Annotated in this window: 87 protein-coding genes and 1 pseudogene (1 of these 88 running past the window's edge); 51 read left to right on the plus strand and 37 right to left on the minus strand. The window is 72.8% G+C overall.

The features are described from left to right. Window positions 1-354, plus strand: the 3' portion of a protein-coding gene (locus BJP25_RS06300; protein WP_075973805.1) for an NADP-dependent oxidoreductase. The gene continues 534 nt to the left of window position 1, outside the view; the window shows 354 of its 888 coding nt (coding positions 535-888); its start codon lies off the left edge, out of view; the stop codon is at window positions 352-354. Between the two features lie 41 nt (window positions 355-395). Here the strand turns inward: BJP25_RS06300 and BJP25_RS06305 are convergent, their stop codons facing one another. The 7 genes from BJP25_RS06305 to BJP25_RS06335 all read right to left on the minus strand — a co-directional run bounded on the left by BJP25_RS06305 (window position 396) and on the right by BJP25_RS06335 (window position 7,837). Then, the gene (locus BJP25_RS06305; RefSeq protein ID WP_075974123.1) at window positions 396-1,373 is read right to left on the minus strand and encodes an SDR family oxidoreductase; all 978 of its coding nucleotides are present in this window, start codon (window positions 1,371-1,373) and stop codon (window positions 396-398) included. Window positions 1,374-1,440: 67 nt separating this feature from the next. Then, window positions 1,441-2,226: an SDR family NAD(P)-dependent oxidoreductase gene (locus tag BJP25_RS06310; protein WP_075973806.1), complete on the minus strand. Its 786-nt coding sequence runs from the start codon at window positions 2,224-2,226 to the stop codon at window positions 1,441-1,443. Between the two features lie 22 nt (window positions 2,227-2,248). Continuing rightward, a complete protein-coding gene (locus BJP25_RS06315; RefSeq protein ID WP_075973807.1) occupies window positions 2,249-4,081 on the minus strand; it encodes an FAD-dependent monooxygenase in 1,833 nt (610 codons plus the stop codon). 3 nt (window positions 4,082-4,084) lie between these two features. Further along, window positions 4,085-4,726: a VOC family protein gene (locus tag BJP25_RS06320; protein ID WP_075973808.1), complete on the minus strand. Its 642-nt coding sequence runs from the start codon at window positions 4,724-4,726 to the stop codon at window positions 4,085-4,087. A gap of 25 nt (window positions 4,727-4,751) precedes the next feature. Next, complete coding sequence (locus tag BJP25_RS06325) at window positions 4,752-5,705, minus strand: fumarylacetoacetate hydrolase family protein (protein ID WP_075973809.1); 954 nt, start codon at window positions 5,703-5,705, stop codon at window positions 4,752-4,754. Between the two features lie 170 nt (window positions 5,706-5,875). After that, window positions 5,876-7,180, minus strand: coding sequence for a PucR family transcriptional regulator (locus tag BJP25_RS06330; protein WP_075973810.1), 1,305 nt, complete (start codon window positions 7,178-7,180; stop codon window positions 5,876-5,878). 102 nt (window positions 7,181-7,282) lie between these two features. Next, window positions 7,283-7,837, minus strand: a complete 555-nt coding sequence (locus tag BJP25_RS06335; RefSeq protein WP_233157928.1) for a polysaccharide deacetylase family protein — start codon at window positions 7,835-7,837, stop codon at window positions 7,283-7,285. Between the two features lie 526 nt (window positions 7,838-8,363). Here BJP25_RS06335 and BJP25_RS06340 point away from each other — a divergent pair. The 5 genes from BJP25_RS06340 to BJP25_RS06360 all read left to right on the plus strand — a co-directional run bounded on the left by BJP25_RS06340 (window position 8,364) and on the right by BJP25_RS06360 (window position 14,033). Next, entirely contained in the window at window positions 8,364-9,464 is a 1,101-nt protein-coding gene (locus BJP25_RS06340) for a serine hydrolase domain-containing protein (RefSeq protein WP_233157929.1), read from the plus strand. A gap of 167 nt (window positions 9,465-9,631) precedes the next feature. After that, window positions 9,632-11,821 (plus strand): helix-turn-helix domain-containing protein, encoded by a 2,190-nt coding sequence (locus BJP25_RS06345; RefSeq protein WP_075973812.1) that lies wholly within the window; start codon window positions 9,632-9,634, stop codon window positions 11,819-11,821. 111 nt (window positions 11,822-11,932) lie between these two features. Then, complete coding sequence (locus BJP25_RS06350; RefSeq protein ID WP_075973813.1) at window positions 11,933-13,021, plus strand: hypothetical protein; 1,089 nt, start codon at window positions 11,933-11,935, stop codon at window positions 13,019-13,021. Beyond that, the gene (locus BJP25_RS06355) at window positions 13,018-13,326 is read left to right on the plus strand and encodes a hypothetical protein (RefSeq protein WP_075973814.1); all 309 of its coding nucleotides are present in this window, start codon (window positions 13,018-13,020) and stop codon (window positions 13,324-13,326) included. The genes BJP25_RS06350 and BJP25_RS06355 overlap by 4 nt, the downstream gene beginning before the upstream one ends. After that, complete coding sequence (locus BJP25_RS06360; protein ID WP_075973815.1) at window positions 13,323-14,033, plus strand: ESX secretion-associated protein EspG; 711 nt, start codon at window positions 13,323-13,325, stop codon at window positions 14,031-14,033. The genes BJP25_RS06355 and BJP25_RS06360 overlap by 4 nt, the downstream gene beginning before the upstream one ends. Before the next feature lie 85 nt (window positions 14,034-14,118). Here BJP25_RS06360 and BJP25_RS06365 read toward each other — a convergent pair whose 3' ends face one another. After that, window positions 14,119-14,463 carry a hypothetical protein gene (locus BJP25_RS06365; protein ID WP_075973816.1) on the minus strand — a complete coding sequence of 115 codons (345 nt, stop codon included), beginning with the start codon at window positions 14,461-14,463 and terminating at the stop codon, window positions 14,119-14,121. Between the two features lie 320 nt (window positions 14,464-14,783). Here BJP25_RS06365 and BJP25_RS06370 point away from each other — a divergent pair, with 320 nt between their 5' ends. Together BJP25_RS06370 and BJP25_RS06375 are read left to right on the plus strand one after the other, a co-directional pair. Further along, the gene (locus tag BJP25_RS06370) at window positions 14,784-15,431 is read left to right on the plus strand and encodes a cupin domain-containing protein (protein WP_075973817.1); all 648 of its coding nucleotides are present in this window, start codon (window positions 14,784-14,786) and stop codon (window positions 15,429-15,431) included. A gap of 161 nt (window positions 15,432-15,592) precedes the next feature. Continuing rightward, complete coding sequence (locus tag BJP25_RS06375; protein ID WP_075973818.1) at window positions 15,593-16,453, plus strand: LysR family transcriptional regulator; 861 nt, start codon at window positions 15,593-15,595, stop codon at window positions 16,451-16,453. A 152-nt stretch (window positions 16,454-16,605) separates the two neighbouring features. On the opposite strand, the gene BJP25_RS36515 is transcribed toward BJP25_RS06375, so the two are convergent. After that, on the minus strand, window positions 16,606-16,935 hold the full coding sequence (locus BJP25_RS36515; protein ID WP_408607111.1) for an ArsR/SmtB family transcription factor: 330 nt from the start codon (window positions 16,933-16,935) through the stop codon (window positions 16,606-16,608). Between the two features lie 673 nt (window positions 16,936-17,608). On the opposite strand from BJP25_RS36515, the gene BJP25_RS06385 reads away from it, so the two are divergent. Beyond that, window positions 17,609-18,904 carry an MFS transporter gene (locus BJP25_RS06385; RefSeq protein WP_143218896.1) on the plus strand — a complete coding sequence of 432 codons (1,296 nt, stop codon included), beginning with the start codon at window positions 17,609-17,611 and terminating at the stop codon, window positions 18,902-18,904. Between the two features lie 253 nt (window positions 18,905-19,157). Here BJP25_RS06385 and BJP25_RS06390 read toward each other — a convergent pair whose 3' ends face one another. Next, a complete protein-coding gene (locus BJP25_RS06390) occupies window positions 19,158-19,892 on the minus strand; it encodes a phosphoribosyltransferase (protein ID WP_075973820.1) in 735 nt (244 codons plus the stop codon). A gap of 223 nt (window positions 19,893-20,115) precedes the next feature. Between BJP25_RS06390 and BJP25_RS06395 the strand changes: the two genes are divergently transcribed. Together BJP25_RS06395 and BJP25_RS33095 are read left to right on the plus strand one after the other, a co-directional pair. After that, window positions 20,116-20,985 (plus strand): DNA-processing protein DprA, encoded by an 870-nt coding sequence (locus tag BJP25_RS06395; RefSeq protein ID WP_143218897.1) that lies wholly within the window; start codon window positions 20,116-20,118, stop codon window positions 20,983-20,985. A gap of 220 nt (window positions 20,986-21,205) precedes the next feature. Next, window positions 21,206-21,394, plus strand: a complete 189-nt coding sequence (locus BJP25_RS33095; protein ID WP_143218898.1) for a site-specific integrase — start codon at window positions 21,206-21,208, stop codon at window positions 21,392-21,394. A gap of 642 nt (window positions 21,395-22,036) precedes the next feature. On the opposite strand, the gene BJP25_RS36520 is transcribed toward BJP25_RS33095, so the two are convergent. Continuing rightward, window positions 22,037-22,198: a hypothetical protein gene (locus tag BJP25_RS36520; protein WP_408607103.1), complete on the minus strand. Its 162-nt coding sequence runs from the start codon at window positions 22,196-22,198 to the stop codon at window positions 22,037-22,039. A 332-nt stretch (window positions 22,199-22,530) separates the two neighbouring features. Between BJP25_RS36520 and BJP25_RS33100 the strand changes: the two genes are divergently transcribed. After that, window positions 22,531-22,713: a hypothetical protein gene (locus BJP25_RS33100; RefSeq protein WP_143218899.1), complete on the plus strand. Its 183-nt coding sequence runs from the start codon at window positions 22,531-22,533 to the stop codon at window positions 22,711-22,713. Continuing rightward, window positions 22,710-22,964, plus strand: a complete 255-nt coding sequence (gene cas2e / locus BJP25_RS35255) for a type I-E CRISPR-associated endoribonuclease Cas2e (protein ID WP_075973822.1) — start codon at window positions 22,710-22,712, stop codon at window positions 22,962-22,964. The genes BJP25_RS33100 and cas2e overlap by 4 nt, the downstream gene beginning before the upstream one ends. Before the next feature lie 1,121 nt (window positions 22,965-24,085). Here the strand turns inward: cas2e and BJP25_RS06405 are convergent. Further along, complete coding sequence (locus BJP25_RS06405) at window positions 24,086-24,631, minus strand: NYN domain-containing protein (RefSeq protein WP_075973823.1); 546 nt, start codon at window positions 24,629-24,631, stop codon at window positions 24,086-24,088. Window positions 24,632-26,489: 1,858 nt separating this feature from the next. Between BJP25_RS06405 and BJP25_RS06410 the strand changes: the two genes are divergently transcribed. Then, entirely contained in the window at window positions 26,490-27,389 is a 900-nt protein-coding gene (locus BJP25_RS06410; RefSeq protein ID WP_408607112.1) for an Acg family FMN-binding oxidoreductase, read from the plus strand. Here the strand turns inward: BJP25_RS06410 and BJP25_RS06415 are convergent. Then, window positions 27,287-30,106, minus strand: coding sequence for a cation-translocating P-type ATPase (locus tag BJP25_RS06415; protein WP_084793716.1), 2,820 nt, complete (start codon window positions 30,104-30,106; stop codon window positions 27,287-27,289). The genes BJP25_RS06410 and BJP25_RS06415 overlap by 103 nt on opposite strands. A gap of 214 nt (window positions 30,107-30,320) precedes the next feature. Here BJP25_RS06415 and BJP25_RS06420 point away from each other — a divergent pair, with 214 nt between their 5' ends. The 3 genes from BJP25_RS06420 (at window position 30,321) to BJP25_RS06430 (ending at window position 31,953) form a co-directional block, all read left to right on the plus strand. After that, complete coding sequence (locus BJP25_RS06420) at window positions 30,321-30,971, plus strand: CBS domain-containing protein (RefSeq protein ID WP_075973824.1); 651 nt, start codon at window positions 30,321-30,323, stop codon at window positions 30,969-30,971. A gap of 233 nt (window positions 30,972-31,204) precedes the next feature. Then, window positions 31,205-31,546 carry a BON domain-containing protein gene (locus BJP25_RS06425; RefSeq protein WP_143218900.1) on the plus strand — a complete coding sequence of 114 codons (342 nt, stop codon included), beginning with the start codon at window positions 31,205-31,207 and terminating at the stop codon, window positions 31,544-31,546. Next, the gene (locus BJP25_RS06430) at window positions 31,543-31,953 is read left to right on the plus strand and encodes a hypothetical protein (protein WP_075973826.1); all 411 of its coding nucleotides are present in this window, start codon (window positions 31,543-31,545) and stop codon (window positions 31,951-31,953) included. The genes BJP25_RS06425 and BJP25_RS06430 overlap by 4 nt, the downstream gene beginning before the upstream one ends. A gap of 64 nt (window positions 31,954-32,017) precedes the next feature. Here BJP25_RS06430 and BJP25_RS06435 read toward each other — a convergent pair whose 3' ends face one another. The 4 genes from BJP25_RS06435 to BJP25_RS06450 form a co-directional block, all read right to left on the minus strand. Then, window positions 32,018-32,650 carry a sigma-70 family RNA polymerase sigma factor gene (locus tag BJP25_RS06435; RefSeq protein WP_084793717.1) on the minus strand — a complete coding sequence of 211 codons (633 nt, stop codon included), beginning with the start codon at window positions 32,648-32,650 and terminating at the stop codon, window positions 32,018-32,020. Window positions 32,651-32,727: 77 nt separating this feature from the next. After that, entirely contained in the window at window positions 32,728-33,243 is a 516-nt protein-coding gene (locus tag BJP25_RS06440; RefSeq protein WP_075973827.1) for a flavodoxin domain-containing protein, read from the minus strand. Between the two features lie 61 nt (window positions 33,244-33,304). Further along, on the minus strand, window positions 33,305-34,549 hold the full coding sequence (locus BJP25_RS06445) for a sensor histidine kinase (protein ID WP_084793718.1): 1,245 nt from the start codon (window positions 34,547-34,549) through the stop codon (window positions 33,305-33,307). Next, window positions 34,546-35,211: a response regulator transcription factor gene (locus BJP25_RS06450; RefSeq protein WP_075973828.1), complete on the minus strand. Its 666-nt coding sequence runs from the start codon at window positions 35,209-35,211 to the stop codon at window positions 34,546-34,548. Before BJP25_RS06450 ends, BJP25_RS06445 begins: the two co-directional genes overlap by 4 nt. Before the next feature lie 97 nt (window positions 35,212-35,308). Between BJP25_RS06450 and BJP25_RS06455 the strand changes: the two genes are divergently transcribed. Beyond that, on the plus strand, window positions 35,309-35,800 hold the full coding sequence (locus BJP25_RS06455) for a DUF2231 domain-containing protein (RefSeq protein WP_075973829.1): 492 nt from the start codon (window positions 35,309-35,311) through the stop codon (window positions 35,798-35,800). Window positions 35,801-35,879: 79 nt separating this feature from the next. Here the strand turns inward: BJP25_RS06455 and BJP25_RS06460 are convergent, their stop codons facing one another. Together BJP25_RS06460 and BJP25_RS06465 are read right to left on the minus strand one after the other, a co-directional pair. Further along, window positions 35,880-36,695 carry an ABC transporter permease subunit gene (locus tag BJP25_RS06460; RefSeq protein ID WP_158075605.1) on the minus strand — a complete coding sequence of 272 codons (816 nt, stop codon included), beginning with the start codon at window positions 36,693-36,695 and terminating at the stop codon, window positions 35,880-35,882. Then, window positions 36,685-37,593, minus strand: a complete 909-nt coding sequence (locus BJP25_RS06465) for an ABC transporter ATP-binding protein (protein ID WP_075973831.1) — start codon at window positions 37,591-37,593, stop codon at window positions 36,685-36,687. The genes BJP25_RS06460 and BJP25_RS06465 overlap by 11 nt, the downstream gene beginning before the upstream one ends. Before the next feature lie 161 nt (window positions 37,594-37,754). Here BJP25_RS06465 and BJP25_RS06470 point away from each other — a divergent pair, with 161 nt between their 5' ends. From BJP25_RS06470 to BJP25_RS06485, 4 genes are all read left to right on the plus strand, one after another. Then, entirely contained in the window at window positions 37,755-38,654 is a 900-nt protein-coding gene (locus BJP25_RS06470) for a universal stress protein (protein WP_075973832.1), read from the plus strand. Next, complete coding sequence (locus BJP25_RS06475; protein ID WP_158075606.1) at window positions 38,651-41,293, plus strand: bifunctional acetate--CoA ligase family protein/GNAT family N-acetyltransferase; 2,643 nt, start codon at window positions 38,651-38,653, stop codon at window positions 41,291-41,293. Before BJP25_RS06470 ends, BJP25_RS06475 begins: the two co-directional genes overlap by 4 nt. A 120-nt stretch (window positions 41,294-41,413) precedes the next feature. Next, complete coding sequence (locus BJP25_RS06480) at window positions 41,414-41,911, plus strand: DUF6292 family protein (protein ID WP_075973833.1); 498 nt, start codon at window positions 41,414-41,416, stop codon at window positions 41,909-41,911. Then, window positions 41,890-42,594 (plus strand): CBS domain-containing protein, encoded by a 705-nt coding sequence (locus BJP25_RS06485; protein ID WP_075973834.1) that lies wholly within the window; start codon window positions 41,890-41,892, stop codon window positions 42,592-42,594. Before BJP25_RS06480 ends, BJP25_RS06485 begins: the two co-directional genes overlap by 22 nt. 16 nt (window positions 42,595-42,610) lie before the next feature. Here BJP25_RS06485 and BJP25_RS06490 read toward each other — a convergent pair whose 3' ends face one another. Beyond that, on the minus strand, window positions 42,611-43,585 hold the full coding sequence (locus tag BJP25_RS06490; RefSeq protein ID WP_075973835.1) for an Acg family FMN-binding oxidoreductase: 975 nt from the start codon (window positions 43,583-43,585) through the stop codon (window positions 42,611-42,613). Window positions 43,586-43,773: 188 nt separating this feature from the next. Here BJP25_RS06490 and BJP25_RS06495 point away from each other — a divergent pair, with 188 nt between their 5' ends. From BJP25_RS06495 to BJP25_RS06575, 15 genes are all read left to right on the plus strand, one after another. After that, entirely contained in the window at window positions 43,774-44,376 is a 603-nt protein-coding gene (locus tag BJP25_RS06495; RefSeq protein WP_075973836.1) for an Rv1733c family protein, read from the plus strand. A 59-nt stretch (window positions 44,377-44,435) separates the two neighbouring features. Then, window positions 44,436-45,893, plus strand: coding sequence for a bifunctional aminoglycoside phosphotransferase/ATP-binding protein (locus BJP25_RS06500; RefSeq protein WP_075973837.1), 1,458 nt, complete (start codon window positions 44,436-44,438; stop codon window positions 45,891-45,893). Window positions 45,894-46,023: 130 nt separating this feature from the next. After that, window positions 46,024-48,384, plus strand: coding sequence for a phosphoketolase family protein (locus tag BJP25_RS06505; protein WP_075973838.1), 2,361 nt, complete (start codon window positions 46,024-46,026; stop codon window positions 48,382-48,384). Beyond that, window positions 48,381-49,454 carry an acetate kinase gene (locus BJP25_RS06510; protein ID WP_233157931.1) on the plus strand — a complete coding sequence of 358 codons (1,074 nt, stop codon included), beginning with the start codon at window positions 48,381-48,383 and terminating at the stop codon, window positions 49,452-49,454. Before BJP25_RS06505 ends, BJP25_RS06510 begins: the two co-directional genes overlap by 4 nt. After that, window positions 49,451-49,900: a CBS domain-containing protein gene (locus BJP25_RS06515; protein WP_075973840.1), complete on the plus strand. Its 450-nt coding sequence runs from the start codon at window positions 49,451-49,453 to the stop codon at window positions 49,898-49,900. The genes BJP25_RS06510 and BJP25_RS06515 overlap by 4 nt, the downstream gene beginning before the upstream one ends. Further along, window positions 49,876-50,322, plus strand: a complete 447-nt coding sequence (locus tag BJP25_RS06520; RefSeq protein ID WP_075973841.1) for a universal stress protein — start codon at window positions 49,876-49,878, stop codon at window positions 50,320-50,322. The genes BJP25_RS06515 and BJP25_RS06520 overlap by 25 nt, the downstream gene beginning before the upstream one ends. Then, window positions 50,319-50,612, plus strand: a complete 294-nt coding sequence (locus BJP25_RS06525; protein ID WP_075973842.1) for a hypothetical protein — start codon at window positions 50,319-50,321, stop codon at window positions 50,610-50,612. The genes BJP25_RS06520 and BJP25_RS06525 overlap by 4 nt, the downstream gene beginning before the upstream one ends. 47 nt (window positions 50,613-50,659) lie before the next feature. Next, window positions 50,660-51,541: a universal stress protein gene (locus BJP25_RS32035; protein WP_233157932.1), complete on the plus strand. Its 882-nt coding sequence runs from the start codon at window positions 50,660-50,662 to the stop codon at window positions 51,539-51,541. Continuing rightward, entirely contained in the window at window positions 51,538-53,022 is a 1,485-nt protein-coding gene (locus BJP25_RS06545) for a cytochrome ubiquinol oxidase subunit I (protein ID WP_075973843.1), read from the plus strand. Before BJP25_RS32035 ends, BJP25_RS06545 begins: the two co-directional genes overlap by 4 nt. A 13-nt stretch (window positions 53,023-53,035) precedes the next feature. Next, complete coding sequence (gene cydB, locus BJP25_RS06550) at window positions 53,036-54,043, plus strand: cytochrome d ubiquinol oxidase subunit II (protein ID WP_075973844.1); 1,008 nt, start codon at window positions 53,036-53,038, stop codon at window positions 54,041-54,043. Window positions 54,044-54,053: 10 nt separating this feature from the next. Then, window positions 54,054-54,461, plus strand: coding sequence for a universal stress protein (locus BJP25_RS06555; RefSeq protein WP_075973845.1), 408 nt, complete (start codon window positions 54,054-54,056; stop codon window positions 54,459-54,461). Beyond that, window positions 54,458-55,378, plus strand: a complete 921-nt coding sequence (locus tag BJP25_RS06560; protein WP_084793722.1) for a universal stress protein — start codon at window positions 54,458-54,460, stop codon at window positions 55,376-55,378. The genes BJP25_RS06555 and BJP25_RS06560 overlap by 4 nt, the downstream gene beginning before the upstream one ends. Next, window positions 55,375-56,373: an Acg family FMN-binding oxidoreductase gene (locus tag BJP25_RS06565; RefSeq protein WP_084793723.1), complete on the plus strand. Its 999-nt coding sequence runs from the start codon at window positions 55,375-55,377 to the stop codon at window positions 56,371-56,373. Before BJP25_RS06560 ends, BJP25_RS06565 begins: the two co-directional genes overlap by 4 nt. After that, window positions 56,363-57,034 carry a CBS domain-containing protein gene (locus tag BJP25_RS06570; protein ID WP_075973846.1) on the plus strand — a complete coding sequence of 224 codons (672 nt, stop codon included), beginning with the start codon at window positions 56,363-56,365 and terminating at the stop codon, window positions 57,032-57,034. Before BJP25_RS06565 ends, BJP25_RS06570 begins: the two co-directional genes overlap by 11 nt. A 71-nt stretch (window positions 57,035-57,105) precedes the next feature. Then, the gene (locus BJP25_RS06575) at window positions 57,106-58,761 is read left to right on the plus strand and encodes a GAF domain-containing sensor histidine kinase (protein ID WP_075973847.1); all 1,656 of its coding nucleotides are present in this window, start codon (window positions 57,106-57,108) and stop codon (window positions 58,759-58,761) included. 16 nt (window positions 58,762-58,777) lie between these two features. Here the strand turns inward: BJP25_RS06575 and BJP25_RS06580 are convergent, their stop codons facing one another. Continuing rightward, on the minus strand, window positions 58,778-59,419 hold the full coding sequence (locus BJP25_RS06580) for a response regulator (protein WP_075973848.1): 642 nt from the start codon (window positions 59,417-59,419) through the stop codon (window positions 58,778-58,780). Window positions 59,420-59,917: 498 nt separating this feature from the next. Between BJP25_RS06580 and BJP25_RS06585 the strand changes: the two genes are divergently transcribed. The 4 genes from BJP25_RS06585 (at window position 59,918) to BJP25_RS06600 (ending at window position 64,206) form a co-directional block, all read left to right on the plus strand. Beyond that, window positions 59,918-60,364, plus strand: coding sequence for a universal stress protein (locus BJP25_RS06585; RefSeq protein ID WP_075973849.1), 447 nt, complete (start codon window positions 59,918-59,920; stop codon window positions 60,362-60,364). Window positions 60,365-60,408: 44 nt separating this feature from the next. Continuing rightward, window positions 60,409-60,633 carry a three-helix bundle dimerization domain-containing protein gene (locus BJP25_RS06590; RefSeq protein WP_075973850.1) on the plus strand — a complete coding sequence of 75 codons (225 nt, stop codon included), beginning with the start codon at window positions 60,409-60,411 and terminating at the stop codon, window positions 60,631-60,633. Between the two features lie 410 nt (window positions 60,634-61,043). Next, window positions 61,044-63,347: a LuxR C-terminal-related transcriptional regulator gene (locus tag BJP25_RS06595; RefSeq protein ID WP_158075607.1), complete on the plus strand. Its 2,304-nt coding sequence runs from the start codon at window positions 61,044-61,046 to the stop codon at window positions 63,345-63,347. A gap of 406 nt (window positions 63,348-63,753) precedes the next feature. Next, window positions 63,754-64,206 carry a hypothetical protein gene (locus BJP25_RS06600; RefSeq protein ID WP_143218903.1) on the plus strand — a complete coding sequence of 151 codons (453 nt, stop codon included), beginning with the start codon at window positions 63,754-63,756 and terminating at the stop codon, window positions 64,204-64,206. Window positions 64,207-64,516: 310 nt separating this feature from the next. Here the strand turns inward: BJP25_RS06600 and BJP25_RS33105 are convergent, their stop codons facing one another. The 8 genes and pseudogenes from BJP25_RS33105 to BJP25_RS06635 all read right to left on the minus strand — a co-directional run bounded on the left by BJP25_RS33105 (window position 64,517) and on the right by BJP25_RS06635 (window position 73,035). Then, a complete protein-coding gene (locus BJP25_RS33105; RefSeq protein ID WP_075973853.1) occupies window positions 64,517-65,518 on the minus strand; it encodes an Acg family FMN-binding oxidoreductase in 1,002 nt (333 codons plus the stop codon). A gap of 144 nt (window positions 65,519-65,662) precedes the next feature. Beyond that, the gene (locus tag BJP25_RS35260; protein WP_233157961.1) at window positions 65,663-66,451 is read right to left on the minus strand and encodes a hypothetical protein; all 789 of its coding nucleotides are present in this window, start codon (window positions 66,449-66,451) and stop codon (window positions 65,663-65,665) included. Window positions 66,452-66,827: 376 nt separating this feature from the next. Continuing rightward, a pseudogene (locus BJP25_RS35265) lies at window positions 66,828-67,073 on the minus strand (DUF4389 domain-containing protein); the annotation flags it as partial. A 13-nt stretch (window positions 67,074-67,086) separates the two neighbouring features. Then, window positions 67,087-68,022, minus strand: coding sequence for a hypothetical protein (locus tag BJP25_RS34530; protein ID WP_198943363.1), 936 nt, complete (start codon window positions 68,020-68,022; stop codon window positions 67,087-67,089). 35 nt (window positions 68,023-68,057) lie between these two features. Beyond that, window positions 68,058-69,053, minus strand: a complete 996-nt coding sequence (locus BJP25_RS06620) for an Acg family FMN-binding oxidoreductase (RefSeq protein WP_075973854.1) — start codon at window positions 69,051-69,053, stop codon at window positions 68,058-68,060. Further along, window positions 69,053-69,547: a universal stress protein gene (locus BJP25_RS06625; RefSeq protein ID WP_084793726.1), complete on the minus strand. Its 495-nt coding sequence runs from the start codon at window positions 69,545-69,547 to the stop codon at window positions 69,053-69,055. The genes BJP25_RS06620 and BJP25_RS06625 overlap by 1 nt, the downstream gene beginning before the upstream one ends. A gap of 181 nt (window positions 69,548-69,728) precedes the next feature. Continuing rightward, window positions 69,729-71,978 (minus strand): phosphoenolpyruvate synthase, encoded by a 2,250-nt coding sequence (ppsA, locus tag BJP25_RS06630; protein WP_075973855.1) that lies wholly within the window; start codon window positions 71,976-71,978, stop codon window positions 69,729-69,731. Between the two features lie 10 nt (window positions 71,979-71,988). Further along, window positions 71,989-73,035 carry an alcohol dehydrogenase catalytic domain-containing protein gene (locus BJP25_RS06635; RefSeq protein WP_075973856.1) on the minus strand — a complete coding sequence of 349 codons (1,047 nt, stop codon included), beginning with the start codon at window positions 73,033-73,035 and terminating at the stop codon, window positions 71,989-71,991. A 258-nt stretch (window positions 73,036-73,293) separates the two neighbouring features. Between BJP25_RS06635 and BJP25_RS06640 the strand changes: the two genes are divergently transcribed. Both BJP25_RS06640 and BJP25_RS33110 read left to right on the plus strand, forming a co-directional pair. Beyond that, window positions 73,294-73,704 carry an Hsp20/alpha crystallin family protein gene (locus tag BJP25_RS06640; protein ID WP_075973857.1) on the plus strand — a complete coding sequence of 137 codons (411 nt, stop codon included), beginning with the start codon at window positions 73,294-73,296 and terminating at the stop codon, window positions 73,702-73,704. A gap of 81 nt (window positions 73,705-73,785) precedes the next feature. Then, on the plus strand, window positions 73,786-74,148 hold the full coding sequence (locus tag BJP25_RS33110) for an SHOCT domain-containing protein (RefSeq protein ID WP_143218904.1): 363 nt from the start codon (window positions 73,786-73,788) through the stop codon (window positions 74,146-74,148). Between the two features lie 311 nt (window positions 74,149-74,459). Here BJP25_RS33110 and BJP25_RS06650 read toward each other — a convergent pair whose 3' ends face one another. After that, complete coding sequence (locus BJP25_RS06650) at window positions 74,460-75,437, minus strand: hypothetical protein (RefSeq protein ID WP_075973859.1); 978 nt, start codon at window positions 75,435-75,437, stop codon at window positions 74,460-74,462. Window positions 75,438-75,730: 293 nt separating this feature from the next. Here BJP25_RS06650 and BJP25_RS06655 point away from each other — a divergent pair, with 293 nt between their 5' ends. From BJP25_RS06655 to BJP25_RS06695, 8 genes are all read left to right on the plus strand, one after another. Continuing rightward, window positions 75,731-76,630: a universal stress protein gene (locus BJP25_RS06655; protein ID WP_075973860.1), complete on the plus strand. Its 900-nt coding sequence runs from the start codon at window positions 75,731-75,733 to the stop codon at window positions 76,628-76,630. Window positions 76,631-76,674: 44 nt separating this feature from the next. Further along, window positions 76,675-77,547: a universal stress protein gene (locus tag BJP25_RS06660; protein WP_084793727.1), complete on the plus strand. Its 873-nt coding sequence runs from the start codon at window positions 76,675-76,677 to the stop codon at window positions 77,545-77,547. 63 nt (window positions 77,548-77,610) lie between these two features. Beyond that, window positions 77,611-78,393 carry a hypothetical protein gene (locus BJP25_RS33115; RefSeq protein ID WP_143218905.1) on the plus strand — a complete coding sequence of 261 codons (783 nt, stop codon included), beginning with the start codon at window positions 77,611-77,613 and terminating at the stop codon, window positions 78,391-78,393. 56 nt (window positions 78,394-78,449) lie between these two features. Then, the gene (locus BJP25_RS06670; protein WP_075973862.1) at window positions 78,450-78,890 is read left to right on the plus strand and encodes a DUF2267 domain-containing protein; all 441 of its coding nucleotides are present in this window, start codon (window positions 78,450-78,452) and stop codon (window positions 78,888-78,890) included. A gap of 214 nt (window positions 78,891-79,104) precedes the next feature. Then, on the plus strand, window positions 79,105-80,130 hold the full coding sequence (locus BJP25_RS06675; RefSeq protein ID WP_075973863.1) for a zinc-binding alcohol dehydrogenase family protein: 1,026 nt from the start codon (window positions 79,105-79,107) through the stop codon (window positions 80,128-80,130). 50 nt (window positions 80,131-80,180) lie between these two features. Beyond that, window positions 80,181-81,060, plus strand: a protein-coding gene (locus tag BJP25_RS32050; protein ID WP_143218829.1) for an IS5 family transposase whose coding sequence is annotated in 2 segments (ribosomal slippage) — window positions 80,181-80,548 and window positions 80,547-81,060 — 882 coding nt in all. Because the reading frame shifts where the segments join, the coding sequence is not laid out codon by codon here. Between the two features lie 39 nt (window positions 81,061-81,099). Then, window positions 81,100-83,655 carry a cation-translocating P-type ATPase gene (locus tag BJP25_RS06690; protein WP_075973864.1) on the plus strand — a complete coding sequence of 852 codons (2,556 nt, stop codon included), beginning with the start codon at window positions 81,100-81,102 and terminating at the stop codon, window positions 83,653-83,655. A 418-nt stretch (window positions 83,656-84,073) separates the two neighbouring features. Continuing rightward, a complete protein-coding gene (locus BJP25_RS06695) occupies window positions 84,074-84,298 on the plus strand; it encodes a hypothetical protein (RefSeq protein ID WP_075973865.1) in 225 nt (74 codons plus the stop codon). 698 nt (window positions 84,299-84,996) lie between these two features. Here BJP25_RS06695 and BJP25_RS36090 read toward each other — a convergent pair. From BJP25_RS36090 to BJP25_RS33120, 7 genes are all read right to left on the minus strand, one after another. After that, window positions 84,997-85,125, minus strand: coding sequence for a hypothetical protein (locus tag BJP25_RS36090; protein ID WP_269844525.1), 129 nt, complete (start codon window positions 85,123-85,125; stop codon window positions 84,997-84,999). 94 nt (window positions 85,126-85,219) lie between these two features. Then, a complete protein-coding gene (locus tag BJP25_RS06700; protein WP_075973866.1) occupies window positions 85,220-86,077 on the minus strand; it encodes a Scr1 family TA system antitoxin-like transcriptional regulator in 858 nt (285 codons plus the stop codon). 91 nt (window positions 86,078-86,168) lie between these two features. Then, window positions 86,169-86,531 carry a hypothetical protein gene (locus BJP25_RS06705; RefSeq protein WP_075973867.1) on the minus strand — a complete coding sequence of 121 codons (363 nt, stop codon included), beginning with the start codon at window positions 86,529-86,531 and terminating at the stop codon, window positions 86,169-86,171. Then, entirely contained in the window at window positions 86,528-86,821 is a 294-nt protein-coding gene (locus tag BJP25_RS06710; protein ID WP_143218907.1) for a hypothetical protein, read from the minus strand. The genes BJP25_RS06705 and BJP25_RS06710 overlap by 4 nt, the downstream gene beginning before the upstream one ends. Before the next feature lies 1 nt (window position 86,822). After that, a complete protein-coding gene (locus tag BJP25_RS06715) occupies window positions 86,823-87,599 on the minus strand; it encodes a helix-turn-helix domain-containing protein (protein ID WP_075973869.1) in 777 nt (258 codons plus the stop codon). Between the two features lie 72 nt (window positions 87,600-87,671). Further along, window positions 87,672-88,610, minus strand: a complete 939-nt coding sequence (locus BJP25_RS06720; RefSeq protein ID WP_143218908.1) for a helix-turn-helix domain-containing protein — start codon at window positions 88,608-88,610, stop codon at window positions 87,672-87,674. Window positions 88,611-88,964: 354 nt separating this feature from the next. Further along, window positions 88,965-89,288, minus strand: a complete 324-nt coding sequence (locus BJP25_RS33120; RefSeq protein WP_143218909.1) for a hypothetical protein — start codon at window positions 89,286-89,288, stop codon at window positions 88,965-88,967. Between the last annotated feature and the right edge of the window lie 185 nt (window positions 89,289-89,473).

An 89,473-nucleotide genomic window follows, 5' to 3' on the forward strand; every position in this document is an offset into this window, starting at 1 on the left:
GCCGCCCGCCGCCTCGGTGCCGATACCGCCACCGACCAGACGGGCGAGCTGGGGTGCTACGACGCCGTCTTCGACACAGCCGGGGTCCACGTCCCGCAGGCGGTGAAGGACGGCGGCAAGTACCTCACCGTCGGCGCCGACACCGTGCCCGACGGACTCGCCAGCCGCACGCTCGACGCTGGCCCCAACTACGTCGAGCAGGACGGCGCGGGCCTGTCCCGACTCGCCGCACTGGTCGACGCCGGGGCGCTACGCCTGCGAATCGGCGCTCAGTTCCCGATCCACCAGTCGCACCAGGCCCACCGACGGGCCGAGCAGGGCGGCCTGCTCGGCAAAGTCGTGCTGACCTTCTGACAGCGAATGCCCCTGGGGGATGACCATTCGGAACGATCGCCTCAGCGGCTGCCCTTCCTTGTCGCTGCCACGCGCTTCGCGAAGTCCTCGTAGCTCGTGGGTGTGCGGCCGAGGAGTTGCGGAAGGTCGTCCATGTTGCCGACCGGCAGGCCGTTGGAGTCGTAGTACGTCATCATCCCGACGTACGCGCTGCGCGCCTCGGGCGGCCAGCTCCGAATGCCGCGGGCATTTGACGAGTCCCGGATCCCGCGGACGAGGTGGGGCAGCGCGTTGAGCTTGGTGTTGAGCAGCGACCGGACAACGGCGGGACCCAGCGCCGGTGCGGCGGCAAGGGGGTTGTCGACGGTGTTGGGCGGCAGGCGGATAGCGGCCACCGGGTGCCCCAGCACGCGGCTCCAGACCTGTGCCATTTCGTTGCGGTCGAGTGCCTGCGCCGAGAGGTCGTAGGTCTTGCCCACGTGCTCGTCCGGGGCGCTCAGCACGGTGGCGGCCGCTTCGGCGACGTCCTCGACGTCGACCATGCCCATCACGCTGGTGGGGGACACCGGGTAGGGCATGAGACCCGCCAGGATGAACTCCCAGAACTCCAGGTAGTTCTGCATGTAGTGGGACGGGCGCAGGATGGTCACCGGCAGACCCGAATCGCGCAGCACCCGCTCGACCAGGAGCTTCTGGTGGTGGTGGACCAGCGCGTCGATGTCGGGGTGGATCACCGAGTGGAAACCGAGGTGCTGCACGTCGCGGGCCGTGCAGAGCTCGACGAGGGTGTGGGCGATCGGCACCTCGTCGATGAGCTGCGTCGGAGCGGCGTGGTACACCTGCTTCGCGCCGGTCACGGCCCTGTCGAGGTCCGCGCGGCTGCGCAGGTCGCCCACCACGACCTCGGTCGCCCCATCGTCGCGGGACAACTGGGCCTGGGCGTCGTCCTTGACGAACGCGCGCACGTCCAACCCGCGGGCGCGGAGGCTGCGGACCAGCGGGCGCCCGACACCGCCCGCGGCACTGGTGACCAAGATCATGACGACCATCCTGACGACGATTCCGGACGTGGTGGGGTGTGGTGCGACGGCGTTGTTCCGGCGATCCTCACTGCGGCGGCAGCGGATGCAGGATGCGGGCCACGATCGGGATCAGCAGCCTGCGGGGGACCAGTCCCGCGAGCCGCGCCGTCCACGAGTTCGCGACGCCGGAGACGACGTAGGGCGGGGTCGACCGGCGGTCGAGGGCTCGCATCCCCGTGGCCGCCACCTGCTCCGCGGTCTGCATCCGCCCGGCCACCGCCGCGCCTTCGCCGATGACCTCGAAGAACTCGGTCCGCGTGGGTCCCGGGGCCAGGGCGAACACCGTCACGCCATTCTCCTTCGCCTCGTACCACAACGACTGGGAGAAGCTCTGCACGAAGGCCTTGGCCGCCGAGTAGACGGCGAGCGAGGGGACCGGCTGGAACGCGGTGGTGCTGGAGACGTTGACGATGGCGCCGCGTCCCCGCTTGACCATCGCGGGCAAGAACTCGCGGCACACGTCCACCACGGCCCGGACGTCCACGGCGATCACCCGGGCGAACTCCTCGCCGCTGCCAGTCAGGAACGGGCCTTGCGCGGCGAAGCCCGCGTTGTTGACCACCAGGTCGAAATCGCCGCTGACCTGCGCGCGCAGGGCTGCCCCCGCCCGGTCGACCGACAGGTCGAACGCAACTGTCTCGCAGGTGATCCCGTGTGCCGTCCTCAACTCGCTCGCGAGGCGTTCCAGCCTCTCCTCCCGCCGCGCGACGAGGACGAGGTCTGAGCCGCGCGCGGCCAACTCCCGCGCGAACGCCACCCCGATGCCCGAACTGGCGCCGGTGACCAGGGACCGTGACGGTCGGAAAGCCATCGAACTCCCATTCCTGTGGTGCTCAGCCTTGCTCAACGCTCGGGCGGCTCACGGCCGGTAGGGCGCCAGCGGCCCGGGCCGCCTTCCAGTAGGGCTGCCAGCGTTCGCGCAGGAACCGGTCCAGCTCGGACGTCGCCTGCTCAGCCGTGCCGGTGGTGCGCCAGGCGACGTGGCCGTCCGGCCGCACCAGGACGGCGCCGTGCGAGCCGACCTCGAACAGCTCGACCAGCCTGCTGTCCTCCGCCGGGGACGCGGAGACGAGACCGACGACGCGCACCGGCAGGGGGCTCCCGACAGGCCGCTCCCGCAGCGCGCGCTCCCACGCCCCCGGGTCTGGCGTGACGAGGGCGAGCCCGTCGTGCCGGAGCAGGTCGTGGACCGGGCGCGGGGTACCGTCGTGCAGGACGACGGCGTGGGGGAGGCGGGCGCCTGGACGGGTGGTGGGGCGGTAGATGACCACGTCGTCCTCGACCGGCGGAGAGGTTCCGGCGTCGATGAGCGGACCGTCGTAGGTGTAGCCGAACTCCAGCCCGGTGGAGACGAAGTGCTCCAGCTGGCCAGGGATCTCGGCGGCCACCCGCGCCCGGACCCGCCTACCGCGCGCGGAATCCGCGAGCAGCACCGCGGTGCGCTTGAGCTGGAGCGGGGTGAGGCGGTCGCAGGCCCAGGCCAGGGCGCGAGCAGGCACCAGGGACAGCGGCGGCCGGGTGAGTGCCTCGGTCGCCTGCCGCACCACGCGGTTGGTGATCCCCACGGGCGCGGTCACCTTGTCCAGGTGGAAGTGGTTGGCGACGCTCTGCTCCGCGAAGCGTTCGACGACGGGCCTGCGCTCGGGCTCGTAGGTGTCGAGCAAGGCGTCGTCGGCGCCCCCATCGAGCACAGCGGCGAGCTTCCAGGCGAGGTTGTGGGCGTCCTGCACGCCGCTGTTGAGGCCGAAGCCGCCGGTGTGCGGGAAGCGGTGCGCCGCGTCGCCCGCCAAGAGCAGGCGACCCTGGCGGAAGGCACTGGCCGTCTGGGAGGTCATCGTCCACGTGCCGGTGGACCGGATGGTGAACTCGGTGCTGCCCAGCGCCTCCGGGAGGACCCGGTCCCAGTAGCGCAGGCCGTCCCTGGCGATCTCCTGCCCCGGGTGGAGGTAGGCGGTCATCAGGATGTAGTCGCCGTCCGCGTGGGCGATCATGACGCCGCAGAAGGAGGGCTGGTAGATCCAGCTGAGCAGCGGGCGGACCGTGCCGGGCGGGTGCAGCCCGGGGGCGTGGAAGAAGACACTGCCCATGTTCGCCAGGACCGGGCCCCGCAGCGGGATGCCCGCGCTGTCGCGGACCGCGCTGTTGGCGCCGTCAGCGGCGACCAGGTAAGCGGCGTCCAGCGCGTGCGCGGAGCCCTCGGTGCGCACGACGACCCGGTCGGCGCCCGGCTCGACCGCGGTGATCGCGGCACCGCGGCGGAAGTCGACCAGCGGCTCCCGCTCCAGCGCCGCCCACAGCACGGGCATGAGCTGGTGCTGGCCGATGTGGGTGACCAGGAACGGGCTGTGCCCCTGGACCTCGGCGAGGCGCTCGGGCTCGGACAGCAGGTCGATCTCGCCGAGCGGCTCGGTGAGCCGGGAGCACCAGCGGATGACGCTGACCGTGTCGTTGGGCGGCGCCAGCGCGGTGACCTCTGCGGCCAGCCGGGGCGAGGCGTGCTGCCAGATCTCGCGCGAGCGGGCGTTGACGACGTGGGCCGCCGGGTGCACCAGGGGCCGCTCGCGGCGTTCGAGCACCGTGCTGGCGACGCCGTGGCGGGCCAGCAGCAGTGCGAGGGTGCTCCCCGTCGGGCCCGCGCCCGCGATCACGACCGGTGCGGTGCGCATGGCCTACAGGGTCCTCCAGGTGATGGCCCGCCTGCCCGACCGCGGCGTGGTGCCGGGCCGGGTGCCCGCGCCGGGCCGCAGCAGCTCGGTGGGGTCGTCGCCGCGGCGCAGCCGGTCGAGCAGGTAGGCGGGGTCGAACTCGACGCCGATCGGGTTGGCGGCGAACTGCTCGCCGGCGAAGTGGGCGGCGGTGGCCTCGACGGTGGGGAAGTTGTCCACCTGGAACTCCAGGCGGATGCCGTCGGGGTCCTCGTAGTACAGCGAGGTGGTCGGCCCGTGGTTGATGGCCCAGACCGGGTGGATGCCCGCCCCCGCCAGCCGCTCGTGGGTGGTGAGCAGGCGTTCGAGCGAGGCGAACTGGACGGCGAGGTGGTCGATCCCGAGGACCTTGCGCCGCAGCCGGGCCAACGGGAACAGGTACCGCAGCACCCGCGGCACCGCGATCAGCGCGAGCCGGTGGTGCTCGTGGTCCCAGCTGAGGAAGGTGACCTGCCGGTCCCGGTGGACCACGCGGGCGCCGAAGACCTCGCGGTACCAGGCGATCATCTCGTCGCGGCGGGCGGTCTTGACGACCCAGTGCGCGAGGAAGTCCGGCGCGGCGCCGTTCGCGGGCCTGCCGGTGCCTGCTTCCCTGGCGGCTTCCATGGGGCTGTCCTTGTCGCTGTGCTGGTCAAGGTGCGGTGATGGTGGTGCGCTGGCGGCCGAGGTCGATGGAGCCGTCGGGGCTGCGGATGCCCGCGGTCACGACGTCACCGGGCTTGAGGTACGGCTTGCGCAGGTTGGTGCGGGTGAACATCCGCCACAGCACGTCCTCCGGCAGCAGGGCCGTGGCCAGGCGGCGGACCAGCGCGGGCGGGGTGGTCGCGGTGCAGCCGTGGGGGGTGCCGGTGAGCAGCAGGTCCCCGGGGCTGAGGTCGCAGAACGTGGTCAGCTCGGTGAGCGTCTCCGCGGGCCGGTACAGCATGTTGCGGGTGCTGTCGTGCTGGCGGGGCTCGCCGTTGACCGCCAGGCTCAGCTCCAGGTCGTCCAGGAGCGGGAACTCCTCCGGCTCCGGCACCGCGAGGTAGGGCCCGACCGGGCAGAACCCGCGGTAGCTCTTGCCCTTGAGGAACTGGCCCTGCGGGAGCTGGACGTCGCGGGCGGAGAGGTCGTTGGCGATGGTGACGCCGAAGACGTACTCGTGCAGGTTCTCGGCCGTGACGGTCTCGGCGTGGTTGACGTGCTTGCGCAGCACCAGGGCGAGCTCGACCTCGTGGTCGAGCAGCCGCACGTGGGCGGGCCGGGTGACGGGCGCGTCGGGACCGGTGACCGAGGCGTCGGTCTTGTCGAAGAACAGGTTGAAGGGCCGCGCGTCGGGGTCCATCCCGGACTCGATCGCGTGCTGCCGGTAGTTGGCGCCCTGGCACAGCACGCGGCAGGGCGTGGTCACCGGGGACAGCAGCTCCACCGACCCGATCGGCAGCCGGGTGGGCCCGCCGACCGCCGACCGCCAGTCGTCGACGCCGTCGCGGATGAGGTCCGCGGTCGAGGCGTAGCTGCCGGTCAGCGGGGACAGGCCGCCGTCGGTGACCGTTGCCCACCGGACCTCGCCTGCGTGGCGGTAGCGGGCGAGGTGGATCACCATGCGCGCTCCCCAGCGGTGTGGCGACCGAGCAGCGGAGCAGGCGCCAGTGCGAGCGAGCGCGGCCAGTAGCCGAAGTGCATGCCCACAGTGCAGCGGACACGGCCCTCGCGGCGCTTGGCCCGCGGTGCGAACCCGGCCGCCGCCGATTGGACTGGAGTCCAACGAGGCTGTCAGGGCGGGGTGGCGTGCTCGTCCAGCACGAGGTCGCCGAACTCCTCCGCGAGGGCCAGGGCGACCTGGAGCTGCATCCGCCGGACCTCGACGTCCCGGCCCCGAAGCTGCTCGGCCCGCTGGACGCGGTAGGCGACCGTGTTGCGCGCGACGTGCAGCAGCTCGGCCGCGGTGTTCAGGCTCCGCTCCACGTCCAGGTAGCGCTTGAGGGTGGTGCGCAGCGTGGTGGCTGGCTCCCCGGGCCCGGCGAGCCCGCCCAGCTCACGGCGCACGAACCGGCGCGCCTGGTCGAGGTCGGCGCTGAGCATGGCGATCAGGTCCAGCTCGGCGTAGTCGAACAGCCACCGGTCGCCGCGCGACAGCGTCCCGACCCGGACGGCGTCGAGCGCTTGGCGGTGACTGGACGCGAAGCCGGCCACGCCGTGCTCGGGCAACCCGGCCGCCACCCGGACCCCGGACCCGGGCGTTCCGGTCGACGTCGGGGGCCCCACCGAGGCGCCGCGGACGCTCGACCCCCACGCCCACACCCGTTGCCTGCCCACCGGCAGGACCAGGGTGCCCGTCGCCCCGCCGTCGCGCAGCAGCTGCTCGGCGACCCCCGCCAACTGGCCGGGATCGGCGTGTTCGAGGTCGTCGGCCCACACGACCAGGGCGGTGTGGCAGCGGGTGAGGTCGTAGCCCAGGACGCGGTGCGCGTGGTCGGCGGCGACCGGCTCCCCGGCGAGGACCTCCTGCACCAGCTCCCTGCGCACGGCGGCCGAGCTGGTCACCCAGGCGGCGTGCGCCCGGGAGAACTCGCTCGTCATCTCGGCGGACAGCTGGTTGACGATCCCGAACAGCACCTCCGAGACGTGCCCCACCGCCGCGAACCGCTCGGCGGCGGGCAGGTGCCGCTCGGCCTCCGCCAGGATCTCCCGGACGGCGTAGGCGTGACCGAGCTGCACGCTCTGCAGCAGGTGCTCGACGCCGACCCCCCGGCCCACCGCCTCCACGGCGCCCGTGAGCGCTTCCGCCGGGGGCTCCGGGGCGACCTCGGCGTTCTCGGCCAGGGCGGCCACCATGCTCACCGCGACGGCCTCGCAGCCCTTCCGCAGCTCCTGCACGAGCCCGTCCACGCCGAGCTGCGGGATCCGCGCGACCATGTGCTCCGCCATGCCCTGCGCCAGCTCGACGGCCCACCTCACCGGACCCGCGCCGACCCGGTCGACGACCCGGTCGACCTGGGCGGCGGGCAGCACCGACCGGGACAGGGCGGTCTGGCCACGCGGCGCGAGTTCTCGAACCCATCCGCCCACGCTGCCCATCGGCCCTCGCCACCTCCATCCAGGAACGATGACCGACAGTAGCGCGCCTGCGGACACCGGTCACCGCGACACCGCCGACCGGGGGAGCGGGCCAGCCGGGTGTCAGGAGAGGAAGTCGGGGAGCCGGGCGGGGGTCAGGCCGTCCGCCTTCACCTGGTCGAGGAACGCCTGGTAGTCCTCGGTGAAGGTCTTGCGGAAGTGCATCAGGACGATGTCGCCCGGCCTGAGGTGGTGGCCGACCTGGAACTGCATGGCGCCGTTGTTGATCGTCTCGTCCCACAGCACCACGGCCTTGAGGCCGCAGGCGGCGGCCGCCCTGCGGGTGTTGTCGTCGTAGTTGCCGAACGGCGGGCGGAACAGGGTCGGCCGGACGCCGAAGGCGCGCTGCTCGGCGTCGGCGTCGTCGCAGATCTCCTCGCGCTGGAACTCGTAGGGCTTGCCGCGCAGGTTGGGGTGGTCGACCGTGTGGTCCTCGACCGGGGCGTTGAGCGAGGTGAAGTAGGCGGCGTCGTCCTTGAAGTACTTCTCGTTGAGGAACAGCGTCGGCCACCCCCGCTTGGCCAGCTCCACCGCCGCCGGGTCCTTGATCTCCCCGTCGTCGATGGTGAGGAAGACGTACGGCTTGTCGGTCGGGATGCGCCGCACCACGGGCGCCATGCCGTTCTCCACCGCGGGAGCTGTCGATTGGGGCGAACCGACCGGGTAGGGCGGACTGTCCGATTGGACCGGTGCGGGCGACGGGACTCCTGCTGGTGCGCTCTGCGCTCGTTGCGCTCCCTGTCCACAACCCGCGAGCAGGAAGCCAACCAGGACAAGGGGAAGAACCATGCGCATCTCGGACTCCAGGAACCTCGGTTGACGCACTTGCCACGCTAGACGACGCGTGGCCCGCGCACGGGTTGCCCACCGCACCACCATCACCGCCGGCAACGCCTCGTAGCGGTGAGGCCGGGCATCCTGCGCCCCTCCGGTCCGGACGTGCGTGCCATCGCCGGCCGCACCCGTGGGACGTGCTACCTCTCGGCGCGTCCCCGGCGGTGCCGGTCGGCGGGGGCAGCGCGGTATCGGCGCTGGTCGGCGGGTGAGGCCAGGGATGGCCTGGCCGGTGGCCTCGTGCCGGGGCGTGCCGGTGCGCAGGCTCCTGGTGCCCCGCCGGTGGTGGGGCGCGTCCTGAGGAGGAATCGTGCGCAGAGCTGTACTGGTCCCCGTCGCGCTGGTGGGGGCACTCGCCGTGGCACCTGCCGCGGCACAGGCACAGGTCGACCACCCGGCGACCCGGGCGGCGGTGGCGCGGTACGTCACCGTGCACGGGCCGGGGGCCGCGGTGTACGCCGGGAACTCGAACTCGTCCTGGTTCGTGACGGCCGGGTACGCCAACCCGGTGACTCGCACCGCGATCGGGCGGGACGGCCACATCCGGGCCGCCAGCCAGACCAAGGCCTTCACCGCGGTGACCGTGCTCAAGCTGGTGCAGACCGGGCAGGTCAGCCTCGACACCCCGATCGCCCGGTACCTGCCGGGGGTGGTGACCGGCAACGGGTACGACGAGAACGCCATCACCGTGCGGCAGCTGCTGCGCCACCAGTCCGGGACCGGTACCACCTACGTCCCCAACCCCGCGGGCGCCTACACCCTGGCCCAGCTCGTCCGCTACGGGCTCGACCACACCCCGCCGCAGTTCACCCCGGGCACCGGCTACTACTACAGCAACATCGGGTACAACATCCTCGGCCTGCTGATCGAGGAGGTGACCGGCAAGCCCTACCGGCAGGCGATCACCGAGGCCACGATCCAGCCGCTCGGGCTGACCAGGACCTCCTTCCCCGCCCAGGGCGACGCGACCCTGCCCGCGCCGTACGTCCCCGGGTACCTGGGGTACCGGTTCGGCCCGGTGTACTTCTTCGCCGACACGACCTCCACGCCGAACCCGGCGATCTTCGCCACGGCCGGGTCGTTGACCACCTCGCTGCCGGACCTCGCCACGTTCCAGCGGGCGCTGAACTCCGGTCAGCTGCTCCCGCCCGCCCTGCTGGCCGAGATGCGCTCGACGGTCCCGATCCAGCCCGCCTACGGCGATTTCGCCTACGGCCTGGGCCTGCTCCGCATCCCGCTGAGCTGCGGCGGCGTCGCGTGGGGCCACCACGGCGACGCCAACGGCCACACCTCGGTCACCATGGTCACCGACGACGGCCGGTTCGCCGCGGTGATGGCCAACAGCACCCTGAACCAGGTGACCGACCCGGACCGCTTCACCGTCCTCGACACCGCCCTCTGCGAGGCCTGACAGAGCCCGGTGGTCCACCGCTCCGCCGAGCGGTGGACCACCGCAGCGCTTCCAGGTTGCGCTCAGCGGGGGGCTGGTGCGCGCCTGCTCGCTCGGCTTCGGCCGTTCCGCGTTGATCTTGGCGGTACCCTCGGGCGCGGCACGGTGGGCGTCGTGAGGCGGGGGATGTGGCAGAGCGGTTCGGCGCGGCACTGCGCGCTGCCCGGCGGCGGTCCGGGCTGACCCAGGAGGAACTGGCGCACCGTGCGGGCCTCGGGGTCCGCACGGTGCGCGGGCTGGAGACGGGGGAGCGGGCCACCCCGCGCACCGACACCGTGCACCGGCTGGCCGACGCCCTCGGCCTCGCCCAGGCGGAGCGCACCGAACTGCTGCTCAGCGCGGGCAACCCGGGCGCGGACCACGAACCGGAGCCCGCCCCCGAGCCACCCCCGGTCTCGGCCCTGGACAGGCAGTTGGCAGAAGCCGCAGACCGGCTCGCGCACACCGTCCTGGTGCGGTGGCAGCGCGAGGAGGAGCACCGGCAGGTGTTCGCCCCGGTGCCGCTGCCCGTGCGGTGGCGGGCCGCCGCGCCGGGGTTGTCGGACTCCTGGGACAACATCGGCTCCGAGCCAGTGGACCTGGTGGGCCGGTTCGCGGAGGTCGTCCGGTTCTACGAGCGCGTCCCGTCGGGGCGGCTGGTGGTGCTGGGGCGTGCCGGATCGGGTAAGTCCGTGCTGGCCGTGCGCTTCGTCCTCGACCGCATCGGCACCCGGGCCGCGGGGGAGCCCGTCCCGGTCGTGTTCGGTCTCGCTTCCTGGAACCCCGCCACGACCGCGCTGCGGGACTGGTTGACCACCCGGTTGCTGGAAGACCACCCCGACCTGCGCGCCCCGGGCCCGGACGGGACCACCCTCGCCGCCGCGCTCGTGGACACCGGCCGGGTGCTGCCGGTCCTCGACGGTTTCGACGAGATGCCCGGCGGGGTGCACCAGGCCGCGGTCGACTCGCTCAACGCGGCGCGGTTGCCGGTCGTGGTCACCAGCAGGCCCGACGAGTACGCCGCCGCTGTCGCGGCCCGCGACGTCCTCGCCGGGTCTGTCGCGGTGGAGCTGGAAGACCTCAAGCCAGACGACCTCGTCGAGTACCTGCCGCGCGCCACCCGCGACGAGCGGTGGACCCCGGTGCTCGACGCGCTGCGCACCCCGGAGGGGCACACCCTCGCCGCCGTGCTGACCTCCCCGTTGATGGTCGGACTGGCCAGGACCGTCTACGACCACAAGAAGGGCGACCCCGCCGAACTGCTCGACACCCGCCGCTTCCCCACCCCCGCCGCGCTGGAGGAGCACCTGCTGGGCAGCCTCCTGCCATCCGCATACCGCTACCAGCCCGAAAGCGCCCGGTTCCACCCGGAAGCCGCGGAGCACTACCTCCGCTCCCTCGCCCGGCACCTGAACCGGTTGGGCACCCGGGACCTGGCCTGGTGGCGGCTCGGGTTGTCGCTGCCGGTGTGGGTGCGGGCGGCGGTCGTCGCCGCGATCTCGTGCGTGGTCATCGGGGTCGGTGACCTGTTGGGAGAGGCCGCGGTGCTGTCGTTCACCCCGCGCGGGGCGGTGTTCGCCGCCGCCCTGGGCCTGGCGGGCGGGGTGGTGCTCGGGGTGCTCAACGCGGCGATCGGCCGGGTGGGGGTGGAGCCGACCCGCGTGCGGCTGCGCGTGCGCCGGAGCGCGGGCAGGGACCGGGGCCGGGTCGCGGCGCGGGCCAAGCTGGGCTTCAGGGCGGGGGCCGTGCTGGCCGTGGCGTACACGGTGGTGCGCGAGCTGGCCGTGCTGCTCACCGGGCAGGTGGTGGCGGGGTGGCCGTACGTGCTGTTCGACGCGACCGTCTTCGCCGTGGTGCTCGGATCGGCCGCCGCGGCGGTGGTCGCCCTCCTGACCTGGTTCGAGCACCCCCTCGACGTGGGGTCCGCGGGCAGTCCCGCCGACCTGCTCGCCGCCGACCGGCGCACGGTGCTGGTGCAGCTGGTGGTCTTCGGACCGCTGTTCGCCGTGGTGACCCCGCTGCTGTTCCTGCTCGTGCTCTCCGCGCTGGAGGTGCCCGGCCTGCTGCCGTTCGAGCTGCGCGTGGCGCCGGGGTTCGCCCTGCTGCTCGGTCTGGTGGCCGGGGTGACCGGGTCCCTGGCGTACTTGCTGTGCGCCTCGGCGTGGGGGCACTGGCTGCTGTTCGCCCGGCTGTACCTGCCGCTGGTGGGCAGGCTGCCCTGGGCGGTCGGTGCGTTCCTGGAGGACGCCTGCGCGCGCGGGGTCCTGCGCCGCGCGGGCGCGGTCTACCAGTTCCGGCACGCCCGCCTGCAGGACCACCTGGCCGCCCGGCCCGCCTGATCCGCGCAGGTCACGGCCACAGGCCACGCATGGCCTGCCTCCGGCCTGGCTCCCCGCGACCCGCCCGCGGCACCGTCGTCGCGTCAGCGGCAGCGTCGGGGAGGAGCACGGGTGAACGACGGCGTGAACTGGGACGCCCACACCCACGAGGAACTGCACCGGATGATCTGGGAGCAGGCGGACGTGGGTGCCACGAGCGACCTCGCGGCCCGCTGGCGGGCGCACAGCACCGACCTGGCCACCCGCGCCGCCGCCCTGCGGGCCGAGCGCGACGAGCTGGCGACCTGGTGGTCCGGCGAGTCGGCCGACCTGGCCACGGCGCGCCTCGACGAGCTGGCCGAGCGGGTGGACGGCATCGCCGAGCGCGCCGCCGCGCACGCCGCGGTGGCCGAGCAGGCGGCGGAGGCCCTCGCGCAGGTCCGGGCCACCCTGCCCCCACCACCGACCGCCGCCATCCCCACCGCGGCCCTGCCGACCCAGACGACGGCGTTCCAGCAGGCCTTGGCGGCGCAGGCCGCGCAGACCCAGGCCCAGAACGCCGCCTTCCAGCAAGCCCTCCTCCAGCAGTGGACCGGTCAACCGGTCTCGACGGACCAGTTCGCCTCGTTGCTGCGGGCACCGGCCCCAACCCCGCCCTCGCCGCCGCGCAGCGGGTTCTACCTGTGGTTCGGCGTCGCCCCGAACCCCGGCCCGGTGTCCGCCCTGGGGACGGTGGCGGCGGCGCAGACGAGCATGTTCGCCGCCGACGCCGCAGCCACCCAGGCCAAGGCCCAGGCAGTAGCCGCGATGCGCACCTACGAAGACGCCCTGCGCAGCGGCGAGTCGCGGGTGAGCACCCCCGGCGTCGAGCGGCGCGGGGGAGCGGCACCCAACCCCGCCCGCGTCCCCGAGGCGCGGGCCGACAGCGAACCCAAGCCGGTGGCGCCGCGCGCGGCGGACCGGGGAGGGCAGCTCGCGGCCCGTGAACCGGTGGTCCGGGAACCCGCCCAACCACGGCAGGTCACCGAATCGACCACGAGGTCCGCGGCGGCGCCCAACCAGTCCAACGGCCTGCACGCCGCCGGTCAGCGGGCCGCCAAGACCGAGGACACCGAACACCAGAACCGGATGCCGCATCTGGACCACGGCCTGTTCGCCGTCCGCGAAGCCGTGTCCGTCCCGGTGATCGGCGCACTCGAGCAGCCAGGAGCCACCTCATGACCGGATTCCACATCGACCCGGACGCGGTGACCGCCCGCCTGCGCCACCTGCTGGAACTGGCGGACAGCGTCGCGACCCACGCTGAGGCCGCGGCGGAGCTGGCCCAGTCCCACCCGCTGCTCGGCACGTCCCCACCGGCGACGCGCCTCAGCGACCGCCTCGTCGAAGCAGCGGGCGACGCGGGCCTGGCAGGCGAGGCGGCGGCGGCCGAGTCCGAGGTGCGCGACTTCCGCAAAGCCCTGTCGGACACCCTCACCGACTACGAACGCTGCGAGTTCGACAACCGCCGGAGGATGCGGTCATGAGCACACTCCTCGGCCCCGAAGCGGTGCACCTCGACCTGGTGGAAGTGGACCTGATCGCGCACGAGGCAGGCACCCGCCCCCCGTTCCCCCTGGTGGTGCCGTCGACCGGCCACACCTGGGAACTCCGCCGCCAGGCCCTGACCGCCGCCCGGGCAGCGCTCGCCGCCCGCAACGTGCCCGAGGTCGCCGCCGACCTGCAGGAAGCCTTCCGCCAAGCCCAAGCACGGCTGGTGCTCCTCGACGACGCAGGGGTGACCGGCGCGGTCGCATCCCGCTGCGCCGCCGGCGCGATCCTGTGCGCCCAACGCGACAACGGCCCGGTCGAAGCCCGCCACGCGGAGAGCACCTGCGAACTGCTCGACCTGCTGCCGCCCGCACCGGCCGCGCCGGTGATGCCGATCGTGCTGCCCCCGGGAGCGGTGGAAGCCGCCCACCTACCCGCCACCGAGGTGCGCCACCTGATCACCGACCACGGTGCCGCCCCGGACGCCCTGGACCGCCTGACCGACCTGTTCGCCGCGGTGACCTCGCGAGGCCAACTGCGCGCAGGGACAACGGAAATCTCCTGGGTGGACACCCCCACCGGCCGAGTCCGCATCGACACCGACGCCCACGGCTGGGTGAGCGTCAACCCGCTGCGCGTCGACGACCTGCGCGCGCTGCTGAACCGGCCTGCGGACTCACCCCTCCGGGCAACCATGCGGTGACCCGAGTGGGTGGCGGTCTGGTTGATCTCCACGCACGGTCCAGACCGGTCGTCGTCGCGCCGCCACCGTCGGCAGGAGGCTCGCGTCAACACGATTCCTCGATGACCAGCATCGTCCGCCGCTGCCCGTCTCGGAACTCAGCCACCGCGAAATCCGCGTGAACCTCCTTCCCGCGCCCCCGCAAATACGGCCGAACCCGCTCCCACAACGCCGCCCGATCACCCACCGCAACCTCCACCGGCGCGTCCGGACCGCAGAAGTGCAGAACACGCACGTCAGCTGACGCCAACAACCGCTCCGCCCGCTTCACCTCCACACCCCCACCCCGGCGAACCCACCGCTTGCCATCCGCGTCGACCCACCCCTTGCCCCTGATCGCAGATGGCGCCTCCACCAACCCCTCAAGCGCCCGCTCAACTCGCTCGTCCACCCGCCCATCCTGACGCAATGCCGGACGTACGTCGCCTCAGACATCTCATCCGCGGGGAACGCCACGACCAGAACTGCCTCGGCTCCACCGCAGTCGCCGCGATCGGCTCACCGCTGTCCGCTGTTCGAGCGCAGGTGCGGTCCGGTGACCGTGGCGAGTTTGAGGGCCGGGTGGCACGGGCCAAGCGAGGGTTGCGGGGATCGAGACCTTTCACGCTCATCGGCTGCCGCGATCACAGTGATCTCGCCGCACCCGTTTCCGCCCCCGCGGGGAGCCGCCAAGGTTCAGCGGCAGGCACATCACCTTCGAGAGGCGATCCGATGTCGAAGATCAGCAGGCGCAGCGCGCTGGGCGCGGGGGTCGCGGCCGCCACGGCGCTGGGCGCCACGGTGTCCGCGGCGCAGGCGGGGGCGGACCCGGCGGGCAAGCCCGGCAAGCCGTCGGGCGAGGCGCACCCGCACCTGTTCCACCTGAGCGCGACCACGCCGTCGAACTACGACGGGGGGAACCTGCGCGGGGCCAACGAGCAGAACTTCCCGGTGCTGGCGGGTCAGGACGGGTCGGTGTACCTGGTGCACCTGGACCCGGGTGGGATCCGGGAGCCGCACTGGCACCCGACCGCGTGGGAGCTGAACTACATCATCTCCGGGCGCGCGGAGTGGAGCATCCTGGGCACGCACCCGGACGGCAGCTACCTCAACGACGTCTTCACCGCCAACCGCGGTGACCTGGTGTTCGCGCCGCAGGGGTTCTTCCACTACTTCGCGAACCCCAGCACCACCGAGGGGCTGGACGTGCTGGTCATGTTCAACACCAGCGTGGCCGAGCCCAACGACGACATCGGCGTGGTCGGCACGCTCAACTCCATCCCGCGCGAGGTCCTGGCCGCGTCCTTCGGCGTGCCGGTCTCGGCGTTCGCCGCGGTGCCGAAGGACATCAAGCCCGTCGTCATCACCAAGCGGCGTTAGGGCGGGCTTCACCCAAAAGGGGCGACGTCAGCTCATCCGTCGTCGTGCCGGGTTGCCCGGGACGGGGCAGGTGGCGCGCGGGGACGGGGTTGGAAACACCGCCTAGTGTCCGCAACCACAGTTCGTGTGCGCGCCACGACGGTGAGTGGTAGTCCGGAGGGGTGATCGACCCCGCGCTGCTGCGCACTTTCCTCACCGTCGCCGAAGCGGGCGGCTTCAGCGAGGCCGCCCGCCGCCTCGGCCTTGGGCAGTCCACCGTCAGTCACCACGTCAGACGCCTGGAAGGCCTGATCGGGCGCGTGCTCTTCGAACGTGACACGCACAGCGTCCACCTGACCGGCGACGGGCAGGCGATGACCAGCTTCGCCAGGGGCATCCTGGACCAGCAGGACCGCGCGCTCCGGTACTTCGCCCGCCCCGGGCTGCGCGGCCGCGTCCGCTTCGGCGTGTGCGAGGACTACCTGCTGGGGCACGCGGCGGACGTGCTGGGCCGCTTCCGCCGCGTGCACCCGGGCGTCGACGTGGAGCTGTCGGTCGAGCTGAGCGTGGTCCTGCACCGCAGGCTGGCCGAGGGGGACCTCGACCTGGTCGTGGCCAAGCGCGACTCCGGCCAGGGCATCCGCCGCGACCCCCTGCTCTGGGTGGGCGGTCCCGGCCCGCGCCCCGACCCGGGCGAGCCGCTGCCGCTGGTCCTCTACCCGGAGCCGAGCGTCACCCGGGTGCGGGCACTGCGGACCCTGCGCGAACACGGCATCGAGTGGCGGATCGGCTGCGTCAGCGAGCGCCTCAACGGCCTGCGCGCCGCCGTCCAAGCGGGCCTCGGCGTAGGCCTCTTCGCCGCCTCGCTGGTGCCGGAGGGCCTGTGCCCGGTCGAAGGCCTCCCCGACCCCGGCACGGTCACCTTCGTGCTCGACCACCGCACCGGCACCACCGGCATCGCAGCACGCGCACTGGCCGACGCGGTCCTGTCCTCCCAGTGGAGCAAACCGGACCACCCGGCCCGCCCAGTCGAATACGCCTGACAGCTGTCAACGGGGTCGGTGACTGGAAGCTGTTTTGCCCGACAGGTGACCAGAGCGAGTGCGCTTGCCTGTCCATTGTGGTTAGTGTGGGCGTCTTTCGTGGACGTGCGCAAGCTCGTGGGGCGCGCACGTTGAGCTGACGGCGCGCGTGATCACTCGGCTGCGCCGCCGACCAGGGCATCCCCCAACGGTGTTCGGCGGTAGAGAACGGAACGACCGCTGCGGGCCCGGTCTAGCAAACCTGCGCGGCGGAGAACGGCGAGGTGATCACCTACCGCGCCGACCGCCAAGCCGAGTTCCCTGGCCAGGTGCGTGGTGCTGGCAGGTACCTCCAAGGTGACCAGCAGCCGCGCCCGGGACCGCCCCAGCAGTTCGGCGAGAGCGGCTGGGTCGTGACCGCGAGACGTTTCCCACAGGGCGGATGCGCCACGAGCCGGGTAGATGAGGGTTGTGGGGTGGGGCGCCTCCAGGTGGACGGCCATGCGGGGCCAGATGAACACCGAAGGGACGAAGAGCACTCCCACGCCGTCGGAGGTCCGCACGTGCTGGTCCGGTGCCCTGGTGATCTCCACACCGCCGCTGTTCCAGCGGATTCGTGGGTAGGCCGTCGAGCGTCGCTGCCCATCCGCCGCGCCCGAGCTTGCCGGTGCGGTGGAGGACGTCCCGTTCGCAGGTGGCGCGGATCTGGGGCCAGTCGGTGGCCAAGAGGTCCTGCCAGGCGCTGTACAGGGCTGAGGTGATGTCGTCGACCACCGACGGGGAGGCCAGGAGCGCCGCGGTGCGCTGGGCGGTGACGGGGCGGGTGGCCGTGCACTCGGCGATGTGCGCCCTGGCCTGCTCCAGTGGGGTCGCTGCCACCCGCGCCAGGTCGTCCTCCCAGGTCTGGACGAGCGTCGAGGGCGGTGGGGTGGTGAAGGCCGCGCCGTGCCGTGGCGATTGCAGGGCCAGTAGGGCCGCGAAGCCAGGCTGGGTGCGGAGTCGTTCGTACGCCGGTCGCAGGCGCTCCCGCCAGCGGGGCGGCAGGCGGGTCCGCGACACCCCCGCCAATGCCCGCAGCAGGCCGTCGAGCTCGAACGCCGGGGAGAGGGCGAACCGGCTCCGCAGCAGGTCCTCCTCGGTCACCTCGATCCGGATCACCACCTCGACCTTACGCCAGTGAACGAATCTCTGGACCGGTGCGACCACCGGTTCGATGCTGGTGCGGTGATCACGACCAAACCCAGGACCAGCGCGGTCCGGTACCGGGATGTCGTTGCAGAACCGCGGTTCCGCGCTGTCTTCGGCGCGCGGTCGCTGGCAACGGCCGCGGACACGCTGCGTACCGTGGCGCTGTCGATCGCCATCTTCGCGGCCACCGATTCGATGCTGCTCAGCGCCGTCACCTACGGGGTGTCGTTCGTGCCGCAGCTCCTCGGTGGCAGCCTTCTCGGTTCGGTGACCGACAGGGCGCGACCCCGGCGGCTGATCGCCGTGGGGTACGGGGTGGAGTGCCTGCTCGCCCTGCTGCTGGCCACGGGGTGGACCCCACCGTGGTTGAGCCTGGTGCTGGTGGCGGCGATCGCCTTCGCGACACCGGTGTTCATCGGGCTCACCGGGCGGGTCATCGCCGATGTCCTGCCTGCCGAGAGCTACGTGGTCGGCCGCTCGCTGTCCCTGCTGACCAGTTCGCTCGCGCAGTTGCTCGGCGTGGTGGGTGGGGGTGGGGCCGTTGCGCTGCTCGGGGCTGAGGGCGCACTGCTAGTGGCTGCGGGCCTGCACGCTACAGCTTGCCTGTGGGTTCGCTTCGGGCTACCAGACCTTCCCGCCGCCCAGCCGTCCCGACCGCAGCGACCTGGCACCGTGCGCGCCACGTGGTCCGCGAACCGGCTGCTGCTTGGCAACCGCGGCATCCGCACCCTCATCCTCGCCCAGTGGCTTCCGACCGCCGCGGCCACAGGTGCTGAAGGCTTGGTCATCCCCTATGCGGCGACCCGCTGGTCAGCAGGCACCGCGAGCTTGCTGCTGGCCTGCATCCCGATGGGCATGCTGGTCGGCACGGTGCTCGTCGGCCGCATCGCGTCCCCCTCCCAGCGGCCGCGACTGGTCGTCCCGCTGCTGCTCCTCGTGGGGCTCCCGCTGGTGACCTTCTGGCTGCCGTTGCCCTTCCCCGTCTTGGCGGTGATGGCGACCCTGACCGGCATTGGCCTCGCATACAGCCTGTGCGTCCAAGCGCGCTTTCGCGATCTGGTACCCGTGCCAAACCGGGGCCAGGCGTTCAGCCTGCTCGCCACCGGCCTGATGACCGCGCAGGGGATCAGCCCAGCGATCTTCGGCCTGCTCGGTGACCACATCGGCGCAAACGTGGCGATAGCCGTGACGGGTCTCGTGGCCACCGCCTATGCCGCGTGGCAAGGCCCGCGACTGGTTCGGGTCCTTCGGGGCGCCGCATCAGAAGAGGAGCGGAAGGCATGAGGGGAACACCGGGTGAGGGGCCGGTAGCGCCCGACAGGGGGCCCTGCGGAACTCCACGCAGTGCTGAGCCCGCACACTGGCGCCGCGATGGTCTGCTCCGCGATCGAGTCTTCGGCCGCAACCGCTTCATCGTCCGGGAGCGGCCGTGCTGAGAGTGCCACCCCGAAGTGGCACATCAACGGCCGCTACTAAGGTCAGCACAGGGTCTGATCCTCAGAGTGGAATGCCCCCAATGATTCTTAAGGGCTAACGGTCACGATCGCAGCACCCGGGCGGCTACGAGGCCCAGAACATTTTCTGCGCCTGCGCGCTGAGCCGCGAAGGCGACTCCTGCCATCGTGGCGCCGGAGTGGTAGATGTCGTCGACCACGAGAACTGTTTGACCGGTCAGGTCTTCGGCCACGTCGAACTCTCTGATTAGGGACGTGCGTTCCCACGGATGCATGTTCTTGGCCTGTTTGCGCTCCGCGGAACGAGCGCTCACCTCGGTGATCGGAATTTTGAGAGCGGTGGCCAAATCGCGGCCCAAACGCGCGCCCGAGCTTGGTGTGGTGGCGCTGTGGCCCGGGGTCGGGAGGATCCGGGTGGCTGTGGCGAGCCACAGGTGCTTGGTCACGACCTCGGACATGTGCTCGCACAGTTCTCGACGGGCGGCTTCCCGCTGGGTGGGCGTGCTGGGGGTGTACCCCTTGAGCAGGCGAACCCGTGTGGCGGTTGACGAGAACCCCAGCTTCCCAGTGGCGTCAGGACGCTGGTACCAGTCCAAGGCCACGGCTCCGGCGAGGATGCTCTTGCGGTGCACCTTGATGAGGAGGACCTTGTGTTCGAGCAGTGCCAGGAAGTCGAACAACTCGTCTGGGGGCGTGAAGTCCATCCGGATTCGCTGCGGCCACTCAGGTTCGTCGTGGTTGGGCCGGATCGCCGCAGCACGCGGCAGAGCGCCGACGATGTGCTCGGCCGCCTCCGGCGAACTGCGGAACCGCAGCACCGTGCACGGCCCTAGCCGCTCGACGGACCAGGCCTCCAACCTGTTCGCCCGGGAGTCTGGCCGGTAGCGCGGTGTGCCTCGCAGATCGGTCAAGTAGTCCCCTTAACTCGACAGCACCTCGAATGTCAGTCTTCCACGACTTGCCGCCGCAGGGGAAGATGCGTTTACGGTGCTCTAGGGTGATGCTCACCTGACCCGCCCCTTCTACTTTGGTTGTGCATCAGTGGCAAAGGACCTCCTGGCTGTTGAAGAACTGGCGTTCGCCCTGCTGTGCGCGCAAGCCGCTGGCGGACCGCGTGCCGCAGTGCGCAGGCTGCTGTCCTCGGGGCGGTCTTCCCTGCTTGAGATGATCGAGCGATTGCCGGATGCAGATCGCGAACGGGCCGCGGAGACGGCCGACCGGCTAGCCGCAAACGGCATCGGCGCGTTGCTGTGCGACGACCCGCGCTTCCCCGACAGGTTGCGGCGGTTTCCCGGGGCGCCGCCCGTCTTGTTCTACCGAGGTGCGGTGGAGCTGCTGCACACGGCGGCGGTGGGTGTGTGCGGGTCGCGGGAAGTGAGCGCCGACGGCGTGCGCGCGGCTCGTGCCTGCGCGGAGGAAGCGGCGCGTCTCAAGATCACGGTGGTATCGGGCAACGCGCGTGGCGTGGACGCTGCCTCGCACGTGGCGGCCCTGGAGGCCGGGGGGTCGACCATCGCCGTCCTACCGGAGGGCATCGACAACGCCAAGGTCAAGGAGTCAAACCGGGAGCTTTACGCGGGGGCGGCGGATCGCCTCCTGGTCATATCGCAGTTCCCGCCCGCGCAACGCTGGACCGCTGGTGCTGCCATGGCGCGCAACCACGTCGTCGTGGGGCTGAGCGATCTGGTGGTTGTCGTCGAGGCGGGTGAGACCGGCGGCACCGCCAAGGCGGGGGATCTCGCTCTCCGTGCTGAACGCCCCTTGGTCGTCCTCCGCAACCCGAAAGTGGCGATTCCCGGGAACCAGCGCTTGATTGCTGCAGGTGCTCGTGAAGTCGTCGACCGCGAGCAGTTGAGATCTCGGCTGCGTCAGTTGTCGAGCGCGGAAGACAGTCAGCTGCAACTCGACTGAGCGGTCTGTAAGCACTCGCGCTACAGCAGGTCGAGAACGAATCTCTTGTGGATGGGTGGCCACGCCAGGATGGAGCGTGCCACGGCGGCTTGCAGGATCGACCCGCGCTCTGTCGCCTCCGACGCGAGTAAAGAGTTTGTGGCGGCTGTGCGGGTGCAAAGCCAGCCTCTCGGATAAGGCCCGGCGGGCCGCCCTGACCGAGCGGGAGTACGCCTCACCGGTGGTCCGTCGTCCCTACGACCTACGGCACAGCTGCCTGTCCATCTGGCTCGCCGCCGGAGTGCCCGCGCCGCAGGTCGCGGCATGGGCCGGGCACTCGATCAAGGTCCTGCTCGACATCTACGCCCACGTGGTCACCGACCTGGAGGACGCCGCCCTGGGACGCATCGACACCCTGTGGGGCTGGTAGTCCCCACGGGAACTCAACGGGAACAGCTAGCCGGTACTGGCAGGAAATCGTCGGATACAGCCGGACACACCGCGAACGGCCCGTGACCTGGTTTGCGCAGGTCACGGGCCGTTTCGGGCGGTCTGGAGCGTGCCCCCGGGCCGACTTCCCCACGAAGCACACCGATCCGGGGCGCGCCGATGGCGGGCAGGGACGTTCTCCGAATCTCGCCCCGCTGATGCAACGACCGTTGATCATGTCGGTACAGGTGCCATTGCCACCGCGGCGGAAGCGTGGCATAACGGCTGGTGCGCGGGGATAAACCCATGAGCCGGTCCAGTCGGGACCAGCCCCGCTCACCCGGGGGAGAACCTCCGGCCCGGCTAGTGCGGGCTCTTCCTCGGGGGACCAGCCTCCCTCATGCGGTGAGAACAGTTCGACCGCGTCGCCGTCCAAGTCGACGTAGGGACCAGCCCAGCTCACGCGGGGAGGACCCCGGCCCTCCTCGTCCTAGGTGGTGCTGGTGAGGACCAGCCCCGCTCACGTGGGGAGAACGGTGCTGGTGTCGAGGTCGGGCAACTGCCGCTGTGGACCAGCCCCGCTCACGCGGGGAGAACTTGATGTAGACCTCGTTGGTGCAGCAGCAGGCGGGACCAGCCCCGCTCAGGCGGGGAGAACCTCGGCCAGCGACACGACGTTGGCGTCCGCCGACGGACCAGCCCCGCTCACGCGGGGAGAACCGGCGGGGACGCCCACGGCGCCACCGACCCCCAGGGACCAGCCCCGCTCACACGGGGAGAACTCGTCCTCGGTCTCGATGGACACGGCGAACCCGGGACCAGCCCCGCTCACACGGGGAGAACACCCACAGTGGCGACAACCCGACCTCGGAGTCCGGACCAGCCCCGCTCACGCGGGGAGAACGATATCTCCGCCGACTCCTACCGCGGCGACGCGGGACCAGCCCCGCTCACGCGGGGAGAACGGCGGCACCCTCAACGTCACCGGGGCCGCCACCGGACCAGCCCCGCTCACGCGGGGAGAACCACCTGCTCGACACGCCCGAGTCCGAGATCACCATTCTCGCGGCGTTCGACATCGCCGCCCGGCGAGTGGGCGACATCCCCTCCGAAACCCGCCGAGCCATCCGCGACCGCATGAAGGACGGCAAGTTCCTCGAGACCTGCGTCCACGACATCAGGTCCCTCCTCGCTGACGACCAGGAACCGGTCGTCGAATACGGCCCGGAGGCGTTCGAGGACCCCGACGTGGTCATGCTCTGGGACTACAACGGCCGCGACGTCCCCGGCGGTGTCGCCTACGACCAGGACCCCGAATGACCGTCATCGTCATCTCCGCCTGCCCCGTCGGGCTACGCGGGCACCTGACCCGCTGGCTGCTCGAGATCTCACCGGGCGTCTTCGTCGGCCGCTTCAGCTCCCGCGTCCGCACCCTCATATGGACCCGAGTCGTCGAGATGGCCAAGACCGGACGAGCCATCATGGTCCACCACGCGGACAACGAACAAGGACTCAACTTTGCCATCCACGCCCACGAGTGGACCCCATCGATCACGAAGACCTCACCCTGATCCGCCGCCCACTCTCCGACAGTGAAACACCTCCCGAAGCCGCCAATACCAGCACCGGGTGGAGCCGCGCCAGCAACGCCGCCGCTACGGCCGCTGAACCCGGCCATGCCATCTCACGCCACCGCTCTTCCTTCGCTAAACGGGCAATCTTTGTACTTGCAGCCCGTAGGAACAGTCTGGCTCGCACGGGGAGAACATCGGGGGGGGGGGCGTCGTCGATGACGGGTTCGGGGAACAGCCCCGCTCGCGCGGGGAGAACAAGGTGCGGGCGACCTCGATCATGTCCGCGGCCGGAACAGCCCCGCTCGCGCGGGGAGAACACTTGCTGGCCTGGTAGGATACTCTGTGTTGAGCTGATCGGTATCACTTCGGGATAGCTTCTTGCTGGGGTAACCGCCTGTATGTGTCCTCGCGGTCGGGTTCATCTAAAAGTCGCACTCGGTTGCCGGTAGCGGCGACAACCAGGAAGTCGCGTCGTACGCAGCGGCGCACGGCTCTGCGGACCGATCGTGACCAGATGATGCGTACTCGCGAGAAATTGCGCAGCTGTGATTGGCGACCACTGTGACCGGACTAGAATCGTAGTCTGTCGCGCTGGGGTGTCGCGCGACGTGCCGAATGGGCGACTGCTTGATGAAAACGGGGTTCGGAAGGAATGGTGGCGGGTTGGTCGACATGGTTCAGCCGAGTGGGCTGTTGACGACGAGATCCGCGCCTGAATAAGCAGTTCTCTCCCTACACCCTCTACGACGACCACCTAAACATGGTCACGACCGCTGGACCACGACCACCACTCGCCGACGACGTCCGCCGGACTCGCCGGACGCATCCGAGGACGCAGTGTCAACATCGCCATCCACTTGCTGATTGCACACCGCGGGCGCAACGCCGTGGACGTGACCATTTCGTGGGGGTACTCGGCCAAGCCGCCGACCGACGACGACCTCCGCCACCTTGGAACGCTACCCATGACTGTCGCAGTAGGCGTCGTCCAGTGACCTGCGCTCGGTGGTGGGCGTGCTGGCCAGTGACTTCGTTCGTGAACCGGTGGCTTTGCGATGGGGTGGACGTGGTTTGGAGCCGGGGCCGGGGTTGGGTGCCCCTGACCCCGGCCCCGGGGGTCAGGCGGCGCGGTGGTGAGTGAGGTGGTCGAGGTGGTGGTCGAGGAGGAGCACCTCGTCGGCAGTAGCTCCTAGTTCGGCGCTGAGGGAGTGGGACCAGGATACGATTCGGATGGTGACCCCGGGGACTCGGCGGCGAACCCTTTCGATGGCGGGGAGGAAGTCGCTGTCGCCGCTGGCCAGGACGACTGTGTCGTTGGGGGTCAGGTGGTCGATGGCGTCGTCGACCATGAGCATGCCTAGCTCTTGGTCGACCTGCTTCTCCACCGGTCCAATCCGGGGCTGGATGCGCACGTCGAACCCGGCCTGCTCGGCGGCGTAGCGCCAGGTCGTGGCCGCGCCTGGCTTGGTGGAGGTGACCAGCACAGATCTGCCGATGTGCTGATCGGGCGGACACAGCAGTTCGTAGAGCCTGGCGAAGTCGCAGGCCCACGAGACCTGGGACTGCTGGTCGGGCGTGGTGGTGATGCCCAGGCGCTGCCGGTGGAGACTGTTGCCGCCGATCCAGATGTTGGAGTGGTCGAGGTAGACGTAGATGATGCTCATAGTGTTCCTTCCTGGGTTCCTGATTTAGTTGCCAGCGTTGTTCACGGTTGCGTTGACACTGTCTGTTCATGTCGCGATGCAATTTATCTCGCGATTGTGCTGAGACTCTCTTCGGTGCTCCTTCAGGCTAGATGACCTGCGAAAACGGGTCAAGCAAGAGTACAAGTGGGCTGCTGCCACGCGCCGCTGAACCTCTCGCGGATTGGCATGTTAAAGGGGCTCTATTGATTTTTCGGTTGCGATACGGCCCGCGATGACCATTCCTGCGGTTCTCGCCTGTGGCTGTGACCTGGGGTTTGCGGGAATGGTGGATGTTGCCGAGGTGTGGAGTGGACAATGTGAAAGGTCCACAAACGACCCGGGGCGGGGCTCTGCAGGTACGACGGGCCCGGGAAGGATCACCCGTTCGGGGGACGGCGAATTCGGCCCGGGTGCTGCCGCGCTGCCTGGTCGATCGGCTCGGCCGGGTCGTGGTGGCCGTTGCCCGCGTCGTCGAGTCGTCGTCGTGCCCGGGGGCTGCGAGACTTTGGTCGACGCGCTGAGGACTGTGGTCGCGCCGGGTGGTGTGGGTTGTGCCCGTGCCCCCTCAGGTGGGGCGGGGGGTGGTTGCGCCAGCTTCCACGTCCCGGGTGTCGCTGAGTTCGCCTAGGCCAGTGCGTCAAGCCGACCTACGACGTCGGCGGTGCCCTCTTCTGCGAGCTGCGCGGCTCCTGTGCACGCCTCTGACGCCCTGACTCGCGCTCCGGCACCGAGCTTTACCAGCCCGGCGTGCCCCGGTTGCCCGATCAGATGGTGGTGTGATCGGCGGCGGTGTCGTAGTGAGGGCTGATCACGGCGCAGCGGGTGGCTCGGGGCGGCAGCGGCGAGGAGATGTCCGAGGACGCGCAGGGCATGTGGTTCTTGCCGGATGAGTTGTCGGAGGTCGCGTCCCGCGCCCACCGCGTGCAGGTCGACCAGCAGCGCGAGGGCGTGATCCACCTGTAGGAGCGGACCGCGCTCTGGTCCTCCCCGCTTGCCCGGTGGGCCGCTGAGGTCGACATTTGACTGTAGGTGCCTGGGGTGGCGCCCCGGGGTGCTCACCCCGCATATCGGGGGCAGGTGAACAGTCCATCGAGCTGACCGGGCTGCCCGGAAGGTGCCTGGAGGAGTTGCGGGTGAAAATCCGCGATCTCGTTGAGCCGGGCCAGGCGCCGGGGCCCGGCTGCGGGGGCTGGCGGGGAGGGGACCGGCGATACCAGCCGACTTTGCTCGGCCGCAGGAATCCGAATCGTTGGTGGTGCACCAGAGCTGTCGGGCGAAAACCCGGTGGAGCGCAGCGACGGCGAGTAGGCTCAGGTGCGGTGCCAGCGGCCTGCCTCCCCGCTGCCCCGCTAAGCGCCGATCAGCGCAGCACGCCGCTATACTCGTTGAATACCGGAACCCTGGCTTCGGGCGAGTTCAAGGTCTCGTCGAAGTAGGTCGGCCGCGTGCGCACCTCCGCGAACGTGACCCCCGCCCGTCGGCTAACTGGAAGCAGACGTTGGAGTTCCACGGCACCCGGTTCTCCGGGTGGGCGACGTTCCCCGCGCCCACCCGTCGACCGTCGTCCGCTCGTTGAGCCCTAGGCTCTCCACCCTCACCGCGTCGGTCCTCGGGAGGCGTGCGGTAGGGGGCGCCGGAACTCACCAAGGTCCTGTAGAGGCCGGGACCGGTGGCGCTGGGCAGCGGGCTTGTCCGGGTGTGCGATTAGGTTGCCCGCCTGTGGTGCGCGGGTGCGCCGTGATGCGGCGGTGGGCTCGTGGGACCGGAGGACGTGGTGGCGGAGTGGAACGCGTCGGAGCGGGCAGTACTCGCGGCGGCGGTGACGCGGGCGCCGTCGGTGCACAACACCCAGCCGTGGCGGTTGTGGTTGCGCGGGCGTGACGCGTCGGTGCTCGAACGGGTGGACGTCAGGCTTCCGCGCCACGACCCGGTGGGGCGGGACCGGTTGATCTCCTGTGGTGCGGCGGTGGCGAACTTGCGCTTGGCCGTGCGGCGGCTGGGGTGGTCCGAGCGCGTGGTGCAGTTCCCGGATCCGGCCCATCCTGCTGAGGTGGCCCGGGTGGTGGCGGGGGTGGCGTTGAGCCCGGATGAGGCGGAGTTGGCTCTGTACCGTGCTATCCGCGACCGTGCCAGCCACCGCGCGCCGTTCGGTGTCGGGACGGTTGCTGAGGCGGTGGTGCACCGGCTCACCGCGCCGACAGCCCTGGCTGGGGTTCGGGTGTCGGTCGTGCGCCTGCACGAGTGCGATCAGGTTGCGCGCTCCTTCCACCACGCTGCGCTCGTCCACCGGGCGGATTCGGCCTACCAGCGCGAGTTGGCCGCGTGGGGTGCCCGTGGTGGTGACGACGGGGTTGTCGAGCCGGGGGCGTCGGCCGCCTTGCCGTGGGCGGGGTTGGTCCGGCGGCGCACCGCCGTGCCCGACGAGCGGGTGCTGTCGGAGCGGTTGGCCGACGAGGTGGTGCTGGTGGTCAGCACCGTCGGGGACGGGCGTAGCGATCACCTGCACGCAGGGATGGCGATGGAGCGGGTCTGGTTGACCGCGACCGCGCTGGGGTTGGCCGCATCGGTGGTGACCCAGCCGCTGCACCTGCCCGAGGTGCGCAGAGACCTGGTCGAGGGTTTGGGGCTCGACGGCTACCCGCAGGTGTTGCTGCGGGTCGGGTACCCGGGCGTGGTGCCTGAGCGAAGCCCCCGCCGTTCCTTCACCGACCTGCTCGCCTCGCCCGGACCAGCCTGAGTCCGGCGGCGCTCCCGACCGCGCAGCCATGCGCGCAGCACCTCGTCGGCGCCCCACACCAGCACGGGGAACGCCAGCAGCACTGGCAGCAACCGCGCGGGTGGTGTGGCCGTGCCGAACAACCCGGCCAATGCGGGTACGGCCACCAACGCCGCGCTGAAGGCAACCTCGAAGGCCACGCCCAACAGCAGCAGTCGATTGCTGGTGAGTCCTACTGCGCGCAGCGGTGCCCGGTCGGTCCTGGCGGCGAAGGCGGTGCCGATCTGGCAGGCCACAATGCCCAAGAAGCTCATTGTGGTGGCCTGCTGCCACAGGTGGTGCAGCGGCGTGCCCGCCCCGGTGGGCGCGCCCGGGGTCCACCCGCCGTCGAGCAGCACCAGGAAGTACCCGCCTAGGACCAGCACGGCCGACAGCCCGCCGAGCAGGCCCCACGCCCTGGCCAGCATCGGCGCGTCGATGACGTTGTCGCCCCGGCGTCGCGGGGGGCGGTCCATCAGCCCCGGCTCGGCGGGCTCGCGACCCAGGGCCAGCGCGGGCAGGGTCTCGGTCCCCAGGTCGACGGCCAGGATCTGCAGCACCGTCAGCGGCAGCGGGACCGCACCGCCGCTGAGGGCGAACAGCAGGAACGGCGCGACCTCGGGGGTGGCGTGAGCGAAGATGTAGACGATGAACTTGCGCACGTTGTCGTAGACCCGCCGCCCGGCCTCGACGGCGGTGACGATGGTGGCGAAGTTGTCGTCGGTGAGCACGACGGTAGCGGCCTCCCTGGCCACGTCGGTGCCGCTGCGGCCCATCGCCACGCCGATGTCGGCCCGGCGCAGCGCGGGCGCGTCGTTGACCCCGTCGCCGGTCATGGCCACCACGCCGCCCAGGGCGCGCAGGGCGTCGGCGACGCGCAGCTTGACCTCCGGCGAGCTGCGGGCGAAGACGACCGCCCGGGTGCCGGAGAGCAGCCGCTCCAGTTCGGGCTCCCCCATGCGGGCCAGTTCCCCGCCGGTGACCACCGGGGTGTCCGGGTCGGCGATCCCCACCTGCTCGGCCACCCGCAGCGCGGTCAGCCCGTGGTCGCCGGTGACCACGACCATTCTGATGCCCGCGGTGCGGCACCGGCGCACCGCGTCAGCGACCTCCGGTCGAGGCGGGTCGACGAGCGCGACCAGCCCCAGCAGGGTCAGGTCTCGTTCGGCGTCGGCCCGCTCTTCGGGCAGCGGTGCTCCCGCGGGCAGCACCCGCCGCGCCACGGCCAGCAGCCTCAGCCCCTTGTGCGCGCGCTCTCCGACCACCTCGGCCAGCCAACCGCGGTCCCGCGCGGTGATCGGCCGCTGCACCCCGTCCGCGTCCACGATGCCGTTGACCAGGGTCAGCACCTCCTCCGGGGCGCCCTTGACGTTGACGACCCGACGTGCGCCACAGTCATCCACGGTGGACATGCGGCGCAGGTCGGGGTCGAAGGCGAACGACCGCAGCCGTGATCGGTCCCGGCTCGCGGTCGTGGTGTCGGCGCCGAGCGCCGCGGCGGCGCGCAGTAGGGCCACCTCGGTGGGATCGCCCGCGGTGTGGTCCCCGTCGAGTTCGGCGGTGGTGCACGCGGCCAGGGTGAACGCCAGGTCGGCCGCGGTCCCGGGCTCGACGCGCGGTCCGAACGGGTCGACCGCCCCCGCGGGGGTCCACACCTCGGTGACCCGCATGCGGTTCTGGGTCAGCGTGCCGGTCTTGTCGGTGCAGATCACCGTGGTCGACCCCAGCGTCTCCACCGCTGACAGCTGCTTGACCACGGCTCCGCCCCTGGCCAGCACCCGGACCCCCACCGCCAGGGCGAGGGTGATCGTCGGCAGCAGCCCCTCGGGGACGTTGGCCACCAGCAGCCCGATGGCGAACTGCACCGCGTCCCCCAAGGGCAGCCCCGCGAGCAGGGTGCCGATGGGCAGGAACGCCGCCCCCGCCCCCACCGCGACCGCCGCGATCAACCACGCCACTCTGGTCACCTGCCGCTCCAGCGGGGAGCGGTCGTGCCCGACGTGCTCGGTGAGCGCGGCGATGCGGCCGATCTCGGTGCGCATCCCGGTCGCGTGCACCAGCGCGCTGGCCGACCCCGCGGTGCAGGTCGTCCCGCTGAACACCAGGTCGCGGGCGTCGAGCACGTCGCCCTCGACCGCGTCGTCGCCCGCGGTGCGGGTCACCGGCACCGACTCGCCGTTGAGGGTCGACAGGTCCACCTCCACCGTGCCCGACAGCAACCGGGCGTCGGCGGAGATCCGGTCACCCTCGTCGACCAGCAGCACGTCGCCCGGCACCAGGTCGCGCGCGGGCACCGACGTCCGCGCTCCGTCGCGCAGTACCGAGGCCATCGGTGGCAGGTACCCGGCCAGGGTGCGCACCGCGCGCTCGGCCCGCTGCTCCTGGGCGAACGCCAGCCCGGCGTTGAGGAACACCACCGCCACCACCGCGATGCCCAGCGCCGTGGACCCTGATCCCAGCGCGAGCGCCGCGGCCGCCCACAGCAGCAGGGCGAGCGGGTGGGTGAACTGGCCCAGCAGCCGCCGCAGCCAGTTCGAGCGGCGGCGGGCGACCAGCGCGTTGGGCCCGTGCGCCTGCAACCGCCGCGCCGCCTCCCGCGAGGTCAGCCCCCCGGGCTGGGCTCGCAGGTCGCGCAGCAGCCGGGCCAGGGGCTCCTGGGGGTCTTCGGTCGTGTCCTGGGGCGCGTGCCGGGTGCTCACGCCCCGATGCTCCGGGTGGCGCCGAAAACCGGACAGGGACTGTCGCCGCAAGGGGATTGCCGACCCGCACTGTCCGCGCGGGACCTCCGTCCCGACCGGACGCCCTCAGGGAGCGGAGGACGCAACGTCCTTGCCCGGTGGGGACTTCCGGTGCCGGCGCACTTCTCCGTGTGGGCATGCGATCGGGCGAGGAGAGCAAGACCTAGGAGGCGCCATGCGCGTACGGGATGTCATGACGCGGCCGGTGGTGACCGTCCGACCGGACACACCGCTGCGGGAGGCGGTCACCCTGGTGACCGAGCACGGGTACGCGGGGCTCCCCGTCGTCGACGAGGACGGGCGGGTGATCGGCGTGGTGGGGGAGTCGGAGCTGCTGCGGTGCGTGGTCGACCCCGACGACGTCGCCGACCCGCTGGTCGGGGACGTCGTCGGGGGGCAGGTGCGGGTCGGGTCCCCGGTCGACCGGGAGGTGGTCGGTGATGTCATGGTCCGCCCCGTCGAGGTGGTGGGGCCGGACGTAGAAGCGGCGGTGGTGGCCGGGACGATGCTGACGAGCGGCACCCGGTGCCTGCCGGTGGTCGAGCGCGGACTGCTCGTCGGCGTTGTCGCCCGCCGCGACCTGCTGCGCACGCTGGTGCGGCCCGACGACGTCATCGCGGCGAAGGTGCGCGCCCTGCTCGACGACTACGCGGGCAGCAGGCGCGCGTGGTCGCTGGTGGTGGACCACGGCCAAGTCGGCGTGACCGGGGACTTCGCCGATGACGCCGAGCGCAGGCTGGTGGTCGCCCTGTGCCGGACCGTGGCCGGGGTCGGCGCCGTGCACCTCACGCCGGTCCCCGCCCCGAGCCTGGCCTGGGACGACTGACCGGGCGTTTGGCCGCCATCGCCGGGCGGCGCCGGGCGTCCCGGCATCCGGGCGGGCGCGTACACCTGCTCTGCTTGATCTGTCCACACCGGACCACCGTGGGCGCAGACAGGTGCGGGGCAGGGATTAGGGCCCACCCGGGCGCGTCTTCCGGCCCGCTCACGGCACCCGTCGGGCCCTGTGCGGGCCTGTGCGCGCGGATCAGCGTGGGAGGCGACAACCGGATGAGGAGAGTGAGCACAGTGGCCACGACGTTGGCGCTACCCCACCCCCGCGGCGTCCCGCAGCGCCGCGACGAGGACATCAAGGCCGAGGTCGAGCGGGACGTGCTGCCGCGCATCGAGGGCGTGGACACCACGATGGTGCGGATCCTGGTCGAGCACGGCACGGTGTGGCTGGTCGGCAGGCTCGACTGGGACGGGCAGGCCGAAGAGGTCCGCACTCGGGTGGCCCGGGTGCCTGGGGTGGTGGCAGTCGAGGACCGGCTGCGCGGCGCGTGGGACGACCACCCCGTGTACCGGTGGCACCCACACGTGCCTCACCTGCGGCGCCATCCTCGAGGGGGTGCCCGGTGACCGAGCCGGGCCGGTGGCGGACCCTCGCCGTGACCGCCACCGCCTTAATGGCGATGTGGGCCCTCGCCGGGGCCGCGGGCCTGGTCGGGGGCGGTCTCAGCTTCGGGCCGGAGATCGATTCCCGACTTCCCCGCCAGAGCCTTCCCTTGGCGGGGGCAGCGTTGTTCGTCGTCGTCGCGGTCCCGATGGCCGCGGCGGCGGTGCTCGCGTGGCGATCCTCCCCGTGGGCGTCGCGCGCGGTGGCGGTGGCGGGGGTGGTGCTGGTCGGTTGGGTCGTCGTCGAGACCGTTGTCATCGCCGAGTGGTATTGGCTGCAGCCGCTGTGCTTCGCCTACGGGCTGGGTTTGGCCGCCTTGGGGCTCGCGGGTGCCCGGCGCCCCACCCCGCGCCGCGGGCACCGGGGGTAACGGCTTTGCTGGTTGTGTCCGCGAGTGCGGCGCGCTCCGCCACGCGCCCGGCGAGGGCAGTTGCCTACCGCAGGCAGGGGAGGACGAGGACCCCGTCCGCCACGACCAACTGCTCGCGCAGCAGTGCCAGTGCGCGGTGCTGGGCGACCCGCACCGCCTCGGGGCTGCGGCCCAGGGCGTTTCCCGTGTCCCGGGCGGACATGCCCTCCACCAGCCTCATCCTCACGATCGCCCCCTGCGCGGGGGAGAGGCTTCCCAGCAGCTGACCCAGCTCTCGGCGCGTCTCCCGCGCGCACACCACCGCGGCTGGGTCTCCGCTCTCATCCGGGGCGTCGGGCAGGTCGACAGCAGGCACCTCCGGTTCACGGCCCAATCGGCGGTAGTGGTCGCTGATCTTGTTCCCGGCGATCGTGTACGCCAGCGGCAGCAGCAGGTCCACGGACCGGGAGAACCGGGGCAGCTGTTTGTGGACGGCCGCCAGCACCTCCTGGGTGATGTCGTCGCAATCGGCCCACCGGCTCGCCGCAGCGCCCAGCCTGCGCGCGCAGAAGCGCCGCACGACCGGCTGGAGCCTGGCCAGCAACAGCGCCTCCGCCGTGGTGTCCCCGGCCTTGGCCGCGAGCAGCAGGACGGCTTCGTCCGGGCGGTCACCGAGGTGGTCCGGGCGGCCGCGTCGTGCCGTCGCGGTAGCTGCCATGGCGCACCTGCCCTCGTCCGGTCTCGTCAACGCACCCGACTGAACCGCACCGGCGGGCACCGGCACAGGGACCGAAGTCACTGCCCGCCGCGGACCTGAGTACCCCGGTGGCGGCGCACGGCGGCGGCGACCCCGACCGCCCACGTCTCGACGTTGTCCCAGTCGCGGGCGTCACCGGGCATCCGCGCGGCCAGCAGCCGGTCGGCGAACCCCGTGGCCAGCGCCGGGTCCAGCCTGCCGCCGAAGACCCGCGGTGCGCTCGCGCCGACGGTCGCGGCGTGCCTGCGCCCACCCGCGGTGGGTCGCCGGTCACGGGGGGCTGGACCCACCCACCCGCTCTCGAAGAGGAACACCGGTCTCGCTATCAGCTCGGCCCGGTGAGCGCGTACGAACTGCCGCGCCTCCGGCCGCCACCGGCCCGCGTAGACCGCGGTGCCAAGTACCACCGCGTCGTAGTCGTCGATCAGGCCGACGTGGCGCACGTCGCGCACGTCGAGGTCGAGCCCGCTCTCCCGCAGGACCCGCCCGACGACGCCGGCGATCTCCTTCGTGGAGCCCATCTTGCTGGCGTAGGTGACGAGGATCTTCTCCATGGCCACCACGCTGCGCGCCGCGCGCCGCGCCGTGGCAGTGGCCTTGCGCCCGTCCCCGCCCCTACCTCCGTCCTGTGCGTCCCCTGCTCGCGCGACGGGGCCGACCGGTCGGCAGGCGCAGGGTGATCAGGGCGCCGGAGCGGGAGGTGCGGGCGCGCACCGAGCCCCCGTGGCGGGCGGCGATGTCGGCGACGATGGCCAGCCCCAGGCCGTAGCGCCGTTGCTCCCCCACCGGGCTGCCGGTGCTGGAGAAGCGGTCGAAGACGTGGGGGAGCGCGGAGTCCGGGATGCCGGCGCCGTCGTCGGTGACGGTCACCTCGACGTGGTCGCCGTCGCGGCCCACCGACACCACCACCCGGCTGTGGGCGTGGCGGGCGGCGTTGTCGAGCAGGGCGGTGACAGCCCGGTCGAGGGCCTGTTCGCGGCCGTGCACCACCGCCTCCACCGCGGTCGCCGGGACGCCGTCGTCGCGGGTGGCGCTCAGGCCGGGGTGGGCAGCGGCCAGCCGGGCGATCGCCCGGTCGGCGACCGTCCCGAGGTCGACCGGCACCCGGTCGTCGTCCTGGCGGGGGTCGGCGGCGAGCAGCAGGTCGTCGAGGACGGCGGCCAGCGCCGCGGCGTCCGCCACCAGGGCGTCCACGTCGGCGTGCAGGGCGGCGCGGGGTCGGTCCACGGCGCGGCGGAGCAGTTGGGCGCGCGTGCTGATCAGGGTGACCGGGGTGCGCAGCTCGTGGCCTGCGTCCGCGAGGAAGCGGTGCTGCACGGCCAGCGCCTCGGCCAGCGGTGCCGCCGCGCGCCTGCCGCTCCACACCCCCACCGCCGTCGCCGCGACCAAGCCCGCCGCGCCTGCGATGGCCAGCGCTCGCAGCAGCCGCTCGCGCTCGGCGTGGGCGGTGGTCAGGTCGAGGGCCGCCTGCACGACGGTGCTGCCGCGGGTCGCGGTGCGCACCCGGTACTCCACCCCGCCCGCTCGGGTGTCGGTGGTCCGGGTGGTCCCGTCGGCGGCGGTGGCGTCGATGTCGGCTCGCAGCGGTAGGCCGGGGGGTGTGCGCGGGGTGCTCGTCGTGCGGGTGCCGGTGACGGTGGTCAACCAGATCCCCGCCGGTGGGGCGGAGACGTCGTCGGGGTCGGCCGTGGCCGCGGCCAGGCTGTCGTCCTGAGCGGCGTGCTGCGAGTCGAGCACGCTCAGCACGGCGACGCCCGCGAAGAGCGCCACGGCCACCGCGACCACCGCCGCGGTCTGCGCCCCCACCCGGCGCGCCACCCTGCGCAGCAGCGCGGCCTCGGCGGTCGTGGGCGCGCTCACGGCCTGCCCAGCTGGTAGCCCCGGCCGTGCACGGTGTCCACCACGCCGCGCCCGAGCTTGCGGCGCAGGTAGTGCACGTAGGAGTCGACCACGGCGGTGCTCTCGGCCTCGGTGAACACCTGCCGCAGCAGTTCGGTCCTGGTGAACACCATCGTCGGGCGCGCGGCGAGCGCCGCCAGCAGCGCGCACTCGCGCTCGGAGAGCCGCTGCTGGCGGCGCTCGCCGGTGAGCTCGACCGACCGGGTGTCGAGGTCCAGGCGACCACCGGGCACCGCCAGGACCCTGGCGAGCTCGGCGTGGCGCCTGCGCAGCGCGCGCAGCCTCGCCAGCAGCTCGTCGACGTCGAACGGCTTGCCCAGGTAGTCCTCGGCGCCTGCGTCCAGACCCGCGACGCGGTCGGCCGGGTTGCCCAGTGCCGAGAGCACCAGCACCGGGGTGGCGACCCCGCGCGAGCGCAGCCTGGCCAGCAGGTCCAGCCCGTCCACGGCGGGCAACCCCCGGTCCAGCACGAGCACCGCGTACCGGCGGGTCAGCCCCAGGTGCAGCCCGCGGTGCCCGTCGTGGGCGAGGTCGACGGCGTACCCCTCCTCGACCAGCAGCCGTTCGAGCATGCTCGCCAAGGCGCGGTCGTCCTCGACGACCAGGACAGCGGGGGACTCCACGCCGCCATTGTGGACCCGGTGGCAGGTCACCGCTCCCAGGAACCTCCCAGATCCGGGGGCCAGGATCACGGGCACACCGAATCCCGGGGAGGTTGGGATGTTGCAGGTCTTCGGCTTGCCGCTGCACCCGCTGGTCGTGCACGCGGTCGTCGTGCTCGTCCCGCTGGCCGTGGTGACCGGCATCGTGGTGGCCTGCTGGCCCGCCGCCCGCCGCCGGTACGGCTGGGCCGTGCTGGTGCTCACCGGGATGGCCCTGGTGTCGATCCCGCTGGCCACCAGCAGCGGCGAGGAGTTGGAGCACAACATCGCGGGCAGCGACCTGATCCGGGCCCACGCCCACCTGGGGGACCAGTTGCTGGTGTTCGTGGCTGCCCTGTTCGCCACCCTGTTGGCCGTGCTGCTGCTCGACCGTCGCCGCGACCGTCTGCCGCGCTGGCCCGCACTGCTGGCCGCTGTCCTGGTGGTCGCCTCGGCCACGGTGTCCGCCGTGCAGGTGGTGCGCATCGGGGATTCCGGTGCCCGCGCCGCGTGGTCGGACACCCGGTACGTGCAGTCGGCCAGTGGGTCGGAAGAGGACGACGACGGCTGAGCGGCCGTTCCTCGTACCCATCGAGGTGGTTTCGCCGACGTGCTGGACCCGCTCGACGTGGCGGCCACCGCGAGCGCGTCTACACACCGAGGTCGCGGCGCCCGAAGGCGGTGACAGCCGCCGTCCCGGCCAACGCCGCCACCGCGGCGACGAGCAGGCAGGGCAACACGGGCAGGCCTTCGGTGAGGGCCCTCCCCGGCGCCGCGGCGAACGGCGAGAGCACCCGCCAGGGGTGCAGCCAACCGACCCGGTCGCCCAGGGCGTTCACCAGGTAGGTGAGCAGCGCCAGTCCCGTTGCCGCCGCCGTGGCCGCGCCGCGCCGGGCCGTGGCGGCACCGACGGCGAAGGCGACCGCGGCGAACAGCACCGCGATGAGGGTGGTGGTCGAGACGGCCGCGAGCACCCCGGCCGCGCCGACGTCCAGGCCGGTCATCACGCACCCCACCAGCACGGTGGTGGCCAGCACGATGGCCGCGACCGCCACGTCGATCAGCACCGCGGCCCCCCTGGCAGCCAGCAGCGACGCGCGGGGGACGGGGTTGACCAGCAGGAACTCCAGGTGACCCGCGCGCTCGTCAACCGCCGTGGCGGCCGAGGCCTGGGAGATGGCCAACCCGATCAGCATCAGCGGGGCTGTCAGGCTGAACAGCTCCGCGCGCAGGTACCCGGCGCCGGTGGCGAAGTCGGTGTCCAGGTCGAACACGGAGCGCAACGCCGGTGGGTAGTCGTCGAGCAACCGCACCAGGTCGGCTGCCACCGAGTGCACCGCCGGGTAGGCCGACAGCTGCAGCGCGGTGAGCGCGAACAGGCCCGTTGTCCAGGCGAGCGTACTGCTGCGGGAGCGCCGCAGGAACAGCCGCAGCAGCACCCAGGTCCTCGTTGTCTCAGCGCGCACGGTTGCGGTGTCCCTCCACGTAGTCGACGAAGGCGTCCCCCAGGTCGGGCTCCCCGCCAGTGACCGTTACGGGGTCGTGGTCCGCGGCCACGCGCAGCAGAGCGCCGACGGGGCCGGTGAACCGGCACCGCACCGAGGTGCCCGCCCCGACCGCCTCGCGCACGCCGGGCAGGTTGGCGAACACCGCGGTGGGCACGGGGGTGGCGAAGGTGAACTGCACCTCTCGCAGCGCTGCCCCGGTCAGGTCGGCGACGGTGCCGCACATCTCCAGCCGCCCATCGAGCAGCACCCCGACGCGGTCGGCGGTGCGCTCGACCTCAGACAGCGCGTGCGACGACAGCAGCACAGCTCCTCCGCGCGCGGCGTAGGCGCGCAGCCAGTCGTGCAGCACCCGCTGGGCGAGGGGGTCGAAACCGGCGGACGGTTCGTCGAGCAACACCACGTCGGGGTCGTGCAGGAACGCCTGCGCCAGCCCCAGCTTCTGCCGGTTGCCGCGCGACAGTTCGCCCCAGGGCCGGTCCAGGTCCAGCTCCAGCCTGCGGGCCAGGTCGTGGGCCGTGCCCAGGTCGTGGTGGTCACGCAGCTCGGCGCACAGCTCGAGGACCCGCCGCCCGGTCATCTCCGGGTACACCGCGAAGCCAGAAGGCAGGTACCCCAATCGCTCGCGGATGGCCACCGAGTCCAGGTGCGCGTCCATGCCGAGCAGCCATGCCCGCCCAGCGCTGGGCCGGACCAGGTCGACCAGCACTCGCAGCGTCGTCGTCTTGCCCGCACCGTTGGGGCCCAGCAGCGCGAACACCTCACCCGGACGCACCCGGAGGTCCACCTCGGACAGGGCGCGCCTGCGGCCGTAGGACTTGGCCAGACCTGCGATCTCGATCGCGGGGGTCGTCGACATGGTGCCCAGGGTTGCGCCGTCGGTGCGCCGGTGGCAGGGCCCTACGCGCGCGCCGCAGGCGGTCCAAGGTCCCGCCGGCACGGGTCCGGAGGCGCTTCCGCACAGCACACCCCGAGCGGTGGCATGGGAGGTGCCCGGCCGCCCCAGCGTGAGGAGACGCGATGCCAGCCACCCCCGAAACGGTGATCGCCGCGGTCGACGGCTCGCCGCCGTCGACGCGAGCCGTGCGCTGGGCTGCGGCCGAGGCCGCCCGCACCGGCCGCGCGCTGCGACTGGTCAGCGTCCACCCGTGGCCGGTCACCGCCTACCCCGAAGGCCTGGTGGTCGCCCACCAGCTGCGGGCGGGCATGCGCCGAGAGGCCAGGCGCGCGCTGTCGGCTGCGGCGGCCGTCGTCGCCGAGGACCACCCCGACCTGCCGGTCACCACCTCGGTGCTGGAAGGCGAGGTCGTGCCCCGCCTGCGCGCCGCAGGGCAGGACGCGGCACTGGTCGTGCTCGGCACCCGAGGACGCGGTGGGCTCGCCGGTCTGGTGCTCGGGTCGGTCGCCGTCGGGCTCGCCACCCACTCCACCACCCCCGTCGTGGTGGTGCGCGGCACCCGCGCCGAGGACCCGGGGGTGGTCGCCGGCCTCGACGGAAGCGGCACCGACGACCCCGTGCTGGCACTGGCCTTCGCCCACGCCGCTGCCACCGGCGGGAGCGTCACCGCCACCCACGCCTGGGGTGACTTCCCGCCCGACGGGCTGCACCTGGACGGGGCGCCGACCTTCGAGTGGGCGCCGCTGGCCGAGTACGCCCGCAACCTCGCCGAGCGCGCCGTCGCGCCGTGGCGGGACAAGTACCCCGACACCACCGTGGTCGTCGACCCCGCGCGGGGGGTGCCCGCAGAGGTGCTGCGCGACCGGTCCGAGCGCGCCGGGTTGCTCGTGGTCGGCTCCCACGGGCGGAGCAGGCTCGCGGGGTTGTTGCTCGGGTCCACCACCCACGCCGTGCTCCACCACGCCGCCTGCCCCGTCGCGGTCGTCCCCCAGGCCCGACCCAACACCGGGGGAACCGGGTGACCGACGTGGACACCGCGCAACCGGAACCGCCCACGGCGGTGTGGGCGCTGGCCGCCGACGGCACCACCGTCGAGGTGCGGGAACTGGGTGCGGGTGACGCGCCCGCCGTGCGCGGGCTGTACGCGGACCTGCGCCCCGAGGACCGGTACCTGCGCTTCTTCACGCTCTGCCGGGCAGGTGCGGGCAAGTACGTCGACAGCATCACCACCAACGGCGGCGAGGACCGGCCCGCTTTCGGCGCCTTCCACGGCGGCAGGTTGCTCGGCGTGGCCAGCCTCGCCACCGCAGCGGAGGGGACGAGCGCGGAGCTGGCCGTCGTCGTCGCCCGCGACGAGCAGGCCCACGGGATCGGCACCCTGCTGCTGGAGTGGCTGGTCGCCAAGGCCCGCGAGCGCGGGATCGGTGCGCTGACCGCCGACGTGCTCGCGGCCAACCCCCGGATGCTGCGAGCACTGGGCGACCTGGGGTTGCCGCTGCGCTGCGAGCGCGACGAGGAGGTCCTGCACGTGACGATCCCGCTCGCCCCCGCCACCCGGTACCCGGCGGCGGTCGACACCCGCGACCGCATCGCGGACCTGCTGTCGCTGCGCCCACTGCTGCACCCTCGGTCTGTCGTGGTCGTCGGCGCGGGCAGGCATCCCCGCTCCGTCGGGCACGCGGTCCTGCGCAACCTGCTGCACGGCGGCTTCACCGGCGCGCTGGCGGTGGTCAACCCGCACGCCCGCCAGGTGCTCGGTGTCCCCAGCCACCCCTCGGTCACCACCCTGCCGTTCACCCCGGACCTCGCGGTGGTGTGCGTCCCGGCCGCCGACGTGGTGCGGGTCGTGCGGGACTGCGCCGAGCGCGGGGTGCGGGCGGTGGTCGTCATCAGTTCCGGGGTGTCGGCGCTACCGGGGGCGGTGAGCTCCCTGCGTCGGGCGGCGCGCGAGCACGACGTGCGCGTCGTGGGGCCGAACTGCGTCGGTGTCGTCAACAACGCCCGCTCCGCCGCGCTCGACGCCACCTTCCTCGACCGCGTGCCCGGTGCCGGGTCCGTGGGTGTGCTCGCCCAGTCCGGGGGCGTGGCCATCGCCTTGGCCCACGACCTCGACCGGATCGGCCTCGGGGTGTCCACCCTGGTCTCCCTCGGGGACGAGGTCGACGTCAGCGCGAACGACCTGCTCCAGTGGTGCATCGGTGATGCGGGCACCGGCGCTGTGGTCGCCTACCTGGAGTCTCACGGCAATCCCCGCCGCTTCGCCCGGCTGGGCGCCGCCTTGTCCCGGCGCAAGCCGCTGGTCGTCGTCCGCGCCGGGAGTTCCGAGGTCGGGCAGCGCGCGGCCACGTCGCACACCGCGGGTCTGACCAGCCCGCCGGTCGCGCTCGCCGCGCTGCACCGCCGTGTCGGCGCCACCACCGTCGACGGCATCGCCGAAGCGGTCGAGGTCCTGGTGCTGTTCGGCACGCAGCCCCTGCCCGCCGGTCCCCGGGTGGCGGTCGTGACGAATGCGGGCGGGATCGGGGTCCTCGCCGCCGACGCCTGCACCCGCGCCGGGCTGGGGTGCGCAGCGCTGACCGCCGACACCCGGGCCCGCTTGGCCGAGCTGCTGACGACCGGGGCCGTCGTCAGCGGCCCCGTCGACACCACCGCTGTCGTCGACGGCGACGTGTTCGCCGCGGCCGTGGGCCTGGTGGCCGCCGACCCCGTTGTCGACGCGGTGATCACCGCCACCGTCCCCACGGCGCTGGGCGACCCCGCCGACGGCACCGGGCAGGCCGCCCGCCAGGCCCACCGCCTCGGCGTGCCGATCCTGGTCGTGCGGCCCGGGTCCCGGACGGCGGTGACCGCTGAGGCGCACGGCGAGCTGCGAGTGCCGGTCTACGCCGATGTCGACCCCGCCGCGCGGGCGCTGGCCCACGCCGTGGCCAGGTGCGCCTGGCTGGCGCGACCGGTGGTCCCCGCCCGCGTCACCGGTCTCGATGACGCCGCGGTCTTGGCCGCGTACGACCGGACCACGACCGGGGACGACGGGTGGGTCGACCCCCAGCAGAGCCTGGAACTGCTGGCCTCGCTGGGTGTGCCCACCGCCGCGGGGCGCACGGTCGCCCCTGCCGACGCGGTCGCCGAGATCGCCCGCGCCGTGGCCGAGCACGGACCGGTCGCGGTCAAGGCGGTCACCGGCGGTCTTCTGCACAAGTCCGCCGCGGGCGGGGTGCACCTCGGTGTCACCGACGGCATCGGACCGGTGGCGTCGCTGGTCGGGACGTTCGGCGATCGGCTCACCGGGGTGTTCGTGCAACCCATGGTCGCCGAGGGCGGCGAGTGGCTGGTCGGTGTGCGTGGAGACCCCCGCTTCGGGCCACTGGTCGTGTGCGGACCAGGGGGGAACAGCGCCGGGTCCGCGCCCGGGCACCGCGTGCGGCTGTGCCCGCTGACCGAGGCCGACGTGGCCGACCTGGTGGCGGGGTCGGACGACCCGATCGCGCTCGCCGAGGTGGTGCGCCGGATCGCCTACCTCGCCGAACTCGTTCCCGCGGTGCGCGAACTCGACATCAACCCGGTGATCGTCCGCCCCGGTTCGACCGTCGCGGTCGACGCCCGTGTGCGCTTGGTCCCGCTGGCGGTGCAGGACCCACTGCTGCGTGCGCTGCCCGGGTGAAACCAGATCCGGGCAGGCCGGCCTAGGCCAGTTGTGGAGCGTCAGCGGTGGCACAGCACGGTCATAGCGGCCTCCGGTCGGCACCTTGCGCCCGCCAAACCCTGAGAGGAAACGGAACCGATGACGACCACCACCCGCTCGCCGGCGGCCCGCACGCACATCACCATCGCCCGCAGGAGCACGGTCACACCGCGGGCGGGCGAGCCGGCCGGAGTCAGCGACCCCCGCGCCCTCAGCGCCGTGGCGTGCTACCTCGACGACGTGGCCGATGCCCTCGACCGAACAGGCGCGTCCGTGCACACCGTGGAGGTCGAGGTGCGGGGATCGGTGCTGGGCAGGCTCCACCTGCACCCCGATCCGCGATCGGACGAGGAGCTCGTCCTGCACTGGTTCCCCGACGGCGGCTGGTCGGCGGTGCTGACCCCCTTGGCCCCCGACCGCCCGTCGCACGACTGGCGGCACCTGGGCGGGCACCCACGTCCGGACCCCCGCGCCGTCGCGGCCTTCGTCCACGGGCTGCGAGCGCGCGACTGCCGCGCCCGAGATCACGGCGACGAACGCAGCAGCGCGCACGACCGCAGCAGAGGAGAGCAGCGATGCGACACCGCATGGTCCTGAGGGTCATGACCAGCCAGCCCACCACGGCCCGCGCCGACACCGGCTTCGCCAAGCTGGTGGAGTTGATGGCCGCCAGCCGGGTGGACATGCTGCCCGTCGTCGACGAACACCGGCGGGTCCTGGGGGTGGTCACCTCCACCGACCTGCTGGCCAAGGAGAGCGCCCAGTTGCGCCCCGGGCGCGCATGGGCGCTGCTGGCCCGGCGGGCGGAACGGGTGAAGGCCCGGGGCACCACGGCGGGCGAACTCATGTCGAGCCCGGCGATCACCACCACCCCGGACACCGACATCGTCCGCGTGGCCCGGTTGATGGCCGACCACCGGGTTCACACCCTGCCCGTCGTCGACCACGCCGGCCGGGTGGTGGGCGTGGTGGACCGCACCGATGTGCTGCGGGTCTTCCTGCGGCCCGACGAGGAGATCGCCGACGAGATCGACCGCGAGGTGTTCCGCTCGGCCATGGGCATCGATCCGAGGGACCTGCAGGTCCAGGTGGACGAGGGGATTGTGCGCATCGGCGGGCAGGTCGAGCGGCGCAGTTGGGTGGCGCTGGTGACCGCGCTGGTGCGGCGGGTGGACGGTGTGGTCGACGTGGTCAACGACCTGCGCCACCGGTTCGACGACACCGGCCTGGTCGTGCCCGACCCGATGACGGTCGACATCACCCGCGCACCGCACCCTTGAGCTGGGTCCCGGCGGTTCACCGCGCCGTCGGGACACCCGGCAGGGGGTGCGCGACCTCGCGCACCCGGCGGCGCGGAGTGCGCGGGGGCAACGGCCCGGCTGGTGCGTGGCCGACCCTGACGATGAGGTGGGGATGGGCTCGGCCGTGGAGCAGCCGCTCGCGCAGCTGAGCCCGGCTGCTGCTCACCTCGAACGGTTGCGACTGCGTGCACGAGGCCAGCCCCAGTGAAGTGGCCGTGAGCAGCACGGCTGAAAGCGCCGCCCCCGCGCGCAGCCACGCGAACCGCGTGTCGTCCAAGGTCGCCAGCACCACCAACCGCCCCCCGCGCGGTGCGGACGCGTCGTTGCTCGGCAACACCCCCCAGGGGAACCGTCGGTCGAAGCCAGTCGGGGCCCGTGGGCTCACCGCGGAGAGCACGCCTTCGTCGCTGCCCGCCCCCCGGCCGCTCCAGACCAGCATCTCCATGCCGTAGGCGCGGTCAGCTTCCTGCGTGGCGGCGGCGGTTGCCGCGGCGTCGACCACCGCGTCGACCTCCCCCGGGTGGTCCAACGGCTTCAGCACGGCGCCCTCGTCGTGTGCCCGCCGCACCAGCAGGCGCACGGCTGCCGGTGGTACCAGGCAGTCGGAGTAGGTCCGCCGATCGCTGCGGCGGCCAGCCACCGCGTCGACCAGCCCGACGTCGACCTGCCTGGGCGCAGCACCGGTCAGCCGTATTGCCGCGAGGTGGTCGGGGTCCTCCGCGTTCGGCAGCAGCCGCACGGAGCTGCCCATACCCCGGCTGGCCAGCGCCACCCGCAGGTGGTGCAGTGCCGCCCCGCAGCTGATCAGCAGCTCGCGCTCGTGCGGGTCGGTGGCGGGCACTGCCCTGGTTCGGTCGGCCAGCAGGTGCAGCGACCTGGTGCCCACCAGCCATCGCCACGGCTGGGTGTTGTGCACCGACGGTGCCCGACCAGCCACCTCCAGCACCTCGTAAGCGGTGCGCACGTCCATCCGTTCCTCCCCAGGTCGGGATCGGGTCGTCTGCCAAGGGGCGAGCATCCCCCGGGCTCGATCCCGGGAGCAGGGACCAAAGGGCCGGGTCAACGGGACCACCGTCCACCGGCGGCGGGCGCGGGGGCACTGCCCTCCTCCTGCTGGTGGGAGTGCACTGGCTGTGCAAACAACAGAGGAGGTGCGTGATGTCCCACCCCAAGCTCCCCCCGACCACCACACGCCGCCTCCGGGCATGGTGGAGCGCGGTCGTCGCGCCCACCCGGCCGATCGACCGCGTCCAAGCGCTCATCTCCGCCCTGCTCGTGGTGACCGCCCTGTGCGCCCTGCCCTTCGCCGCCGCCATGGGCACCGCTGTGCACGAGAGGTGGGCGCAGCGCGCCGCGGTCGAGTCCGTGCAGCGGGAGCCCCGCACGGCGACGCTGCTGGCGGACGTGCCCATGTCGACAGCTCCGTGGGCAGGCACGCGCACCGCGGCGGTACCCGCGCGGTGGACCGGCGCCGACGGGGTCGAACGGGAAGCCGACGTCGATGCCGCCGAGGGTTCCCGCGCCGGGGAGCGGACCCGGATCTGGGTGGACCGCACCGAGACCCCTGTCCCCGCACCCGCCACCGCCGCCGCGGCGGTCGTCGTGGCGTCCGTGGTCGCGGTGATCTCGTGGCTGGTCGCGTGCGCCGTGCTGGGGCTCCTACGAGCCGTTGTGGTGTCCAGGGTGGACCGCGCACGCGCTCGGGCCTGGTCGGTCGAGTGGGAACGAGTGGAACCGCGGTGGTCCCACCGAGCGCGGTGAACGGCGGGATGGACCTGGACGGGCGAACCGGCAGGCCAGCGACGCGACAGGGGTGGCAGATGCGGGACCAGCTCGACCCGATCGAGGTCCACGAGACCCACAGCGGTGTGGTGTTCCTCGTCGGCAACCGTGCCTACAAGCTCAAGAAGCCGGTGGACCTGGGGTTCCTGGACTTCACCGACCGGGCCGCGCGGGAGGCGGCGTGCGCGCGGGAGGTGGAGCTCAACCGCAGGCTGGCCCCGGAGGTCTACCTCGGGGTTGCCGACGTCGTTGACCCGGATGGACGCCCGTGCGACCACCTGGTCGTCATGCGCAGGATGCCATCCGATCGGGCGATGTCACACCTGGCCGTGCTCGGGCGCTTGCCCACCGAGGCGGTGACCGGGTTCGCAGACGACCTGGCCGCCTTCCACGCCCGCCAGGCCCGCGTGGCGCGCGACCCCTCCCCGGGTGGCCGCGACGCGCTGCTGGCCCGGTGGCGGGAGAGCTTCGAGCAGACCGAACGGTTCGCTGGGTCCCTTCTCGACGCGGGTGACCACGCGGAGCTCGTCCGGCTCACCGAGACCTACCTGGCCTGCCGCGGGCCCCTGTTCGCCGACCGCGTCGGGCTGGGCCGCGTGATCGACGGGCACGGCGACCTGCTCGCCGCCGACGTCTACTGCCTGGACGAGGGGGTCCGTGCCCTGGACTGCCTGGAGTTCGACGACACCCTGCGCACCCTCGACGGCCTTGACGACGCCGCGAGCCTGACCGCCGACCTGGAGGCGCTGGGTGACGACGCCTCCGCGCGGGCGTTCCTCGACAGCTACGTCCGCGCCGCGCACGACCCGGCACCGCGTTCCCTGCGCCACCACTACGTGTCCTACCGGGCGTTCGTACGGGCCAAGGTCGCCTGCCTGCGCCATGCGCAGGGCGACCCGGACGCCGCGTCGCGGGCGCGTGTGCACCTGGCGGTCGCCCTGCGCCACGCCCGTGCCGCCGAGGTGCGGTTGGTGCTCGTGGGCGGGGGACCGGCAACGGGCAAGTCGACCGTGTCCGCCGCGCTGGGGAAGCGGACGGGGATGCCGGTGCTGCACAGCGACGAGGTGCGCAAGACCCTGGTGGGCATGCCCCCCACGGCGCACGCCCCGGCCGGGTACGGGCACGGCATCTACACCGCCGAGTTGACCGACCGCACCTATGCGTCGTTGCTCGACCGCGCCGCGGTCCTGCTCACCCACGGCCACTCGGTCGTCCTCGACGCCACCTGGGGAGCCTCCCACCACCGCGCAGCGGCCCACACCAGGGCTGTGTCCTGCGGCGCCCGAGTGGTGGCCCTGCGCTGTTGGGCTCCTGAGGCCACGCTGTCCACACGGTTGGGCGCACCGCGCTCGCACGGTTCGGACGCGGGCACGGCGGTGGCACACGTGCTCGACCGGGTGGCCAACCCGTGGCCGCAGGCTCACACCGTCACCACCTCGGGCACCGTCGCCGACTCGCTCGCCCAGGCCGTCGACCTGGTGGGGGACCCAGGCTGAGGTCCCCGCAGGGTCGGAGCGCAGGGGTGGTGGGGACCGGAGGTCCCCGATCGGGCGGGACCGCCGCCGCTGCCGCGGGTACCGCGCCGCGGCCGACGATCAGGGGTGTCACCCGACCCGAGGAGACCCGATGACCGCGACCACCACCACTCCCGCCGCGACCCCGGCGCAGGTGGCCACCCTCGACCGCGTCGACTCGTGGTGGCGCGCGGCGAACTACCTCGCCGCAGGGCAGATCTACCTGCGCGACAACCCGCTGCTGCGTCGACCGCTGCGTCCCTCGGACATCAAGGCGCGCCTGCTCGGGCACTGGGGCACCGTCCCCGGCATCACCCTCACCCACGCCCACCTCACCCGCGCGGTCATGGCCACCGGCAGGCGGGTGCTCATGGTCACCGGCCCGGGTCACGGCGCCGCCGCGCTCACCGCTGCGGCCTGGCTGGAAGGCACCTACTCCGAGCACCACCCCGAGGTCGGGCAGGACCTGGCTGGGCTCACCGCGCTCTTCCGCCAGTTCTCCGCCCCCGGCGGTGTACCCAGCCACGCCTCCCCGCACGTGCCCGGGTCCATCCACGAGGGTGGCGAACTGGGCTACAGCCTGGCCCACGCCACGGGCGCCGCGCTGGACAACCCCGGGCTGGTGGTGGCCTGCGTGATCGGCGACGGCGAGGCCGAGACCGGCCCGCTGGCCACCTCCTGGCACGCCACCAGGTTCCTCAACCCGGCCACCGACGGCGCTGTGCTGCCCGTGCTGCACCTCAACGGCTACAAGATCGCCAACCCCACCCTGTTCGGGCGCATGCGCCCCGAGGAGCTGCGCGCGGTGCTGTCCGGTTTCGGGTGGCGCCCGGTCGAGGTGGGTGGACACGACCCCGCCGAGGTGCACCGCGCCTACGCCGACGCCGTCGACGACTGCCTCGCCGATCTCGCCGACCTCGCCGAGCACCCCGACCAGCGACCGCGCCCCGCTCTCGTGCTGCGCACGCCCAAGGGCTGGACCGGACCGTCGCTCGTGGACGGTGAGCGCGTCGAGGGGACGTGGCGTGCGCACCAGGTCCCGCTCGCCCGGGTGCGCGAGGACCCGCAGCACCTGGCGCAGTTGGAGGCGTGGCTGCGCTCCTACCGCCCCGAGGAGCTGTTCGACGACGACGGCGCCCCGATACCCCTGGTCGGCTGCTGGCGACCCCGCGACGAGCTGCGGATCAGCGCCAACCCCCTGGCGCACGGTGGGATCGGCACCGACCTGCGCCGTCCCGACCCGGTCGAGCACGCCGTGGCCGTGCCCACCCCGGGCACCGGCACCGCCGAGGCGACCAGGGTGCTCGGCGGCTACCTGCGTGAGGCCATGGCGCTCAACGCCGAGCACCACAACCTGCTCTACTTCTCGCCCGACGAGCACGCCTCCAACCGGCTCGACGCCGTCTTCGAGGTCACCGGCCGCCGGTGGACGCTTCCCACCCACCCCGACGACGAGCACCTGTCCCCCACGGGGCGGGTGCTCGAGGTGCTCTCTGAGCACCTGTGCCAGGGCTGGTTGGAGGGCTACCTGCTCACCGGCCGCCACGGGTTGCTGTCGACCTACGAGGCGTTCGCGCACGTGGTCGACTCCATGGTCGCCCAGCACGCCAAGTGGCTGCACACCGCGGCCGCGGTGAGCTGGCGCCGCCCGGTGCCGTCGCTGAACTACCTGCTCACCTCCCATGTCTGGCGCCAGGACCACAACGGCGCCTCCCACCAGGACCCCGGGTTCGTCGACCACGTGCTGTCCAAGCGACCCGAGGTCACCAGGGTGTACCTGCCTCCGGACGCCAACACCCTGCTCGCGGTGGTCGACCACTGCCTGGGCACCCGCGGCCTGGTCAACGTCGTCGTCGCGGGCAAGCAGCCCGGCCTGCAGTACCTCGATGCCGACTCCGCCGCCGAGCACTGCGCCCAGGGCCTCGGGGTGTGGCGGTGGGCCAGCACCGACACCGACGGCGACACCGACGTCGTGCTGGCCTGCGCGGGGGACGTGCCCACCCAGGAGGCGCTGGCCGCGGTCGACGTGCTCACCGACCTCGTCCCCGACCTGCGCGTCCGGTTCGTCAACGTGGTCGACCTGGCCAGGCTCGCCAGACCGGGCAGGCACCCGCACGGCATCCCCGACGCCACTTACGCCGAGATCTTCACCGACAAGCCGGTCGTGTTCGCCTTCCACGGCTACCCGTGGCTGGTCCACCAGCTCACCTACGACCGCCCGAGGCACGACGACCTGCACGTGCACGGCTTCCACGACCGGGGCACCACCACCACGCCCTTCGACATGTGCGTGCTCAACGAGATCGACCGCTACCACCTCGCCCTGGCCGCCCTCGAACGCGTGCCCCGGCTCGGCGACCGCATCGGGCACCTGCGCCAGCGACTGCTGGACAAGCTCGCCGAACAGCACGCCCACACCCTGCGCACCGGGGAGGACCTGCCCGAGATCAGCGGCTGGCGGTGGTCGCGGTGACCCGCACCCTGACGGTCAACCCCGGCTCGTCGAGCCTCAAGCTGGCCTTGGTCGTCGACGGACGGGTCGTCGACCGCGCCACCGACGACCGGTGGAGCGGCGCCCTCGACCCGCTCGCCGCCTTCGCCAGGACCACCAGCCCGGACGTGGTGGCCGTGCGGATCGTGCACGGCGGCGACCGCGGCGGCCCCACGTCGCTGACCCCGGCCGAACTGGCTGACCTCGACCAGCACAGCGCCCTAGCCCCGCTGCACCAGCCCGCCGCGCTGCGCCTGGCGAGGGCGGCCTTGGCGTTGCTGCCCGGCACCGCCGTGCTCGGCTGCTACGACACCTCCTACTTCACCGCCCTGCCCGAGGTCGCCGCAGCCCTGCCGCTGCCGACCTGGCTCACCGAGCGCCACCACCTGCGCGGGCGCGGCTTCCACGGGCTCTCGGTCGCCCACGCGGTGCGCCGCACCGGCGACCTGCTCGACCGTGATCTCGCCGAACTCCGGGTGGTGGTCGTGCACTGGGGGGCCGGGGTGTCGGTCACCGCGGTCGCCCTCGGCCGCCCGGTGTCGACCAGCATGGGGTTCAGCCCCCTCGACGGGCTGCCCGGGGCGACCCGCAGCGGCTCGCTCGACCCGGCGCTGGTGCTGGGACTGCTGTCGACCGGCGAGTACGACCTCGACCGGCTGCGCGCGCTGCTCATCCGCGAGTCCGGGCTGGCCGGGATGTCCGGCACCTCCGGAGACATCCGCGACCTGGCCCGCGCCCGCCGTGGCGGCGACCCCTCCGCTGCCTTGGCCATCGCGACCCAGACCCGGCGGCTGGCCCGCGAGATCGCCTCTGCCCGGGCCTGCCTGGACGACCTCGACGCCTTGGTGTTCACCGGCGGCGTGGCCGAGCACCACCCCGACCTGTGTCGGGAGGTGCTGCACTCGCTCACCCACCTCGGGCTGCCCGTCGACCCGCCTCCCGCTCAGGAGATCGTCGAGCGCGGTCCGAGCGCCGCGGTCCTGAGGCTGCCCGCCCGGGAGGAGTTGGAGATGGACCGCCAGGTCTGCGCCGTGCCGGTGGTGGCCAGGTGACCAGCACGACCACCCCCGTCGCCGCCGCGATGAGCCCGCACGTCGTCGGCATCGCGCCGAACGCGCCCATCTCGGTCGCCCTGCGGCTGATGGCCCACCACCGCATCCGGTACCTGCCGGTCATCGATGCCGAGCGCTGCCTTGGCGTGCTGCACGAACCCGACCTGCTGTGGCGGGCGTGGGCCAGCGGTGATGACGGCGAGACCGTGCGCGCACTCGTGCGCCCGCCGCTGTGCATCGAAAGTGCCGACACCACCCCGCTCGTCGCGGCCGCGGCGCGCATGGCCGCCGAAGCGTCTGACGTCGCCCTGATCACCGACCGCGGCCGCATCGCCGGGATCCTCACGACCGCCGACGCGCTGCGCCACCTCGTCCTCCCCGACAGCCCAACCACCCCAGACCGGAAAGCGAGGAGCCCGCAATGCCCACCCACCACCCCGGGGTGATCGTCGTCGGCGCCGACGGCTCACCCACCTCCGACGCCGCCGTGCACTGGGCCTTCGACGAAGCAGCCGCCCGCGGTCTGCACGTCCAGGTCATCACCGTCCACCACGACGGGCACCCGGTCGACCTGGCCCTGTCCGAGCACCTCGACCGCATCGGCACCGCACACCCCGGTGTGCCCCGCTGGTACCGGCAAGCGCACGGACAGGTGGGCGAGGAACTGGTGCGCAGCGCCGAGGGCGCCGCACTGCTCGTGGTGGGCAGCCGGGGTCCCGGTCGGGTCCGCCCCTCCGCGCTCGGGTCGGTGGCCGCGCATTGCCTGCGGCATGCCCCCTGCCCTGTCGTCGTCGTCCCCGCGACGTCGCTCGGTCACCGCGCGGACCCCACCGGGGCTGCGGCGCTGGCGACGGGGGTGCGGCGGTGAACATCAGCACCCAGATCCCCCTCGTGCACCGGCCGGTCACCCCCGTCGACCGGCGGCGCGCCGCCCGCCACGCCGCGTCCGCCGCCCACGACGCCGATGACCTGCGCTCCCTCCTCGCCGCGCTCGGGCTCACCGCCGCGGACGGGCTCGCCGACCCCGCGCCTGGCGGGGCCGCCGCCCCCGACGACCCGGCACCCGCGCCCGCCGGACCACCGGACCAGGGGACCAGGGCTCTCGGTGCCGCCCTGCTGACCCAGGTGGGCTCAGCGCTGTCCGGGGCGCGGCGATGACGACCGTGACCCGGCCACGCCCGGCGCACCGGCGGGGGGAGCGCGTCGTGGTCGGCGTCGACGGGTCTGACGCGGCGTGGCAGGCGCTGCGCTGGGCGGCGGCGGAGACGGGCCTGCGCGGCGCGCCGCTGCTGCTGGTCCACGCGGGCGACGTGGGCGGTGGCGGTCGGGGGGTGCTGAGCCGGGCGCGCACGCTGGTCCGCGCGCTCGCCCCCGGCACCGAGACCAGGGTGGCCCTGCGCCCCGGCCCCCCGGAGCGGGTACTGGTCGACGCAGCGGCGGGCGAGGCTCTGCTGGTCACCGGCGGGCGGGGGCTGGGTTCGACGCCGCGATCCGCCCTGGGGTCGGTGTCGGCCGCCGTCGTCGAGTGCGCGCGGTGCCCGGTCGTCGTGGTCCGGGGCCCCGCACCAGACACCGGGCCGGTCGTGGTCGGGGTAGACGGCACACCGGCCTCCGACTCCGCCGTCGCGATGGCCTTCGCCGAGGCCGCGCTGCGCGGCGCGCCCCTGGTGGCGGTGCACACCTTCAGCGATGTCGCCTTCACCGACCTGTGGACGGTGCTGCCGCTCGATGTCGACCGGCTCGCGGTCGAGGGCGTTGAGCGACAGCTGCTGGCCGACCGGCTCTCCGGCGCCCGACAGGCCCACCCCGACGTCGAAGTGCGCCTGCTGGTGCGTCGCGATCGTCCGGTGCGCGCCCTGCTCGCCGAGGCCGCCGGGGCGCGGCTGGTTGTGGTCGGCAGCCGGGGTGCGCACACCGGTGCGGGCATGGGCCTCGGGTCCACCAGCCGGACGTTGACCCGCCTCTGCGACTGCCCCGTGGCCGTCGTGCACCCCTCCGACCCGCTCGCTTCGGGACCGAGGTCCCGGTCCGCGGGTGCCGCGCGCACCTGCCCGGCCGACCCGGTCCAGCACAGGCTCATCCCATGAACACTGTGGACCTGGCGCGGTGGCAGTTCGGCATCACCACCGTCTATCACTTCCTGATGGTGCCGCTGACCATCGGCCTGGCGGTGCTGGTCGCGGGGATGCAGACCGCGTGGGTGCGCACCGGGGACGTGAAGTACCTGCGGATGACGAAGTTCTGGGGCAAGCTCATGCTGGTCAACTTCGCCATGGGCGTGGTGACCGGCATCGTGCAGGAGTTCCAGTTCGGGATGTCCTGGAGCGCCTACTCCCGGTTCGTCGGGGACGTGTTCGGCGCGCCGCTGGCGATGGAGGGCCTGGTCGCCTTCTTCGTCGAGTCCACCTTCCTCGGCCTGTGGATCTTCGGCTGGGACCGGCTGCCGAAGCGGGTGCACCTGGCCTGCGCGTGGGCGTTCAGCCTGGCGACGATCGCCTCGGCGTACTTCATCCTGGCGGCGAACTCGTGGATGCAGCACCCGGTGGGCGTGGAGCTGGTCGACGGCCGCCCCCGGCTCACCTCGATCGCGACGGTGCTGGGCAACAGCACGGCGCTGGCGACGGTCCCGCACACCATCGCGGGCGCCTTCGCCGTCGCCGGGTCCTTCCTGGTGGGCATCGCCGGGTGGCACCTGTGGCGCGAGCACCGCGCGAGCGGGTCCGAGGTGGGCGACCGGGCGGTGTGGCGCGCCTCGTTGCGCCTGGGCGGCTGGGTGGGGGTGGTCGCCTTCGCCGCGCTCGCGGTGACCGGTGACGTGCAGGGCAAGCTGATGTTCGAGCAGCAGCCGATGAAGATGGCCGCCGCCGAAGCACTGTGCCGCACGGAGGAACCCGCTGGCTTCTCCGTGTTCGCCGTCGGCGACGTGTCCGGGCCGGACTGCGAGTCGGTCAAGTCCATCACAGTGCCCGCGCTGCTGTCCTTCCTGGCGACCGGCAACGCCACCAGCGAGGTCAAGGGCGTGCAGGACCTGGTGGGGGAGTACCGGGCGCGCTACGGCACCAACTTCCCCGACGACCCCGCCCTGGGCGAGTTCGCGGGCAAGCCCATCGATTACGTGCCCGACCTGCCGGTCACCTACTGGGGCTTCCGGCTGATGATCGGTTTGGGTGCACTGGCTTTCCTCGGGTGCGCGGGCGCGCTGTGGGTGACCCGGCGAGGCCGGGTTCCCGACGGGCGGTGGTTCCCCGTGCTGGCCCTCGCCGCGATCGCCGCCCCGTTCCTGGCCAATGGCTTCGGCTGGGTCTTCACCGAGATGGGCCGCCAGCCCTTCATCGTCGCCCCCAACCCCAGCGGCGTGCCCGGGGTGTGGCTGCTGACCGCCCAGGGCGTCTCCGGTCTCGGCGCGAGCGAGGTGCTGACCTCCCTGGTCGTGCTGACCGCCATCTACGGCGTGCTGGCCGCCGTGGAGTTCGCCCTCATCACCCGCTACGCCAGGGCCGGTGTCGGGGGCGTCATCGCCCCCGCGCGCGGCAGCGGCGATCCCGACGAGCTCGCCTTCGCGTACTGACCAGGAGACCACGATGGACCTGCCCACGCTCTGGTTCGCCATCATCGCCCTGCTGTGGCTGGGCTACCTCTTCCTCGAGGGTTTCGACTTCGGGGTCGGCATGCTGCTGCCGGTGCTGGCCCGCGACGAGGCCGAGCGCCGTGTCATGGTCAACACCATCGGCCCGGTCTGGGACGGCAACGAGGTGTGGCTGCTGGTGGCAGGCGGTGCCACCTTCGCCGCCTTCCCCGGCTGGTACGCCTCCCTGTTCAGCGCCGCCTACCTGCCGCTGCTGCTGTTCCTGGTCGCCCTCATCGGCCGCGGGGTGTCCTTCGAGTACCGCGGCAAGGTCGACTCGCACCGCTGGCGCCGCACCTGGGACGCGATCATCACCGGATGCTCGTGGGTGGCCGCGCTGGGTATCGGTCTGGTGCTGTCGTGGAACGTGTGGGGTCTGCCCCTCGACGCGGGTGGCGACCGGGCGGGCGGGCCGTTCGCGGCCGTCACCTGGCCCACGCTGCTGGGTGCTGTCGCCATCGCCGGGTACGCCGCTGTGCACGGCGCGGTCTACACCGCGCTCAAGACCGAGGGTGAGCTCAGCGCCCGGGCCCGCGGCTTCGCCTTCCAGATCGCCCCGCTGGCCCTGACCCCGCTGGCGCTGCTGCTGGTGCTGGTGCAGCTGCGGTCGGGATCGGTGTGGACCTGGGTCCCGCTCGGGGTGGTCATCGCCGCCGTCCTGGCCGCTGCGGACCGGCTGCGCGCCGCGAGGGAGGGGCAGGCGTTCGCCGCGCTGGGGGTGGCCGTGGTGGGCGCGGTCGTCACGCTCTTCGGCGCGCTCTACCCCGATGTCCTGCCTTCCACCGTGGACCCCTCGTACTCGTTGACCGTGGCAGGCGCCGCGTCCAGTCACTACACGCTGGTGGTGATGAGCTGGGTCGCGCTGTTCGGCACACCGGCGGTCCTGGTCTACCAGGGGTGGACCTATTGGGTCTTCCGCAAGCGCATCGGCGTTCGCCACCTGCCTCCCGTGCACGTCCCCTGAGGAGCGCCGCATGAACCACGACACCCCATCCCCGGATGTCAACACCTACGTCGTCGGGCTCGACGACAGCGCGGGCGCCCTCGCCGCGCTCCGGTGGGCCATGGACGAGGCCGAGTTGCACCACGGCGCGGTGCGCGCTGTCACGGCGTGGGTCAGTGGACCGCCGCACCCGTGGACGGGCGCTGTCCGAGAGGCGTTGGCCGAGGCCTCGGCCGCGCACCCGGGGATCCCGCTGGAGCACACCCAGCGCACCGGCGACACCGCCCGCGCGCTCGCGCACGCCGCCGAAGGCGCCAGGCTGCTGGTCGTCGGCGGTGGGCGCACAGCCCACGAGTGCGCTCACCGCGCGCCCTGCCCGGTCGTGGTCGTCCCCGCCGCCAGGCCCGGCCGCCACCACCTCCGCGGGAGGACGTCGTGACGGTCCCCTCCCGCTCCGCCACCGCGTCGACCATGGGGACGGCGTTGCGGCGATCCCCCGTGCTCGCGGCCACCGACGGGTCGCGGAGCGCGTCCGCGGCGGTGGCGTGGGCGGCAGGCCAGGCGGCGCGCACCTGCACCGAACTGGTGGTCATCACCGCCTATTCGTGGCCGGTCGCCGGGTTCGACGAGTTGTCCGACGCAGGTCACGAACTCAGGGCCAGGTTGCGTGCCGGTGCCGACGAGGTGCTGACCCGGGCCGCGGCGACCGCCCGCGCCGTCGAACCCGACCTCGCCGTCCGGTGCGAGGTCACGTCCGGTGACCCGGTGTCGTGCCTGTCCTCCGCCGCCGAGCGCGCCTCGGTGGTCGTCCTCGGTTCCCGCGGTCTCGGGGGAGTCGCGGGCCTGCTGCTCGGCTCCACGGCGACCGCGGTGGTAGCCGGTGCCCGGTGCCCCGTCGTGGTTGTGCACGACGCCGCCCCGTCCATCGGCACGGTCGTGGCCGGGCTGGACGGTGGACCCGCCGACCAGCGGGTGCTCGCCTTCGCCTTCGCCCACGCCGAGGCCACCGGTGGTGGTGTCACCGCGGTACGCGCCTGGCACGAGACACTGGCCGACGCCGCCCGCACCGCCGACCTCGGGGCGCTCGACACCGGTCCGGTGGCGCGCCGAGCCCGGTCGGCGACCGAGGACGCCGTGGCCCCGTGGCGCGATCGCCACCCCGGGGTCCCGATCGACCTCGTCATCCGCCGGTCCCGGGCGGCCGCGCTGCTGCTCGACCACGCCGCCGCCGCAGCGCTGGTGGTCGTCGGCTCGCGGGGTCGGGGCACGGCCGCCGGGCTGCTGCTCGGATCGGTCAGCCAGGCGGTCGTGCGGCACGCCCGCTGCCCCGTCGCGGTGCTGCGGGGCACCCGGTGAACCCCCTGGGAGCTACGGCCACCGAACGTCTCCTGCTGCGTGCGGTCAGTGCCGCGTCGCGCGCACCCTCGGTCTACAACACCCAACCGTGGCGGTTCCTGCTGGGGGACGACGGGGTCGACCTGTGGCTCGACCTGGACCGGGTCCTCCCCGTCATCGATCCCGACGCCCGGGAGGCCCGTCTGTCCTGCGGTGCCGCTCTGTACAACCTGTGTCTGGTCATCGCTGTCAGTTGCCGCGCCCCGCTGGTGGAACCGTTGCCCGACAGCGCCCACCCTGACCTGCTGGCCACGGTGCGGCTGGGCGGGGCGCACACTCCCAGCGCCGACGAACTCGCCCTCGAACGCGCGGTGGAGCGCAGGCAGACCAACCGCAGGCCCTTCCTGGACCGGCCCATCCCCACCGCGGCGCGCTCGGCGCTGGTGCGCGCCGCGAACGACGAAGGCGCCTGGCTCGCCTTCCCACACGCCGCCGGGCAGGTCGCGGCACTGGTGCAACGCGCCGACCACATCCAGGGCCAGGACCCGGCCTACCTGGCCGAACTACGCGAGTGGACGCACCAGGACGGCAACCGCCGCGACGGCGTGCGTGCGCCCGCCCGGGCGCCCGCGGCAGGCATCGCGGTCCCGCGCGACTTCGCGCCACACCGTCGAGACCGCCGTAGCGACCCCTTCGAGACCGATCCGCAGCTGGCGGTGCTGGTCACCAGGACCGACACCGCGCGGTCCCAGCTGAACGCCGGGCGTGCGCTGCAGCGGGTCCTGCTCAGCGCCGAGGTCGCGGGCCTGGCTGTGTCCCCCCTGTCGCAGCCCGTCGAGGTGCCCGAGGTCCGCGCGGCGCTCGCCGAACTCGTCGGCGGTGCTCCGCAGCTGGTGCTTCGGCTCGGCTACGGCTACCCCGGCGCCCCCACCCCGCGCAGACCGCTCTCGGCGGTCGCCGCACCGGCCGCCAGGCGGATCCACAACCCTCGGAGGAGCGAAACCGATGCGAGCTGACCAGATCATGTCCGCGCCGGTCGTCACCGCGCGCGCCGGGGATCCCGTCGGGCGGGTCGCCGCGCTGCTGGCCGACCACGGCTTCACCGCGCTCCCGGTGGTCGAGGAGGACGACCGGCTCATCGGTCTGGTCACCGAGGCCGACCTGCTGGCGGGCCGGTTCCCCGCCGACGCCCGCAGACCCGCCACCGACGAAGAACGCCCCGCCAGGCCCCCGCGCACCGTCGAGGACGTCATGACCACCCCCGCCGTCGCGGTGGGCGCCGGCACTGACGTCGCCGTGCTCGCGCGGCTGATGCTCGCCGACCGCAGGCGGTGCCTGCCCGTCGTGTCCGGGTCACGGCTCGTCGGGGTGGTCACCCGCCGCGACCTGGTCCGGCTGCTCACCCGCCCTGACCCCGAGGTCGCGGCGGACGTGCGCAGGCGACTGCGAGGCTACGGCGGGCCCCACCGGTGGCGCGTTGCCGTTGACGCGGGATCGGTCACGATCACCGACCAGTTCGCCGCCTGCCAGGGCGCCGCCGTGGACCGCCACGTCGCCCGCGTCCTCGCCGAGAGCGTGCCCGGTGTCGTGCGCGCCGACGTCATGGCCGCGGACGCGGGGTCATCGGCCGGACCGGAGGTTGGCGCGCCAGGGGACGCCGTCAGGACGCTGGGGTGACCGCTGGCCGGTTGTCCCCATCACCGCGCCGTGCCACAGTCCGGGGACGGGTCGGGGGGAGGGGAGCGGGAATGGCCGAGGAGACCTCGGGTGCTGGTCGCCTGCTGTCCGGGCTGCGGCTCGACGAGCTGCTGGGTGAGGTGCACGACCGGCTCGGCCAGGTCATCTCCGCCCGGGACAACCTCCAGGGCCTGCTCGACGCCGTGGTCGCGGTCGGGGCGGGACTGGAACTGGACTCGACGTTGCAGCGCATCGTGCGCGCCGCGGTGGACCTGGTCGACGCCCGCTTCGGGGCGCTGGGTGTGCTCGGGGACGGGGGTGGCCTGGCTCGCTTCGTGCACGAGGGCATCGACGCACCCACCCGCTCGCTGATGGGTCACCTGCCCGAGGGCAAGGGCCTGCTCGGGCTGCTGATCGAGCACCCGGAGCCGATCCGCGTACCGGACCTGCGCGCCCACCCCGCCTCGGTGGGCTTCCCACCCAACCACCCGCCGATGACGTGCTTCCTCGGTGTCCCGGTGCGCGTGGGCGGCGAGGTCTTCGGCAACCTGTACCTGACCGACAAACGCGGTGCCGCGGAGTTCACCGCCGACGACGAGGCGGTGGTCACCGCGCTGGCCTCAGCGGCGGGCATCGCGGTGGAGAACGCTCGGCTGTTCGAGCTCTCCTGCGAGCGCGAGCGGTGGCTGGCCGCCACCGCGGAGGTCAACGCCGCACTGCTCGGCGGCGCCGACCAGGAGGCCTCGCTGCACCTGATCGCCGAGCGCGCCTGCCAGCTCACCGGGGCCGACTGCGCCACCATCCTGCTCACCACCGACAGCGGGGCGTTGACCACCGCGGCGGCGCACGGCCCCGCCGCCGACCGGCTGGCCGCCGCCGACCTCGCGGGGGTGCGGGAGCTCTTCAGGTCCGTCCTCGCCGAGAACCGGCCCCGGGTGGTCGCCGACCTGGGCGCGACCGACGCCTGCGGACCCGCCGTCATCGTCCCCCTCAACGCCCAGGGTGGGGTGCTCGCGGTGGCCAGGGACAAAGGCGGCGCTCCGTTCGCCTCGGACCGGGCCCCGCTGCTGGCCGGTTTCGCGGGCCAGGCGGCGATGGCCCTGGAACTGGCCGCCACCCAGCGCGCCCAGCGCCTGCTCGACGTCCTCGCCGACCGCGATCGCATCGCCCAGGACCTGCACGACCACGTCATCCAGCGGCTCTACGCCACCGGCATGAGCCTTCAGGGCACGCTGCGCCGGATCACCGACCCCGCGGTCCGCGAACGGGTGCAGACCGCGGTGGAGCAGCTGGACCAGACCGTGCGGGAGATCCGCACCTCCATCTTCGACCTCACCGCCGAGGAGGGCGACGGGCTGCGCAGGCGCCTGCTCGACATCGTCGCCGAGGTCACGGGCGCCGCCGGACCCGTCCCGGCGGTGACGATGTCCGGCGCCATCGACACGTTGGTGCCCACCCAGGTCGCCGACCACGCCGCGGCCGTCCTGCGGGAAGCGCTGAGCAACGCGGTGCGGCACGCGCGCGCTTCGCAGATCGCCGTCCTCGCGCACGCCGCGGACACCCTCACCATCGAGGTCCGCGACAACGGTGTCGGCATCGGCGACCCCACCCGGCGCAGCGGCCTGGCCAACATGGTCAACCGGGCCGAGCAGTGCGGCGGCGCCTGCGAGGTCACCGGCACCCCCGGCGGGGGCACCACCGTCCGCTGGCGGGTCCCGCTGGGGTAAGCGCGCGGCGGTCGGACTACTGCCCGGGGTCCTTGCGCAGCTGCGCCGCCAGCACGGCGGCCTGGGTGCGGCGCTGCATCTTCAGCTTGGCCAGCAGGTGGGAGACGTAGTTCTTGACCGTCTTCTCGGCCAGGAACATCCGCTCACCGATCTCGCGATTGGTCAGGCCCTCGCCGATCAGCTCGAAGACCGTGCGCTCCTGGTCGGTCAGCTCGGCCAGCGGGTCGACCTCCGAGCGCTCCCGGCGGATGCGGTCCAGCAGCGCGGTCGTCGTGCGCGGGTCCAGCAGCGACCCGCCCGCGCCGACCGTGCGCACCGCAGCCACCAGGTCCGACCCGAGCACCTGCTTGAGCACGAACCCCGATGCCCCGGCCATGATCGATTCGAACAGCGCCTCGTCGTCGGCGTAGGAGGTCAGCATCAAGCAACGCAGGCCCGGCATCCGCGACCGCAGCTCCCGGCACAGCTCCACCCCCGTGCCGTCGCCCAAGCGCACGTCCAACACCGCCACATCCGGCTCCGCCGCAGGCACCCGCACCAAGGCCTCGGCGACCGAGGCAGCTTCCCCGACGATCTCGATGTCGGGTTCGTCGAGCAGGTCGGCCACCCCGCGCCGCACGATCTGGTGGTCGTCCACCAGGAAAACCCGGATGCTCATCAGCCTGCCCTTCGTCGACCGCCAGCACGCACGAGAGTAGGGCGCGTGAGACCCGCCCGTCAGGCGGCGCAGGGTGGCCTTCGACAGGGACCAAAGTCCCGGCTCGGTGCCGCGCGACGGGGAACCGGGCTGCTCCCGGGCCGTAGAGCGGGGCGTCCCCGGGCACAGCGGTCGGTACGCCGCGAGCAGCTGGCTGCGGTGGCACACCGGGAGTGCCCTTGGACGCCACTTCCCGGCCCGTTGGTCCCCCGAGACCAGGCCCGGTGCCACAGGCGGCACTGGACAACAGCGCGCACTCTCGACCTGGAACACCTTGAGGGGGCACCAGCGGAGGGCTGACTGCGCCCGCGCTCGCCGCAGTCGGGGCCTGTCGGCGGAGCGGCGTCCGGTCATCGACCACTGCCGAGCGGCCCGTGGCGCCGCGTCGGGCCTCGCCCTCCAATCCGACAGCCCGGTGGCCGTGGTGCACCCAGGGCACAGCGCACAGGAGGTCCACTGATGAGCACCACCGGGTTCGTGGTGGTCGGGGTCGACGGCTCGGCCACCGCCCGCACCGCCCTGATGTGGGCGACGGAGGAGGCCGCCCGTCGCCACCTGGCGGTGCGCGTGGTCACCGCCCACACCGCAGGCTCCCCGGAGCCTGTGGTGGCCACCGCCCAGGTCGCGGACGTCACGGGCAGCTACCCGGAGGTCCGGATCGAGCACCACCGCCTCGACGGGCCACCCGGGCGCACCCTGGTCGAGGCCGCCGAGGACGCCGCGTTGCTGGTGGTGGGCAGCCGCGGCGCGACCGGGGTCCTGTCGACCCTGCTCGGCTCGGCGACCGCCTACTGCCTGCGGCACGCGCACTGCCCCGTGGTCGTGGTGCCTCCCGCCTCGACCACCCAACCGGTCGTTGCACAGGACACCGCGGTCCCGCCGTTGACCCCCGGACCCTTGCTGTAGTCCCCGGACCCGACCGCCTACCGCCCCTCGACCGAAGGTTCACCATGCCTGCCCAACCGCCGACATCGCCTGACCGGATCAACGACGAACTGGAGTCCATCACCGGCGAACTGTCCCGCCTGTTCGCCGGTCGGGTCGACCTGGACCACGTCCGCGCGGTCGTGCACGAGAGCTACCGGACCATCAGCTCGCAGGCCGCCGTCACGGCCCACGTCATCCCGCTCACCCGGCACGCCGCCCGCGCGCACCTGGAGTCCGAGGCCGGCTGAGCCGGAGGTGCAGCGCGCCTCGGGACCAAGGTCCCTGCGGTGGTGGCCCGCCCGTACCTTCCACATCCCGCCCGGAGGCGACCAGGCTCTGCGGCTCACCACACCGCCGAGCCAGGGAGCTGATGTTGTCCGGTCCACCGCCCGCCATCGCCTGCACCTCAACCACTGAATCGGGGAAAGCGCAGAAGGCAAGCGCCAGCTCGCGGCGACCGCTCGAGGACCGCCACCGCGACGAGGCGGCGCCCGATGTCGGCTGGCCCGCCCGCCCCCGCCTCCACCGGCTGTTCGACCAAGCCCTGCTCGCGCCGGGCTCCCCGGCGGTCGTGTTCGTGCACGGCGCCGCCGGATCGGGCAAGACCGCGGCCCTTGCCGCGTGGGCGGCTCGGGCACCGCGCGCGAATGCCGGTCCGGTGGTGCTGTGGGCCTCGGCGGGCGATGACGGGGACGACCTGCTGGCCACCGCCCGCGCCGCGCTGGACGACGCGCGAGCCCGCTCGACCGGGGGAGGCGGGGTCCGCGCGGGTGCGCGCTCGCAAGTGGTCTTGGTGGTCGACCAGGTCGAGGGACTGCGCGACCCCACGGTGTCGCAGGAGGTGTCCACACTGCTCCGCTCGCTGCCCGCCGGGCTGCGCGTCGTCCTCAGCGGACGCGTACGACCGCCGCTGCACCTGGCGAGACTGCGCTTGGAGGGCCACCTGCGGGAGATCGACGACACCGAGTTGCGGTTCACCCGCGCCGAGGCGCGCGCCTTGCTGTCCGCCCACCGGGCACAACCGACTGAGGCGGAGTTGGACCGCCTGATGGAGTGGACCCGGGGATGGGCGGCCGGTCTGGTCTTCACCGCCGCCCGGTCCACCGGGCCCGCCCACCTCACCGGTGCCCGTGCGCTGCGCGCCACCGGCCTGGACCATTACCTCGACGAGGAGGTCCTGGCGTACTGGTCCGCGCGCGAACGTCGACTGCTGGAGCTGACCAGCATCTGCGAGGTCGTCACGGCCGAACTGGCCACGGCGGTGACCGGGATGGCGGACGCCGCCGCCCTGCTCCACCGGATCCGCGCCGCCGACGCGCTCGTCGTCGAGACGGAGGACGGGTACCGGCTGCACCCGATTCTGCGCGACCACCTGCACAATGCGCTCAGCGCGACCAGCCCGGGAAACATCGCGGACCTCCACCGCGCCGCCGCGGCGCACCTGCTCGACCATGGGGCCGCGCTGCGCGCGGCAGAGCACGCGCTACACGCCCGCGAAACCGCCCTCGCGACCGGGATCGTCACTGAAGAGGGTTTGCGCGAGGTGCTGCAGGGCGGCGGCCACCGCATGCTCACCGTCACCTCCGCGCTGCCCGAGGCAGCGCGGCGGACCAGGAGCGTCGGTGCCACCGCCGCGTTGGCCGCGCTCGACGACGGTGACGTCGTGGCCGCCGACAGGATCCTCGCCACTCTGTCGCCCGGGGGCGACAGCGGGTCCGATGCCCTGCTCGGCCTCGTGTCCCTGTACCGCTCTCGGTTCGGAGGAGAGCCGGACAGGGTTTGGCCGCTCCCGGACGACCAGCAGACCGGTGCGCTGGGATTCGCGATTCGCTTGCACAGCGCGGTCGCCGAGCTCTGGGCCGGCAGGCCCGAGAGCGCCCGGCAGCGGTTGGATCACCTTGTCGAGTCGGGCCGCGATCGACCACCACCGTGGCTGACGGTGCAGGCGCACGCCCACCTCGGGGCCGCGGCCCTGCTCACGGGCAGCCCGACCGACGCGGCCGCGCACGCCGAACGCGCCACCTCCCTCGCGGCCGCCCACGGGTGGACGTCACGCTGGCCTGCGGCCCTCGCCGCGGTCGTCGCGGGCGCGGTGGCGTTCCTGCGGGGGAACACCGACCGCGCCGCTGCCCTTATCGCCCCGGCTGTTCCGGTCCTGGTCCGCCGGGCGGAGACGACCCTGTCCTGCACCGCCCACTGGCTGGACGCCCTGGTCCGCTTCGACAGCGCGGCGCAGCCGCGCGCCGTCGCCGAGAGGGCGCACCGGTGGTGGGCCCGGCACCGCGGCACGCCGATCAGCAGGCCCGTCGTCGCCATGGCCGCCCCGGGGCTGGTCCGGATCATGCTGCAGGTCGGCGAACCCGGCTGGGCGGCGGACCTGGTGCGCGACACCGAGCCCATCCTGACCGGGTGGGCCGAGCACTCGGTGCTGCGCGCGCTGGTCCAGCTCCACCACGGGCGGGTGGCTCGCGCGCGTGGGTTGCTCGTCGCCGTGCTGGAGCAGACCTCCCACCCGGTGGTCCCCACGACCCTGGTCGACGCCTGGGTGCTGGAGGCGTTGTTGGCCGACCGCGCCGGGGACCGCGCACGTGCCCACACCGCGTTGCTGGTGGCCCTGCGCCACGCCGCTCCGATGGCCGCCCCGCGACCCATCCTGGCCGCAGGACCGGCTGTGCGCGGTGTGCTCGTCCGCGGACTGGGCCGGTTCGGGGAGCATGAGGCGTTCGTGGAGGGGGTGCTCACCCGATTGGCCCCCCTGCCCGGTGCCGGTTCACCGCTGACCGGTCGGGAGCTGCAACTGCTGGCCCGCCTGCCCTCGATGGCCACCATCGCCGAGATCGCCGAGGCCGAGTTCGTGTCCACGAACACCGTCAAGACCCACTTGCGGGGCATCTACCGCAAGCTGGCTGTCCGGCACCGCCGGGACGCCGTGCTGGTCGCGCGCAGGCTGGGACTGCTCTGAAAGTCACCCCCGACGGGCGAGGCGGGAACTGCGCCCTGCCTGCACCGTGTCCGTGTCGAAGGGGGTACCAGTGGCGGTACGCGTACGAGGGGTGGCATCGGTTCGCCACACAGGTCCCCACAGCGGACCGGACGGGCCTGGTCACGACCCGCTTGCCACGGCACAAGCCTGGTCAGAGGCGGTCCGGCGCTACGTGGACGCCGAGGCGCCGGAGCACTTCGCCGCTCTCATCGCCGAGGCTGCCCGGGCCGCCGTGGACGCGCGGTTCTCCTGCGTCCTAGTGGCCGGCGGGAACGGGCGGTTGCGGGTGGGCGCTGTCGTGGGACCACCCCCAACCCCGAGTAGCCTCGTACTGGTCGCTGGAGGGGCGGTCCAGCACGTCGCCGCGACCAGCGGGATCCGCGTGGTGGACGACGCGCCCTCGGCTGGGTTGCGCATCGATCCGCTGGTGGTGGCCGCCGACCTGGGGCAGGTCGCTGTCGTGGGCGTGCCGGTGCGCGTGGGGCTCACCGAGCCGGGGCTGTCCCCGGCCTGCCTGGTCCTGTTCGCGGGCGCGGGTCGCCCCGACCCCGACCCTGCGGACCTCCTCTTGGTCCAAGCGCTGGCGACCGCGGCTGCGGCGGTCCTGCGCGCGACCGATGTCGCCGCAGCAGTGGACCGCGATCGGGAGCGGACCGCCGAGCGGGTGCGCGACGAGGTCTTCCCACTGCTGCACTCGGTGTCGGTCGGCTTGCACGCGGTCGCCCACGTGGTCGACGAGCCGCAGACGCGGGCCAGGGCAGTGGAGATGATCGCCACCGTCGACACCGCGCTGAGCCGCATCCGCACGGCGGTGTTCGACCTCCCCGACCGCCGGTGAGGCACCAACCGCCTGCGCCGCGGCTGCAGGAACCCCCTCAGCCGACCGATCGCGCCGCGACCACCCGCAAACCAGTCCTGATGAGCGCGCCATGTAGTGGGGGAGACACCGCCCGGCCCGGCCGGACGCACTGGCCCGCCCCAGGCCTCCCAGGTCATCGCCGCGCACGCGGACCGGTGCGACGGCCACACCGCAGGTCAGCGGCTCCGATCGGAGGTCCGCGACGATGTCCGCGCGGTTGTGGTGCCCGGCCGACGGTGGCCTCGGCGTCGAGCAGCACCCACCACCGATCACCTGACCCGCGCGCCCCTCACCCCAGCACGGAGGTGAGGTTGCGGCGTGGGGTGCGCGGGAGCTCCCCGGCTCCCGGGGATGGCCACCCGACGCGCACCACCAGTTGGGGCACCAGGTCGCCGCGCAGCACCCGGGTGCGCAGCAGCTCCCGCACCCCCGGTACCTCCACCGGCTGGCTCAGCGCGCAGGAGGCCAGCCGCAGGCCGGTGGCGCCCAACAGCACGGCGCTGGTGGCCTCGCCCGCCCGCAGCCGGGACTCGCCGTCGTCGGAGGCGGTTCCCAGCACCAGCAGGCTGCCGCCACTGCGTCCCGCGGGTGCAGGAGGCAGTACCGGGTTGGGGAACCCGCGCAACACCAGGCCTTCCCACTCCGTGGCCGCGGGGATGTTGGCGGCGGGGATGCCATCCTCCGCGCCGTCGGGCCGCCCGCACCACCGCGCGAGTTCCGCGTGGTACCGGTCGTCCGCGCTCTGGGCGGCGTCCGCGGCGGCGATGGCGGAGCGCAGGGCCGTCCGGGCGGTGCCTCCGACGACCTCGGCCACCACCCCCTGCAGCGCGGCACGCGCCACCAACTCCGCGAGGACGACGTCTGTGGCGGGCCAGGGGGCGTAGGCACGCCTGTCACTGCGCCTGCGGGTGATGGACACCGCGTCGGTCACCTCGACCTGGCCGGGTACGGCGGGGATGGCGGACACCTCGGCGAGCAGGTCCCGATCGGTCGGGTCCGGGAAGCGGGTCACCACGGCCGCCCACCCGAACGCGGCCAGTGACACCCGCAGGTGGTGCAGCGCGGCTCCGCAACTGATCAGCAGGTCGCGGCCGTCGCTGTCGGCCGCGCGCAGCCACCTGCCGCGGTCGACCGACAACCGCACACCCCCCGGGACGAGCCGCCACCGCCACGGTTGGGTGTTGTGCACCGAAGGCGCCCAGCACGCCATCCGCACGGCGGCGCGCAGGGTCTCCGCGTCCGGGCCGCCGTGGTCGGCCAGAGCGGTGTTGACCGCGCCGTCAGTCGACATCGTCGCCTCCTCGACACCCAGCCCCGGTGGAGTGGGTTGTCCACCACCCTGCATTCGCGGGTGCGAGCGACCACAGTGCGGGTGGTCCCGACCGCACAGGGACCATGGGTGCGCGTCGGTGTCCAACACGACCGCCCATCCGGATCAACCGCCCTCGTCCTCCGCCGGTGGAGCGGCATCCGGACGCCCGGTTCGGCGCATGGCCCACACCACCCACAGCGCACCGACCGCCGCCGCGAGCACTGCGAGTCCCAGCAGGCCGAGCGCGACCGGCAAGAGCGCTGGTGCGCGGGCCGCGACCCTTACCGACGCCCGCACCGGAGCGGACCCGTCGGCGTTCACCACCACAACCACCCAAGCACCCGCCTGCGGTGTCCACACGGGGTCCGCTACGGTCGAGGCCACCCAGAAAGCCTGCGACGCGGGCGGTAGCGGCCGCGCGGAACCAGGTATCGTGTCCACCTCGGACGCGGTCCCGGGCGTGTGGACGGTGGCGCGTACCACTCCGGCCAGGTAGCGGCCCACCTGGCTGCTGGGCGCCACTCCGACGAACACCCCGGGGCTATCGACGACATCGATCCGCACATCGCCGACGACATCTTTCGCCCCCGACCACCCCACCGCGGGTGGGAGCACCACGTGCTCGCTGGTGACGGCGTTGTGCGGGGAGAACACCTGCACCACAGGGGCGGTGACGTAGCCGTCGGCGTCGCGGGCGAACCGGTCGGCCCACAGCGCAAGTCCTCCGGTGACCAGGGGAGCCGTGGACAGCAGGACAAGCAGCGACCCGAAGGCGAGCGCGATCACCCGCCCAGCCGTCCAGCGGACGCGCTCGACCGGCGCGGGAACGCGCGCGGCCATCGCCCCGGTGTCGTCCCGCGGCTGTTCGCGGGCACCGGTGTCCAATCGGAACGGCGGGTACTCGTCGGTCATCAGCGCCGCGTACGCCACCCCGCAGGACCCACCGGTCGAGCCCCACCACCAGGTCGTGCAAGCCCGCCGGGTACCGGCCGCGGAACAGCAGCACCACCCCGGAGATGATCACCAGCAACCCGATCAGGCCAACCCCCGACCAGCGGGCGTCCCCGGTATCGCCGCCGAGGTGGTTCCCGCCGCCGACCAGCAGGCCGACCACGAGGTAGTGCGGCATCGCCAGCAACCACCACTTGACCAGGACACCACCCCTCGACAGGCGTGGCGGTTCGTCGACCTCCAGCCTTGCCGGGTAGTCCGGGACGTCGGCAAGGGTGAACGGGGGACACCGGTCGGTGCCCAGCGCCGCGTACCCGTAGTACTGCACTCGCCACGTCCAGCGCAGGACCCCGGTGGTGTATCCGAACAGGGTTCGCGGGTACTGACCGGTGATCAGGATCGCGAAGAACGCCACGACCGTGACCACCACGAAGCCCACCCACAACGGCACCAGGACCACGGCGTGCGGCACCAGCAACAGCCACTTCACCAACCACAGCCCGCGGCTCGGTGCGTCCAGCACCCCTGTCACGCGAACTGCCGGAGCTCCGGACATCGTCGCCTCCCACGTCGACAGCGCCATCGAGGTCGTGCGGTCAGGAGGTTGTCCCGGCGCTGGTGACCCCCGTCACCGTGAACCGCTCGACCGCGGTCCGGTGGCTGCCCGTGGACGCCACGATGGTCAGCACGCCCGCTCCGGGCGAGCGCCAGAGCACCGAGACTGACCAGGGCGTGTCGGTGCCACCCGCAGGTGTGCAGCAGGACTCGCCAAGGGGCGCCGGAGCCCCTTGGCGCAGCACACGCACCCGGATGCTCTCGTCCATCCCGGTGATCCGGCCTCCCACCGTCACCGGGGAGGTGACCTCGGCGCCGTAGCGGGGAGCGGTCAGGCTGAACGTGCTGTCCCGGGTACCGACCACCTCCCATGGCGCGTCGGGGCCCGCCCCGTAGCGGGCCAGGTGGACCTCGGCAGCGGCCGTGCGCGTGTGGGGATCGTTCCGGTCGCCGACAGCTACCCAGGCCTCGCGGTCCACCTGTGACACCGACAGGACGTCGGTGATCTCGGTGAACCCGAGGTAACCGGTGGCGAAGGCCGTCGCGGTTGCCGCCGCGTCGAGGTGCCAGGGCTGGTGCCCGTCTGCCCGGTACAGCTGCTCCCACGCCGCGGCTTCGGCCTGGGAGGGAAACGGCCACAGCGGTTGGTGGTGGAACGCCCACTCGCCCTGCTGCGCTGATGTCGGTCTTGTCGATGGTCTCGGGGGCCGCCCTGTCCCGGGGGCTGCGCGATCCCGCTCGGACGTCACCGCCGTGGCCCGGGTGCCTGCGGGGGAGTCCGAGGGCGGCCGATCACCTGCGATCACGATCGCGGCGACCGCGGCCGTGGCCAGGAACAGCGCGGTCCCCGACAGCACGAGCGCCACGCGCACCCGCGCCGCGCGCTCCTGCGGACCGGGCCGGCGGTCGTCGCCGGCGGCACTGGTGCGCGGTGTCGTCGATTCCCGGCCTGGGCCTTGGTCGTCGTCGGCTGCCACAACTGGCTCCTCCTCCTGGCTTGCGGGTGCCGGTGTCAGCACGTGCTGCTGACACCGGGCAGCGGTCGGCAGACCTCGGCGAGTGGGCGGCGCAGGCTGGTGGGCAGCGGTTCTGCCGAGATCGGCGCGAACCCCACGCGCAGCAGCAGGTGCGGGGCGGCCGCGTCGTCGAGCGGCCCCTCGCGCAGCACCCGCCTGGCCAGGGGCACCTCCAGTGGTTGCGACAGCGGACAGGTGGCCAAGCCCATACCGGTGGCGGTCAGCAGCACGGCGCTGGCCGCGGCACCGGCCCGCAGGTGGTCCCGGGCGGTGTCGCGCACTGTGGCCAGCAGGAGCACCCGGGACGCGTCACGCTCTCCAGGGGCGGTGGGCGGGGACCTCAGTTCCCCCAGGGGGAAGCGGCGGTTGGGCATCTCGTGCTCGGTTCCCGCGGCCGGGCTCGCCGCGGCGGTGACACCGTCCTCGGCGCCGGGGGAGCGTCCGCTCCAGGCTGCGACCTCCCGGCGGTAGGACGGGTCGCGCTCTTGGTCGACCGCCGCCTCAGCGGCCACCGCGGCCAGGTCCCGCAGGTCGAACGGGTCCTCCAGCGCCACCAGCAGCGCACCTTCCCGTGCGGCGACCTGCACCAGGTTGTCGAGGTACGCGGCGGGAACGGGCCAGGAGGAGTATCGGCGGCGGTCTGTCCGCCTGCGGGTGAGCGCGGCGGCCAGCGCGACGTCTGCGTCGTCGGGTTCCCGTTCGGCGAGCACCTCCACGGCGGCGAGGTGGTCGGTGTCGGAGGGGTTGGGCAGCAGGTGCGTCCGGTGCGCCCACCCGAGCCCGGTCAGCGCCACGCCCAGGTGGTGCACTGCGGCGCCGCAGCTGAGCAGCAGGTCGCGGCCGTCGGGGTCGGTGGCGGGCACCGCCCGCGAGCGGTCGGCGACGAGGTGCAGGGTCTGCTCACCCACCAGCCACCGCCACGGCTGGGTGTTGTGCACCGAGGGCGCCCGGCAGGCCAACTGCAGGGCGTCGTGTACCAGGTCGGGGTCCATCACGGCCGCCCCGTGGCGGGCACGACCACCACCGGGCACCCCGCGTGCCGGATGACGTCGGCGGCGAAGGCGCCGACGCCGTCGGCCAACCGCGGCCTGCGGTGGTGGGCACCGATCACCAGCAGGTCGGCCCCGCGCGCCGCCCGAGCCAGCACTTGCCCGGAGCGGCCGGTCAGCTCCGCGGTGTCGACCCGGACGGCCGGTGTGGTCCCCGGGGTGTCGAGGACCACCTCCTCGACGGCCAGCGCCAGCGCCCGGCGGGCGCGTCGCGCCCCGTGCGGGTTCAACCCCATGGCCATCGCGGGTACGAAGGCGGTGTCCGGCTCGCTCACCAGCGCCGCGGTGACCCGCGCCGCGCGCCGCCGGGCCTCGGCCAGTGCCCAGCGCAGGGCGGCGGTGCCTGCCGCGGATCCGTCGTAGCCGACGACGATCCCACCCGCCCGGATGCGCTGGGCGCCTCCGGTGCCGTCGTTGGGGGAGTGCTGCGCGGTCATCTCTTCCTCCCTCCTGGCCGGGGAGCGCCCGACCAGTCCTGTGTCGACCCGTGCCCGTGTGAACCTCGCCCCGTCGCGGGCCCTCACACCGGCCACGGTGCTCGGCCCACCCCGGGAGCGCGCAGTGCCGTTGGCGGTGCTGGTGGGGACCTTTGGTCCCCTCCAGGCGGGGCGGGCGGCGTCAGCGGCGCAGCGCCGCGTCCAGCAGCAGCCGCCGCTCGGCCGACCCGACCGCAGTGCGGACCGCGCCGACCGAACCAGGGTCCACCGACACCGAGGTGATCCCCAGGCCAACCAAGTGCTCGACGAAGGCGGGTCGGGTCGTCGGCGCCTGCCCGCACAGCGACGTGGTCATCCCCGCCCTGCGCGCCGCCACCACGATCCGCGAGATCGCGTCCAGCACGGCGGGGTCGGCCTCGTCGAAGAGCTCGGCGCAGGTCTCGGAATCCCGGTCCACGCCGGGCACGAGCTGGGTGAGGTCATTGCTGCCGATCGACACCCCGTCAACGCCCATCCCGGCGTACTCACTGATCCAGTACGCCGCGGACGGCACCTCGGCCATCACCCAGCGCTGCAGGCCGCGCTGACTGCCCAGCGGGCTGGAGTCCACCAGGTCCAGGCAGGCTGCCAGCTCCCACCTGGTGCGCACGAACGGCAGCATGAGGTGCAGGTTCGGGTGGCGCTGGCGCACCCTGGCCAGGGCTGCGAGCTCCAGCCGGAACAACTCGGGGTCCCGCACGTAGCGGTGGCAGCCGCGGAAGCCGATCATGGGGTTGCGCTCGACCGGTTCGAACGCCGCGCCGCCGCGCAGCGCGCGGAACTCGTTGGTGCGCAGGTCGGTGGCCCGGTAGAGCACCGGGCGCGGGGTGAACGCGGCGGCGATGTGGTCCAGCGGTGCCGCCAGCGCGGCGGTGAACGCCTCCGGGTTGTGGTCGGCCAGAAACTGCCGGGGATGCGCGCCGTCAAGGGCGTGGGTGAGCATCAGCTCCGCGCGCAGCAGCCCGACCCCGTCCACCGGCAGTGCGGCGACCTCCTCTGCGTGGTCGGGCACCGCGAGGTTGACGTACACCTTGGTGGCCAACACATCGTTCACGGCGGTCGTCGACGGCGCCGGACGCGCGGGTGCGGTGCTCGCCGGGGTGCGGCTCTTACCCGGTGTGACAGTGCCCGTCGACCCGTCAACGGTCACCACCATCCCCTCCCTCAGGGTGGTGGTGGCCGTGCGGGCGCCCACAACGGCGGGCACCCCAAGCTCACGCGCCACGATCGCCGCGTGGCAGGTCACCCCGCCTTGGTCGGTCACCACCGCGCCCGCGCGGCGCAGCACGGGCACCCAGTCCGGATCGGTCATCGCCGCCACCAGCACGTCGCCGTCGCCGAACCGGTCGGTGACCGCCGGGGAGGCCAGCACCCGGACCACGCCGGTCGCGGTGCCGGGCGCGGCGGGCAGACCAGTCAGCAGCGGCCCGGCGCTGTCGCCCAGCGTGGTGATCGGCCTGGTCTGCACCAGCCACGTGACCCCATCGGCGTCGATGGCCCACTCGATGTCCTGGGGCCGCCCGTAGTGCCGTTCGACGTCCACCCCCAGCGCGGCCAGCGCCAGGACCTGCTCGTCGGTGAGCACGCGGCGGGCGCCCTCGGAGGTTGACAACTCCTGCCGCCCGCCCGCCCCCACCCGGTGGGTCTGGTGCCCCACCCGCACACCGGTGATCCTCATCCCGTTCTTGTCGACCCGGTAGGTGTCCGGCTCGACCGCTCCGCCGACCACTACCTCACCCAGGCCGAGCGCGCCCTCGACGAGGATCGTGGCGGGAGACTCGTCGAGCGGGTCGGCCGTGAACACCACCCCGGACCGCTCCGAGTCCACCATCCGCTGCACGACCACCGCGATCGCGGGCTCACCAGTGATCCCGCGCTCGGACCGGTAGGCCAGTGACCGCTGCCCGTACAGCGACGCCCAGCAGTCGACCACCTTGTCCACCACGTCCTCGGCGCAGACACCCGTGCAGGTGGCGTTCATCCCCGCGAAGGAGTCGGTGGTCCCGTCCTCGGCCGTGGCCGAGGACCGCACGGCCATCCGCGCGCCGTCGCCCAGTTCCCCGGCCGCGGCGCGCACCGCCTCGGCGACGTCGGCACGCATCCCCGCTCGGCGCACCCGCGCGGCGAGGGCGGCGGCATCCGGTCTGGCTGCGGCCGCGCCCTCGGCCAGCTCCCCGCGGGTGTCCGCGGCAGCCATGCTGGCCAGGAAGGCTTGCGCGGTCACGACGAACCCCGGCGGCACCGGGAACCCGGCGGCGGTCAGCTCACCCAGGTTGGCCCCTTTGCCACCCGCCACCTCCGCGTCGTGGACGGTCACCTGGTCCAGTGGCAGCACCCACGGCTCGGCCGCCGGATCCGCGGCCGTGGGGGTCGAGCCCGTTCGCCCAACCATCGGTGCCCCCTCAGGCGTGCTTGCGGTGCAGGGCGACCTTGAGCGCGCCGGTCTCGCCCGCGCGCGTGAACACGTCGTAGGCGGACTCGATGTCGTTCAGGTCGAAGGAGTGGGTGATCATCCCGTCCACGGGCAGCAGGCCCTCGGCCACCATGGTGATCAGCTCCGGGGTGGTGCGGGTGTCGACCAGCCCGGTGGTGACCGTCAGGTCCCGGTCCCAGATGGCCTCCAGGTGCAGCGCGGCAGGTGCGCCGTGCACGCCGACGTTGGCGACGTGCCCGCCCGGGCGGACCAAGCGCACGCACAGCTCGAAGGCCTCGGGCACCCCCACCGCCTCGATCACCACGTCCGCGCCCCGTCCGCCGGTCAGCTCCGACACCGCGGCCCCGGGGTCGTCGACGCCGTCGAGAGCCACTTGGGCGCCTGCGGCCAAGGCCATCTGCCGGCGGCCTGGGGCGGGGTCGACTACGACCATGGCCCGGGGGGTGAACATCGCCGCTGCGCGCACCGCGGCGATGCCGACGGGCCCTGCCCCCACCACGACCACCACGTCTCCGGGGCGCACCTGCCCGTTGAGCACGCCCACCTCGTAGGCGGTGGGCAGGATGTCGCAGAGCACGAGCGCGTCCTCGTCGGACAGCTTCTCGGGCAACAGGTGCAGCGAGGTGTCGGCGAACGGGGTGCGCACGTATTCGGCCTGCGTGCCGTTGATGCGATGCCCCAGCACCCAACCGCCCCCGCCGGTGCACAAGCCTTGGCGCCCGCTGAGGCAGGACCGGCACCGCCCACACGCGCTGATGCAGGACACCAGCACCCTGTCCCCCGGGCGCACCGACGCCACCGCTGAGCCCACGGCCTCCACGGTCCCCACCGCCTCGTGTCCCAGGATGGTTCCCGCGACGACCTCCGGCACGTCGCCGCGCAGGATGTGCAGGTCGGTGCCGCACAGGGTCACCGCGTCCACCGCCACCACGGCGTCGGTGGGCACCAGGGGCGCGGGGTCGGAGGTGACAGTCCACACTGGACGTCCAGGTCCCTCGTAGCGCAGCGCTCTCATCGCGGTCCTCCTCGTCGGATCGGCTCCGCTGCCGACGTTGCGCCCCGCACCAGACTGGGACACAGGGCGCTAGGTCCCGCTCCGGCGGTGCCCCCTGGCCCCGCTCGGGATGCACGACGAACGCGGGCAGAGCCCCGCCGATGCTCCCTGGGCGGCGCCGGGCGAAGGTCCCCTGGGAACAGGCCCACCGGCGGTGTGGGAGTGGTCGCCGCACGGGCACCGTCGTAGGCGAGACAACCGCGCAACCGAGGAGATCCGATGACCAGCATCCTGCCGCGCAACAGCTTCGTGCCGGACGTGTTCAGGCTCCTGGAGACCCTGCCGCTGGTGGACCGCCACATCATGCGCGTCGAGGACTACCTCGACGCGGACACCTACGTCATCCGCGCCGAGATGCCGGGCATGGACCCCGCCAAGGACATCGAGGTCACCATCGACGGCGACGTGCTCACCATCACCGGGCAGCGCACCGAGGGGCGCAAGACGCACGGGCGCAGCGAGTTCCACTACGGCACCTACGCCCGTTCCATCACCCTGCCGCGCGGTGCGGACGGCGACAAGGTGGAGGCCACCTACACCGCGGGCGTCCTGCAGTTGACGGTGCCGATGACGTCCTCCCCCAAGGCCAAGCAGATCCCCATCGCCAACGGCGCCGAGGACCCGCGCTAGGGCCTGTCCTCAGAGCCTGCTCTGTGAGAGTCGTGATCAGATCGGACGCTGGCGGTGCCCGGATGAGGGACCTCGTACTGGATGTACTTGGTTCCTCGGCCGGTACCGCCTGCGTTCGATTTGGCGCGGCTATCGCTGGGCGAGGCTTTGAGGACAGGCCCTAGCACGTCGACGGGTGTCGCTCGGCAGCGGTCAGGTACCGGACAAGCAGAGGAGGGCATCGTGTGGTGGAGCTCAGGGGCGTGCGGTTCGTGGTGGCCGGTTCTAGTGGGGATCACGGGTGCGCTGGTCCTGCTCGGAGGTCTGGTGGCCGTTGTCGCCGTCCTGGTTCGCGGCTCGGGCAGGTGGCCCGCCTCGCCGCGGCGGGTGCTCGACGAGCGCTACGCGAGGGGTGAGATGGACGACGAGGAGCACCGCAGGCGTCGGGATCAACTGGCATCGTGAGCACCGCCGTACCGTCCCCGCGCTGCGAAGTCCGGGGACGTCGTCGTCCGCAGAGCGCCCGATCCCCGCAGTGGCCGCTCGGCCTGCCATCGAGGCGGCGGGCCGAGCGCGTCCTGGGTCCTCCCAGCACGGTGCGCAGCCGCACCCGCGCGCTCACGACGTGGGCCACCGGCCTGACCCGCGCGGTCGGCCGGTGTTCACACCACCTCTGGTCCGGGCGCCCACGTCGGAGTGCACCACGGACAACCCGCCGCACTGTGGGAACCGAGCCACCGCGGTAGCCGAACCCCGTTTCGGACCCCGACTTCTCCTCAGGCCGTGGTCAGGTCCAAGTCCCGCCGAGAGGTGCGCGCGGGAGAGGCGGAGCCAGCAGGCGGCCATCCCACACGCAGCACCAGTCGCGGCGTGGCGGTACACCGCAGCACCTGCGTCCGCAGCAATTCCGGAACGCCCTGCACCCGCAGGGGATCGGTCAGCGCGCACGAGGCCAGCCGCACCCCCGTCGCGGCCAGCAGCACCGCGCTGCCCGCCTCGCCCACCCGCAGCTGCGACTCGTCGTCGTCCTGCTCTGCACCCAGGACCAGCAGGCTGCCCCCGTCCAATGACGCCCGACCCCGGTCCGCGACCCACGCCGTCCCCGACCCCGGGTCCTCCCAGGTCCTTTTCGCCATGGCGTGCAACCCGCTCCCTGTGTTGAGGGGACGGAGTGCGCTGCGCGCTGCTCCCGCACCCCGGGTGGGTCCAGTGTCGGATTCGACGACCAAGTGGTGCAGTGCGGCGCGCGGCTCCGCGGCAACCACCTCGACCACCGCCCCGGCCTGTCGGGCCCTGTGCCGCAGCTCGTCGAGGACGTGACCGGTGACGGGCACTGGGGCGTAGGCGCGGCGGTCGCTGCGCCTGCGGATGATCGACACGGCCTCGACGAGCGGTATGGGCCTCGGCGCGGTCGCGCGGGCGCGCAATCGGGCGGACAACCAGGGGTCGCGCGCGTCGGGGAACCGGTGCACCGTGGTCGCCCAGCCGAACGCGGCGAGCGCCACGACCGCGTGGTGCAGGGCGAATCCGCAGCTGATCAGCAGATTCACCCGGTCGAGCCCGGATTCTGACCGCCACCTGCTGCCGTCCGCGCGCAGCAGCAGGTCCCCGTCAGGTGCGCGCCCCCACGACCAGGGTTGACTGTTGCGTGCCGACGGCGCTCGGCACGCCAGCCGCACCACCAAGCGCAGGCTCTCCAGGTCGGGGCCATCCGGCGCGCCCTGAACGGGGCTGACCACCCCCTCACCGGTCATGAGATGTCCCTCCTGAACCGCGCCTGGTCGTGCACGCCGATCGAACCCACCACCGTGCTACGCCCTGGCGAGTCGCTCTGACAGAGCGGGTGTGCCCGGTCCGAACGGGACCATCGGGAACCCGGGAGCGACGGCTCGGCTCATCGCCCGACGCGCACGAGGCCAATGGTCCCGCCCAGACCGGGACCGCCGACGCTGCCGCGTCCCCTCCGGGGTTCTCCACGATCACCCCGGGGCCGGATGAGGAGCCGGGTCGGGGACACCGACCACGCAGGCCTGCGAAGGAGAACACCATGTCCACGAACACCGTGCTCGTCGCCGTTGACGGTTCGCCCTCGGCCACCCGGGCCGTGCGGTGGGCCGCGCACGAGGCCGAACGCCGTCGCGCCGCGCTGCGCATCGCCACCGTCCATCCCTGGCCCATCACCGGGTACCCGCCGGGGCTGATCAGCGGCCCCGAGCTGCACGAGGGATTGCGGGAGGGCAGCTCCCAGGTGCTGCGCGCTGCCGCCGCCGAGGCCAGCCGGACCGCACCCGGCACACAGGTGCACACCACTGCCCTGGAGGGCGATGTGGTCTCCCGCCTGCTCGGATTGTCCTGCGAGGTCGACCTGGTGGTGCTGGGTTCGCGAGGTCTCGGCGGGATCTCCGGCATGCTGCTCGGCTCGGTCGCGGTGGGGCTGACCTCGCGCACCGCGACCCCCGTGGTCGTCGTGCGCGGTGCCCCGGAGCGCGACACCGATCTGCGCGTCGTGGTCGGCGTCGACGGCGGCCCGGGCGACGAGGCCGCCCTGCGCTTCGCCTTCGACCACGCCGCAGCCACCGGCCGGGTGCTGACCGCGGTGCACACGTGGGGCAACCCGGCCCTCGACGGCCTCGCCCTCGGCGGCCACCCGGCGGTGGACTGGAGACCGGTCGCCGAGCACGCCCAGCAGGTGCTGGACGCGGCGCTGCACCCGTGGTCCGACAAGCACCCGGGGGTGGCCGTCGAGCGGGTGGTGCGCCACTCGTCGCCCACGCCCCTGCTCATCGAGATGTCCCACCACGCTGGGCTCGTCGTGGTCGGCTCCCGAGGCAGGGGATCGGTTGCGGGGCTCTTCCTCGGGTCCACCAGCCAAGCGCTCGTGCACCACTGTGCCTGCCCGGTCGCGGTGGTGCGACCCGAACCAGTCCCGAGTGGTGACCAGCGGTGACCAGGGGGACGACGCCGAGCGAGCCTCAGGCCGGGCGCCCCCGCGTGGTGGTCGGTATCGACGGGTCGGCTGCCGCGCTCGACGCCGTGCGCTGGGGCGCCGACGCCGCCGCCCGCCGCGGTCTGCCGCTGCGCTTGGTGCACGCTTGCGCCCCCGTGCCCCTGCGCCACAGCCGGTCGACCACCGATGCCGCCGACCACGTCGACCTGCTGGTCGACCGCGGCACGCAGTTCCTGCGCGAGGCCGTCGCGTTCGCCACCCACGCGCGGCCCGGGTTGCAGACCGAGGTGGACCTGCGTGTGGGCCACCCCGTCGAGGTGCTGCTCGACGCCGCGACGGGGGCACGGGTGCTGGTGACCGCCACCCGCGGTGTGGGTGGGATCCGCGAGGCCGTGCTCGGGTCGGTGTCCTCCGCGGTGGCCGAGCACGCCGGGTGCCCGGTCGTGGTGGTCCGCGGCCGCGACGGCGCAGACCCCGCCGCCCGTGTCTGGCCCGTGGTCGTCGGCGTCGACGGCACCCCCGCCTCGGAAGCGGCGGTGGCCGTCGCCTTCGAGGAGGCCGCGGTGCGCGGGGTTTCCCTGCTGGCCGTGCACACCTGGTCCGACGTCGCGTTCTCCGGGCTCTGGACGGCACTGCCACTGGTCATCGACTGGGACGCCGTGGAGGCCGACGAGCAGCGCCTTCTCGACGAACGCCTGGCCGGGTGGCAGGAGAAGCACCCGGACGTCACCGTCATCCGGCAGGTCTGCCGGGCCCGCCCCGCTCACCGGCTGGTCGAGCTGTCCCACGAGGCGGGCTTGGTCGTGGTCGGCAGCCGCGGCCACCACCGCTACGCGGGTGTCGGCCTGGGCTCGACCAGCCGGGCGGTGCTGCACGCCGCGCACTGCCCGGTCGCCGTCGTGCGACCCACCCGCTGACCCGGCCCGCCCGAACGCCAATCCCGAACGACGATCCCGAACGACAACGAGGAGGACGAACCCGTGCCCACTCCCGAAACCGCCCGTCCCAGGGCCACGACCAGCCCCCGCCCGCCCGCCCGCGTCCCGCGACCGCAGGTGGTCGTGCGCGGCGTGCACGGCGAAGGCATCGCCGACTACGCCACCGAACGGGTCACCTCGACCCTGGCCCAGCACGGCCTGACCGCCCACCGCGTGCACATCGCCATCTGCCTGCACCCCGACCCTGCGGTGGCCGAGCCCGCCGAGGCCAGCGCCGACCTCGGCGTCGACGGCCTCGCTCGCGGGGTGCGAGTCAAGGCCACCGCCCGCACCCCGCGCGAGGCCGTCGACCTGCTGCGCCACCGGCTGCTGCGGAGGCTGGCCACCGCGCAGCGCACCCAGGACCACGGCCGCACCCGGCGCTCCGCGCGGGGCGAGCAGCACGGCGCCCGACACCGGGTCGTCGCCCACTCCCGCTACGCCGCCGACCCGGTCAGCGTCGCCGAGGCCATCGCCCACCTCGACGAGTCGGGTGCCGACAACCTGGTCTTCACCCACACCAGCGGCATCGACTGCCTGCTCCACGACGCCGGTGACGGCTACGACCTGTCCGCGCTGGACGGGGTGCCGCCGCAGGCACCGGCGGGCTCGCCGGTGCGCCCGCTCCACCTGCCCGCCCCCAGATTGACCGAGACCCAGGGCAGGCTGCGCTTGGAACTCTCCGGTGCGGAAGCGTTGTTCTACGTCGATCCCGCCGACCGCCGCGGTCACCTGCTCGTGCGTCGCCCCGACGGCGACTTCGACGACTACGCCCCCGACCGGTGACCACCACCCGCCCACCGCAGCCAACCGGCCGCACCGCACGCAGAACTGGAGAGAACGTGTCCGTCCGGCACACCTCGGCGTTGGAGACCGCAGCGCACCGCGCGCACCACTGGGTCGACCAGATCGCCGCAGGCTTCCCCACCGCCGATGAAGTGTTCGTGCTCCGGGTCCTGCGCACCTGGCTGCACTTGGTGCGCGACGAGCTGTCGGTGTCCGCCGCCGCCCAGTTCGCCGCCCAACTGCCCGAACTGCTGCGCGGGATGTTCTTCGAGGGCTGGGTCCCCGAACACACCCCGCGCCACACCCCGGCCGCGGCGTTCGCCGAGCGTTTCGCCGCAACCGCGGGCGTGCACGGCAAGGACAGCGCCCTGGTGCTGTCCGTGATCACCGCCCGGTTGGACCTGCTCATGAGCGGTACCTCGGTCAACAAGGCTTTGGGCACGCTGCGCGAGGACCTGCGTGACCTGCTGCGTGGCGGTCCGCCCAGGACGGGGTGAACCGCGAGCGGCCATCGGTCGCTCGCCGGGGCCGCCCACCCCCGCAGGGGGTGTGCGCCTGAGTGAGCTGCATCGCGATCCCGGCGTGCCTGCCAGCCGCAGGGCGTCGTCACCCTGTGGCCCGTCCTTGACCACGGTCCGGGAGGCCCCACCTGCGAACCCACTCGACCCGCAGGGCACCGCCATGCCCTGCACGGACAACACGGGATGCACCATGCGGCACACCATCCCCGAGCGCGCCCGCACCTGGCGGTTGCGCGCGCCCGCCTCCCTGTCCCAGGGCCCGCTGGTGATGGGCCGCGAACCGTTACCCGAGCCCGACCAGGACGAACTGCTCGTGCGCGTGCTCGCCTGCGGTGTCTGCCGCACGGACCTGCACATCGTCGAGGGCGACCTGCCCGTGCACCGCACCGGGGTGGTACCCGGCCACGAAGTCGTCGGCGAGGTGGTGGCCGCCGGATCCGGCGTGCGCACCCACGCACCGGGTGACCGCGTCGGCATCGCCTGGCTGCGCGGGACCTGCGGCCACTGCCGCCACTGCACCCGAGGCGCGGAGAACCTCTGCCCCGCTTCCACCTACACCGGCTGGGACGCCGACGGCGGCTATGCCGACTTCACCAGAGTCCCCACCGCCTTCGCCCTCGCCTTGCCCGACGGCTACACCGACGCCGAACTGGCACCGCTGCTGTGCGCCGGGGTCATCGGCTACCGGGCCCTGCGGCGCGCCCAACTCCCGGCGGGCGGCAAGCTCGGCATCTACGGCTTCGGCGCCAGCGCCCACCTCGCCATCCAGGTTGCCATCGCCCGCGGCGCCACCGTCCACGTCATGACCCGCGACCCGCACGCCCGCGAACTGGCACTCGCCCTGGGTGCGGCCAGCGCGCAGGGCGGGTCCGCGCTGCCACCGGAAGCGCTCGACTCGGCGATCCTGTTCGCTCCAGCGGGCGAGCTCGTCCCGCCCGCGCTGGCGGCCCTCGACCGGGGCGGCACCCTGGCCGTGGCAGGAATCCACCTCAGCGACATCCCATCCCTGGACTACCGCAGGCACCTGTTCCAGGAACGCCAGATCCGCAGCGTCACCGCCAACACCCGCGCCGACGCCAGGGAGTTCCTCGACTTCGCCGCCTTCCATCACCTGCATGTCACCACCACGACCTATCGGCTCGACCAAGCCGACCGCGCGCTGGCCGACCTGGCCGCGGACCGCGTCCACGGCGGCGCCGCCGTGCTCGTCCCCTAGGGCCTGTCCTCAAAGTGGGTGTGGTTGATCTGCTTTGATCTTGTCCCGTGGTGCGCAGGCATGAGTTGACCGATGAGCAATGGCAGGTCGTGGAGCCGTTGTTGCCGCCTTCGGGTGTGAGGGGTCGTCCGAGGGTGGATGACCGCAGGGTGGTGAACGGGATGTTGTTCAAGGCCAAGACGGGGATCTCGTGGCGTGATCTGCCGGAGCGGTATGGGCCGTGGAAGACCGTCTACAACCGGTTCTGGCGGTGGTCGCGCAACGGGACCTTGGCCGCGCTGGTCGCCAGGGTGCGGGTCGTCGCCGAGGCGGTCGACGAGCTGGACCGGGAGGTCTCGGTCGACTCCTCGATCGTGCGGGCGCACCAGCACGCGGCCGGGGCCCGTCACGCCGTCGACCCCGGCGCGGGGGGCGGGGCGATCCCGCGGCGGGCAGGGCGAACCAGGTGATCATGCCATCGGCCGCTCTCGGGGCGGGCCCTCGACCAAGATCCATCTGGCGTGTGACGGGCACGGGCGTCCGTTGTCGGTGGTGTTGACCAGCGGCAACGTCAACGACTGCACCATGTTCACCCAGGTCATGGACGGGATTCGGTTCCGACGCCCCGGCCGGGGACGCTCGGGCGCCCGCCCGCGCAGGGTGCTCGCGGACAAGGGCTACTCCTCCCGCGCCATCCGCGCCTGGCTGCGGGCCCGGCGCATCCCCACCACCATCCCCGAACGCCGCGACCAACAGGCCGGACGACAACGACGAGGCCGAGCAGGCGGCCGCCCACCAGTCTTCGACCCGGTCGCCTACCGGCGACGCAACGTCGTCGAGCGCTGCTTCAACCGACTCAAGCAGTTCCGGGCCATCGCCACCCGCTACGACAAGACCGCCCTGTCCTTCCAGGCCATGATCGACCTCGCCACCCTCACACTCTGGCTTTGAGGACACGCCCTAGGGCCCTGCGACACCACCGGAGAGCGCATGCATCCGCCGCCACCTGTCGACCAGACCCCACCTGTCGCCTGCCTCACCGACGACCAAGCCGCGCGGGTGCGGCAGCGGGTGGGACCCAACAGGGTGCCCGAGGCGGCCGGTGCCGGTGTCACCGCGCGCGTCGTGGCCCAACTGCGGGACCCGATGATCCTGCTGCTGCTCGCCGCCGCGGCGATCGCCGTCGCTCTGCGCGACGCCACCGACGCGGGCGTCATCGCCGCCGTGGTCGTGCTCAACACGGCCATCGGGGTAGCCCAGCAGGTCCGCGCCGAGCACGCGCTCGCCGCCCTGCGCACCCTGGCCGCCCCCACCACCAGAGTGGTGCGTGCGGGCGTCGAGCGCACCACTCCAGCTGTCGACCTCGTCCCCGGCGACCTGGTGCGGCTCACCGCGGGGGACATCGTCCCCGCCGACGCAGAACTCCTGGCCGCTGAGGCCTTCCAGGTCGACGAGTCCGCCCTGACCGGGGAGTCGGTCCCGGTGGACAAGGCCGCAGGTGCGGGGGAGCGGGGACTGGTCTGCGCGGGCACAGTAGTGACCCGCGGTCGCGCCGAGGCCCGGGTCATCGCCACCGGTGCCCGGAGCGCGCTCGGGCGCATCGCCGCCGCCGTTGGCTCCCAGCGGCCCCGTCCCACTCCGTTGCAGCGCAGGCTCGCCCAGCTCGGCCGCGTCCTCGTGTGGGCCGCGCTGGCGCTCTCGGCGCTGGTGGCCGTCCTGGGCCTGCTGAGCGGCCAGTCGCCGGGCACCACGGCCTTGACCGCGTTGAGCCTCGCCGTTGCCGCCGTACCGGAATCCCTGCCCGCGGTGGTCACCCTCGCCCTGGCCCTCGGAGCCCGCCGCATGGCCCGCCACCACGCCGTCGTCCGCTCCCTGCCCGCCGTCGAGACGTTGGGGTCGGTGACCGTGCTCGCCGCGGACAAGACCGGCACCCTGACCGAGGGGCGCATGGTCGTCGAGGAGTTGTGGACCCCGGGAGGTGGGCGCTGCGCGGTGACCGGACACGGCTACGACCCGGTTGGTGAGATCCGGTGCCCGGGCGGACCGCCGCTGGAACTGCTGCGCTGTGCCGCACTGTGCAATGACGCCACCATTGACCCCCCGACCCGCGACGGCCACCGGTGGACCCCGGTGGGGGACCCGACCGAAGCCGCTCTCGTGGCCTTGGTAAGCAAGGGGGGCATCTCCGTTGCGGCGGCGCGCGACCGCTACCCGCGCACAGGGGAGATCCCGTTCGACAGCGCCAGGGGACGCATGGACACCACCCACCGCAACCCCTCAGGCGGGTGGCTCGTGCTCACCAAGGGCGCCCCGGAGGTCCTGCTCGCCCCCGGGGGTCCTCTGCCGGACGACATCCTCACCCAGCGCGCCCGAGTCGTCGCTGCGGACATGGCCGGAGCCGGGCAGCGCGTGCTCGCCCTGCTCGAACGCCACAGCGACCGCCCCGGGGCACCGGCGGCACCGGGACCGGGACAGGCCACCCTGCTGGGCCTGGTCGCCATCGCCGACCCACCCCGCCCCGACGCCCCCAAGGTCGTGCGAGCCCTCCGCCGGGCCGGGATCCGCCTGGTCATGATCACCGGCGACCACCCGCGCACGGCGGCCGCCATCGCTGCCCGCGTCGGCATCGCAGGCACGGCGGGTGTGGCCACCGCCGCCGACATCCCCGCCGACACCGATGCCGTCAGCGTCTACGCCCGCACCCGTCCCGAGCACAAACCCCTCGTCATCCAGGCCAGGCAAGCACGTGGGGAGGTCGTGGCCATGACCGGGGACGGCGTCAACGACGCCCCCGCGCTGCGCCGCGCCGACATCGGCATCGCCATGGGTGGACAGGGCACCGAGGTCGCCAGGCAGGCCGCCGACCTCGTGCTCACCGACGACGACCTGGGCACCGTCGTCACCGCCGTGGCCGAGGGCAGGCGCATCCAGGCAGCCGTGCGCACCTTCCTGCACTACGCCCTCTCCGGCGGCTTGGCCGAGGTGGCGGTCATGCTGCTCGGTCCCCTCATCGGATTGCCCCAGACGCTGCTGCCCGCCCAGATCCTCTGGATCAACCTGCTCACCCACGGCCTACCCGGCGTCGCGTTCGGCACCGAGCCACCCCCCACGGGTGCCCTGCGCGCAGGCCCCCGGCCACCCGCCCAAGCCGTCCTCGGCGCGGGCCTCTGGCAGCGCATCACCTGGACCGGCGCGCTGATCGCCACCACCGCACTCGCCGTGGGCGCCTGGGCCGCGGCCACCGGCCGCCCTTGGCAGAGCCTGCTCTTTCTCACCCTCGGCTTGGCCCAGCTCGGCGTAGCTGCCGCGCTGCGCGGCCCCGGGAGGCGCCCGAGGTTCCTCGACGCCGCCGTCGCGGGCGCGATCGCCCTGCAACTGGCCGCCGTCACCGTCCCCGGCCTGCGCAGCTTGCTCACCACCACACCGCCCGAACCGTCAGACCTGGCCGGGGTCGCGGCGGTGGCGCTGCTGCCCGCCGTGATCGTCCGCATCGTCGCCAAGGCATCGACCCGGACCAGCCCGGGGCTGGGTGTCGAGACCGCCTGAAGACCGTCGAAGCCCGAAAAGCGCAGCTTGCCGAAGACCGGCCAGCGACGGGGCTTCACCTCCAAAGCGACGATGAGCACTTAGGCACGATGCTGGCTGCCGACACGGAGAAACCTTTCCGCGTAGACCCCCTATGTCGATAAGGGAACGGTGTCGGCTTCCTAGTGCAGGTTCGTCCGCGCTTGCCTGGTTCCGTCAGTGGGGGAGCGCGAGCCAGGAAGAAGATCACCGACTGGCTGTGATACCGGGTCGGCTGCGTTTCGGCACTGGGCCCGGCTGAGAACCCGCGTCAGAACGTTACGGCAAGCGTTGCCGCACCACACGATCGGGTACGGCTGCCGTGTGGTTGACCGGCCGACTCGTGCGGCATGGATACCGTGCTCTCGGTCTCGTCGTATCAAAACTTCAAGAAGCCGGTATGGCCATTTCGGTGGATCTGGACAAGCAGCTGGACAAGGCGTTCGAGCAGTTGTCCCTGGCGGAGGTGCTCGACGCCCCTGTCGCGGCGTTGGCAGGCGTCAGCGAGGGCGACGGCGAGAAGCTGCACGCGGCGTTCGGCATCAAGACTGTGCGAGACCTGGCAAACAACAAGTACTTCCGCGTCGCGCAGGCGCTCGCCGACCTGGAGCGATCAGCCGGGTGAGGCGTGCGCTGGGGTCGGTGTCCCACCGGCCCCAGCGCACAGGGACACCGCAAATGGCCCGGACGTCCCGGCTCTTCCGTCCGGCGGGTCGTTCAGCGGCCGATCAAGGTCAGGGGCGGTGAACGGGACGAGTTGGCTGGGTAGGTACGAGGGTTTGGATCGGCCGTCGGCGTGGTGGATGGGCAAGTTGACGACTCCGTACCTGAGGCCTTCGAGGCGGGTGAGGCGGCCGTGGAGTCCGTCGCCGCCGAGGCGGGTCCAGGGTGTGTGGATCACCGAGGGTCCTGGAGGTAGGGGTGGTCGTCGTATTCGGCGCGGTTGGAGGGCCGCGGTCGAGGGTGGGGTGCCCGGTGGGTCGGTGGGGCGGTGGACGATCATGAGGTTGTGGGTGGAGTAGACCTCGCCGTGCCCGGGGATGGGGTGGGCGCCGGTTTTGCAGGTGGCCGGAATGGGGCCGATGAGTGCGCTGGTGGTGATTCGGTAGCGCAGCGCGCCGTCCGAGGTGGGGTGGTGGGCGGCTGTTGCATGGGTCGAACTCAGCACCGATGGCGAACATATGTTCGATGTCCGTGGTGGGTGACACCGGTGCGGACCTGCGGCTTTGGCGCATCCGGGGTCGTGGTGTGGATCGGCTCGGGGTCAGTCGGTGTGGGTGGTGCTGGTGGTGTGGGTGTTTCTGTCGTGGAGGGCGTCGGTGGTCATTCGGCGGCTTCGGTGGCTTCGGTGCGGCGGGTGAGGCGGGGGTAGTTCATGGGGTCGTGGCCGGTGCAGCAGAACCGGTTCTGCTCTCTTCCGCGCCAGCCGGCGATCTTGGCGTGTCCGTTCATGTGGTCCTCCTGCGGTGGGTGCGGGTGTCGGCTCCAGGAACGCTCGTCGGTGTCGATGAGGGCAAGGGGTCTAGGTGGGGTCGACCCAGTTGGGTCAGGGTGTGGCGCGGGAGTGGGGGTCCGGTGGTGTGGTACCGGTGACGTGGTGGTGGAGGGCTGTGCGGGTTGCGTTGGGGTCGAGAGCGTGGTGGTTGAGGTGGTCGAGGAGTAGTTGGTGGGTGGTGATGGTGGTGGGGTGGGCGTCGAGTACGTGGTGGGTGAGGTGTTCGGTGAGGACGAGGTGGTTGTCGCGGTCGAGGCGCAGCAGGGTGAACCTGTTGGTGGCTGGGGGGCCGTCCACGAGCCGGATGTCGGCGTGGCCGTGGCCGATGATGTCGTCGAGGTGGCGCATCTGGGCCCGGGCTACGGGTTCTGGTGTGCCGGGTGGGTGCAGGGCTTGCCGGGTGATCAGGAACCTGGGTTGTGGGAGTCGTGCGGTCGTTGGCTTGGTGCGGGCGAGGGACTTCTGGGGCGCATGGGCGTCGCTGTGGAGGTGGGTGGGCAGGGCGTGCCTGAGTGCGTGGTGGTAGTCGGGGGTGCGTAGGTGGGGCGGTAGGACGTCTGGGCTGTAGGTGGTGGTGGCGGTGATGTGGTTGCGGAGAAGGTGGAGGGGGTCGGGGTGTGTGGGGTGGTGGGTGAGGGTGAGGCGTTGTGGTGGGTTGGTGGTGAGCAGGGTGGTGAGTTCGTGGCGTAGGGAGGTTGGTAGTGCGGTGGTGGCGATGATGATGGCGATGTCGGTGGTGTCGATGTTGCGGGTGCCGGTGAGGGTGCGGCTGACCGTGGCCGGGCTGAACCCAGTTGCCTTGGCCAGTTGGGTTTGGGTGTAACCGTGGTGGGTGAGTTCGTGGTGGAGGCGGGCGCCGATGTAGGCGTTGAGCAGGGTGGGGGTGGTGCGGGGTTTGCTGCTGGGCATCGGGGGCCTTGGGTGTCGGGGGTAGGGGCCCGCACTCGCCGTGCCCGGGGGCATCGGACGAGCGGCGGTGCGGGCCGGTTCGGGGGACGGGTCAGGTGTGGGTGGCGGCCCGGCGGGTCGCTGCGGCGACGGTGGCCCACGGGGCGGGTGTGCGCGGTGGGGTGACCCATTGGTCGGGGCAGGTCGGGAGCTGTTCCACCTGAACGTTCTGGGGAATCACGCCGAGGGCGTGGAGCGCGGTGAGGGTGCGGTGTGCGGGGGTTTCGGGTGGTTGGGTCAGGAACACCCAGGTGCCGGTGGGGGTGTGGTGGATGGGGGTGGTGAGCAGGCAGAGGCGCAGTTGGTGGTGGGCTTGTGCGCCGAGGTGGGCGGGCATGGCCAGTGCGTGCACGGTCTCGCCCAGCAGGGCCCGCAGTATCTGGTGGGTGGGGGTCGGGTGTTCGGTGGTGGTCATCGGGTGTCTCCGGGGTGGTGGTGGGTGAGGGTTGCGCGGACCCAGTGGTCGATGAGGTCACCGGCTGCGGTGCGGTCGTGGGTGGGGATGTTCCAGAGGTCGCAGAGGTGGTCGAGGATGAGGTTGGCCGCGGCGCCGGTGGGGGTGTGGCGGTCGTGGCTGGTGATCGCGAGGACGGCTTCTTCGGGTGCCAGGTCGAGGTGCCGGGCGAAGGCCAGGACTCCGGCGCGCAGGGCGATCGCGTGAGCGGCCAACGCCGGTGCGGAGACATCGTCGAGTGGGTGCGTCATGTCAGGTGCCAAAGGGAGTGCGGTGGGCGCGCACGGTGTCGAGGGAGTCGGCCTCGGTCAGGCAATGGTCGAGCAGGTCCCGCGCCCGCTGCTCGTAGGCGGTGGTGGTGTCGGGGTGTTCGAGGACGAGGTGGGTGGTGAGCAGGTCGAGAGCGGTGACGGGGTGGAAGTGGGGGATGTGGAGCTGGGTGAACGCTTCTGTCGGTGGTTCGGTGGCGGGCAGCACCCGCACCGACCAAGGCCCGTGGAGCAGGGCGTCGAGTTGGTCGCGCAACACCTCCGCCGGGACCGGCGTCCGGGTGAGAGCGGACTCCGGGACGAGGAGGGTGCGGTCCAGGTCCGGCGTAAGCGGTGGTGTCGCTGGTCGGGGGTGGCCGGTGACGGCGTGGTGGTACTCCGGGGTGCGGGCGGCGAGGGGGACGTGGTGGGGGTGGTAGTGCACGGTGGTGTCCGCGGTGGCCTCGATCTCGCCCAGCAGGCGGGCACTGTCGGGGTCGTGGTGGGGTAGTAGCCAGGTGGTGTCGGTGGCGGTGCGGACCAGGTCGTAGAGCAGGGGGCGTTGGGCGGGGTCGATGTCCAGCAGGGCGCAGAGGGCGCCGATCTGCAGGCTGGTGGGGATGCGGCGGCCGGTCATCATCCGGTTGGCCATCGCGACGGTCATGTTCATCAGCTCGGCCAGGGCACGGGTGGTCAGGCCGAGGTGGTTGCGTGCGGTGTTGAGGCGGTTGGCGATGATGGCCGCCCGCATGGTCGCGGGGCGGATCTCGTCATGGCCCATGGAAAATCGTTCTTCCTGCTCGTAAGACGCGGTCGAATGTCAGATGTGAACGCCGGCCTACCCGGGGGGTGGTCAGGTGTCGGCGTGGCTTTTGGCCCAGTGGTCGATGAGGTGAGTGCTGGCGATCGGGTTATGGGCGGTGCTCAGCACCCCGGCAATCTGGTCTTGGATACGGTCCAGGTGCTCGGGGTCGTCGAATAGGGTGGAGAAGTATTGGTCGTGGCAGTGGGCAAACACCGCCCCGGACAGGGTGAACAACGCCAGTCCCGTCGCGAACGGCACTGGGCACGCCGTAACGGCCACCCTGACCGTCAGTTGGCGCTCTCCGATCGCTGACAGCAGCGCCCGCAGTTGCTCGGCCAGCACCGCCGATGACTCGACCGGGTCGGCCAGCACCGCCTCGTTGATCACCACCGTCTGCGACCCGCCATCGGACCCGACCGCCGCCGCACGTTCCCGCACTGACTCCAACGCTCCCGGCAGCAGGTGCAGGTGCTGGGAATGCAGTTCCCGGGTGTAGGCGGGGGTACGCCACGGCACCGGGATCACTGCCGCCGCCAGGTGGAGCGTGTGTTCGGCGCGCTGATCCAGGTGCGCGAGTACCGCGGTGTGGTCTGCGGGATTACCCATCGACCACCACGGCGACGCGGACTCGTCCAGTACCCGCGCCACGCGGGCACAGGTGGCCCGGTCGGCCCGGTAGACCGTCAGCAACGCGCCCACCTCGGCGTCGGTCAGGAGGCGTTTGCCGTTCTCCGACCGGTTCAGCGACGCCACCAACATCCCCACCCGCGCTGCGGCTCCCCGCGTGGTCATCCCAGCGGCGACCCGCGCCCGGGTCATCAGAGCGCCCACAGCCACCCGGCGCAGCGACACACCCATCACGCCACCCACGATCGGGCCGGGAACACCAGGCAAGTCAACGCCACCGCGCACTCCGGGCACACCCGCAACCGGGTCGGACGCGCCCGCCACCACCGCACCACCGGTGACCCGCACACCGCCACCCACACCGCCACCCCACGCGGGTCAGCAACCACCGCGTGCGAGCGGCCCGGCAAATGCGGGCTCACGCCCCACACCACCACGGGCCATGAGGACTGCTCCAGCGGCCACCGGGCATTCACCCCCGCACCGGCGGAGCCAGCGTCGGAGCGGGCGGCCACGCCCGCGCTCCTCGGTGCCCCGGTACTCGTGCCTCGGCCGCCGACGCCCACGCAGCCCAACCCAGGCCACACCGGCAGGAGACGGTCACCTGCCGCAGACACCGCACCATCAGCAGCGTCGTCCCTACCGCCGCGACCAACACCACGAGACCACCCCTGTGACAGAAGGCGCAGCGGGGCAACGGGAACCTGGTTCCACTCAGCCACGGCCGCCACCTCCCACGATATTGGCGCGCTGACGCGTCCACGCCGTCGCGACCTGGGCCAGTCCCCTGTGGTCCGACCAGCACAGCCAACCCGCGCGAAGGATCGCGGCGATCGCTCGCTGCGGTCCCTCCTTCACCGGTCCGGGGAAAGGGCGATCACGCAAGACCAGGAAGCGGCGCTGCTCGACACAAGTGCCGCGGAAGACAGCAACGAAGTCGTCGCCCTTCGCGAGACGCAATGTGCATCCGCCGTGAAATACGCGGCTGCAAGCGACGTTTCCGATGTCGGAGCTCGGTGTTGGGTCGTTGGCGCGCATCGCTGTCACCTCGCCTGAAGTAGGAGATCTGTTTCAGGACGAAGCGGCACAACCCTGAGGACACGCGCACGAGTGAGCGACTTGGTCGCGTCGTCAGCCAGTCTCGTGAGTGCGTGCCGTTTCGGCCCTGAAACAGACCGTAGGGCCAGTCAGACGCGCTTACCCGGACGCTGCGTCCGGGTAGG

The sequence above is a fragment of the Actinokineospora bangkokensis genome, assembly GCF_001940455.1.
In the GTDB taxonomy this organism is placed as follows: domain Bacteria; phylum Actinomycetota; class Actinomycetes; order Mycobacteriales; family Pseudonocardiaceae; genus Actinokineospora; species Actinokineospora bangkokensis.

Coding starts and splice junctions, on each gene's coding strand:
- BJP25_RS06305 (WP_075974123.1), bottom strand. CDS start 1,373: ATGATCTTGGTCACCAGTGCCGCGGGCGGTGTCGGGCGCCCGCTGGTC.
- BJP25_RS06310 (WP_075973806.1), bottom strand. CDS start 2,226: ATGGCTTTCCGACCGTCACGGTCCCTGGTCACCGGCGCCAGTTCGGGC.
- BJP25_RS06315 (WP_075973807.1), bottom strand. CDS start 4,081: ATGCGCACCGCACCGGTCGTGATCGCGGGCGCGGGCCCGACGGGGAGC.
- BJP25_RS06320 (WP_075973808.1), bottom strand. CDS start 4,726: ATGGAAGCCGCCAGGGAAGCAGGCACCGGCAGGCCCGCGAACGGCGCC.
- BJP25_RS06325 (WP_075973809.1), bottom strand. CDS start 5,705: ATGGTGATCCACCTCGCCCGCTACCGCCACGCAGGCGAGGTCCGGTGG.
- BJP25_RS06330 (WP_075973810.1), bottom strand. CDS start 7,180: ATGGGCAGCGTGGGCGGATGGGTTCGAGAACTCGCGCCGCGTGGCCAG.
- BJP25_RS06335 (WP_233157928.1), bottom strand. CDS start 7,837: ATGGCGCCCGTGGTGCGGCGCATCCCGACCGACAAGCCGTACGTCTTC.
- BJP25_RS06355 (WP_075973814.1), top strand. CDS start 13,018: ATGACCGGATTCCACATCGACCCGGACGCGGTGACCGCCCGCCTGCGC.
- BJP25_RS06360 (WP_075973815.1), top strand. CDS start 13,323: ATGAGCACACTCCTCGGCCCCGAAGCGGTGCACCTCGACCTGGTGGAA.
- BJP25_RS06370 (WP_075973817.1), top strand. CDS start 14,784: ATGTCGAAGATCAGCAGGCGCAGCGCGCTGGGCGCGGGGGTCGCGGCC.
- BJP25_RS36515 (WP_408607111.1), bottom strand. CDS start 16,935: ATGGCCGTCCACCTGGAGGCGCCCCACCCCACAACCCTCATCTACCCG.
- BJP25_RS33100 (WP_143218899.1), top strand. CDS start 22,531: ATGAAGGACGGCAAGTTCCTCGAGACCTGCGTCCACGACATCAGGTCC.
- cas2e (WP_075973822.1), top strand. CDS start 22,710: ATGACCGTCATCGTCATCTCCGCCTGCCCCGTCGGGCTACGCGGGCAC.
- BJP25_RS06405 (WP_075973823.1), bottom strand. CDS start 24,631: ATGAGCATCATCTACGTCTACCTCGACCACTCCAACATCTGGATCGGC.
- BJP25_RS06420 (WP_075973824.1), top strand. CDS start 30,321: ATGCGCGTACGGGATGTCATGACGCGGCCGGTGGTGACCGTCCGACCG.
- BJP25_RS06435 (WP_084793717.1), bottom strand. CDS start 32,650: ATGGCAGCTACCGCGACGGCACGACGCGGCCGCCCGGACCACCTCGGT.
- BJP25_RS06440 (WP_075973827.1), bottom strand. CDS start 33,243: ATGGAGAAGATCCTCGTCACCTACGCCAGCAAGATGGGCTCCACGAAG.
- BJP25_RS06455 (WP_075973829.1), top strand. CDS start 35,309: ATGTTGCAGGTCTTCGGCTTGCCGCTGCACCCGCTGGTCGTGCACGCG.
- BJP25_RS06465 (WP_075973831.1), bottom strand. CDS start 37,593: ATGTCGACGACCCCCGCGATCGAGATCGCAGGTCTGGCCAAGTCCTAC.
- BJP25_RS06470 (WP_075973832.1), top strand. CDS start 37,755: ATGCCAGCCACCCCCGAAACGGTGATCGCCGCGGTCGACGGCTCGCCG.
- BJP25_RS06480 (WP_075973833.1), top strand. CDS start 41,414: ATGACGACCACCACCCGCTCGCCGGCGGCCCGCACGCACATCACCATC.
- BJP25_RS06485 (WP_075973834.1), top strand. CDS start 41,890: ATGCGACACCGCATGGTCCTGAGGGTCATGACCAGCCAGCCCACCACG.
- BJP25_RS06490 (WP_075973835.1), bottom strand. CDS start 43,585: ATGGACGTGCGCACCGCTTACGAGGTGCTGGAGGTGGCTGGTCGGGCA.
- BJP25_RS06495 (WP_075973836.1), top strand. CDS start 43,774: ATGTCCCACCCCAAGCTCCCCCCGACCACCACACGCCGCCTCCGGGCA.
- BJP25_RS06500 (WP_075973837.1), top strand. CDS start 44,436: ATGCGGGACCAGCTCGACCCGATCGAGGTCCACGAGACCCACAGCGGT.
- BJP25_RS06505 (WP_075973838.1), top strand. CDS start 46,024: ATGACCGCGACCACCACCACTCCCGCCGCGACCCCGGCGCAGGTGGCC.
- BJP25_RS06520 (WP_075973841.1), top strand. CDS start 49,876: ATGCCCACCCACCACCCCGGGGTGATCGTCGTCGGCGCCGACGGCTCA.
- BJP25_RS06545 (WP_075973843.1), top strand. CDS start 51,538: ATGAACACTGTGGACCTGGCGCGGTGGCAGTTCGGCATCACCACCGTC.
- cydB (WP_075973844.1), top strand. CDS start 53,036: ATGGACCTGCCCACGCTCTGGTTCGCCATCATCGCCCTGCTGTGGCTG.
- BJP25_RS06555 (WP_075973845.1), top strand. CDS start 54,054: ATGAACCACGACACCCCATCCCCGGATGTCAACACCTACGTCGTCGGG.
- BJP25_RS06570 (WP_075973846.1), top strand. CDS start 56,363: ATGCGAGCTGACCAGATCATGTCCGCGCCGGTCGTCACCGCGCGCGCC.
- BJP25_RS06575 (WP_075973847.1), top strand. CDS start 57,106: ATGGCCGAGGAGACCTCGGGTGCTGGTCGCCTGCTGTCCGGGCTGCGG.
- BJP25_RS06580 (WP_075973848.1), bottom strand. CDS start 59,419: ATGAGCATCCGGGTTTTCCTGGTGGACGACCACCAGATCGTGCGGCGC.
- BJP25_RS06585 (WP_075973849.1), top strand. CDS start 59,918: ATGAGCACCACCGGGTTCGTGGTGGTCGGGGTCGACGGCTCGGCCACC.
- BJP25_RS06590 (WP_075973850.1), top strand. CDS start 60,409: ATGCCTGCCCAACCGCCGACATCGCCTGACCGGATCAACGACGAACTG.
- BJP25_RS33105 (WP_075973853.1), bottom strand. CDS start 65,518: ATGTCGACTGACGGCGCGGTCAACACCGCTCTGGCCGACCACGGCGGC.
- BJP25_RS35260 (WP_233157961.1), bottom strand. CDS start 66,451: ATGACCGACGAGTACCCGCCGTTCCGATTGGACACCGGTGCCCGCGAA.
- BJP25_RS06620 (WP_075973854.1), bottom strand. CDS start 69,053: ATGGACCCCGACCTGGTACACGACGCCCTGCAGTTGGCCTGCCGGGCG.
- BJP25_RS06625 (WP_084793726.1), bottom strand. CDS start 69,547: ATGACCGCGCAGCACTCCCCCAACGACGGCACCGGAGGCGCCCAGCGC.
- ppsA (WP_075973855.1), bottom strand. CDS start 71,978: ATGGTTGGGCGAACGGGCTCGACCCCCACGGCCGCGGATCCGGCGGCC.
- BJP25_RS06635 (WP_075973856.1), bottom strand. CDS start 73,035: ATGAGAGCGCTGCGCTACGAGGGACCTGGACGTCCAGTGTGGACTGTC.
- BJP25_RS06640 (WP_075973857.1), top strand. CDS start 73,294: ATGACCAGCATCCTGCCGCGCAACAGCTTCGTGCCGGACGTGTTCAGG.
- BJP25_RS33110 (WP_143218904.1), top strand. CDS start 73,786: ATGTACTTGGTTCCTCGGCCGGTACCGCCTGCGTTCGATTTGGCGCGG.
- BJP25_RS06650 (WP_075973859.1), bottom strand. CDS start 75,437: ATGACCGGTGAGGGGGTGGTCAGCCCCGTTCAGGGCGCGCCGGATGGC.
- BJP25_RS06655 (WP_075973860.1), top strand. CDS start 75,731: ATGTCCACGAACACCGTGCTCGTCGCCGTTGACGGTTCGCCCTCGGCC.
- BJP25_RS06675 (WP_075973863.1), top strand. CDS start 79,105: ATGCGGCACACCATCCCCGAGCGCGCCCGCACCTGGCGGTTGCGCGCG.
- BJP25_RS06690 (WP_075973864.1), top strand. CDS start 81,100: ATGCATCCGCCGCCACCTGTCGACCAGACCCCACCTGTCGCCTGCCTC.
- BJP25_RS06695 (WP_075973865.1), top strand. CDS start 84,074: ATGGCCATTTCGGTGGATCTGGACAAGCAGCTGGACAAGGCGTTCGAG.
- BJP25_RS36090 (WP_269844525.1), bottom strand. CDS start 85,125: ATGAACGGACACGCCAAGATCGCCGGCTGGCGCGGAAGAGAGCAGAAC.
- BJP25_RS06700 (WP_075973866.1), bottom strand. CDS start 86,077: ATGCCCAGCAGCAAACCCCGCACCACCCCCACCCTGCTCAACGCCTAC.
- BJP25_RS06705 (WP_075973867.1), bottom strand. CDS start 86,531: ATGACCACCACCGAACACCCGACCCCCACCCACCAGATACTGCGGGCC.
- BJP25_RS06710 (WP_143218907.1), bottom strand. CDS start 86,821: ATGACGCACCCACTCGACGATGTCTCCGCACCGGCGTTGGCCGCTCAC.
- BJP25_RS06715 (WP_075973869.1), bottom strand. CDS start 87,599: ATGGGCCATGACGAGATCCGCCCCGCGACCATGCGGGCGGCCATCATC.
- BJP25_RS33120 (WP_143218909.1), bottom strand. CDS start 89,288: ATGCGCGCCAACGACCCAACACCGAGCTCCGACATCGGAAACGTCGCT.